Raw genomic sequence first — 99,384 nt, 5'->3', positions numbered from 1 at the left:
TCGACGAGCACCCCACGTTACTTACCTTTTATGATTTCCCGTCCGCCATCTGGCGGAGCCTGTATTCCACCAATCTCATCGAATCGTTCAACAAGCAGCTGAAAAAATACGTTAAACGCAAAGAACAGTTTCCGAATGAAGCATCCATCGAACGGTTTTTGGTCAGCCGGTTCGACGCGTACAATCAAAAGTTTTCCACCCGCTGCCACCTGGGCTTCGCCCAGGCCCAACATCAATTGGAAGAGATGTTTCAACGGCAGGGTTAACTTCAAGGCTGGAAGAGGACAGCCGTTTACACAAAATTATTGACGGTCCCTTGCTTCTGGCCCAATTATTATTAACTAAAATTTCAAAAAATATCAAAAGTTATGAATTATTATGGGAGGGTCAGCATGTATTTTTCAAAAAAGTTAACGGTCGGGGTTCTCGCAGGAATGGTCATCAGCTCAGGGAGCCTTCTTCACGCAAGCGGCTCAGCTAATGATAACGCCAACGAGAACGGGGTTGAAAACAGCAGTAAAAATGGTAAGAACGATGTGCCGGAAAATGTCATTGTAATGGTTGGAGACGGCATGGGGATGGGACAGATGGAAATCGCTTCTATGCTTGAATATGGCAAAGAAGGCGAACTGTTTATCGAATCGCTTGAACATACAGGCATGACCAGCACATACTCTGCCGATAACAACGTAACTGATTCAGCCGCAGCCGGCACCGCTATCGCTACCGGCACGAAAACAAATAACGGAAGCATTGGAGTCGACGAAGACGGCAATGAAGTAGACAGTATTTTGGATCAGTACCAGGATGACGGAAAAAAGGTCGGCGTTATTTCCAATAATACGGTCACAGACGCCACTCCCGCTTCATTTACTGCAAGCGTAGCTGATCGCGGAAGCGAAGAGGACATTGCCGAACAGCAGTACGAGGAGAAATATGATGTCCTGCTTGGGGGCGGCGGTGAATTTTTCGGAGCTGATGAGGAAGAAAGCGAAGACAGGCTCGTGGATGATTTTCAGGAAAGCGGCTATGAGTACGCGACTACTGAAGAAGAGCTGGAGGAAGCCGGAACTCCGGACAAGCTGCTCGGCCTGTTTAATGATTCGTACATGAACTATAAAACCGATAAAGACGACGTTGACAGCGAGGAGCCTTCCCTGCAGGCCATGACGGAATCCGGACTCGACGTGCTTTCACAGGATGATGACGGCTTCTTTATGATGGTCGAAGGCGCCCGTATTGACCACGCTGCCCATGCGGCTGACGCGACCGGTGTATGGCAGGAAATGATCGAATTTGACCAAACGGTGGAACAGGTCGTTACCTGGGCAGAAGACCGGGATGACACGCTCGTTGTTGTGCTTTCCGACCATGAAACACTTGGCATGTCCGCAACAGAAACCATGGATGTGGATGGACTAAAAGACATTGAAGTGTCCCCGGAGTATATGGCCCAGCAGCTTGAAACCCGGGAGGACTCTGATCAATACACCGATGAAAGCATTCAGCAGGTGTTCTCGGAATACGCAAATATTGACATTACAGACGAAGAATTAGAAGCGTTCCGGGCAAATATCGAGGATGACGAAGGGGAAGTATACCCTGAGTACCAGGTAGGCTGGGAAATTGGTTCCATTATTGCTGACCACTATGGCGTAGGAGCCCTTGATACCGAAATACGCGCAGAAAGCGATACCGGCGGCCATACAGGAGAAATGGTGCCTCTCTTTGCCACCGGGGCCGGCAGTGAAAATTTCACGGGCTACATGGATAATACCGACATTAAAGGCCTGATCGAGGAAGCTTCTGCCGAACAAACAGGTTCTGGCAAAGAAAACGGCCGTGGCCACGGCAATAATTAATCAGCAATGAATCTATTACCGCTTACGAAGGCCGGACGGAGAATTAACCTCCGCCCGGCCGTTTTTTATTTTTTCGATTGTACTGCCGCGTCTGGTCCCGGCGCTTTTATTTTATCAATTTCCCTGTAGACAGTTTTGAGTCGTGGATTTCCCTCTGCCACTACCGTGTCGTTCACCGTCACGAGTGGGTAAAAGTATTCTTCCTGTCTGACTTTTTCTGCGATGGGATCAGAAGCTGACTTCGGATCTTCAATATCAATATGTTTTACATCTGGAGGGTTGTCCGGGTACTTTCTTTGTACTGCAGCTTCGATCCACTCCGCGGTTTCACGGCTTGATGGAAGGTTCACGCAGCTCGGACACTTTTTTTCCGCTCCATAAACTTTTATCATGATCACACAACTGCCTCCTTTTCTTTATCATACTATATCTGCCCTTTCTTCACTATCTTCTGTGCCCGGTTGATAATGATTGTCAAACAGCACCTGTTCATAGTAGAATGCATATATACGTGATGACATTTGAACATAACAGTCCCAAGGTTTATAATAAAAGTATTGAAAGGAGAGATCAACATGCCACAAACGACAGAAGATATGCATGCACAGGTTCAGGAGGTTCTTGAAAAGCTCCGTCCCTTCCTGCTTCGCGACGGAGGCGACGTGGAACTTGTAGATATTGAAGACGGCATCGTTATGGTCCGCCTTATGGGAGCATGCGGCTCCTGCCCTTCCTCGACAATTACACTGAAAGCCGGTATCGAACGCGCACTTTTAGAAGAAGTGCCGGGAGTCAAAGAACTCGAACAGGTATTTTAATAGACGGTAACCACAAAAAGCTCAGGGCGTTAAATGCCCTGAGCTTTTTTATATGCTTTTGTTCCTATTTCAAACCGAGCTTGATACCCCGGCCGGCTGATTAACATAGTGTACGCTTGAGCCGAAGGGCGCCGGCTTGGCTGATTCTACCCGGAACGTCGGGTAGTCTTCCTGGATCGCCCGTTTCACCTCTTCGCCTCTGCCGCTTGGTACAAAGCAGAGAATGGTCGGGCCGGCGCCGCTTAAAGCAGCTCCGTACGCCCCGTACTGCCTTATACCGCTGAGCATTTCCTCAAGACCGGGAACCATGTCTGCGCGGTACGGATGGTGAAAAACGTCCCGCACCATCATCTCACCAGCCATTTTCCAGTCTTCTTTTAGAATAGCTGCAACCAGCACGTTGCTTACGGCGCTTCCGTGAATAGCTGTCGCGTAAGGAAGCTCGGAAGGAAGTGCTCCTCTCGCTTCTTTTGTCAGAAGCTCATTGTCCGGAATGGCAAGCACAAGATCCACATCCGGTACACCGCAGTGCATCACATGCGTTTTTTCCTCTCCATAGGCACCGACAATCAGGCCGCCATACAGTGAAGGCCCGACGTTATCCGGATGTCCTTCCCAGCCGCTTGCAAACTGCATTTTTTCTTCCTTAGACCGGTTCAGACCGGCCATTTCATCTGCCAGTTCAATACCGGCAATAATTGCCGAAGCACTGCTCCCAAGTCCTCTTGCGAGCGGAATATCACTTACCATTTCCACGCGGCAGGGGGACAGTTCCACATCGTATTCAGCGGCATAAGCTGTCGCCGCCTGATAAACAAGATTGTCTTCTTTGTTTGGCAGGCTGCTGAGCTCGGACGATTTTGAGAAAAATTCCCATTCCTCCGCCCGGTCGATGTAAAGCGTAAGATAGCGGTTGACTGCTAATCCTACAGAATCAAATCCTGGTCCTAAATTCGCTGAACTGGCCGGCACAGTGATCGACAATCTTTTATCAGCCACGAACGACTCCTCCCTTGATATGCTCCATAAATGCTTCTTCATTATTTGGAATAACCGTTGGTTTCACCGTCACTTTATCAATCGCCGTACTCGGGTCTTTTAGTCCGTTTCCGGTAAGGACACAGACAACCGAAGAGCCTTTTTTGATTTTTCCGCTTTCGATCTGTTTTTTCAGCCCCGCCAGTGAAGCACAGGAAGCTGGTTCTGCAAAAACGCCTTCTGTTTTGGCGAGCAGCTGATAAGCTTCAACGATCTCATCGTCTGTCACCATATCAATACGTCCGTCTGACTCTTCTGTTACCCGGATAGCTTTATCCCAGCTTGCCGGATTACCGATACGTATAGCTGTAGCGATCGTTTCCGGATCTTTAACGACTTCGCCGCGTACGATGGCGGCTGCACCTTCTGCTTCAAAGCCAAGCATGTTCGGAAGGCCCGTCTGATGCTGCTCATGGTACTCTTTAAACCCTTTCCAGTAAGCTGTGATGTTTCCGGCATTGCCCACCGGGATACAGAGAGCATCCGGCGCTTTTCCGAGTGCTTCACATACTTCATACGCAGCAGTTTTCTGGCCTTCAATACGATAAGGGTTCACAGAATTCACAAGCGTGATCGGTTCTTTTTCACTGATGCTCCGGACGATTTCGAGCGCGTTATCAAAGTTGCCCTGGATTTCAAACACTTCTGCTCCGTACATGACGGCCTGAGCAAGCTTCCCGAGCGCAATTTTTCCTTCCGGAATGACAACGATCGTACGGAGGCCGGCTCTAGTACCGTAGGCAGCCGCCGCTGCAGAGGTATTTCCTGTGGAAGCACAGATAATGGCTTTACTACCCTCTTCTTTCGCCTTCGCTACCGCCATCACCATTCCCCGGTCTTTAAATGAGCCCGTCGGGTTGGTGCCTTCTGTCTTTACGTGAATGTTGACGCCCCATTCTTCTGACAGGCGTTCAAGTGGTATTAACGGTGTATTACCTTCATTCAGGGAAAGCGCCGGCGTATTTTCTGTTACTGGTAAAAAATCTTTATACTGCTTTAAAAGTCCCTGCCAAGCACTCATTTAGCTTCCTCCCTCTACACGGTAGCTGCTTTTAATATCTATCACAACGTCAAGACTGTTTAACGCCTTTTGAAGCCGTTTGTATACATCGAGTGATGTTGTATGCGTAATAATGACAATTTCTGCGGTGTTTACCATTCCCTCCACCGGCCATTGAACGAGACGTTCAAAGCTTACATCCTCTTCAGCAAAGATCGAGGTGAGTGCTGCGAATGTGCCGGTGGCGTCTTTCACGTGCAGGCGGAGAAAGTATTTCGAAAATACTTCCTCGTCCGGCTTAATATGCTTTTCATTCAGCGGCTCACCGACATGCTGGCCGCTGACGCCGAGACGCATATTGCGTACAGAAGTGACAAGATCCGAAACTACCGCTGTGGCAGTTGGAAGCGCGCCGGCTCCCGGGCCGTAAAACATTGTCTCCCCTACCGCTTCACCGTAAATATACACGGCGTTGTATTCGTTTTGCACCGAGGAGAGCGGGTGGTCGTTTGGCAGCATCATTGGCTGCACGGCAAGCTCGACCTTTCCGTTTTTCCGTTCGGCAAGGCCGATCAGCTTTAATGTATAACCCATCTGCCGGCAGTAGGCAAGATCATCTGTAGTAATAGAGGTAATTCCTTCCACGGTAACGTCTGAAAGCTCCACATTCATGGAAAAGCCGAGGTTCGCCAGAATAGCTACTTTTCTGGCAGCGTCAAGACCTTCGACGTCTGCGGTAGGATCACTTTCTGCAAATCCAAGCTCCTGCGCTTCGAGCAGAACTTCCTGGTAAGGCCGGTCGTCCTGGCTCATTTTAGTCAGCACATAGTTGGTCGTTCCGTTCACGATGCCCATCATTTTTGTGATCCGATCAGAGGCAAGCCCTTCCGTAAGGCCTCGCAGCACCGGAATTCCTCCAGCTACGCTCGCTTCATAAAATAAATCGCAGTGACTGTCTGCTGCGATTTTTAACAGCTCTGCCCCGTGGAGGGCCATCAGGTCTTTATTTGCAGTAACAACGCTTTTACCCTGCTGCAGTGCCTGGGTAATATACTTTCTTGCCTGGTCCACGCTCCCCATCACTTCAATAACCGTGTGAATCTCAGGATCACCGAGCACATCATCAGCATCCAACGTCAGCTGATCTTCCCGCAAACTTACCTGGCCGGTTCTTGGCTTTTCCAAATCACGTACCAGGGCTTTCTTTAAAAACACATCAGCACCCACCTGGTGCTGAAGCTCTTGTTTATGCTCTTCAAGCAGTTGAGCCACACCGGCTCCCACCGTTCCAAATCCAAGCATACCTACGGCGATTTTTTCCATTCCTGCTACACTCCTAACTCCCTCTAAAACCTTTATTGCGTTCATTATTTATATAATGTTTATTTTAGGTAAACAAATGTCTTTCTATAAAGGACATTATAACGATATTATTTTCAACTCGCAACCATTACAGTAAAAAAAGCTATAGATAATCAGCCCACTCTGCCAGTGTTTCCACCTGATAGGCAGGAGGAGTTTCTTTAGCCGCAGCCACTTCCCTGCTGGTGACTCCTGTGTTTACATGAATGGTATCTATCCCTGCCCGTACCCCGGCGAGAATATCGGTATCATAATTGTCCCCGATTAACGCCACTTCCTCTTTAGTCAGGCCGAGCGCCTGCATCGCCATGTCCACCATAATAGGCTCCGGCTTGCCGATAAAAATCGGATTTTTCTGCGCAGCTGTCGTAACGACCGACGTGAGCGCCCCATTGCCAGGATGAAAGCCCTGTTCGGTCGGAACAGCCACATCTTCATTAGTGGAAATAAACATGGCACCGCTTCGCACCGCTACTGTCGCCTTACTAAGTTTATCGTATGTAATGCCGCGGTCGAGCCCCATTACAACGGCGTCCGGATTGGTTTCTGTAAGACGGAGGCCGTAGCTCTCCAGCGCCTCCTGAAGCCCCTGTTCCCCAATAACGTACACTGCGGCAGAAGGTGTCTGCTCATGTAAATACCTGGCTGTCGCAAGGGACGTTGTCATCACCTGATCCGCTTCGCATTTAACCCCCATGCCTGCCAGACGTTCAGCCACTGTTTCGGGGGAGGAGGTGGAGTTGTTGGTCATATACAAATGCGGAATGCCTTTATCACGAAGCTGATTCACAAACCGCACAGCCTCCGGAATTGGTTCGCTGCCCCGGTACATAGTCCCGTCCAGATCAATTAAATATGCTTTATACTTTTTCATGGCCGTTCGCCTCCTTTATTCCTTTGTATCCTTTTCTTCAGGCAGGAAGGCAGATACCGGCCCGAGCTCCTCCTCCAGATAATTTCTTACCGACGGACTCACCTTCTTCACAGCGGGCTCTGCTTCCTCAAGCACCTGCCTGACTTCGTCGGATTCAATAGCCGTAAATTCCTGCACGAGCTTTTTTCGGAATGCGACCAACGGCTTAAGCCGGCTGATCACTTCAGATTCGAGTACCCGTTCGTCTTCAAGGATATCGAGAATATCTTCATAGCTGCCCGGGTCCCTCATAATAAAACCATCAATCATCTGATTGCCGACGTCTATCAGCGCTTCAATCCATCCGTGCGCGAGTCTCTCGAGCGCCAGCTGCGTGCCTGCCGTGCTTTCCTCCCGGATCTGCTTATATATACTTCCGAGCTGCTCCATATACTGCAGACGGTCTTCAATTTGTTTTCGGTCTACAAAATACATTCCTCTGCCTCCTTTTCTCATTCTCTATGGTAGCATATCTAACGGCTTCTGCAGACAAAACCATCGCTGAAGACGGCCCATAAATATGGTACGATGGTTAAGCATTTTGCAGGCTTTACATATGCATCTTCTTACAGGAAAGGATGAAATCTATTCATGGATAGAGAATTGGCGCTTGAAATTGTACGTGTCACCGAGGCTGCCGCTGTTTCTTCCGCCCAGTGGCTTGGGCGCGGGAAAAAAATTGAAGCTGATGATGCAGCTACGACTTCGATGAGGTCCATGTTTGATTCCGTGCACTGCCGCGGAACGGTCGTTATCGGCGAAGGAGAACTTGACGAAGCACCTATGCTCTACATTGGGGAAGAAGTGGGAGACGGGGAAGGCCCTGAGGTTGATATCGCTGTTGACCCGCTCGAAGGAACGAACATTGTTGCAAGTGGCCGGGCCAACGCTGTCGCTGTCATTGCAATCGGAGACCGCGGCACGCTTCTTCATGCACCGGACATGTACATGGAAAAAATCGCTGTCGGACCGAAAGCTGCAGGGAGTGTCCGCCTGGACGACCCGATCGAAACTACTATCGATACCATTGCTAAAACAAGCAACAAACGGGTCCGGGATGTGACGGTTATTATCCAGGACCGCGAGCGTCACCAGCAGCTCATCGACCGCGTCCGGGCCAAAGGCGCGCGGGTGAAGCTGTTTGGCGACGGGGACGTAGGAGCTTCCATCGCAGCTGCGCTTCCGCGCACGGGCATTGATTTATTCCTTGGCACCGGCGGGGCTCCGGAAGGCGTCATCTCGGCTGCTGCTGTTAAAGCACTTGGCGGGGACATGCAGGCCCGCCTTGTACCCTCAGATGCTGAAGAAAAAGAGCGCTGCAGGGAGATGGGTATTACAGACACAAGCAAGGTGCTTCAGCTGTCTGATCTCGTAAAAGGAGATGATGCTATCTTTGCGGCGACTGGGGTTTCAAGCGGTGAACTGCTTGACGGGGTTCGTTTTCTCGGCGGAGACCTTGCCGAAACGGATTCCATCGTGATGCGTGCCAAAACCCGTACCGTCCGCTATATTAAAGCCCAGCATCACCTTGACTACAAGCCTCATCTTCTAGCTGAAGAATAAACAAAAAACCCCCGGCCCGGGGGTTTTTTACGTTATTGATTCCTCTGCTTCTTCCTCTGTTTCTTCCTTTTGCTCCTGCCGGAGCTTTTTTAATACAAAATAAGCACAGCCAAAATTACAGTACTCCAACAAGTAGTCTTCAAGGGTACCGATTTTAAAATCGTGGGGGACTTTTTTCCGGTCGTTTTCAAAAAAGCCGCGCATGCGGAGCTGCTCATGCCCCCAGTCCCCCACAACATAGTCATACTTGTTCAGCACTTCACTGTAACGTTCTTTAAACGCTTCTTCATTCCAGCCTTCCCGAAAATCTTCAAGCAATTCATAACGCTGTCCCTGAACTCGAATCAATGAGCTCCCCTCCTTTGCTGTGCCCGGCCCTTCCAAAAGAAAAACCAGCATCCGAAAAGAGGAACTGGTTTTTCCAGGGACGGGCTCTCATTTATTGATACTTGCTTGCTTCCATCTGTACCTGTGCTTCGTTCACCTGCTCATCAGCATGGTAGGAGGAACGGACAAGCGGACCAGACTCACAGTGGCTGAATCCTTTTGTCATCGCAATTTCTTTCAGCTCTGCAAATTCCTCCGGCGTATAATATCTTTGGACTTTTAAATGCTTTTTCGTCGGCTGCAGATACTGGCCGATCGTCATAATATCAACGTCGTGTGCCCGCAGGTCATCCATAGCCTGAATGATTTCCTCTTTTGTTTCTCCAAGGCCGACCATCAGACTCGATTTAGTTGGAATATCCGGATGGAGCTCCTTAGAATACTGAAGGAAGTCAAGGGAACGACGGTATTTGGCACGGGCACGCACCCGCGGTGTCAGCCGTTCCACTGTTTCGATATTGTGGTTCAGGATGTTCGGTCTTGCTTCCATTAAAATGTCCAGGTTTTCCGGGGTACCGGACATATCAGATGGCAGCACTTCGATTGTCGTGCCAGGATTTTTCCGGCGGACGGCACGAATGGTTTCGGCAAATACTTCCGAGCCTCCGTCTTTAAGATCGTCTCTGGCTACAGCTGTAATAACGACGTGCTTCAGCCCCATTTGTTCGACGGAATCAGCGACACGTTCAGGCTCGCCCCAGTCCAGTTCGTTTGGAAGACCGGTTTTAACAGCGCAGAAACGACAGCCACGCGTACAGGTATCACCGAGGATCATGAATGTAGCCGTTTTTCTGACTGCCCAGCATTCGTGGATGTTCGGGCATCTGGCTTCTTCACATACCGTGTGAAGATTTTTCTCCCGCATCATTTTTTTCAGCCCTTTGTAGGACTCATTGGTGTTTAATTTTATTTTCAGCCATTCCGGCTTGCGGATGTATTCTTCCGTTTTTGCCATGATGCTCTCACTCCCAGTTATGAATAATAAAAAGCCTGTTTGTGCTCTATCTGTCGTATATGTTTGATTAGACTGGCCAGTTTTTACTGTTTTCCTTTATACTTTAACACGTTCCACAGGTTCAGACAATTCATAGACGTTCTTCTTTACCGCCCGCAAACGCGTCAGCAGCCGGGAACAGAAAAAGCCAGCATACAAAAAGCAGCCCGGCTGCTTCCTCCCGGGCTGCTTCATTTTATTTTTGTTTCGAGGCTTTTTTTGCGTTTAAAAGGCTTGCCACAAGACCGCCCCATATAATAACCATTCCTACGACCATTGTTATAATTGCTCCGGCTGTCAATTTACTCAGCCTCCTCTTTGGATAAGCCTTTCCAGCGTATGAGAGACATAATAATACCTACCGCTAAAGCAGCGAGGGCCACGGCCCATCCGCTGGCGAAAATAAATCCGTCTGTATAACCGGCGTAATTTCCATTTTCAGTATCAAACTGCTTTAAAATATTTTGCAGGAATAAATCAATCATCATGTAACCAAGTACAATTGGCGTAATAACGCCAAGACATACTTTCCACCAGCCGCCAAGGCGGATATCAGAAATGGCGTTGGCGTGCTGTTGAAATTCCGGCAGCTTGCGGAGCACCCAGGCAATCAATACTACTTCCACCAGGCCAAGCAGAGCCACGCCGAACTGATTGATAAAGTAATCGGCTGCGTCAAGGAAGTTCAGACCGCCACGGGTAGCAAACACGAGGGAACACAGCGCCGCTGCACCGCCGCCGATACCGACTGCTTTCCCGCGCGTCCAGCCGAATTTTTCCTGCAGTCCTTTAATATACGTCTCGGCGATAGATATAAGTGATGATAACCCGGCCAGGGCGAGCGACAGGAAGAAAAGAACACCAAACAGGCCGCTGAGCGCCGGAAATTCACTGATAATCTGCGGAAAGACCACAAAGGCAAGTCCGACACCGCCGGCCACGACTTCTTCCACTCCGACGTTCAGCTGCTGAGCCATAAACCCGAGAGCTGAAAAGACGCCGATTCCGGCAAGCAGCTCAAAGCTCGAGTTACTAAAGCCGGTAATAAAGGCATTGTTTGTAATGTCTGACTTCTTCGGCAGATAACTGGAATAGGTGATCATAATCGCAAAAGCGATAGATAAACTAAAGAAAATCTGTCCGTATGCGGCAACCCAGACGCCGCCCTGGGTAAGTGCCCCAAAATCCGGTTCGAAGAAAGCCTGCAGCCCCTGAGCCGCTCCCGGAAGAGTGACCGCGCGGATGCAGATGATAAGAAAGATAACGACCAGCGTCGGAATAAAAATCCGGTTCGCCAGTTCAATCCCGCGCTGCACCCCTTTAAATAATATGCCGAGCGCGATCGCCCAGACGAGGATTAACGGAATAAGCACCCCGATCGTCATGCCGCCGAACTGCCCGGGAGCTGCCAGCTGCAGGTAGTCGTTAAACAAAAACGCTTCGGTGTCTGCCCCCCAGCTTAAATTGAAGGAAAAAACTGTGTAGGACAAGGACCAGGCGATGATAACAGGATAATATGTAGAAATAACAAATGCTACCGCCACGGCCCACCAGCCGATCCACTCCACATTTTTGTTCATTTTTGAATACGTTCTTGGTGCTGCGCTCCGGTATTTATGACCCATGGTAAATTCCATGATCAAAAGTGGAATACCTGCTGTCAGCAGCGCAAATAAATATGGGATAAAAAACGCGCCGCCGCCGTTTTCAAACGCCGTAGCCGGAAAGCGCCAAATGTTTCCGAGCCCGATCGCAGATCCAACTGCTGCCATAATAAAGCCCGCACGTGTTCCCCATTGTTCTCTTGCAGCCATGAAGCTTCCTCCTTTTTGTCTGTTACATGACTATGTGAACATCTGCAGATGCACAACTTTTGTCTGATAATTCATTATATTTATCTTTCTTTGCCTTGTCAAAGTACACGGGAGAAAAGTTTTTTGGAAGCGCCATCTTTTTTCCTTCCCATTTGGCCCATAGTATGTAAGTGAATAAAAGCAGCCTGCTGCAATTTAAAGACTGCAGCAGGCTTTTAAGGATTTTAAATGTTACTTTTTCGTTTGTAGGTTACGTACCGGTGCGGATGCTTGTTTTTTTCATCCACAGGTCCTTCTTCCTTTTCAGCAATCTCCCATTCCGACTCATTCCATTCCGGAAAATACGTATCTCCCGGAACATCGGCGTCAATATGGGTCAGATACATATAAGAAGCGTCCGGCAGCAGTTCTGTGAAAACCCCGCTGCCTCCGATAACGTAATACAGCTTCTCTTCTCCGGCAAGCCGGCGGATTTCTTCAATATCATGCACCACCTGCGCACCCTCATGTGACCAGTCTGTATTTCCCGTAATAACGATATTCGTGCGTGATGGAAGCGGCCCGTTCATCGATTCAAACGTTTTTCTGCCCATAATAACAGTCCCGTGCTTTGTTACCTGCTGAAAATGCTTCAGGTCAGCAGGAAGATGCCAGGGGAGGTCATTTTTATATCCGATCACCCGATCATTTGCGACTGCGGCTACAAATGCGATCATACAGACACCTCTCCTTTTATATGCGGATGCGGGTCGTATCCTTCGAGGGAAAAATCATCAATGGTAAAATCAAAAATAGAGTCCACGTTCCGGGTAATTTTCATTTCCGGAAGACTTCTTGGTTCGCGCTCAAGCTGCGTTCTGATTTGTTCCACGTGGTTGTTATAAATATGGGCGTCCCCGAATGTATGAATAAATTCTCCAGGCTCAAGATCACATACGTGCGCGATCATTTGCGTTAAAAGGGCGTAGGAAGCGATGTTAAACGGCACGCCGAGAAAAATATCTGCGCTCCGCTGATACAGCTGGCATGACAGCTTTCCGTCCTGAACGTAGAACTGAAACAGACAGTGGCACGGCGCAAGCGCCATATCTTCGATTTCTGCCGCGTTCCAGGCGCTGACAATCAGTCTCCTTGAGTCCGGGTTCGTTTTGATCGCTTCCACCACGTCGGAAATCTGGTCCACCGTCCTGCCTCCTGCTCCTTCCCATGAACGCCACTGCTTGCCATAGATTGGCCCTAAATTACCTTCTTCGTCTGCCCAGGAGTCCCAGATCTTCACTTTATTTTCTTTCAGATAGGCAATGTTCGTTTCTCCCTGTAAAAACCAAAGCAGCTCATGAATGATGGAACGCAGGTGCAGCTTTTTTGTGGTGACCACCGGGAATCCCTGCTGCAGATCAAAGCGCATCTGCCATCCAAAGGTGCTGATTGTTCCAGTGCCGGTTCTGTCATCTTTCTTTCCGCCATTTTCAAGAACATGACGGCAGAGATCTAAGTACTGTTTCACGTTTGTTCCTCCTTATGTTTGTACTTCAATTGCCGCATGACAGAAGCACCTTCAAGCTTAACAGCAAGCTGAAGGCTTTCCATCTGCAGACGGATCATCAGGATCCGGCCGTATACTGCTTTACCAGCACATCGGTCAGAATATCCCGCATCATTTCCGGCATATAGTATCGTTTCGACTCTGCGTTGGACAAGCCGGTGTATAACGGGCCGAGCGTAAACATATCAAGGGTGGCCAGCTCATACGTTTCTGCGTGGTCAAGCAGCTCATGCCCAACCCGGACACTCTGCACCGTCCACTCCCCGTATTCGTAGTCCGCTTCTATCTGCATGCCGCTAAATACCATATGGCCAAGCATCTCTCCGCGAAAGCCAAAGCCTTTCAGCGGTAGACGAATCATTTCCTCCGTAAAAGCTTTTTTCACCACCTCTTCAAGCACATACCCTTTCACTGCGACCACACATGGGTTAATTGGGTGCGGGCACAGGCGGTGAATATCCTTTTTCGTCACCGGCCCTGCCGGCAGTGAATGAAGCAGCAGCCCTGAATTCAACATGGAAATTTCTGTTTTGCACCATTCCCGCAGTCCATCGGCAAGAAGCGAGGCAAATGGAGATTCCTGAGTCCATGATACTGATAAGGGCTCTGCAATTTCTGTCACTACTTCATTCATATCTTTATCTGCTTCGTCCTCGAGCGCTCCCAGAAGCCTTTCAGTGATTGGGGAAGGCTTTAGCCGGCGCATATCCACCGTCCTGCCAACGATGCCGGAGAGACGCTGCGCGTCCCCTTCAAAAAGGAGCTCAAGCTCCCCTGCGTGCGTACCAAATTTTCCGCACTGTGTAATCAGTGTATTGTCCACCCATTCCGGCTCTTCAAGCAAATGGTGGGTGTGCGCCCCGAGAATGACATCAAAATCATACGAGGAAGCGAGCTCCAGATCCTTCGGGTAGCCGAGATGCGACATTAAAATCACCACGTCCGACTGTTCCCGGATCTCGGGCAGAAATGCTTCTATCACCTGCTCCGGATCTGTGATTTTCCAGTCCAGTCCTTCATAAAACGGATAAAAAGGAACGGTTACACCGAGCAGGCCGATCCGTACCCCTTCTTTTGTCGTATGGATACTATATGGCTCCGCCCATTCGGGACGGCGGCCGTCTGTATCAAACAAGTTGGCCAGAAGCACCTGAAACCCGGCTTCATCGTACATATGATTCAGCTCTTCTTTTGCAAACGTAATGCCTTCATTGTTTCCAATCGCTGCATATTGAATGCCGGCTTCATTCATCAGCTCCACATTTCCTTTTCCCCGTGTAGCTTCTGTGACGGCGTGGACCCGGTCAGTATGGTCCCCGAGATCCAGAAGAAGCACTGACTCCCCCCGCTCCTGCCGGAATTTTTCCCGTTCTTTTAAATATGCTGCTGTGCGTGTCCATTGATCCAAATCGCTGTGAATGTCGTTTGTATGATACAGGTAAACAGAAAAACTGGAGGACAACAGGTCTCACCGCCTTTGTGCTCGTCTTTACATGCTAAAGTGCAGAACGAGTGCGTTTCATCTTCTTTTATCTTACTACGAATCACGGGTGTCGTCATCAAAGAGCGAAGTTTGTTTTGGGGTAAGCCCTTCGTATTCAATACCGGAAAGCTCGAGCAGCCGGCGCGCGTTCGGAGCAGCGTGACGTTCGGAATTATTATTAAAAATCATGTACACGTCGCTGCTTTCTTTCTGCAGCCTTTCTGCCCGTTCCTGCCATTCCCGAAGCTCTGCATCGGAATAATTATAGCGGTAGCGCACCTTCCGCCACTCCTGGCCGCGTGCTGGCTTCAACCACGCGTTCTTGTCGCGCCCGTGCAAACGAATTAACGTTTTGGAAGACGTCGTGGCTTCCTCAACAATCGGCACTGAGCCGCCTTCAATCTGCGGTTCGTCCACCACGGAATGGATCCAGTCTTCATTTTTCATGAATTCGAGTGTTTTTTCCCGGAAGGTTGGATGGAACCATGATTCATGGCGGAACTCAAGGGCGCAGGGGAATTCGTGCAGCTGATCTCTTAAGTAGCGGAGATAGTCCACATTTTCCCGGTTACATTCAAACCAGGGTGGAAACTGGCAGAGCACCATCGCTAATTTGCCTGCTTCTTTCATCGGACGTACCGAAAGAGCATACTGCTCGAACATTTCCTTTTTTGATTCATATTTACTCGGGCCTCGCTGGTGCCCGGTCATTTCCTGATAAGCCTTCATAATAAATTGAAACGAATCCGGTGTTTCCCGGAGCCATTTATCAATATTTTTCTTCGGCTGAATAGCGTAGAAGGAAGAATCCACCTCTACCGTTGGAAAATACTTGCTGTATTCCTTCAGCTTGTCAGTCTGCTTTAATCCTTTTGGATAAAGGGAGTCATGATCCCCCCAGCCGGTTAAGCCAACGTATATCATCATTTATTCACCTCCCTTTTCTTTTCACGTTCTTCTTTAAAATAAAACAAAAAAACTGCCCTTCTTAGAGCAGTAACAGCTCTTCAAAGGACAGTTTCCCATTTTTCGTACTGGTCGCGGAAATTAACCGATCGAGCCTTCCATTTCAAAGCTGATCAAACGGTTCATTTCTACGGCATATTCCATTGGCAGTTCTTTTGTGAACGGCTCAATGAAGCCCATAACGATCATTTCAGTTGCTTCCTGCTCACCAACGCCACGGCTCATCAGATAGAAGAGCTGCTCTTCTGATACTTTGGATACCGTTGCTTCGTGCTCAAGAGCAATGTTGTTGTTATAAATTTCGTTGTACGGAATTGTATCCGAAGTGGATTCGTTATCCATAATCAACGTATCACATTCGATTTTCGACTTGGAACCGTCAGACTTACGTCCAAAGTTCGCAATGCCGCGGTACGTTACTTTTCCGCCCTGTTTCGAAATAGATTTCGAAACGATCGTGGAAGAACAGTTAGGAGCCAGGTGCATTACCTTTGCGCCTGCGTCCTGATGCTGGCCGCGGCCGGCGATAGCGATGGAAAGAACAGTACCTTTCGCACCTTCACCGCGCATAATAATCGATGGATATTTCATCGTCAGTTTAGAACCGATGTTACCGTCAACCCACTCCATCGTAGCGCCTGCGTCTGCAACAGCCCGTTTTGTTACGAGGTTGTAAACGTTTGGAGCCCAGTTTTGAATTGTTGTGTAACGGCAGTACGCATCTTTTTTCACGATGATTTCAACAACGGCACTGTGCAGGGAATCCGTGGAGTAAACTGGTGCGGTACACCCTTCCACATAATGCACGGAGCTGCCTTCGTCTGCAATGATCAGCGTACGCTCAAACTGTCCCATGTTTTCCGAATTAATCCGGAAATAAGCCTGAAGCGGTGTTTCTACTTTTGCACCTTTTGGTACATAGATGAAAGAACCGCCGGACCATACTGCGGAGTTCAGCGCCGAGAATTTGTTATCTGACGGCGGAATGACTTTTCCGAAGTGCTCACGGAACAATTCTTCGTTCTCTTTCACTGCTGTATCTGTGTCTTTAAACACGATACCCTGATCTTCAAGCTCTTTTTCCATGTTGTGATATACAACTTCGGATTCGTACTGTGCAGATACCCCTGCCAGATACTTTTGCTCCGCTTCCGGAATACCGAGCTTGTCGAATGTGTTTTTGATTTCTTCCGGTACTTCGTCCCACGATTTTTCAGAACGCTCGGACGGTTTTACGTAATACGTAATAGCGTCAAAGTCCAGTCCGGAGAGATCGCCGCCCCATTGCGGCATTGGTTTTTTATAGAAGATTTCCAGCGATTTCAGACGGAAGTCGAGCATCCACTGCGGCTCTTCTTTAATTTTAGAAATTTCTTTTACAATTTCATCTGTGAGGCCTTTACCAGAACGGAAGATGGAAACGTCTTTGTCATGAAAACCATACTGATAGTCTTCACCAATTTCCGGCATTTGTTTTGCCATATGAAAATACCTCCTTAGAGTCGGGAATAAGTAGTCTCATTCCCGCTGCGTTTCAAGCACGTTGCTGTATTATGAACGGTTTTCTTCTTCCACTAACCCTTTTTCCATGGCTTTCCACGCAAGTGTTGCGCATTTAATACGGGCAGGAAACTTCGTTACGCCCTGCAGAGCTTCGATGTCGCCAAGGTCGTATTTCGTATCGTCGATCTCTTCGCCCTGCATTAACTGCGAAAACATCTGCGCCATATCCAGTGCTTCTTCGACAGTATGGCCTTTGACAGCCTCTGTCATCATCGAAGCGGAGGACAAGCTGATCGAGCAGCCTTCCCCAACGAACCTTGCATCGGCGATTTGTTCCTCTTCCACTTTCAGCTGAAGCTGAATGCGGTCGCCGCATGTCGGGTTGTTCATGTTGACATGAAGTGTTTCTTCCTCCAGGTCGCCCTTGTTTCTCGGATTTTTATAGTGATCCATGATGACCTGGCGGTAAAGTGTATCTAAATTATGCGAAGACATCACCGAAATACTCCTTTACTCTTATTAACCCCTCTGCCAAAGCATCAATATCTTCTGTGGAGTTATAAAGATAAAAACTGGCACGGGCGGTAGAAGCAACGTCAAGCCACTTCATTAACGGCTGGGCACAGTGATGGCCGGCGCGTACCGCAATACCTTCTGCGTCGAGTACGGTGGCCACATCATGCGGATGCACATCCTGCACGTTGAATGTCACAATACCCGTCCGCTCCTTCGGCCCGTAAATCTCCAGGCCGTCCACCGCCGATAACTGCTTCAGCGCGTACTGGCCAAGCTCTTTCTCATGAGCAGCAATGTTATCCAGGCCTATCTCTTTCAGGAAATCGATTGCTGCTCCTAAGCCAATAGCACCAGCAATGATCGGTGTGCCCCCTTCAAACTTCCACGGGGTTTCCTTCCATGTTGAATCATAGAGGCCTACAAAGTCAATCATTTCGCCGCCAAATTCCACCGGCTCCATATTTTCCAGGAGAGATTTTCTGCCATAAAGAACCCCGATCCCAGTCGGACCGCCCATTTTATGACCGGAAAAAGCATAAAAGTCCACATCCAGCTCCTGTACGTCCACCGCCATGTGCGGAACGCTCTGCGCCCCGTCTACAACGATGACCGCTCCGTGTTCATGGGCGATAGCGGCAATATCTTTAATGGGGTCAACCGTGCCAAGTACGTTTGACACGTGACTGACCGCCACAATTTTGGTTTTTTCGGAAACGGCTTTGCGTACATTTTCTGCCGTCACCATACCGTCTGCTTCGAGCTCCACGTATCGGAGATGGGCTCCATTACGCTTTGCTGCCTGCTGCCACGGAATAATATTGGAGTGATGCTCTTTTTCTGTCAGGACGATTTCATCGCCCTCCTGCAGATGGGCATCCCCGTAGCTTGAAGCTACTGTGTTAATGCCGACTGTTGTACCGCGGTTGAAGATGATCTGCTGGGATGAAGGGGCATTGATGAAGGAGCGGACCTTTTCCCGTGCTCCTTCATACTCGTCCGTTGCCATGCTCCCAAGCGTATGCACGCCGCGGTGGACGTTGGAATTATAACGGCGGTAATAATCACTAACCGCTTCAATTACCTGCAGGGGCTTCTGGGAAGTTGCCGCCGAGTCAAGATAGACAAGCGGACTTCCGTTTACTTCCTGCTGCAGTATAGGAAACTGTTCACGAATGGCTTTTACATCCATTAGTATACTTTCCTTTCGATAACCTCCGTCAGACGATCTTTCACAGCTTGAATTGGCAGTGCGTCCACTACCGGCGCGAGGAAGCCGTGAATAATCAGGCGTTCTGCTTCTGTCTGCGGAATACCGCGGCTCATCATGTAGTAAAGCTGAACCGGATCGACACGACCTACAGAAGCTGCGTGACCGGCCGTAACGTCGTCTTCATCAATAAGAAGAATTGGGTTCGCGTCGCCGCGGGCACGTTCACTGAGCATGAGCACACGTTCAGTTTGCTCTCCGTTGGCTTTGGTTGCTCCGTGTTCAATTTTGTTAACGCCGTTAAAGATAGCGGAGGCTTTGTCCTTCATAACGCCGTGAGTCAAAATCTGGCCATCTGTATTTTTACCAAACTGGATAATATGGGCCCAGAAGTTCTGGCTCTGCTCTCCGCGTCCGATAGCCACAGATTTTTTGTCAGAAGTCGAACCATCGCCTACAAGTGCGGTCGTATTGTCTGAGACCGTATTGCCTTCGTTCATCTGGCCAAGCGCCCAGTCGATGCTTGCATCCTTAAGTGCATAGCCGCGGCGGTTAGTATAAACCGTAGTCGCTTTCTCCAGGTGGTCCACGCCGCCAAAGGAAACGTTCGCGCCTTCTTCTGCGTAAACTTCAGCAATCGCGTTAACAACGGAAGGCGTCTCTGTATCATAAGAAACGTAGTTCTCAAGATACGTTACTTCACTGTTCGCTTCAGCCACAATAACCACATGGTTGAACAGCCCCATATCAGCCTGTTCGAGCCAGTAGATTGTTTGAAGCGGAGCTTCCACCTTTACGTTTTTCGGCACGTAGATGAATGTACCACCGTTCATGAGCGCCACGTTAAGCGCTGTAAAGCGGTGCTCATCCACCTGTACGGCATTGCCCATGAAATAACGCTCAAGCAGGTCGCTGTGTTCAATTGCCGCCGTTGCGATGTCTGTAAAAATAACTCCCTGTTCTTCAAGCGTGCTGCTTGCTTCATATAGAACCGTCTGGCCGTCTCTTTGCACGAGCAGGTTCTGCTGCGCAGCGTTTTTATCGATAAGTCCCTGCACCTGTTCGTGCAGTTCTTCAGACGAAGAAAAGCTTTCTTTCGGGGTGCCTTCGTGTTCAAATTCGGTAAAGTTCCACGTCTTAATATTCGTTTTTTCCGGCTTCGGCATTTCCAGCTTTTCTGCTAAACGACTGGCGCTTAGACGTTGGTCCTTCAGCCACTTTGGTTCATTCTGTTTATCCGAGAAATCTTCAACGTATTTCTCGTCATATTTCCAAGTAGTATCTATAGACATAATGTCGCCTCCCCTGCTGTTAAAATTATTCCTGTGGTTCTCCTACGCGTTCGTTTTCAATGCCGAGTTCTTCTTTAATCCACTCATAGCCTTCGTTTTCAAGACGCTGAGCTAATTCGGCACCGCCGGATTTAACGATGCGTCCCTGCATCATCACGTGTACTTTATCCGGAGTAATGTAGTTCAGGAGACGCTGATAGTGCGTGATGATTAAGCAGCCGAAGTCCGGGCTTTTCATGTCATTTACGCCTTTGGAAACGACTTTGAGTGCGTCAATGTCAAGACCCGAGTCAATTTCGTCCAGGATAGCAATTTTTGGTTCCATCATGAGAAGCTGAAGAATTTCATTACGCTTTTTCTCACCGCCGGAGAACCCTTCGTTTAGGTAACGCTGGGAGAACGATTCGTCAATTTCAAGCATGTTCATTTTTTCATCCATCTGGCGGATGAATTTCATCAGCTGGATTTCATTGCCTTCTCCGCGCTTAGCGTTAATGGCCGAACGCATAAAGTCAGAGTTTGTCACACCGCTCACTTCACTTGGATACTGCATTGCGAGGAAAAGACCTGCTCTTGCACGCTCGTCGACCTCCATGTCGAGAACGTCTTCTCCGTCAAGAGTGATAGTTCCTTTAGTGATTTCATACTTCGGATGGCCCATCACTGCAGAAGCAAGGGTGGATTTACCTGTTCCGTTTGGTCCCATGATTGCGTGAATTTCTCCGCCGTTCATTTCCAGATCGAAACCTTTGATGATTTCAGTACCTTCGATTTCTACGTGCAAATTCTCAATTTTCAAGTTCGGCGTTGCCATTTTGCATACCTCCATATTTTGGAATCAAGCGGAAACCGCTGTTTTTTCTCTATTTATTATAATTATTATTTTATAACAAATGTAAACTGACTTCAAGCAAACTCGCTTTCTCTCCCGATATATTTCATTTTTTTGCTACTATATGGCAAAAAATCGCACGGGAAATAAATGAGAATACGCTCATTTCATTCTCAATAAAAGCGTTCATACAAAAAGGAGGGTGCCTATACAAACCAATTGCAGGAACGACCCTCCCTATTCAATGCTTTTCTTCATTCACTCTTACAGTATACCAAACCTCACTGAGAAGTAAAAAAGGAAAAACTCTTTCAATGAAGATTCTCTTCTATTTTCCCCCAATACAAAAAGCCGGACTCAGTCAACGAGTCCGGCCTGACCGCTATTCCTGCTCTGCAGGAATTACGGCTCCGTCATATTCTTCTTCAATAAATTCCTGGGTTTCATCCGACTGCAGCACATCTACAAGCGTCTGAATTGTTTCATTATCTTCGTCCTCTTCCCGGGCTGCTATCACGTTTACATACGGATTGTCCTCCGGACTCTCAAGCGCAATAGCGTCCTCCTGAGGGTTCAGATCAGCATCAATTGCATAGTTGGAGTTAATGAATACTGCATCGCCTTCGCCGTTATTGTACACCTGCGGAAGGGTAGCCGCGTCAATGTCCGCCTGGAACTGCAGGTTCTTCGGGTTTTCGGCAATATCGTCCACTGTTGCTTCAACACCGACGCCCTCTTCAAGCGTCAGCACGTCTTCCTGCTCGAGCATCTGCAGAATACGGCCGTGGTCTGCCACCGAGTTGCTCATGATGATTTCCGCTCCGTCCGGAAGGGCATCGAGGCTGTCATACTCCTGGGAATAAACACCGATCGGCTCGATGTGAATACCGCCCATGTTGACGAAATTAAAATTATCGTTTTCTTCCATCTGGTCTTCAAGATAAGGAATATGCTGAAAATAGTTTGCATCAATTTCTTCTGAAGCCAGCGCTTCGTTTGGAACAATATAGTCATTGAACGTTTCGATTTCAAGCTCAACATTTTCTTCTGCGAGCTGATCTTCGGCAAACTCCAGAATTTCTGCGTGCGGCACACTTGTGGCACCTACGGTAAGTGTCTGTGTTTCCTCGCCGGAGCCGCCGCCGGATTCCGAATCAGAGCCGCATGCCGCAAGCACGGCCGTGGAAAGTAATGAAACGCCAAGTAGTGTTTTTTTCATGAAAAATTCCCCCATTAATATAATATTTATCGTTTATCTATCTGTCTCGTCCAAATATCGCCAATCCACTGCAGGATGAAAACAATAACTAAAATCAGCACTGTAGCAACAAATACCACTTCATTGTTGTTGCGCTGGAACCCTTCCTGGTACGCAAGGTTCCCAAGACCGCCGCCGCCCACAACGCCAGCCATGGCAGTGTAGCTGACCAGCGTAATCCCTGTCACGGTGATACCGGATATTAAGGACGGCAGCGCTTCAGGCAGAAGCACTTTTTGAATAATCTGCCACTGACTTGCTCCCATCGCCTGCGAAGCTTCAATAACTCCCTTGTCCACTTCTCTTAGCCCAATTTCCACCAGACGGGCGTAAAACGGAGCGGCACCGATAATCAGTGCCGGCAGCGCTGCGCTCGGTCCAAGCATCGTGCCGAGCAGGAAGGTTGTAAACGGAATAAGCAGAATGATCAGGATAATAAATGGAATAGAGCGGAAAATATTAACGATCGCCGCTGTCACCGTATGCACCGGTTTGTTTTCCCACATGTTTCCTTTATCCGTTAAATACAGCAGAACCCCCAGTACCGTACCGAGTAAAAATGTGGCTGCCACGGCAATCAGGCTCATATAGATGGTTTCCCACGTAGCAACCCACATGTTTTCCCAATTGATTTCTTCCATCCATGTGTTAAGCACGCTCCATCACCTCTGCTTCTATTTCTTCTTCGCGGAGGTAGGCCAGCGCTTTGTCGATTTCTTCACTGCTGCCTTTGATGCGGATGAAAAGGGAACCGTAGCTGCCGCGCTGCGTCTGGGAAATTTTCCCCTGAATAATATTTACATCCACGTCAAACTGGCGGATGACTTTGGAAATAAACGGCTGTTCGGCTTTGTTTTCCAAAAACTTCAGCTGGACAACTGCACCGTTCTCTTCTTCATCGAACACAATTTCCGAGGCATCTTCCTCCGGCTCCGTAATCTGCCGGACAAATTCTTTAGTCATATGCTCCCTAGGATTCCGGAATACCTGGAGCACAGGTCCTTCTTCAACGACTCTTCCGCTTTCCATTACCGCCACCCGGTGGCAGATTTTACGGATCACATGCATTTCGTGCGTGATCAGCACAATGGTAAGCCCCAGCTTTTTATTAATATCTGTCAGCAGAGCAAGAATAGAATCTGTTGTTTTCGGATCCAGTGCCGATGTCGCTTCGTCACACAGCAGCACCTTCGGGTTGTTAGCAAGGGCCCTTGCGATACCGACCCGCTGCTTTTGGCCGCCGCTCAGCTGGGAAGGGTAGGAATCCTCCCGACCCTCAAGGCCGACAAGGTTCACCAGTTCCTGCACCCGTTCGTTTCGTTTTTGCTTTGACTGTTTTGCGATTTCGAGCGGAAACGCAATGTTTTCTGCCACCGTGCGGGACCACAGCAGGTTAAAATGCTGAAACACCATGCCTATTTCCTGTCGCGCACTGCGCAGGGACTGTCCTTTCAAGGAAGTAATGCTTTCCCCTTCAATGGTTACTTCCCCGCCGGTGGCCGTTTCGAGCTTATTTAACAGCCTCACAAGCGTACTTTTGCCTGCGCCGCTGTATCCGATAATGCCGAAAATTTCTCCTTCATCAATAGAAAGGCTGACGTTGTCTACGGCGGTGACGGTTTGTGTTTTTGTCTGAAAGGCCTTGGATAAACCTTTTAATTGGATCATACCGCTCTCTCCTTCATCGTTTCTCTTTATCTTTATTAAAACGATGTAAATAGTATGTTTTAAATCGTCATAATTCCGGCCAATGTGCTTTTCCCCCATCGAACCATAAAGAAAAAACCCTTCTGCACACGAGCAGAAAGGTTTTAAAGGATCCTTTCCACTCATCTTGCAGACATTTAACTGCAGGAATTGGCACCATGTCTGCTTATGCAGACTGGTTGCCGGGTTTCATAGGGCCAGCCCCTCCACCTCTCTTGATAAGTGAACGATGATTATCCGTTCATATTTGACGATGCTTTTGATAATAGCACCTTTGCCTGTAAGCGTCAACCTTTAGTATCTGTCCGTGAAAAGCTGGAAGCAGGCACGTGGGAATTACTCATGAAAAGAAGCCGCCCTTTCAGAGGACAGCTTCTATGTAAATCGGTATTAATCGTCGCTTACCATGTCCGAATACTGCGCTGGCGACATCAGGTCATCCAATTCATTTTCATTGGAAGGTTCTACAACGATCATCCAGGCTTTTTCATAAGGAGATTCGTTGACAAACTCAGGAGAGTCATCCAGGTCTTCGTTAATTTCTACGACCTTTCCTGTAACCGGCGCGTAAAGCTCCGATACCGTTTTAACAGATTCTACACTTCCAAACGGCTCCCCGGCCTCGAGTTCATCCCCGACTTCCGGAAGCTCTACGAATACAATATCACCAAGTTCGGACTGGGCAAAATCCGTGACTCCGACACGAAGACGGCCGTCTTCTTTTTTAACCCATTCGTGTTCTTCTGAATACAAAAGTTCATCTGGTACGCTCATACTCCATCATCCTCCTTCAAATGAATGCTATTACGCTTTCCACTTTTCCTCAAAAACTGGTTCCTTAAACCCGAGGGTAACACTCTCGCCGTCTGTCACAATAGGTCTTTTTAACAGCATTCCGTCAGAAGTGAGCCATTCCAGCACCTCTTTTTCAGATGCTTTCGGAAGACGGGTTTTCAGATCCATTTCCCGGTACTTCTTCCCACTTGTGTTAAAGAAATGCTTCCATTCAAGCCCTTCCTGTTCTTTCCATGCTTTCAATTCTTCCCTTGAAGGCGGATGTTTTACAATATGATACTCTTCAAAAGAAATATTCTCTTTTTCCAGCCATTTTTTTGCTTTGCGGCATGTACCGCACGGGGGATACCCGTAAAAAGTAAGTGCCAATTGCCAGGCCTCCTCCACACACGTTCTTCCCTCTTATTGTAGCGGAAACCTTAGCGGTTGGAAAGTTTCATTTTACTTTTAATTCCTAAGAGAAGCCGTCAATATTTGTTCAAGCGAACGGCTGAATTCAAAAGTAAAGGGAGCATGCATCTTCTGCAGCTGTTTAGCCTGATGTGGGAGTACACCGGTTACAATAACCTCCGCCCCCATTAATGCAAGCGCCTCAAAGGTTCCACGTAATTCCTTCATTCCTTTTTCATTCACTTCTCCTACACCGGTAAAATCGAAAACAGTCTTTTCGTACTCCCCGCGGTGCCAGGCACTGATGATTTTTTCTGTAATCAGCATTACCTTCTGTTCGTTAATATCGCCGTGCAGAGGCACAAGGGCCATCTCTTTTGTAATTTCGATAAAAGGAGCAGATAAACGGTAGTTTTCCTGAACCACCGCTTCCATCGTTTCTTTTTCCTCGAGCAGCTCTGTGTTCGTCTCCCGGAGCCGGTCACGCAGACGTTCGAGCTTACCTGAAACGTTGCTGTAGCTTTGGTCCTTTGGGACCAGCAAAACACGAATATGCAGGTCATTACTTTTTTTCGTGTAAGCATCCACCGCAGTGGGATTATTTTCTGCTGTAAAAAAAATTAACTCCGTACTGTTTTCTTCCGGCAAATCGTAAAACAATCGTTTAGCCTTTTCCCAGCTCCCTTCATCCAGCCACTCATAAAAAAATTCCTTCTGTCCAAAACGGCTTCGTGCAGAAGCAGACATATGGATAATTTTATAGTTTTTATCAATCTGCACGTAAGGAAGCGGCAAATCATCAGGAGTGAGATCTGGCATACACATCGTCCCCCCCTTCTCCGGCAATCCAATTCTCAAGGGTGCGCAGCCCGTCCATCCGGATAACTTTTCCGGAAAATAATTCGCTCACGTCCCGTTCTCTGGCTATTTTCCCTCCGAGAAGAACTGCCGGCTTTTCTTTCAGCTCAGTAAACGCCTCAATGTAGGAAAACAATGAAGGAAGACGGTATGAAAGCGCAGCCGACATAGCCACAGCCTGCGGCTGCCATTTTTTCGCAAAAGCGAACGCCTGCTCAGCCGGCAGGTTCGGCCCGAGATACTTTACCGACCAACCGTGTTCCCGGAAGATGGATGCCGCCATTCTTAAACCTAAATAATGCTGTTCTTCTGCCACACCGAAAAGCAGCGCTTTCGGGGCTCCCGACTTCCGGTTATCTTCCCGTCCTTCCAGCCGTGAAAGCAGAAAATCACAAGTTGCCGTTGCCAGATGTTCATCTGCGACCGATATTTTATTTTTTTGCCACAGCTCACCGACATGATACATAGCAGGCGTCAGCAGGTCTTCATAAATTTCAGTCAACGCCAAGTGCTTATTTACTTTTTGAATTTCCTGCCAGGCTTCCTCATCGAGTCCATCGAGCATCATATCCGCCAGGTCTTCAGGGCATATCGCCATTAATTGTCACCTTATTTCTGAATGTTTTCTTTAAGTAGGGCAATGCCCTTTTCTATACACTCTGTGAAAAACAGCCGTTCCTTTTCGTTTACGTACAAAGGAAAAATTGTTTTTAATCGTTCAAAGTTATCGATAATGATGGTGCCGGGTACCCCGCGCTCGTTTAAGACCGACTCCAGCCATGCTGTGTAATCAAGGAAAAAGGAGCTGTCAGAGAGAGCATAGGACGTTTCAAGGTGTTTGAGATGGTGGTGATTATCTTCTTCTGTTTTCTCCCGTCCCCTCTCTTTAAACTTGTCCCAAAGCCAGGGGTGGGCTTTGTATATTTCTTCGGATACGTGCTGAACTATTTTTTCCTTTACCTCCGGAGTCATTCTGCTACCACCTGATACTGATGGACTTCCGGTACGGTGCCAGCAAGCTCCTGATCCGGATAGTTCTTTTCCAGTTCATGAATCTCTTTGAATTCTTTACTGCGCGCCCAGTTCAGATAGTTTTGTTTGGACGACCATACCATGTAGACCGTCAGTTCACCGGGCTTTTTTTCGTTTTGCAGAAGCTGAAACTTCAAAAAGCCTTCTGCCTTATCGACCCGGCCCGATCTATTTTTATAAATCTCAATAACTTCTCCCGCTTTTTCTTCCGGCACTCTAAACGTGGAAGTAACAATGTGCATATAAGGTCCTCCTGTGTCGACTTTTCAATGCTTAACATTGTACCAATCCTAAAGGGCAGATGCCAATGCCAAACCTCCCGGCACAACAGCAAGTATACGAATATATACTAAGTGATCCAGAGGGGAAGTTAGCGCTTAAAAAAAATGAATTTTTTTAATATGAGTCCAATACGCATCATATCCGGCTTAGAAGTTTTCCTGCTTATTTAATTATTAAAAATTTTCCGTTTCTAATGTTTATTCCTTTTTAAGCCGGGAATGTGTCTGACTGACTAAGGATTTAATCCTTGGTTAAAATATAAAGGAGGTATTTGGAACAATGGCAGTCGATAAATATCCATCCAGACAAGGCGATCATAAGGAAATCATGAACCGGAAGGATCCGGTAGTCCACGGAAACGCCGGCTATGATGGCCCGTTGCAGCAGAAGGAACTGGACTTTTACGACGAGAACGGCTACCTCATGCTCCAGAAGCTGTTTACCGATGAGGAAGTCGAGATGATGAAAGACGAGCTCCGCGAAACGATGAAGCGCAACGAGGAGCGCGACGCGCCCGACGTGATCAAGGAGCCGAACAGCAACGAAGTCCGCTCCGTCTTCGAAATCCACAAGGACAGCGGGTTCTTTGAAATGCTCGCCAAAAACGAACGCATTGTGAAAGCCGCCCAGCAGATTCTCGGCAGCCAGGTGTATATGATGCAGTCCCGGATAAACTTTAAGCCAGGCTTTAAAGGTAAGGAGTTCTACTGGCATTCGGATTTTGAAACCTGGCACATGGAGGACGGCATGCCGGACATGCGTGCGCTCAGCTGCTCGATCATTCTGACGGACAACTACGAGTTCAACGGCCCGCTCATGCTGATCCCCGGCTCGCAGAAATGGTACGTATCCTGCCCGGGCACCACGCCGGAGGACAACTTCAAGCAGTCGCTGAAAAAGCAGGAGACCGGTGTGCCGGACAACGAAAGCATGGAATGGCTCACGGAGCAGGCCGGCGGCCAGATTGACCGCGCGACCGGCCCGGCGGGCTCGGTGCTCTTCTTTGACTGCAACACGATGCACGGCTCGGCCGGCAACATCTCGCCGTACCCGCGCAGCAACGTGTTCTTCGTGTTCAACTCGGTGGAAAACAAGCTCGTGGATCCGTTCAGCGGCCAGGAGCCGCGCCCGGAATTTCTGGCCAACCGCCAGGACACTTCCGCGATCAAGCCAAGCTCGGATCGTCTTTCGCACAGAACTTCCACTTCTGCAAAATAAGACACAAAAAGCATCCGGTTTTTTCCGGATGCTTTTTTTCATGCTTTTCATTATAATGTCGGTCTTCACTCACCGTTTGAATGCCTGATCCTTTTCGTCGTTTGATTTCTGTGTCAGCAGTACACTGTACAAAATCGCAAACACCATGCCGCTGAAGCCAATCATTTGAATAATAACACTTTCGAATCCCTGCAGCTGCAGAGTCCCCGTTAAAAACAGAGCGAGAAACGCAACCAACATTGCCACAGCCCATATAATTGGCTCCTTCATCGTTATCCCTCCATTTTCTCCCCTAAGTGGAGATAGGTTATCTATATCATAATAAACTCCCCCTCCTTTTCCCATCTATCTGTGAAGTTATCTCCCACACTAATTCTTTCATTTGTCAGAAATAACTTTCATTCACTGCCGCTGTTACGTTGAAACAATCATCTATTCCTAGTATGATAGTGGATAGTCCTTGTTAGATAGACATTTGTATATGCAGAGAAAAATACCCGTGCTGTGTATGGAGCACGCGAACCGTCATGCACATTGTCTGCGACGAAACTTCATGAGAGAGGGTCATAGCGATGGGAAAAACAGAAAAAGATTTACGAAACCGCAGTAAAGCCATCAGCGAGGGAGCGAACCGGGCTCCGAACCGGGCAATGCTCAGGGCCGTCGGTTTTACGGACGACGACTTTAAAAAACCGATGATCGGCATTGCAAGTACGTGGAGCGAGGTTACTCCGTGTAACGTACATATCGACAATCTTGCGCGCCACGCAAAGCAGGGGGCTTCCACCAACGGGGGCGCACCGCTCATTTTCAACACGATTACCGTATCCGACGGAATTGCGATGGGACATGAAGGCATGCATTACTCTCTTCCAAGCCGTGAAATCATTGCGGACTCGATTGAAACTGTTACCAATGCGGAACGTCTCGACGGGGTCGTCGCGATCGGCGGCTGTGATAAAACAACACCAGGCTGCGTCATTTCTCTGGCCCGTATGAACATTCCTTCTGTGTATGTCTACGGAGGAACTATTCAGCCAGGTAAATTAAATGGCAAAGACATTGATATTGTTTCTTCCTTCGAGGCTGTTGGCCAGCATCAGACCGGCCAGATCAGCGACGAAGAGCTTCATCAGGTGGAGTGCAATGCCTGCCCGGGCGCCGGTGCCTGCGGGGGTATGTATACAGCCAATACGATGGCTGCTGCGGTGGAAGCGCTTGGCATGAGCATTCCCGGTTCTTCCTCCACACCTGCAATTTACGAATACAAAGAAACCGAGTGCAGGCAGGCCGGAGAATTAACCATCGAGCTGCTTGAAAATAACATTCTTCCAAAAGATATTATGACGAAAAAGGCGTTCGAAAATGCCATTACGGTTGTTATGGCGCTTGGCGGCTCCACTAACGCGTTTTTACACCTTCTCGCGATTGCTCATTCGGCAGACGTGGACCTGTCCTATGACGATTTTGAACGTGTCCGCCAGAACGTTCCTCATATTGCAGATTTGAAACCGAGCGGCAAGTACGTTATGCAGGATCTTTATGAAATCGGCGGTGTGCCGGCCGTCATGAAGCTTCTCCATGAGGAAGGACTGCTGCACGGCGACTGTCTTACGGTAACGAGCAAGACGCTTGCAGAAAACCTTGACGCTGTGCCTTCCCTGAAGGAGGGGCAGGAAGTTATCCGCCCTCTGGCTGAACCGTTTAAAAAGACAGGCCCGCTTGTCGTTTTAAAAGGAAATGTCGCTCCGGAAGGCTCTGTGATCAAGCTCTCCGGTCAGAAGATCAGCCGGTTCGAAGGTACGGTAAAAGTATTTAACAGCGAAGAATCGGCCACAAAGGCCATCATGGACGGAGATATTGTCGAGGGGGACGTGCTCGTTATCCGTTACGTCGGCCCACAGGGCGGCCCGGGCATGCCGGAGATGCTTTCTGTTACTTCCATGATCGTCGGCCGCGGCCTCGGCGGTAAAGTAGCTCTTATGACTGACGGTCGTTTTTCCGGAGGCTCGCATGGTTTCGTTATCGGACACGTTGCGCCTGAGGCAAGCGTCGGCGGCCCGATCGGCCTGCTTGAGAACGGGGATACCATCTCCATTGACAGCGACACGCAGGAGATCAACCTCCATATTTCCGATGAAGAGTTTGAAAAGCGCCGGAACGCCTGGGAGGCCCCGGATCTCCCGGAAAAACGCGGAGCTCTTGCTAAATACGCTAAACTCGTTTCTTCGAGTGCTAAAGGAGCCGTCACAGACGCAGATTTATAAATTTTACGGGAGCTGCCTTTTTAGGCAGTTCTCTTTCTTTTCAGCAGTTTACTGCAGGCACTTGAGTTTCCAACAATTTATGGTAAATTATGAAGGTACTGATCGCTACATTTGATACATATACAGCACAGGCACGAAAGGAGTACCCTATGTCCAAAAAACCAAGGCCGAGTTCCGGCCGTACATTCGCAGCCATTGTAGCCGTTATAGCTGTGATTTTGCTCGCTATTATTCTCGTCGGAAATTTCAGCGGCGGCAGCAGTAATAATTCCGGCAATGGCAGTGGAGAAAGTATTGATACAAGCGGCCAGCCGCTTAAAGGGGACGAGGAGGCCCCGGCGACGGTCGTTGAATTTGGGGACTATAAATGCCCAGCGTGTAAAGATTTTCATGAATCTGTTGTTCCTGAAATCGAATCCCAGTTTATCGATTCCGGCGATGCCGCTTTCCATTACGTTCATTACCCATTTCTAAGTGAAGATTCCACTACAGCGGCAGAATTCAGTGAAGCCGTTTACGGTGAACTCGGGGATAAAGCCTTCTGGGATTTCCATGATGCGCTGTTTGCCAATCAGCCGCAGAACGAAGGCGGCAACTACTTTGACCAGGAGCGTCTGACGGAGCTGCTCCAGGAGACTGTTTCCGAAGAAGAAGTAACGACAGTGGTTGAGGCTTTTGAAAACGGCACCTATGAAGAAAACGTGGAGAATGACCGTTCCATGGCCGAAGACCTTGGTGTAAACAGCACCCCTTCCGTATTTGTGAACGGAGAATTGTTTAAAGGTGACAGCTACCAGGAGCTGCTCGACATGATTGAAGAAGAGGCAGGGGAATAACGTCTATGGACCGCTCATTAAGTGCGGCCTGGCTGGTGGCCATTATCGCTACGCTCGGCAGCTTATCGTTCAGCGAAATTTTAGGCTATACACCCTGTGAGCTTTGCTGGTACCAGCGCATTCTTATGTACCCGCTCGCGGTTATTTTAGGCATTGCTATTTTCCGCGGGGAGCGGCAGGTCATATGGTATGCGCTCCCTCTTGCTGTCCCAGGCATGCTGCTTGCAGGCTACCATTATCTGTATCAAAAGCTTCCAGTACTGCAGCAGGCCGCGGAATGCACCGGCGCGGTTTCCTGTTCCGATCAGTCCGCGCAGTGGCTCGGGTTTATTACTATTCCTCTTCTTTCATTCACGGCGTTTTTGATCATTTCCATCGCTCTTTTGGTTATCGCTGTACGTAAAAAATAGTCACGTGCCTGATGGCGCGTGACTATTTTTTATTATTCTTCGGACGAAGCCACTGCTTCTTCAATTTCTGTAATCATTTCATCCATCGACTGCAGCCCGCCACCGGATAGATACCAGTATTCCGGGTCCAAATAATGAATATTATCATTCTGAGCTGCCTCTGTTTCATTTACAATATCATTGTCAAGCGTTTCAGCAGCTGACTGTTCTTCTCCGCCCTGACTGACTACCGCACTGCGGTCCACTACGAAGAGGTGCTCTGGATCTTCCTCGGCTAAGTATTCATAGGAAGCGCTCTGTCCGTGCGTGGAAGACTCGATATTTTCATCTGCTGCCGGTACACCGAACACGTCATGAATAAGCCCAAAGCGGGAGCCTTCACCGTAAACACTCAAGGAACCATCGTTTACAAGCGTCACCAGAGAGGGACCTGCATCTTCAGTCGTTTCTTTTAAATCGTCAATGCGGGTATGAAGCTCATCTACCTTCTCCTGTACCTGATCTTCTTTTTGGAAAATCTCCCCGATCATTTCCATGTTGCTGTCAAACGACTCCATGTAATTTTCAGTATCCACTGCTGTATAAACAGTCGGGGCAATCTCACTCAGTTCTTCGTAGGCCTCGCTCTGGCGCCCTGAAATGATAATAACATCAGGCTCCATGGCATTGATTGCTTCAAAATCGGGTTCTTTTAAGCTTCCAATGTTTTCGTATTCATCGCTGCTGTAATCATCCAGGTACGAAGGAAGCGATTCCTGGGCTACACCATTTACACCTACATTAAGTTCATCCAGCGTTTCGAGCATTTCGTAATTAAACACGACAACATTTTCCGGATCTTCAGGCACCGTTGTTTCACCCAGCTCATGCTCTACGGTCACTTCACCACTGCTTTTCTCTCCCTTATCTTCACTGGTTTTTTCTTCACTGGAGCTGCCGCTGTTTTCGCCCTCCGCAGTTGATGATTCTGAATTATCGGCTCCGCATGCAGCAATAAAAGCTGTTCCCAGTACTGCGGTTGACGCAAGCATCCATTTGTTTTTTTTCATTTTTCTATTCCCCCTGAATAATTTGTTTTTCTATTCCCAGCCTGATGTGCTTTGCTCCCTCCTTTTGTTACTCTTTCGCCGTATCAACGGGCTGGCGGCTTTGTTTACGTAAAGTAAACACAGATTTTCTGGTCGTTAATACGACAGATCGGCATATCCATTTCGTAGATATCTGTGAGCACTTCTGATGCCATCATCTCTTCGGTTGTACCCTGGGCCACGATGTGCCCATTTTTCAAAGCGACAATGTCATCGGAGTAACAGGAAGCGAAATTGATATCATGAATAACCAGGAGAACAGTTTTGCCCATGTCTTTCACTAAACGCCGGAGCACTTTCATGATCTGCACGGAATGCTTCATATCCAGATTGTTCAGCGGCTCATCGAGCAGAATGTAGTCGGTGTCCTGGGCAATCACCATTGCGATGAAGGCCCGCTGCCGCTGGCCGCCGCTCAGCTGGTGAATAAAAGAATCCTGCATGCTCCCAAGCTCCATATAATCAATAGCCTGATCCACATGCTCCCAGTCTTCCGCGCTCAGGCGTCCCTGGGAATAGGGAAACCGGCCAAAAGAGATTAATTCACGGACGGTCAGCCGGGCATTCATTTCGTTGGACTGTTTTAAGATCGCCAGTTTCTTCGCCAGCTCCCGGCTTTTTGTTTTCGTAATGTCTTTATCCCCGATTCTCACTTCGCCCGCGTCCTTGGCGATTAAACGACTGATCATTGAAAGCAGCGTACTTTTCCCAGCGCCGTTTGGCCCGATGAATGAGGTAATCTGCCCCTGTTTAATTGTCACGGATACATCGTTTACGACCGGTGTTTCCTCATACTTTTTTGTTACATTCATTACCTGGACCATGCTTTGTTCCCCCTTAATAACAGATAGATAAAGTAAATGCCTCCGATAAAGTTCACAATGACGCTGATTGCTGTGTTAAAACCAAGCACCCGCTCAACAAGCAGCTGGCCGCCGATTAAAAACGCTGCAGCTGCAAGCGCAGCGGCTGCAAGCAGCACGCTGTGCCGGTAATCCTTCATCAGTTCATAAGCGACGTTAGCTACAAGCAGGCCTAAAAACGTAATCGGCCCGACAAGCGCGGTGGCAATGGAAATAAACAAAACCACAATAACAAGCAGCCGCTTCACCGCATACTTATATGGCACTCCCAGATTCACCGCCTGGTCCTTTCCGAGGGAAAGAACGTTTAAATATTTCATAAAAGACAAGGAGTAAATAAACAGCAGCACAAACACCACTACAGAAATGCCGAGAATGCTTGAATTCACATTATTAAAGCTTGCAAACATATTATCCTGAATCGTCAAAAACTCGTCTGGTGATATGAGGACCTGTAAAAACGTAGAAATGCTGCTAAACAACGTTCCACATACAATTCCAACGAGAAGCAGAAAGAAAATATCCTGCTGCTCCCCCTGAAACAAAAAGTAGTAAAGAATAACGGCAAACCCGAGCATCAGGGCAAGCGAGACAAAAAAGTTCAGCGGTCCGTTAATTACAATTGCCGACGTAGAACCGAAAAAGAAGACAAGCGCCGTCTGCAGCAAAATATACAACGAATCAAGACCGATAATACTGGGTGTTAAAATCCGGTTATTCGTAATCGTTTGAAAAATGACAGTGGAAAAGGCAATCGCACCGCCGGTCATTACCATCGCAAGAAGTTTCTCTGCCCGGTGCTGCAAAACATAATCCCAGTTGCCTCCTGCATCTGTAAACATAAAGATAACGGCGAGGATCAGCGACAAAACAGCCAGTCCTATAATCTTCCAATTAAAACGCATATTTCTTCCTCCTCATCAGCATATAGAGGAACAAGAAACTGCCAAGTACACCCACGGTTAAACCGATAGGCACTTCGTACGGAAAAACAATCAGGCGCCCAAAAATATCACAGACAAGCACGAATACGGCTCCAAGCAGCGCAGTATGAATCAGCGTTTTCTGCAGATTGTCCCCCAGATAGATCGCCACAATATTTGGTACTACGAGACCTAAAAACGGGATGGTTCCTACTGTTAATATAACGACCGCCGTCACAGCAGCAACAATAGTAATGCCCAGATTGACGACTGTACGGTAATTCAACCCAAGATTCACCGCAAATTCTTCTCCCATGCCGGCGATCGTAAACCGGCCCGCAAATATGTAAGCTATGAAAATAAGCGGAAGGCTGACGTACAGAAGTTCATACTGCCCGTTTACAATTAGTGAAAAATCCCCCTGCAGCCAGGCTGACATGTTTTGCACAACATCATATTTCAAGGCAAAAAACGTCGTTATCGAGCCTACAATGTTTCCAAACATGAGCCCTACCAATGGAATAAAAATAGGGTCTTTAAATTTCACCCGTTCCAAAATTGTCATAAAAATAAACGTACCGATAAGAGCAAATAAAAAAGCTACCCCCGTCCGGAGCAGCGGCGTGGCTCCACCGAACCAGATCATAGCCACTAAAATACCAAATCGGGCCGAATCCATCGTTCCGGCTGTAGTTGGAGAAACAAACCGGTTCCGGCTAAGCTGCTGCATAATCAATCCGCAGATAGCCATGCCCATGCCAGCCATAATAATACTAAGGAGCCGCGGTATACGGCTCGATGTCAATGTGCGCCATTCGTCTTCATTTCCTGCCATCAGCCCCTGCACCGACACTGTCTGAACGCCGATAAACATAGAGCCTGCCGAAAGAAGAACGAGAAGAACAAGTAAGTACCACCACTTCATCTTTAAACACTTCATTTCCGGGAATAATTGCGTCGTTCCACATCTAATCATTAATGATATTCATTATCAATTACACTATTATTCTATCATCACGGTTCTAAATGTCAATGTGCCTTTCATTTTTTCCTAAAATTTTCATAAACAAAAACCGGCCTGCCTAAAAGGCAGAGCCGGCGCTTCATATTTCTGTTAAGACGGAAATGAGACCTTATCCATGAATGCTGAGAAAGCGTAGGAATCTTCATTATAAGCGTATAGAAACATAGAGCCTGAAACGGACGTCCGGTAGGAAACATTTTCCCACCCGCCAGTTTCAGTCACTTCCTGCTGAAACTGTTCTTCTGCCTTGGCAGCCGCATCCCGGGAATCAAACTCATAAACCGCTACCTTTGTATTCGTGCTGTCTTCCTTCCATATCTCGCTTTCCTGATTCATTGATACTGGGGCTTCAGGATTTTCTTCTGTCTCCTGCATGGAAAGTCCGTTGTCTTCAAGCTCTGTGATCCATTGTTCTGCTCCCTCTGCCTCGTTTCCACAGGCGGATGCAAACAGCAGCATGCCAGCCGCTGCGACTGCTGCCAAACTTTTTAATAGCCGCATTACAGCTCCTCCTCCCGTCAAAAGCTTAATACGTGAATGTTAAGTATGTATATGTTTATTCTAACAGGGTTTTCCAGTTGAAACATTATTCCCATTATTTTTTTGCACATTTTTATGCCTTTGTTACAATGGAGAACAGCATGAAAGGAGCGAATCAATAATGACTACGGATAATCGCATTGAATCTAAGGACTCTTTTGAGAGGACTATACAAACAGACGCCCCGGTGGCAGTAGAATTTTCAGCGGGATGGTGTCCGGACTGCCGGAGACTTGATATGTTTATAGATGATGTACTGAACCGCTTTGACAGCGTCCCGTTTCATAAAATTGACACTGAACAGCTGCCAGACATTACAAGCGAACAGGAAGTAATGGGCATACCGAGTATTCTTGTATTTCAGAACGGAGAAAAGATCGGCCATCTGCACAGCGCAGACGCTAAAACTCCAGGTCAGGTCGGCGACTTTTTCTCCAAATATTACTAAAGTGCACCTGTCGGATTCCGGCAGGTTTTTTATTGCCCGCTTACATTGTTTGAAATTGCCAGAACCGGGAATGCTTCCTGCAGCACACTAAAAAGGAGTGAGCATTATGGCAGTTATTGATGCAAAAGAAATATTGAGCGAATATCGCCGTGGCATAGAGCAATTCAGTGAATCCTATCAGGAAATCGCAAAAAATTACAATCGCTTTACCTCGAGTGCCTTTGAAAGCGGCGAGGTTTCGACTGCTCAAAAGCATTTGACGGCACTTGCTATTGGCGTTCATCAGGGAGATACTACATGCATCGTTTACCATATGGATCAGTGTCTCCATCATGGCTGTTCGGAGGATGAAATCAAAGAATATATGGGTGTCGCAGCAGCTTTTGGCGGCGGCGAGTCCATGAGTGAAGCAGTGACGATAGGTCTTGACGCCCTGCAGCAGTTAAACGATAAGTAAAACAAGAAGCTGTTTCCTTTGCCCGGAAACAGCTTCTTGCTTATTTATCCAGAATATCTACAACGAATTGCGACCATGTCTCAAGCCGTTCATAGGTCTCCGGCTGGGAAAGCTCCTCCACGCTCGTCCAGAAGCCACGAATCTGCTCGGTTTCTTTTACCTGCACGTCCACGTGCTCCGGAAGGACAAAAGTGTATAAAATACCAAGATGCACTTCACCGACGGCGTTATTGTCATCATTAATCAGCCCAAGCGCCTGCATTTCCGCTCCTTCCAGAGAGGAAATATGCAGTTCTTCTTCAAGTTCACGGTCAGCATTTGTATGCAGCAGCTCCTGAAATGTCGAAACACCGGGTTCGGCATTCATATGCCCCCCGAACCCGAGGGACAATTTATTATGCAGCCTTCCTTCTCCTCCGCCGGCAAGCCGTTCGTATGCGAATAATTCTTCGCCCCTGCGTATAACCACATAGGGAATCGGCTGTTTCCAAGACGGGTCTTCTTCGGCGTCCCCCCGTCTTTTTTCCATATATGTATCCGCGATTGTTCCGATAATTTCCTGAATTTGCTGCTGCTCGTCCTGCACCCCGTGAAACGTGCGGGCTTCGCGTGCAAATACCTGCTCTCTCGGTGCTACCACGATCATTTCGTCCATTTTCCCCATATTGTTCACCTCTTTGGTATGTTCATCTGTATTTTATTATAGCGGAACTTTTTTTAATACACATTAAAAAAGCCAGGCAGGAGCCCGGCTTTTTTTATTAATCGAAAATGAAATCTTCATCCCGGACCGGCTCTACCGTTGCTTTTTTATAGCCGTTTCCTTTCATCGAGAAGAAATCATGGGATTTTGTTTTTGTATCCATGCCGTTTAATACAATCGGGTTAATTTCTTCCTCTTCAAAATACGCATCCAGACCTAAGTTCATTAGTGCTTTGTTGGCATTGTACCGAAGGAACTTTTTCACATCGGAGGTCAGTCCTACCGGATCATAAAGCTGTTCGGTGTAAAGCAGCTCATTGTCATACAGCTCCATGAGCAGATCATGGGCGAATTCACGCAGCTCTTCCTGCTTTTCCGGTGTCTGGCGCTTGTAAATTTCCTGTGCCAGAAGGCCAACGTACACACCGTGGATCGCTTCGTCGCGGATAATCAGGTTAATGATCTCCCCGCTCTGCATGAGCTTACCCTGGCCGTAGAAATAAAGCGGATAATAAAAGCCGCTGTAGAATAAAAAGCTTTCAAGGTAAACGGAAGCCACCATAGCTTTATACAGAGAAATTTCGTCCCCGTCCTCGATCTTATTATACTGCTCTACAATACGGGTAGCTTTTTTCTGCAGGTGCGGATTTTCCTTCACCCATTCAAACAGCTCATTAATTACTTCTGTCGAAGCAAGCGTCATGAAAATGTTCGAATAGGATTTTGCGTGCACCGCATTTTCCATCATTGCCATAAAGTTTAACACTGCTTTGCGCTGGTGGCCTTCCACCTGCTCGGCAACCTTTGGCATGCCAACATTTCCCTGCTCTGTATCGAGCAGGGTCAAGCCGGCGAGCACTTTCATATAGGTGTCTTTTTCTTCATCGGATAAATATTTCCAGGTGAGCAGATCCCCGTTGAGTGATATTTCCTCTGGAAGCCAGAACTGTTTTACGTTCTGGCTGTAAAACATCTGCGTAAAGTCGTCGTCTTGTTTTGACCAGTCGGCTGCGTCAAATATTTGATTCATGGGGTGGTGCTCCTTTCTTTACACGACGCAGGAGAGGCAGTCGTCCTGTCCTGTGTCTTTTGTCCGCGCATAGTAAATCGTCTTGATACCTTTATGATGAGCGTAGAGATCAATTCGGTTCAGATCTCTTGTAGTGATGGTGTCACGTACAAAGAGAGTAAAGCTGATGCCCTGGTCGATGTGTTCCTGGATAGCTGCGATCATATCCACCACGTTGAACATGTCCATGTCATACGCCGCTTTGTAGTAGAACCAGTTATCCGGTGCGAGACCCGGCATTGGGTAATACGTTTTCGAGTTGCCGTACGTCCGTTCTTCAATGCGCTCCATGATAGGCATAACGGAAGCTGTTGCCGACTGTACATAGGAAATGGAGCCGGTTGGCGCGATCGCCAGGCGGTAGCTGTGGAACAACCCGTGCGTCTGTACCTGCTCCATCAGTTCTTTCCAGTCTTCCGCATCCGGTATAGCCATGCCTTCAAACAGGCCGGCGATTTTAGCCGAAGACGGGAGGTAGGAACGGTTCAGGTACTTATCAAAGTAAGAGCCGTCTGCATAGCTGGAGCCTTCGAATCCGTAGAACGTTTCTCCTGTCTCTTTGGCAAGCTCCATCGAACGCTGGATGGAATAGAAGTTTACAGCCATAAAGAAGAAATCGGCGAATTCCCGTGCTTCCTCGCTTTCGTACGCGATATGATTCTGCGCCAAAAAGCCGTGCAGGTTCATCGCTCCGAGACCGATGGATTTCATCATCTGGTTGCCGCGGCGCACAGCCGGAGCATTTGTAATGTTGGTGTGCGTTGCTACGTGAGTCAGCGAATCGGTGGCGAGCTTCACTGTATCCTTGATTGTTTTGTGCTTCATGACATTGGCAATGTTTAGCGAGCCAAGGTTGCAGGAAATATCGAGTCCAACTTCGTCTTCCTCGCCGTAATCCGTGTAGCTTGATACTTCAGACGCCTGAAGCACTTCAGAACAGAGGTTGGAGAATTTCACTTTAGATACGTTATTCAAAGCATGCGCACGATTCACATTATCCTGGAACATCAGGTACGGATACCCGGATTCCGACCGGAGGATCGCCAGCTTTTCAAGCATGCGGCGGGCATTGACTTTGTCTTTTTTCACGCGGTCGTCCTCGACAAGCTTATCGTACATTTCGCTCATATCCATTTCATCAAGATGTTCACCGTACGCCCGGTAAACTGTATGCGGATAGAACAGGTACATGTCTTTATCCTGACGGGCGAGTTCAACGAATTTGTCCGGAATCACGACTCCGATCGACAGGGTTTTAACACGCACATCCTCATCGGCCGAAATTTTCTTGGAGTCCAGGAAGTCGTGAATATCCCGGTGAAAAATGTTCAAATACGCCGCGCCGGAGCCCTGGCGCTGTCCCATCTGATCTGCGTAACGAAAAGCGTTATCGAGCAGCTTCATTACGCCGACGACGCCTTTTGTCGCGTTTTCCACGTCTTTAATGGCTTCACCCTTCGCCCGGAGCTTCGATAAGTTCAGCGATACACCGCCGCCTACCTTGGACAGCTGCATGGAAATATCAACAGCCCGGGAGATGTCGTTTAAAGAGTCGTTTACTTCAAGCAGGAAGCAGCTGACTAATTCTCCGCGCCGTTTTCTGCCGGCATTCAGGAACGTCGGGGTGCTCGGCTGATAATCCTGGCTCATCATCATTTCTGCAAACTGCTCAGCTTTCTCCGCATTTCCATTGCCGAAATAAAGGGCCACTACAGCCACCCGGTCTTCAAAGCGCTCAAGGATCATTTTCTGATCATTGGTTTTCAGCGCATAATCATTGTAAAATTTAAACGCGCTCATGAATGACGGAAAACGGAATTTCTTTTCATAGCACAGATTGTAGACGCGCTCAATTTCTTCAAATGAATACGCCTCGAGGAATTCTTTTTCATAAAAGTCATTTTCGAGCAGGTAGTCGAGCTTTTCTTTCAGATCGTGAAAGAAAACGGTGTGCTGATTAACGTATTGAATGAAGTATTGATAAACGGCTTCTTTGTCTTTTTCAAATTGAAAGGACCCGTCCTTTTGGAACATGATTTCATTGTTTAACTGGATCCAGTCGGTGGTTTGTGTTTGTTGCAACTTTCATCGCCTCCTCTGCGAAAATGGACACATCGTTTTTTGTTCCGCTCAGTTCGAATTTATGGAGTATAGGAACGTTGTAGTTAACTGCAATCTGGTTAGCGCTTTTGGCAAAATTGTCTCCCCATACTTTATTTCCGCTCGATGCCACAGCGAGAAGCTGCTCTGCATGATCCTCGAGAAATGCTTCTGTGGATTCGGGAATATTCCCAAATCCCTTCGTATAGGTGATAAGGATAAACGGTTCATCGATTTGATCCGCTTCATTCAGACTGTACACCCGGTCAAACGGGATTTTTTCTGCAAAACGCTTCACGTTGCCCGTCATAGAATCAAAAATGATCGGTATCACCGAATCCCCTCCCTGCTTTCTAAAATGTACAATCCTGTGTACACTATTCATATACCACTACTATATATGGTGTAATCATCTTTTTCAACATACATGATATAGATATTTTTCGGTTCATCCTCTTGACAATTAAAATCTCTGCTATACTTCCTTATACTCCGCGATTCTACCCCTGGAATTGTGCACATTTTCTGACAGAAAAAAATTCAGTAAGTAAGGCCTGCTTCTATATCTAGTCGTTTATAAAAACTGGCACGGTCTGCACTACTACATACAGGCATACATTTATTTCAGCGCTTTATGTACGTGGAATAATTTTCGGTAAATTCTTGATACTTTCAGCGTTATCCCAAACAAAAGCAGCCCGCGTTTAAGCCGGCTGCTTCTCCATATTTCATCACCTTTTCAGGCGGGGTTTTATCTTTCCTTCAATTGAATAAGCTCGTTGACGATCCAGTAGGGATCCGGTTGGGCGGCTTCCCAGACAGAGACTGCCACCGTGCCGTCCTGATCGATGACGTACGTTACGTCTGCAGGACAATACGAATGATATCCGCTATGGCGCAGGGCCGCTTTAACCTCCGGGACATCCTGAAGCAGGTAATCCCGGCAGGAGATGCACGCATTATACCAGGAGGCTGCCACAGCATTTGTATCTGCAAGCACTTTTCCCGTGAAGGACATATGCTTCAGTTCTTCCTGAAGCGCAGACACCTGTTCACTGGCAGCTACTACGATCTGGGCGCCCATCTGCCGAAGCAGCGGGGACGCCTCCTGGTAGCTCCGCAGCCGTTCTGTTTCTGCATGTACCCAGCCGCCAAAACAGAACAGAAGCACTACCGGCCCCTGGAGGAGCAGCTGGTTTAACGTAACATTTTCTCCGTCCATGCCGGGCAGCGAAAATGCCGGTGCTTTCTCTCCTATTCTAAGTCCTGGGCAGGCTCCCGGCCGTTTTTCCTGATGCCATTCATTCCATAAGATGTTTTTTGCCCGGTGCAGCTGTGAATTCAGCACCTTTTCCCTCAGTAGTGCCATCCCTGCAAGACTCCTTTCGGATCCCGTTCATCTGCTTTTGTCAGCCTTTAATCATCGTCATCATCATCGTCGTCCTCGTCTTCAATATCCCTCGAAGCGATCGTACCGTCTGCATCATTTATGAAAAAGTCGCCTTCCTGTTCGTTCGTTTCCAACGACAGATCGTATCCGTTCTCTTCACGGTCGAGCTCCCATTCGTTCAGTTCTCCGGACAATTCACCCATACCCGAAGCCACGACATCCTCTAAGCTGACGCTGTCCCCGTCCTGAATCAGCGGTTCCTCATTATCTTTATCATCATCGGTTTCTTTTTCAGTCACATTACCCGAGAACGCGCCTACTTCTACATCGTATTCCTGTTCGCCTTCAAGCTCTATATCGTATTTCTGCTCCTGCATGTCCAGCTCCAGTTCCACCGCCTGGCCGCCCGTTTCTTCCTCAGCAATCAGCACAGCTTCATCGGCAGTAACTTTTTTCTCACCAGAACTGCTATTGTTTTCGTTGCTTTCTGCAGCTGTTTCTTCTGAAGCTTTGTTTGAAGAGGTTTCTGCTTCCACGCCTCCATTCATGGTCGTGTAAGCTCCTGCACCAATAACTGCACCAAGCGCCGTGACCCCCGCCAGACTGCCTGCAAGCACTTTTCCTTTCATGGTCATTTCCCCCTTTATTTGTTGTTGCATCTTTACTATAAAGGCCCGACATGAGAATATCCCTATAAGGAAATGAGAAATTGATGAGAAATACATGAATGGCACATAAAAAGCAAAAAGACAAAAAAAAGCCGCCCGGAATCCTCCAGGCAGCTTCAGCCGTTTAATCATCCCAGGTGACGGAGAGTATTTCTCCGGTGATGCCGTGCACCTGCACCGTAGCTTCGTCGTCATCATTTTGTTCAAGCTCCACGTAGTAAAATGGCTCCCCGGCATCTGATGTTTCAAAATCAACATCATCCACTTGCCCATTCACTTCTTCCTGCGCCCTAGATGCGGCTTCCTGTTCGCTCAGCACGGTTTGGTTTCTTTCTTCGCGGTCCTCACTGTCTTCCTGTTCTTTTTCTTCCAAAACCTCTCCAGACCTGGCATCGATAGTCATTTCTTCCAACGCTTCGCCTTCTGCAAATTCCACTACATACACGGCCGTGCCTTCCCGCGTTTCCCGGCCGATCTCCTCAACAGAAAAGTTGGTCTCTTCTTCTGCTCGGGCGCGTGCTTCTTCTTCAGTTAAAGCTTCTGTATCACCGGTGCTATTGCCCGCCACCCGTGTGACGCCTGTGACCGCTCCGTCTTCAGCATCCACCTGCAGCTGGTAAGTCCCCCGGTCAAGCTCTGTCATCACCTCGTAAGTACCGTTTTGTTTCTCCACGTGCGTAATGTCGCCCTGATACTGTTCCTGCACAGCCTGTTCAATTTCCTCCGGAGACATCTCCGGGGTAGAATACGGAGAAAACCGCCAGACCCCAAGAGCTGCCACTATGATACCGGCCACCAGCACAAACAGAAAGATAACATTTTTCACCGCGGGCCCCCCTCTCCCTGTTGTTATTATTATATGCGTTCATTCTGAGAAATTGATGAGAAAGAGGGGGTTATTCACTGGTTACAGGAAATATTAACCGGACGGCAGTGCCCTGGCCGTAGGTGCTTTCAATTGTGATGCGCGCGCCGAGAGCTTCAGTAATATCTTTAGCAAGCGACAAGCCGAGTCCGTAGCCCCCGCTTGTCCGGGTTCTCGATTCATCGACCCGGTAAAAGCGTTCGAAGACTCGTTCAATATCCTTTTCCGGAATACCGATGCCGCGGTCAATCACAGCAATGACCGGGCCTGTCTCTGTCGTTTCAATTTTTACATTAATGACGTCGCTGCTGTATTTCCGGGCATTATCGAGCAGGATATACAAAAGCTGCTTCACTTTGTCACGATCGGTCTGAACGATTGCCGGTTCCCCGGTCAATTCAATCTGCCGGTGGTAGCTGCTGCGGTAATTTTCCACAGCATCTGCTGCCACTGCCTCCACGTCCACTTCTGTAATATGAAGATTTTCTTTTTCACTCTGACGGGCAAGCAGCAGAAGCTGCTGGGTCAGCTCCCTCATCCTCACCGCTTCGGAATGGATGGCCTCCACCGATTCCCCGATAATTTCCGGCCGGGAGGCACCTCTTCTCTGCAGCAGACTGGCGTATGATTCAATCACGGTCAGCGGCGTTTTTAATTCATGCGACGCGTTGGATACAAACTGCTCCTGTTTATGGTAATTATCCTCGAGACGCTCAATCATTTCATTAAACGTCTCCCCAAGCTGCTCAATTTCATCCCTGGACTTTGATGAAGTGGAAATTCGTTTGAATCTGCCGCTCGTTTGAATATCCCGCATAGTCGCTGACAGCGCTGCGATTGGACGGAGAATCACCGTGCTAAGTAAACGGGCCGAGAGAAAGACCGGGATGACCGCCGCGATAGTGGCGACGATTAATATTATCCGGAGCACCGCCAGGTTTTCTGCTGTCGGACGGAGACTATCGGTAATCTGAATGTTTGCCACCTGCCCGTCTGTCCATATGACCGGTACCGATACGAATGCGTACCGTTCACCGTCGTATTCTATTACCCTTGCATATTCTTCTGAATAATATTGAACAGGCTCATCTGTTAAGCTTCCCTCTTCCGGGGAAGTTACTGTCGCTGCTTCAGATTCATCCTGCAGTACGATTCTGGCCATCCCTTCAGTCGGGGTATATGCCCGCAGCAGCTGTTCGACTGAAAAATTATCCGCGGATTCATTAAACGTGGACGCTGTCTGCCTTCCTTCTTCTACAGTCTGTTCCACTTCACTTCCGATCATCATGCGGGAAAAGGAAAAGTAAATCGCAAGCACTAAAAGAACGACGAGCACTAATACGAGCACCGATGTGTATAAATGAATCTTATTTCCAAGCTTCATGAGAAATCCTTCACTACGTAGCCAACACCGCGCACAGTCTGGATATGCGCGGTGCCAAACGGCTTATCAATTTTATTACGCAAATAACGAATGTAGACGTCCACCACGTTTGTTTCCCCAATGTAATCAAAGCCCCATACCTGCTCTAAAATCTGATCCCGGGACAGTACCTGCTTTTTGTTTTTCAACAGATAATACAGCAGGTCAAACTCTCTGCGCGTCAGCTCCACCGCTTTCCCGCCGGCATACACTTCCCTGGCCGATTCACTCAGCCGCACTTCGCCCACCGACAGCCACTGCTCTTCCTCTGCTTCGGCTTTCAAAGCTGCTTCTGCCTGAAAGCGAAGCGACGAACGGACGCGGGCGAGCAATTCTTCGATCTGAAACGGCTTTGTAATGTAATCATTAGCACCAAGATCAAGTCCGGACACTTTATCTTCGACAGAATCTTTAGCGGTAACAAGCAGGACAGCCGTTTTTGTATTCTGGCTTCGTATCCGTCGCAGCAGTTCAATACCGCTGATCCCCGGAAGCATAATATCGAGAATAATTAAATCCCACGGCTCTGCCTGATACATGGCGAATCCTTCGAGACCGTCGGAAGCTTTCTGAACATAATAGTTTTCATAGGTGAGTTCAAGTTCAAGCACCCGCGCAATTTTTTCTTCATCTTCAACAATCAGTATACGCGCCTGTTCCATTAAGCATCCCTCAATACGCTGCCGGATGGCAGTCTATTATGATGAAGAACGTTGGTTTGAAGCTTTGCCCCACAAAGTAATCGTTCTCCATGTAAAATAAACAGCGGTTCCAATTAAACAAATCAGGAAAAACGAAGGAAAAAACCACCCAAGTCCTTCACTTTCATTCAGGGCGGTACGAACGGTCTGCCACTGAACATAGACAAATCCGAGCGACAGTTCCACGAGGAGCACGGAAATGAGCATCTGCCCTTCGCGTTTAAACACTTCAATTTGATGCTCATTCATTCGTACCGGCAGGCGGAACCATCCCGGGTAACGGAGAGAAAAATACGCCCCGACCCAGATAGCGATCAGCGCCAGCGGCGGTACAAATAAATAATACTTCGCAGCATATTCATTTGGGTCTCCGGTGGCGTCGAAAAACTGGGGCACAATGTAGGGAAGACGGGCCCAATAGAAAAGCACAATCGCAAGCATTCCTACTGAAGCCACGCCTCCTACAATTAATGCTGTTCTTGCAAACGCGGGCATAACGATCTGCCTCCTACTATTCTTTATTCCAGCTTCACCACTGCTGCTTTTTTAACGCTTTTGATATCATTATGAGCGTAACAACACAGGACATCGCAATAATGACCATTACGATACTCCACAGCCATTCTCCAGAGATGATGAAAAAAACACCGAGAATAAGGCTGAGTACTACAATAAATCCTTCGAACCAATAAAAGAATTTCACGGCTGCGTTTGTGTTCATGACTCTCCTCCTGATTTTTCTTTTGATTTCTTTTTACTGCCTGGCTTTTTTCGGCCTGTCTGGTATATGCCAAGCAAAGCACTCAGCATGCCAATTGCTGCTACTATGACGTAAAATGTGGCTCCGAGCCATAGAAAAAAACCGGCGGTCGCCGCAGCCAACAACAAAAATATTATATTAAACGTAAATAGCACCGGGGATCTCAAACTACCCCTCCCTTTCGACTTTATCTTCTATCAACGTATCATTTTCTTTACTCATTGCCCATCTTTTCCTCAAAAAGAGGCCAAAAAACTTCCTCATTGGTCTTTTCTCTTTTTATGCCGGTTTAAAACAAAAAAAGCACCCATCTGCATGGGCGCTGCAATGATATGAATGGTGCTAGTGACAGGACTTGAACCTGCGACCTGATGCTTACGAGGCAACTGCTCTACCAGCTGAGCTACACTAGCGAACGTTTACGGCAAATAATAATATACAAAAACAAAAAAAGTCTGTCAATCAAAAAAGCAGAGACCAGCGGGCGGTCTCTGTCTTTCATCTGCTTTAAATAAACAGCAGCAGGCTCAGTGCCATTACGGCCATGCCACTCACTACCCCGTAAATGGATACATGGGTCTCGTCGTATTTTTTTGCCGCCGGCAGCAGTTCATCCAGAGAGATAAACACCATGATCCCGGCTACAGCAGCAAAGATAATTCCAAACAGTGTATCCGTTAAAAACGGCATGAGCAGAAGGAAAGCCAGAATAGCTCCTGCCGGCTCTGATAGTCCTGATAAAAACGAAAGCCGGAATGCTTTGCGTTTGCTTCCAGTCGCAAAATAAATTGGGACCGAAACAGCCACTCCTTCAGGAATATTGTGTATCGCAATGGCAAGAGCGATCGCAAATCCAAGACCCGGATCATTCAAAGCAGATGTGAACGTCGCGATACCTTCCGGAAAGTTATGTATCGCAATCGCAAGCGCTGTAAAGGTTCCCATTTTCATAAGGCCCTGACGTTCAAGCTCTTCCTTTGACATATCCATCTCTTCCACTCGCTTCACTTCATGCGGATTGCCTTTTTGGGGAACAAGCCGGTCAATAGCAGCAATAAAAATCATTCCCCCAAAAAATCCTCCAACGGTTGCCCACTGGCCGCCAACTTCTCCGAGCGCTCCGACCAGTGACTCCTGTGCTTTAAAAAATATCTCCACCATGGAAACGTAAATCATCACGCCTCCGGAGAAACCGAGCGAAAAAGCCAAAAACCGGGTATTTGTCGTAGAAGTAAAAAAAGCCAGTATACTTCCGATCCCTGTGGCAAGCCCAGCTCCAAGTGTTAACAAAAATGCATAAATGACGTTTGGTTCCATACGCTGCCCCCTTTGTAATCTGATTGGCTTCACGATTTTTTCCCTTATGCAACATTTTAACCATTATTCAATTGTTGTGTCAACGCAAAACTTCTCCCGGCGGGGAACCTGCGCAGGCTTTTCCTATCCCGCGAACGAAAAAAGGTGCTCACGGCTGATAAGCCGTAAGCACCTGTTGTCTCTTCTATGTATGGTGGAGACGGTGGGATTCGAACCCACGTCCAGAGATATTGCCACTTTAGCATCTACGAGCGTAGTCGCTATATTATCATTCGCCAGTACGTCAGCCTAGCAACAGGCTTTCGTACGGCTAGTCTGATTAGTCTCTTCAGCCGCCCTCAGACGGAGGGCGAACTGCGTAGCCCACTAAGAGTGAGACCCCAAATCATTCCACGCGGGCGATGGAATGCGGGATCCGCAAAAGCAGTTGTTACGCTGCTACTGCGAGGTTTTCGTTGTTTTTGCCAGTTATTATTGGCGTGGCATTTTTACGAGCTGCCTCTCGGCTCGCAGCTAAAGCTCAACCTATCCCTGTCGAAGCCGTAACGTCCCCATGTGAAGGAAAAGCATGTGCCCATAGGTTTATGAGCGACATACTATATTATAACGAGAGGCCCGGAGCGTGTCAATCTAGTCGCTCATGCCTTTCATGCTGCGGTTGATTGCTTTGTCCATTTCACGCTTGGCATCCTGTTCCTTGAGCGCCTGGCGTTTGTCGTATTTTTTCTTACCCTTGGCAAGGCCGATTAACACCTTCGCTTTACCGTTTTTAATATAAACCTTCAATGGAATAATGGAGTACCCGGACTGCATGCTTTTACCAATAAGCTTATTAATCTCCCGGCGATGCAGCAGAAGCTTTCTCGTACGCAGAGGATCGTGGTTAAACTGATTTCCCTGTTCATACGGGCTGATATGGGCATTATGCAGAAACAGTTCGTTATTATCGATTTTCCCGAAGCTGTCCTTCAGGTTCATCCTGCCGGCCCGGATCGACTTTATCTCTGTGCCCCGCAGTTCCATACCGGCTTCGAAGGTGTCTTCGATGGTATAATCATGACGGGCCTTTCGATTTTGCGCCAGCACACGGTTCTCTGTTTTTACTGCCATCTCCATTCACCTGCCTTCTGTCTTTATTTTACCATAGGGACCCGGGAGCGTCCTATTTTCCCGGGCTTTCTGCGCTCGTATTATTTCTTTTTGTTGTTTTTTGAGACTTTCGAGTAAAACGGCTTTTTATTACCGGACTTGCCTTTTTTACGTCCGCCGTCTTTTTTATTGCTGTCCTTCTTTTCTCCCTGGCCTTCTTTTCGGCCGGGACGCTTGCCTTTGTTGCCCTGAACAACTTTTGCGGACTCTTTGCGCCGTGCTTTCGCCGGCCGTTTCATGCCCACGATTTCAAAGTCGATGGCCGCTTCGTCAAGATTCACATTCAAAACACGCACTTCCACCTGATCACCGATGCGGTACATGTTTGCGGTACGCTCGCCTATCAGCGCATACTGCTTCGGATCATAGTGATAATAATCATCCGTCAGATAACTGATATGCACCATACCTTCAATAGTGTTTTCGAGCTCCACAAACAGACCGAAGTTCGCGGCTCCGCTTACAAAACCGGTAAACTCTTCCCCGATTTTATCCTTCATATACTGAGCTTTCTTCATACTATCAACTTCCCGCTCGGCATCAATAGCCCGGCGCTCCATCTCCGAAGAATGCTGGGTGATTTCCGGCAGTTCATTTTTCCATTTCTGCTGCGTTTTGTCGTCCATCTGTTTATTGACCAGATACGTACGGATCAGACGGTGAACAATCAAGTCCGGATACCGGCGGATCGGCGACGTAAAGTGGGTGTAGAAGTCTGCCGCCAGCCCAAAGTGGCCGGCGTTTTCAGGGTCATACTTTGCCTGCTGCATCGAGCGCAGCATCACTGTACTGATCACTGCCTGTTCCGGTTCCCCTTTGACAGCGTCAAGCACCTCCTGGAGTGCACGCGGATGGACCGTATTCGCCGTTCCTTTGACTGCATAGCCAAAGTTCGTCACAAACTCCACAAACGACTGCAGCTTGTCTTCGGCCGGATCTTCGTGGATCCGGTAGACAAACGGCACCTTCATCCAATGAAAGTGCTCGGCTACCGTTTCATTGGCGGCCAGCATAAACTCTTCAATCAGCTTTTCAGCAACCGAACGCTCACGCAGCACCACGTCTGTCGGAGCAGTCGTTTCATCCACTAGCACCTGTGCTTCCTTGAAATCAAAATCGATGGCGCCTCTTCCAAACCGCTTCTCGCGCAGAATGGCAGCAAGCTCTTCCATGCGTTCAAACATTGGTACAAGTTCGCTGTATTCCTCCCGCTTCGCCTGATTGTTTTCTTCCAGAATCAGGCGGACGTCATTGTACGTCATACGGGCAGCTGTGCGAATTACGCTTTCAAAGATTTCATGATTAACGACTTCGCCATCCGGCGTCACTTCCATCTCACAGGAAAGCGTCAGCCGGTCCACCTGCGGGTTCAGGCTGCAGATGCCGTTTGACAAACGGTGCGGAATCATCGGAATTACCCGGTCCACCAAATATACACTTGTGGCCCGTTCTGCGGCCTCCACATCGATAGGTGTCCCTTCGTCCACATAATAGCTGACGTCTGCAATATGAACACCAAGCTTATAGTTGCCGTTATTATATTTCGTCACCGTAACGGCGTCATCGAGATCCTTTGCGTCTGCTCCGTCGATAGTCACGATAGTTTCGTCGCGCAGATCCCGGCGCTGTTTAATTTCACTTTCATCAATTATGTCCGGGGTTTTCTGGGCCTGTTCCACAGCTTCCTCCGGAAAATCTCCCGGGAGGCCGTGCTTATGAATAATCGACAGAATATCCACGCCCGGGTCATTTTTATGGCCGATGATATTGACGACTTTCCCTTCAGCCCCTGAAGCTGCATCCGGATATTTCGTCAGCTCTACAACAACCTTATGGCCGTCCACTGCTCCGTTTTCTGCGTCCTGTGGAATATAAATGTCATCGCGGATATGCTTATCATCCGCCGCCACAAATCCGTAATTACCGTAGCGCTGGTACGTGCCAACGACCTTTTCAATACCGCGTTCGATGATCCGGATAATCGTGCCTTCGGTTTTACTCCCCTGGCTCGAGTCCGAGATACGAACGAGTACAGTATCTTTGTTCATGGCACCGTTAATTTCCCCGGCCGGTACAAAAATGTCATCGCGTTCTTTTTCCTCCGGAATAATAAAGGCAAATCCTTTCGCATGGCTCTGTACGCGTCCACGCATCAGATTCATTTTCTCCGGTATGCCGTAGCGGTTGCTTCTCGTCCGGACAACGTCTCCGCTGTCCTCCATTTCGTTTAGCGTCTTCATGAGACGCTTAATATCTTCTGCCGAATCCGCCTGAAGCGTTTCCTGGATCTCCTCAATGGTTGCAGGGCCCGCAGAATCGTTTTTCAGGTAATTCAGCAGTGTCTGTTTTATTTCCTGGTCCAACGTTTTCATCTCCTTTCAATTTTGTTGTGATAAACGTTTTGAGCCTTACGCTCTTTGTTATTTTGACCAATTTAATCCGTCTAAAAACTGATAAACATCTTCGTTCAGTTCATCGCGGTCATTCCCGAGGGTGATAACGTGCGGGGAGTCCGGATACCACTTAATCTGTTTATCCTCCGAAGAGATTTCTTCATAAATGATATTTGCGCTGTCTTCTGCAATCATATCATCTTTTTCGCCCTGCACAATCATTGCCGGAACGTGAACCATATCTAGGCCTTCTGACACTTCCCGGATCAGCCGGTTAACCGAGTGCAGGGTATCCGTCGGCAGCTGACGGAATTCCATAATTTCTTTATCAATCTGGTCCTGGTCTTTCCCTTCCAGGCGTTTAAATTCTTTCGCATAATTGATGACGTCGCCATACAATTTGTCTGCGTTGTTGAACGTCGACATTGGGGCGCTCATCGGAATAACACCAAGTACGTCGTAATGATACGCCACCCGCAGAGCCATCAGCCCGCCGAGAGATAAGCCCCCGACGGCGATCTGGTCAAAGCCTCTTTCCTTTAATTCCTCAATGCCCGCTTTTACATCCTCCCACCAGTCGTGGTAGTCCGTTTCCATCAGCTCCTCCGGAGGCACACCGTGGCCTTTGTACACCGGCGCATGGACAGTATAACCTTTCTTTTCCAAAAATCGTCCCATCATCCGGACATCCGCAGATGACCCTGTGAATCCGTGCAGCAGTAGAACTGCACGATTCCCACCTTCAAAGGTAAATGACTTAGGGGGTACTACACGCATGATTCATCATCTCCTATCTGTTTCTTTTCTATATTAATCAATCGTTCGCATAAGATTCTCAGCATTTATTTGTGCTGAAGTTAGAAATAACTTTACATCGTTCACTGCTTCATGCCGGTGCGGCCCGTGAAAGAGAAAATGCTTGCCATTTTTATAAAGCACAAACTGCTTCACGGGACTGTTCACCGTTTTGTATATACGCGCTGCGCTTCGCACGGGCACCAGCCCGTCTTTTTCACCCTGGCCAATAAATACCGGGCAGTCTACTTTTCCAACAAACGGGCGCAGCACGCGGGCTGCCTGCTGAAACTCCCGAAGCGCCCATCCCGGAGTTTTTAATTTTTCTGCGGCTACACCGTACCAGGGATGCAGCGACCCTCTGACACGTCCGCTCGCGACAAGCAGCATGTCTTTCAGAAACTGTCCGGGGTTGATATACTCCATCGGCGTACCAATAAGCACAAGCCGCTCCACCTTGTAACGGGCTGCCACGTAGCAGGCAAGCAGTCCGCCCATCGAAAACCCAATCACGTACAGAGTGCTGCATGCAGCCGCCAGTTTTTTCGCCGCGCGGTCAGCAGCATGAATCCATGTCACATAGGAAACACGGCTTTGAATACTGAAGCTTCCGTATGCATGTCCTGGAAGCACCGGTGCTTCCACTATCCAGTCCGTATTCGCACGAAGCTCTTCAGCAATCGGTTCGACCTCCCAAGGAGAGCCTGTAAATCCATGCAGACACAAACATCCAATCGTCTTGTTTTTAGCTGCTGTGTTCATGCTACTGCTCCCTCATCTTTTATTTACCGCTGCCCGGGCGCCAAAACGTTAAACTTCCACCTGCTTCTTTGATTCACTAAATACAGGAAAAACAAACATAGGCCGGTAACAGAAAAAACAGCGAACGATGGAACCGTCCGCTGCTGAGATAGCTTCCTATACTGTCTGTCAGACAAAATAGGCGATGAGTATGGTAAGAACAAAGAACAACACAGCCAGAACTACCGTAAACTGAATCAGAAAGGCTTCAATGCCTCTCGCTTTCTGTTTGCCAACCATTTGTTCGGCTCCGCCGGATATTGCTCCTGCCAAACCGCTGCTTCGGCCCGACTGCAATAAAATAATTGCAATAAGCATGACCGCAACGACTATTAATGCAACGTACAACGCCGTTATCATCACCCGTACACCTCCACGTTCCAATTACGCTTGTATTAATGTAACACACCAGCACGTGCAGCGCAAGCACATGCAGCAGTGCAGGCTGTATACCCTGTGGCAGGGGTGGTTTATTCAATTGTAAAAAACCGCAGCCCGTATTCCGGGCCGCGGTCGAAAAGCACTTATTTGTTCAGGTTATAAAAAGCATCCTTGCCCAGATAAACAGCGGTTTCCGCCAGCTCATCATTGATGCGCAGAAGCTGGTTGTATTTGGCCACACGATCAGTACGGGACGGAGCGCCTGTTTTAATCTGACCCGCGTTGGTCGCTACTGCGATGTCCGCGATTGTCGTATCTTCTGTTTCACCGGAACGGTGGGAAATAACGGCTGTGTAGCCAGCACGCTTCGCCATTTCAATAGCATCAAAGGTTTCAGTCAGTGTACCGATCTGGTTCACCTTGATCAGAATGGAGTTGCCGATGCCCTTTTCAATGCCTTCTTTGAGCTTGTTGGTGTTGGTCACAAACAAGTCGTCGCCCACGAGCTGGACTTTGTCGCCAAGAGCGTCTGTAAGCTTTTTGAAGCCTTCCCAGTCGTTTTCATCCAGACCGTCTTCAATGGAGATGATTGGATATTTCGACACCATGTCCTGGTAAAATTCGATCATTTCGTCTGCTGTTTTCACAACGCCTTCACCTTTAAGGTGATATTTTCCGTCTTCGTACATTTCAGAAGCAGCAGAGTCCATGGCGAGCATAATTTCTTCGCCAGGCTTGTAGCCTGCTTTTTCGATAGCCTCAATGATCGTTTGAAGTGCTTCTTCATTCGAGCCGAGGTTCGGGGCGAAGCCGCCTTCGTCGCCGACACCTGTGTTATAGCCTTTGCTCCCAAGTACCTTTTTCAGGTTGTGGAAGATTTCTGCACCCATACGGACAGCTTCAAGGAAGTTGCTCGCGCCGACCGGCATAACCATGAATTCCTGGAAGTCGACGTTGTTGTCTGCGTGCTCGCCGCCGTTCAGGATGTTCATCATTGGAACCGGCAGGGTTTTCGCATTAAAGCCGCCGAGATACTCATACAGCGTAACGCCGAGTTCGTCAGCTGCCGCGCGCGCTACCGCCATCGAAACGCCGAGAATGGCATTGGCGCCGAAGCTGCCTTTGTTGTCTGTGCCGTCGAGTTCGATCATTGCCTGGTCGATGCCTGTCTGATCTGTTACATCGAACCCAATGATTTCCTCTGCGATAGTTTCATTCACATTGTCGACTGCTTTAGTGACACCTTTGCCCATGAAGCGGTCGCCGCCGTCACGAAGCTCTACCGCTTCGTATTCACCGGTGGAAGCGCCGCTTGGTACAAGTGCGCGTCCGAAGGCGCCTGTTTCAGTAAATACTTCTACTTCTACTGTTGGATTCCCGCGGGAATCGAGCACTTCGCGTGCGTAAATATCTGCAATTAAACTCATTGATGATTCACTCCTCTGAATGGTTATTGAATGAGGGACTGACCCGTCATTTCTTTTGGTTTTTCTATCTGCAGCAGCTCTACGGCTGTTGGACACAGGTCTGCGAGCACGCCGCCTTTGCGAAGCTTCGCATTTTCATCTCCTGTGACAATGACCGGCACCGGATTGGTAGTGTGAGCTGTCATCGGTTTATCATCCGGCGTTGTTACTTCATCGGAGTTTCCGTGGTCTGCCGTGATGATGGCGCGTCCGCCCTTATCGTGCAGCAGGTCCACGACACGTCCGAGGCATTCATCCACTGCTTCAATTGCTTTAACCGTGGCATCAAGGTCGCCGGAGTGCCCTACCATGTCCGGATTTGCAAAGTTCAGCACGATGAAATCATGCTTTTCAGACTGAATTTCGCTTTCAAGCGCCTCAGTCACTTCATATACGCTCATTTCCGGCTGCAGATCGTACGTAGCCACCTTCGGCGAATCGATCAGCACCCGTGTTTCGCCCTTAAACTCTTCCTCGCGTCCACCGCTGAAGAAAAAGGTTACATGCGGATATTTTTCCGTTTCTGCAATGCGAAGCTGATGCAGTCCGGCGTCTGAAACGATTTCTCCCATTGTATTGACCAGGTCCTGCGGAGGGTAGGCGATTTCAGCGTTTACCGAATCACTGTACTGCGTCATGCTGACAAATTTCAGATTGGATGGAAATTTATCTCCGCGATCCAAACCGTTGAACCCATCCTGTGTAAACACCTGTGAAAGCTGGATAGCCCGGTCCGGGCGGAAGTTGAAGAAAATCACTGCATCGTTGTCCTGCAGCCGGCCGACTGCTTCTCCGTCTTTTGTAATAACCGACGGAAGCACAAATTCATCCCATACTTCTTCTTCATACGAAGCGTCCACAACCTCTTCAGCCGTTTCATAGGAAGGTCCTTCTCCGTACGTAATCGCCCGGTAGGATTTATCCACACGTTCCCAGCGGTTGTCACGGTCCATGGCGTAGTAACGGCCCTGCACCGTAGCAATATCGCCGGTACCTATTTCTTTCATATAGTCTTCCACTTCGGATACATACTGTTTAGCGGAGCGCTGACCCACGTCACGGCCATCCAAAAAGGCATGAACATACACTTGCTCAATTTCTTTTTCCTTCGCCATGTCGAGCAGTGCTTTTAAATGGTCTATATGGCTGTGGACCCCGCCGTCAGAAAGCAGGCCGAATAAATGAAGGGCGCTGTCGTTTTCTTTTACGTGATCTACAGCATGCTGAAATGCCTGATTGTTTTTGAACGTTCCTTCTTTGATGCCCTTATTAATTAAGGAAAGGCTTTGATAGACGACCCGGCCGGCTCCGATATTCATATGGCCGACTTCTGAGTTGCCCATTTGTCCTTCAGGCAGGCCGACTGCTTCACCGAAAGCCGTCAGTGTTTCATGCGGATACTGGTTCCAATAGCGGTCAAAGTTTGGCGTGCTTGCCTTCGCTACCGCGTTCCCTTTGGTTTCTTCCCGGCAGGCGTAGCCGTCCAGGATAATCAGTGCTACTGGCTGATTGCTCATTTTTTCCCCGCCTCTGCAAGCTCAAGGAAGACATCCGGCTTCAGGCTGGCACCGCCGACAAGTGCACCGTCGATGTGCTCTTTCGCCATGTACGTTTCAATGTTTTCCGGTTTTACACTGCCGCCGTATTGAATACGTACTTTGTCTGCTGTGTCCTGATCATACTGATCGGCAAGTGCTTTTCTTACCGAACCGCATGTTTCATCCGCATCCTCTGCAGTGGAGGATTTGCCTGTACCAATGGCCCAGATCGGCTCGTAAGCGACAACCACTTTTGCAGCGTCCTCGGCACTCAGTCCGGCAAAGCCTTTTTCAATCTGTTCGCGCACGACTGCTTCTGTAGAGCCGTTTTCTTTCTGCTCAAGGGATTCGCCGCAGCACATGATCGGTGTTAACCCGTGGTTCAGTGCTGCTTTTACTTTTTGATTAACTGTTTCATCGGTTTCGTTAAACATTTCGCGGCGCTCAGAGTGGCCGATAATGACGTAAGGAATGTTCAGGTCTGCGAGCGCTGCCGGACTGATTTCTCCGGTAAATGCCCCACTGTCTTCCTGGTGCATATTCTGGGCACCAATTTTCACGTCGCTCGATGCCGCCGCTTCATTCATATCCTTCAGAAACAGAGCCGGTGCACACACTACCGTTTCCACGTCTTCTGCGTTCGGTACTTTGCCTGCTACCTGCTCAATAAATTCCACTGCTTCGCCGTGAAGCTTATTCATCTTCCAGTTGCCTGCTATGATTGGTTTTCTCATTGTTTCACCCCGCTAAGATTATAGTAAATATACGTTCCGGCTGTTTATTTATCATCCAGTGCTGCCACACCCGGCAGAACTTTTCCTTCGATAAATTCAAGCGATGCTCCGCCGCCGGTGGACATATGGCTCATTTTGTCTGCAAGGCCGAATTTTTCCACTGCTGCTGCAGAATCGCCGCCACCAATGACCGTGTACGTGCCTGAAGCTTCAGCCATTGCCTCCGCAATTGCGCGAGTCCCTTTTTCAAATGTAGCGAATTCAAACACGCCGACCGGCCCGTTCCAGATCACAAGCTTCGAATCTTTAATGACGTTCGCATATTCTTTTCTCGTTTCCGGTCCAATATCCAACGCTTCCCAATCGGATGGAATGCTGTCGATTTTTACTGTCTGCGTGTTCGCATCATCGCTGAAGTCATCGGAAACAATAACATCCTTTGGCATATAAAAGTTTACGCCCTTGTCTTTCGCCTTCTGCATGAATTCTCTCGCCATATCAAGCTTGTCTTCTTCAAGCATGGACTGGCCGATTTCATATCCCTGCGCTTTGACAAACGTATACGCAAGTCCGCCGCCGATAATGAGATTGTCTACGATATCGAGGAGGTTATCGATAACGCCGATTTTATCTTTCACTTTTGCTCCTCCGACAATTGCTGTGAATGGACGGTCCGGATCCTCAAGCGCCTGGCCGAGCACATCGAGTTCCTTTTCCATCAGCAGGCCGGCTGCAGAAGGAAGGTGGCGTGCCACTCCTTCGGTGGACGCATGGGCACGGTGCGCTGCCCCGAATGCATCGTTCACATAAATGTCTGCAAGGGATGCTATGTTTTTTGCCAGGGTTTCATCATTTTTCTCTTCACCTGCTTCAAAGCGCAGGTTTTCAAGAAGCAAGATTTCTCCGTCCTGGAGGGATGCCGCTGCCTGCTTAGCCTCTTCACCGTATACTTCGTCGACCTTTTTCACGTCGACATTCATAATTTCGCCAAGACGGGCTGCTGCCGGGCCGAGTCGAAGCTCTTCCACTGCTTCCCCTTTCGGACGTCCGAGGTGGCTGCCGAGAATGACGCGCGCTCCCTGTTCGGATAAGTATTGAATTGTTGGTACAGCTGCACGAATTCGTGCGTCATCCGTAATGCTTTCGCCTTTCATTGGTACGTTGAAATCAACGCGGCAGAAAACAGTTTTGCCCTTCAAGTCTAAATCGCGGATGGTTTTCTTATTTAACGCCATTGCCAAACCTCCCTTAAATTATCTTCCTCATCTATCATAACAAAAATCTGCACTTCCGTTCTTTACCCGCCGCAGAAAAAACTGGAACGTCTATTTTTATTACTGCGGCGGCCTGAACGGAAATACCGGATTTTTGAGGGGCCGGGACCCGGCCCCTCCACACCCAAAAAAGGGAGGAAGAAATAATATTCTCCTCCCTTTCTCAAGTATTAAACGTATGATTTACAGTTTTTTGCCAAAGCTTGCTGCGAGGTCCACAACACGGCTGGAATAACCGAATTCGTTGTCGTACCAAGCGATTACTTTAACCATGTTGTCCTGCATAACGAGTGTCGAAAGAGCGTCTACTGTGGAAGAATAGGCGCTTCCGTTGTAGTCCTTCGATACGAGCGGCTCTTCGCTGTAGCCAAGAATGCCTTTGAGTTCATCAGATTCAGAAGCTTCTTTCAAGGCGTTGTTCAACTCGTCTACTGTTACGTCTTTGTCGAGCTCTGCCACGAAGTCCACGAGGGAAACGTTTGGAGTAGGAACACGCATTGCACCGCCGGTAAGCTTACCGTCAAGCTGTGGAAGCACGAGTGCTACTGCCTGAGCGGCACCTGTAGTTGTCGGAATGATGTTTTCAGCGCCAGCGCGCGCACGGCGAAGGTCCTTGTGCGGGCCGTCCTGGATCTGCTGGTCACTCGTGTAGGAGTGGACTGTGTTCATCAGGCCGCGTTTGATGCCGAATTTTTCGTCCAGTACTTTAGCTACTGGAGCCAGGCAGTTGGTTGTGCAGGATGCGTTGGAAACGACTTTGTGCTCGTCCGGCTTGAATTCGCCTTCGTTAACACCGACAACAAATGTTGCGTCTACGCCTTTAGCCGGTGCAGAGATGATAACGTTTTTCGCTCCGCCCTCAAGGTGTTTTGCTGCCTGATCGCGCTGCGTAAAGATACCTGTGGATTCAACGACGATTTCAGCGTCTACGCCTTTCCAGTCGATCTTTGCAGGGTCTTTTTCAGAGAAAACGGTCAGCTTTTGGCCGTTGATTGTAAGATTGTCGCCGCTTGCCTGGATTTCTGCGTCAAGCGTGCCGTGAACCGTGTCGTATTTTAAAAGATGAGCAAGCGTATCAGTGTCTGTCAGGTCGTTTACTGCTACTACTTCAACATCCGGGTTGTTTAACGCTGCACGATAAACGTTACGTCCAATACGTCCAAAACCGTTAATACCAATTTTTGTTGCCATAATAATTTTTCCTCCTTGGAATATAAATAATTGTGAAAGCTACTGCAGCATAATGCGGCAGGTGTTCTGCCTGTTACTCAGTTGCCTCCGGTGCATCGCTTTGACTCAGAATGGCTTTGGCTGCACCCTCATCGGTGATCAAAATGCTGCTTGGGCGGTAGCGCATATAAGCGTCAATCGCCTTTGCCTTGCTTGAGCCTCCGGCGACTGTGATCACTGTCTGATCCGACCGGAGCTCGTCCCATTGCAGGCCCACCGTATTTTCCCGGTGCACCACTTTTCCGTCCTGATTAACATAATAACCAAATGACTCCGCTACGGCAGACTCTTCTTCAAGTCTGCTGCGCAGGGAAGTACCTGTGGTCCGACGCCCGGCCATCGTTTTTGCTTCCCCTATGCCGTGAACGACAAGTGATGCTGACTTTAACAGATCAAGCACTTCCTGTACTCCGGGCTCCTGCATGAGCGACCGCCTTGTATCCTCACTCAGCTGGTCAGGCACATGAAGCAGCCGGTACGAAGCCTGGGCTTTCATGGCCATCGCAGAGCTGATGGTGTTGGCCTGGATCTCCACCTTCTCGCCGAGACCGCCGCGGGCCGGCACAAAGATTGTGTTGTGCCACTTCGCGTCAGGCACCATCATGTCAGCTGCTGAAGCAAGCGTCGTGCCCCCGGCTACTGCAATCACGTCCCCGGGGCGGACACGGTTTTTCATCTGCTGTACCGTTGCCCGGCCGAGTTCTTTTTTCACTACCGGAAGCTCATCGCTGTCTCCTGAAACGACGATAACCTTCGGGACGGATAAGTAACCCGCCAGCTTCTGCTCCAATTCCTCGAGCCCGAAAGCATATTTGACTGCCTGTTCGAGCCCTTCGAGCAGTTTGTTCCCTTCTTCGGTTAAAAGCATACCTGCGCTTTGAATCAGGATAAGCCCCTGCTGCTTTAAAAAGTCTGTTTCACTGCGAAGAACCCGCTCTGAGGTGGATAGCTGAGTGGCAAGGGTTCTTCTTCCAATCGGCTGCATCAGGCGGATGTATTGCAAAATGCGGTACCTTTTCCCTAACGTTTCAAGCACATCAGGCTGCAGTTTCCGCTGCATCTCCAATACGTCACGTAACATATTGCTACACCACCGAACCTGTGGCAGCAGCTTATTTCAAGCCACTCCTCATCATTAATCTTCACTGCCCCTCCGGGACAATTAAAGTCCCGCAGAGACATTTTCTGTCCCGCTCATTTTATAAAAAAATGAAAGTTTTGTTCACAATTTCATTGTAGCAATCTATATTTGGAAAATCAACGCAAATGTTCACTGCTTTTTATATGCTGCCTATAATCTATTGTTACCCGGATATTAATTATTTTATGCATAAAAAATCCTCCTTTTTCTGCAAGGAGGATTCTGGCTACACCGGCTTTTTCCGCTGGGAGGAAGACGGGATGCGAAGCTCTGTTCTGTATTTTGCCACTGCCCGCCTTGAAATCGTGCACTGCTGCTCCTGCTGCAGCAGATCAGCAAGCTTCTGGTCCGAAAGAGGCTTCTCTTTATTTTCTTCTTTAATCAATTTTTTCATCATAGCTTTTACTCCGGTGCTTGAAGCATCTTCATCCGGGCGGGCAATTTTTGAGGAGAAGAAATGCTTCAGTTCTATGAGACCGTGGGGCGTCTGCATGTACTTCCGGCTCGTCGTTCTTGAAACGGTGGATTCGTGCACATCCGCCAACTCAGCCACCTTCCGGAGCGTCAAAGGACGAAGCTTTTCCTCCCCGTGTTTCAGATATTCGCTCTGCGCTCCCACGATCACCTCTGATACTTTTTGCAGCGTCTGCTGGCGCTGTTCAACGCTTTTAACAATCCATAGAAACTGCTTATATTTTTCCATAGCATACTGCCTGGCTTCTTCATCGGTATCCTGATTTAAAAGACGCCAGTATTTCTCATTCATCTTAAGCTCCGGGAGCCGGTCGTTCAGAATGGTAACAATCCATTCTCCGTCAATTTCCTCTACCTGGACATCGGGAGACACGGAGATTGTTTTCTCCTGCCGGTACGCATCCCCCGGGTGCGGGGAAAGCTTTTGAAGACATGTATAGATTTCCTGCAGCTGTTCTTTAGTGAGATGATATTTCTGCTGCAGGTAGCGCCATTTTTTCGCCCCCAGCGCTTCGAGGTCTTCAGCTACGACCTGGTCAATGTACGGATCTGTGTCCAGGCAGCGTTCGAGCTGCAGAAGAAGACACTCTTTTAAATTTCTGGCCCCGATTCCTGCCGGTTCGAGCTGCTGAAGCATCGAAATATACTGCTCGCTTTCCTCTCTGTCCAGTCCAAATTTTTGGTTCATTTCCCCTTCGATGTCCTCTAAGTATCCACGCTCGTCAACGTTTCCGGCTAAAAACAAAAGTATATCCCGGGTATTTCCTTTATAACGGGCGCACGCGATCTGCTGTCGCAGCGACTCTTCGAGCGTCTCCCCCGCCGGCTCATGCCAATCCGGATGTTCAGCTGCAGATGCCGTATTATATACAGGAGCGGCGGCCCGGGATGCAGAAAGCGACGCCCCATCGGTAATAGAAGGGAGTGTTAAATCCATTAAAGGATTTTCCATTGCTTCTTCCTGCAGATATTCGGATAATTCCTGGGAGGACAGCTTCAACAGGGCAATTGCCTGCTTTAACTCCTGCGTCATCACTAAACTCATTTCCTGCTTCTGCTGCAATTCAAGCCCTAAACCCATCATCTCCACCTCCGTTGAAAACGCTTTCTTATATCATATCATATTTTTCTTTCATGAATCGATCCCTTTTTCTTGTTCTGTCATTGCCATTATATAAAAATAAACCTGAGTCTGCTGTTTGTTTGTCAGATCATTTTTCATCTAAATTAAGATTTATACGGAAGTGAAACATTTGCACGGAACGTTTATGTTTGTGAAAATAAAGGGAATGGAAGTTGACGTGCAGCCATATGGAATTGGGTCAGACTTTTTATTTGACCTTAATTGACCAAAGCGTTATGATAATAACAGCAACGCGGAAGGAAAAAATATTTTCCATACAACTACCATGAATGTAGGCATACATTTCATTAAAGGAGGACGCTTTTCATGAACTTGATACCAACAGTTATTGAACAAACCAACCGGGGCGAACGCGCATATGACATTTATTCGCGTTTGTTGAAGGACCGTATTATTATGCTTGGCTCAGGCATCGATGACAACGTAGCAAACTCGATTGTAGCCCAGCTTCTTTTCCTTGAAGCCGACGATCCGGAGAAGGATATTTCTCTTTATATTAACAGCCCGGGCGGCTCCATTACAGCCGGCATGGCTATTTATGACACGATGCAGCACATTAAACCACAGGTTTCTACGATCTGCGTCGGCATGGCAGCATCAATGGGTGCTTTTCTTCTGACAGCCGGCCAGGAAGGCAAACGTTATGCCCTTCCAAACAGTGAAGTAATGATTCACCAGCCGCTCGGCGGAACACAGGGACAGGCTGCTGACATTGAAATTCACGCCCGCCGCATCATCAAGATGCGTGAAAAACTCAATCAGATTCTTGCAGACCGCAGCGGCCAGCCGCTTGAAGTTATCGAGCGCGACACGGACCGTGATAATTTCATGAGTGCGGAACAGGCAAAAGAATACGGCCTTGTAGACCAGGTTATGGGACAGTAAGTAAAATACAAAAAATCAGGACGGCATCGCGCCGGCCTGATTTTTTATGTTCACATTTCTTTTTTCATAAATTCTGTCAATGATTCAGCGGCTTCCTCTTCATCAGCCCCTTCGGCTAACAGCTTTACGGAGGCTCCGGTTCGCACAGCGAGGCTCATAACACCCATAATGCTTTTGGCATTTACCTTTTTATTGTCTTTTTCAAGAAAAATATTGGAATGAAACCGGTTCGCCTCCTGAACGAATAGCGCTGCCGGCCGGGCCTGAAGCCCAGTACGCAAATTTACTTCCACTGTTTTTTCGACCATAGTTATTATCTTCCTTTCTCTATCTGTCTTCAACCGGTACCCGCTTTTCATGTACACATAACGTACTTCAATTTGAAATGTTTTTCAAGCAAGCGCTTTAATGACTGCTGTAATACGGCGCCTGCAGGAACAGAAGAAGCCTCTGCTGCCACAGGCGCCGGCCATTAGCGGTTAAATTTTTTCGGGAATTGGCGGTTTTCCGGCCTGAATACGCTCGGCGATCTGATCGATTTTGCGGAGCCGGTGGTTCACCCCGGATTTACTCACCTTTCCGCTCGGCACCATTTCCCCGAGTTCCTTCAGCGTGACATCCTGGTGCTGGACACGCAGAATAGCCATTTCCCTGATTTTTTCAGGAAGGTTTTCAAGCCCCACCTCTGCCTGGACAAGCTGAATGTTTTCCACCTGCCGCAGCGCGGCTCCCACGGTTTTGTTTAAATTCGCTGTTTCGCAGTTCACCAGGCGGTTCACCGAGTTGCGCATGTCTTTCATAATCCGTACATCTTCAAAATACAGCAGAGCCTGGTGGGCACCGATGATATTTAAAAACTCGGTAATTTTTTCGCTTTCTTTAATATAAAGAATGTAACCTTTTTTTCGTTCGAGGCTTTTCGATGTGAGCCCGAACGTTTCCATCAGCTCCCGGAGCGCCCGGTTGTGCTCTTCATACATCGAATAAATTTCCAGGTGATATGAAGAGGTTTCCGGATGATTAACCGATCCGCCGGCTAAAAAAGCTCCGCGTAAATATGCCCGGCGGCTGTCCGTATCCGGAATCACATCCTTTGCAATCGAACGGTTAAACTGATAGCCGTTTTCCATAATGGCAAGATCGCTCAGCATCTCTTTCGTTTCTTCTGCCATCCGGACTACATAGACATTATTCTTTTTTAGACGCATCTTTTTTCGTACAAGCAGTTCAATTACCATATCCTTGTAGATACGCTTGATTAACGAATAGATCCGTCGTGCGATGGCGGCATTTTCAGTTGAAACGTCTAAAATCAACTGGCCGTTGCCAAATGAAATGGAGCCGTTCATTCTGATTAATGCCGCCAGTTCCGCTTTGGCGCTCGTATCTTCCACTTCGATCTGAGTTAATTCTTTTTTCGTTATAGCCGCAAATGAAGACATCCATCTTCACCGCCTTTCTGTCAATCACGGGCAAGCAGGGCTTCAGATACTTTTTTGGCATTATGACGAAGAACAAGGCCGTCATAGTGCATAAATGTATCTGTTACTACCCGGCACCCAATCTGTTCTAATCTTTCATAATCACATTTCACGGGAAACGCCTGCTGTTTTTCGTAGTTTGCAAGCACCGGAGCAGGGATCTCTCCGTTATGCACCAGTACAGTATCCACAAAAGCGCTCCCTGTATGCTTTTCAATGGCATGCAGATGATCGGATGCCGAAAACCCGTCCGTTTCTCCCGGCTGCGTCATCACATTGCAAATATATACCTTGCGTGCCTCCGAACGATTGAGGGCATCCCGGATACCAGGGACGATCAAATTCGGCATGATGCTTGTAAACAAGCTCCCGGGGCCAATGACAATAACATCGGCCTGTTCAATGGCCCGCACGGTTTCCGGAAGTGCTTCAGCATCCGGCGGGTGGATAAACACCTGGTCAATCTGCTTGCCGGCTTTGGGGATCAGGGACTCCCCGTAGACCGTGGAGCCGTCCTTCATTTTTGCAAACAGCTCGATACTCCGATTAGAGGCCGGAAGCACCTTCCCCCGTACGTTTAATACGGTACTGAGCTCTGTAATTCCCTTGGCAAAGTCCCCGGTAATGGAGGTCATCCCTGCCACCAGCAAATTCCCCAGGGAATGGCCGGTCAGTCCCTCCCCGCCCGTGAAGCGGTGCTGGAACAATTCCTCAATCAAAGGCTCGACTTCCGCAAGCGCCACCAGTACGTTTCTTACGTCCCCGGGCGGCGGGATATTAAACTCTTGTCGTAAGCGCCCGGAGCTTCCTCCGTCGTCTGCGACAGTCACAATCGCCGTAATGTCTGCCGGGAACTGCTTCAGCCCCCGGAGCAGAACGCCTATACCTGTGCCCCCGCCCATCACTACAACCTTTGGGTCCTCCACGTCTATTTTTTCCTTCCTTCCTCAATATCCCGGTGATTGGCATTCGTCTCATATTTCCCTGAAAAGTAAGAAGCAATATATTCAGCAAGCGTCACAGAACGGTGCTTGCCTCCTGTACATCCAATCGCAACCACAAGCTGTGACTTGCCTTCCTGCTTATACAGCGGAAGCATAAATTCAAGCATATCCACCAGTTTATTAATAAATTCCTTTGTATCCGTCCATTTTAACACGTACGAAGATACTTCTTCTTCGAGGCCGGTTTTTGGCTCCAGATGTTCCACATAGTGGGGGTTGGGCAGAAAACGAACGTCAAAAACCAAATCCGCATCAATCGGCATTCCATACTTAAAGCCAAAGGACATGATATTCACATTAAAAACCGACTGGTTTTTCTCAGCATAATCAGTTAATATACGCTCTCTCAGCTCTCTTGGTTTCAGGCTGCTCGTATCAATAATATGGCGCGCCCGGCCTTTGAGCTCCTGCAGCATCTCCCGCTCAAGCTGAATGCCTTCAAGCGGCGTCTCCTCACTTGCAAGCGGATGCGACCGCCGTGTTTCTTTATAGCGGCTGACAAGCACCTGATCTTTTGCATCCAAAAATAAAATGTGTGTCGACAGCTCTCTGCGATGGTCAAGCTGGTCTATGGAAGCAAAGAGATGGTCAAAAAACTCCCTTGTCCGAAGATCCACTACGAAAGCTACTTTATCGGTTTTGTTTTCAGTCGTTTCAATTAAATCGATAAACGTCGGGATCAATGAAGGAGGCAGATTATCTACACAGTAATAGCCCAGATCTTCAAAGCACTGGATCGCCACCGTCTTTCCGGCCCCCGACATCCCTGTAATGATTTCAACCTGAATTGATTTGCGCTCTTGTTCCATAATCTGCATCCCTCTTTTACGTATAGTATGGCGTTGACTGCTCAAACTGGCTCTCTAAAAGCCGGCGGTCTTTCGTATAGCGGAACGTGCCATACACCGTTCCTTTATTATTCAAAATATGCTCGACAATGGCTTTATCGCCTTCGGCCATAGGAAGAGACGACACTTTCTGCTTTTCCTTCCATTCAAGGATGCCCTCCGGAGACTCATTAAGCAGTCTGCCCCCGGCGCCAAAAGCTTCAAATGTAAACATCATCCACTCATTTGCCGTAAGTCCGTTCTCCATCGTAATAAAGGTGAAAATACCCCGCAGGTGCGGGCGTTCAAGCGCAAGGCCCGTTTCTTCACGGAACTCCCGCCGGACAGAATCGTATACTGACTCCCCCGGCTCCATTTTTCCGCCCGGGGCGTTCCACCAATCGTAGCTTGGTTTTTTGAGCATAAGCAGTTGATCGTTCTGCTGTAAAAAACAATTTGTTACCCGCTGCATGTGTACCACCTCACATATACCTTTTTCCAGTATACTATCCTTCGATGGTTCAGACAATTTACAAAAGAAAGTATCCTATGTTTTCTGCTCTCAGTACCAAAAAAACGGCGCAGAAATGATTTTCTGCGCCTGTTCGTCGTTTCAGCCGGAGCGCCTAAGCTTCGACCGCGTTTTTCAGTTCTTCCACGTACTGCTGCGCCGTCTGCGCCGCAAGCGACCCGTCGCCGGTCGCCGTCACGATCTGGCGCAGGAACTTGTCCCGGATGTCGCCGGCGGCGAATACGCCCGGAATCTTCGTTTCCATTTCCTCGTTCGTTTCGATATAGCCCTCGTCGTTCGTGATGCCGAGGTCGAGAAACGCCCCGTTCAGCGGCAGCAGCCCGATGTAGATGAACGCGCCGCTCGTGGCAAAGTCGTAGTCCTCGCCGGTTTTCAGGTCCGTCAGCGTGACGCTTCCGACCTTGCCGTTTTCCCCGTTGATCGTTTTCACGACCGTGCTCCACTTGAAGTCGATCTTGTCGTTCACAAACGCGCGCTGCTGCAGAATCTTCTGCGCCCGCAGCTCGTCGCGGCGGTGAATGACGGTCACCTTGTCGGCAAACCGGGTCAGATACACCGCTTCCTCGACGGCGGAGTCTCCGCCGCCGACGACCACGATCTCCTTGTTGCGGAAAAAGGCGCCGTCGCACACCGCACAGTAGGAGACGCCGCGGCCGCCGAGCTCTTTTTCGCCCTCGACGCCGAGCTGCTTGTACTCCGCACCGGTCGCGATGATCAAGGCGCGCGTTTTATACACTTTGTTCCCGGCGTAGACGGTTTTGTATTCCTTGCCGTCCTCAACGCGGGAAACGTCGCCGTAGGCATACGCCGCGCCGAACTTCTGGGCGTGCTGGAACATTTTCGTCGACAGGTCGGGCCCGAGAATATGGTCAAAGCCCGGGTAGTTTTCCACGTCCTCGGTGTTGGCCATCTGGCCGCCGGGCACGCCGCGCTCGAGCATGAGCGTGTCCATTTCCGCCCGGGAGGCGTACACCGCCGCGGTCATGCCGGCCGGCCCGGCGCCCGCGATAATCACATCATAAATCCGTTCTTCCGTCATAAAGGCCACTCCCCTTATTTTAAATATCACTCTCTTATAGCATCTGTACTTATTGTATGGCAGCCGCTTTTTGGCGTCCAATACTCTGCTTACTGCTGAAAATCGTCCTGTATCATTTCTTTTACCCTCTGCCCGGTCAATGTATTCTGTTCATATTCCCGGTAAAGCTCTTTTACTCCCGGGTGGTCGAGCTGACGGTTCTGTTTCCACCATTTTGCTGCCTGCTCTGTTTCACCGAGCAAATATAACGCTGCTCCGTGATAAAACGCAACCGATCCGCGTTCAATCACAAATCGTTTATGATAAAGACGGGCATAACGGCACGCATCTTCGTAATAGCCAAGATACGTACAGACAGCGCTGATCCAGTGAAGGGATTCCCGGTCGAGCGGCAGGATCGCTGTAAGTACGTTCATTACTTCCTGCGAACGCTCATGCTCCCCTTCGCTTTCATACAATGCGGCGAGCTGGCAGCTGGCCGGCACGTAAGCGCCCTCCTGGTGCACCGTTTCCAGCAGCTTTACAGCCTGCTGCGTCTCTCCGCGGTGCTGGTGGAGCTTTGCGAGCTGATGGTATGCTGCCCAGTAATCAGGCTCCTGCTCCAGCAGCTCTTCAAACAATTCCTGGGCTTCCTGCCCCCGGCCTTTATCCGCCTTTTCCACCGCCTGTTCATAAATGGTCATGTCCCCGGGATGCTCGAGAAGACCAGGTTCGTTTTCTTTAATCATTTCGAGCAGTTCCTTCGTTTCTTCTGCAAAGTCGCCTTCCGGTTCGATTTTCATATAATAACCGGCCGTTTCCGCTGCTTTTTCAAAATTGCCCTGGAAGGCATAATTATTAGCCAGAAAGAAATAGCACTCGGAGCGCTCCGGCTCAATTTCTTTAAGCACCCGGTCGAGGATGTCGTTGGAGCGCTCAAACCATTCCATATCTGTATATATAGCGGCAAGCTGACATTGAAACAATCCCTTGGAAGGTTCGAGCTCGACAGCTCTTTCCAAAAAGAGAACGGCACGCTTCAGGTGATTTTTCTGATAAGCCACCACGCCCCGCTGAAAGAAATATTCACCTGACTGCAAGAAAGGAATAATTGCGTCTTCGTTTTTTTGTTTTGAGCCCAATTCCTTTCATCCTTCCTTCGTTTGTTTTTCCTTGATCCTTCACGTTCCATATCAATTGTGACATTATAACATGCCCCCTGCTTCATGAAAACTCTTAGCAGCCCGCATGTGGTTCAGCAGCCAAAGACAACGAAGGAGGGCGCCCAAAGAAAAAACCGCCCGGAGGGGACGGTCTTTTCTGCGATCAGCCTTATTATGAACGATGTCTTTCTTCAAGCACCCGCAGCACATCATCAAGCGGAAGCTTCTGTTCCCGGAGCAGCACGAGCAGATGATAAAGAAGATCAGCTGTCTCCCAGCTCAGCTCTTCGTGATCCCGGTTTTTCGAAGCGATAATTACTTCCCCGGCTTCCTCGCCGACTTTTTTCAAAATCTTGTCCACGCCCTCGGTAAACAAGTACGTCGTGTAGGCGCCCTCCGGCATCTCTGCCTCACGGGTGGCAATGACCTGCTCGAGTTCATTAATAATCGCGAACCGCCGGCCGTCGGCTGACTGCTTTTCTTCCGACAGCAGCGACCGGGAAAAACAGCTGTAGTCTCCTTTATGGCAGGCAGGGCCTGCCGGCTCCACAAGCACATTTAACGCGTCGCTGTCGCAGTCGTAACGGATGTCTGTCACCTGCTGCTTGTTTCCTGAGGTTTCCCCTTTATGCCAGAGCTCCTGACGGGAGCGGCTGTAAAACCAGGTTTCTTTCGTATCGATTGTTTTTTGCAGCGATTCTTTGTTCATATAGGCAAGCGTCAGCACCTCTTTGCTGACGGCGTCCTGCACTACGGCCGGAATCAGGCCGGCTTCATCAAAAGTTAGTTCATCGACGTTCATCGTACTAAGACTCCTCTCTCCCGGATAAAAGCCTTCACTTCTTCAATCGATGTTTCTTTATAGTGAAAGATTGAAGCAGCGAGTGCCGCATCCGCCCCTGATTTCTTAAATACATCCACAAAATGCTCTTTGGCGCCAGCCCCGCCGGAGGCAATAACAGGTACATCCACTGCTTCGCTGACCGTTCGTGTCAACGCCTCGTCAAAGCCGGTCTTCGCTCCGTCCTGATCCATGCTAGTCAAAAGAATTTCGCCGGCTCCGCGGGCGGTGACTTCCCTGGCCCAGTCGACGACTTCCCAGTCGGTCGGTGTGCGGCCGCCGTGAGTGTAGATCCTCCAGGATCCGATCGATTCATCATACTTGGCATCAACCGCTACAACGATACACTGGGAGCCAAAATAAGTGGAGCCCTGAGTAATCAAATCAGGGTTTTTGACCGCAGCCGTATTGAGCGAAACCTTGTCCGCTCCGGCACGGAGCATGTTGCGCATATCATCGACCGAGCTGATGCCGCCCCCGACCGTAAAAGGGATCGCGATCGTTGCCGCCACCTGCTCCACCACATCTATCATCGTTTTCCGTCCTTCATGCGAGGCGGAAATATCGAGAAAGACAAGTTCGTCCGCCCACTGCTCATCATAAAACGCAGCGAGCTCCACTGGATCACCGGCGTCCCGCAGTTCCACAAACTGCGTGCCTTTCACGACCCGTCCCTCTTTCACATCCAGACATGGAATAATCCGTTTCGTAAGCATTACTGTACCTCCTTCACGGCCTCTGCCACATCCACTTTGCCGGTATATATCGCTTTTCCGACAATGACACCGGCAATTCCTTTATTCCGCTTCTCCGCAAGATTCCGGACGTCCTCCATCGTGCCGATGCCGCCGGAGGCAATGACGTTTACGCCGGTCGCTTCTGCGAGCTGTTTTGTCGCCTCTACGTTTGGACCGGTCATTGTCCCGTCGGTGGAAATATCGGTAAATATAAACGTCTCCGCCCCGTGGGAAGCCATTTCCCGGCCAAGCTCGACGGCTGTTACTTCCGAGGTATCGAGCCAGCCGTTGACGGCCACATACCCGTCTCTCGCATCAAGACCAATCGCAATACGGCTGCTGTGTTTTTCGAGCATATCCCGGGCAAATTCCGGATACTGGAGAGCAACACTGCCGAGTATCACCCGGTCCACGCCGTGGGATAAGTAATAGTCCACATCCTCCTCGGTCCGGATTCCTCCGCCGACCTGGATGCGGACATCAAGCTCCTTGGCAGCATGAACGACGTGGGCATGATTGATGCGCCGTTTTTCTTTTGCCCCGTCAAGATCAACCATATGAATCCAGGCCGCTCCCGCCTCCGCAAACGAAGCAGCCATCTCAAACGGCGAATTCCCGTAGACGGTCTCCTGATTGTAATCGCCCTGAAAAAGGCGGACACAGTTACCGTCCCGGATATCGATGGCCGGGTATACGATAAAATCACTCATGAGCTCCGCTCCTTTCACGGACAATCGCTCCGAAATTTTCAAGCATGCCGATGCCGACGGTACTGCTTTTTTCAGGATGAAACTGCGTGCCCATAATCTCGCCGCGGCCAACCACCGCCGGCACTGTTTCGCCGTAATCGCTCGTTGCAATCAAAACGTCCGGGTCGGCGGTTTCTATTACGTAGGAATGCACAAAATATGCATGGCCCTCCTCTACGTTTTTCAACAGCGGATGGTCCGGCTGATGAAACTCAAGCGAGTTCCAGCCCATGTGTGGCACCTTCAGCCTTCTTCCCTGGCTGTCTTTTCCTGAAAACCGGCGGGCATGACCGGGCAGAAAGCCGAATCCTGCTGTCTCCCCGTGTTCATCGCTGCCTTCAAACAACAGCTGCATGCCAAGGCAGATACCAAGCAGCGGCTTGCCATCAGCCGCCCAGTGTTCAATGAACTCAAACTGGCCGTTTTCCCGGATTAAATTTATGGCATCCCGAAACGCACCGACTCCCGGAAGAATCAGGCCATCTGCTTTTGCAAGCTCCTCGGTGTCCTCGGAGACAAAATAAGGAATATCCAGTCGTTCCAGTGCTTTTTTCACGCTGTACAGGTTGCCCATGCCGTAATCGATTATTCCTATCACAAGCGCTCCACTCCTTTTCTTTACAGCATTCCTTTGGTTGACGGAATACCTTTCACTCTTGGGTCCAGCTGGGTCGCTTCATCGAGAGCCCGGGCCATCGCTTTAAATACCGCTTCAATAATATGATGCGTGTTATGTCCGTAGTGGACAACTACGTGCAGATTCATCCGGGCCTCCACCGCGAATTTCCACAAAAACTCGTGGACGAGCTCGGTATCAAACGTTCCTACCTTGGCTGCCGGCAGCTCCGCCCGGAACTCAAGATGCGGCCGGTTGCTTAAATCCACAATAACCTCTGCGAGCGCATCGTCCATCGGAATTTTAGCCTGGCCGTAGCGGCGGATGCCCTTTTTATCGCCGAGCGCCTGACCGAAGGCTTCGCCGAGGCAGATACCAATGTCCTCGGTCGTATGGTGATCATCCACTTCCACATCCCCTTCGGCCTGCACGTCAAGGGAGAAATGGCCATGCTTTTTAAACAGGTCAAGCATGTGGCTCATAAACGGCACGTTCGTCTGTATGGCCCCGTCTCCTTCGCCGTCAATGCCAAACTGCAGACGGATGGACGTTTCTCCCGTCCTGCGTTCGACGCTTCCTGTACGTTCTGCCATTCTACTTCTCCCCTTTCCGGATATCCACTGCGCGCGCATGTGCTTCAAGGCCCTCAATCCGGGCGATCGCAGAAATATACTCGCCGTTTTCCTCAAGTGCTTCTTTGCTGTAGGAAATCACGCTGGATCGTTTCACAAAATCATCGACACCGAGCGGGCTCGAAAACCGGGCCGTTCCGCTCGTCGGAAGCACGTGGTTCGGGCCGGCAAAGTAATCACCGACCGCTTCGGCACTGTACGGCCCTAAAAAGACAGCTCCGGCGTGACGGATAGAGCCGAGCAGATTATCCGGCTGGGCGGTCATGATTTCGAGATGCTCTGGCGCAAGCCGGTTCACAGCTTCTACTGCCTCCGCCATCGTTTCGGTTAAGTAAATCGCTCCGTGTTTATCAAGAGACTCTTTTGCAATCTTTTTACGCGGGAGGTCTTCTAGCTGACGCTCAAGCTCTTCGGCCACTTCTTTGCCAAGCTCCTCCGAGGTGGTTACAAGCACGGCCGAGGCGAGTTCATCGTGCTCCGCCTGGGAAAGCATATCGGCTGCAATATAATCCGCCCGGGCTGTTTCATCAGCGAGGACAACGATCTCGCTTGGTCCGGCAATACTGTCGATCGCCACCTGACCGAACACTTCGCGTTTAGCCAGCGCTACATAAATATTGCCGGGCCCGACGATTTTATCCACCTTCTGGATGCTTTCCGTGCCGTAGGCCAGCGCAGCTACCGCCTGCGCTCCTCCAATTTTTACGATATTTTTAATGCCGAGCTCACTGGCCGTGACGAGCACCATCGGATGAAGACGCTGATCCTCCCCGGGAGGCGAACACATCGTAATGCTTTTCACACCTGCAGCGATTGCCGGGATGGCATCCATCATAATCGTGGACGGATATGCCGCCTTGCCGCCCGGCACGTAAATGCCGACACGGTCAAACGGAATGATCCGCTGGCCGAGCATCGTCCCGTCTTCTTTTGTTACCATCCAGGACTGCCGGAGCTGGCGCTGATGAAAATCACGGATGTTTTCAATCGCTTTGCGGATCGCCTCGAGTTCTTTATCGTTCACCTGATTATACGCTTCATCTATTTCTTCCTGCTGGACAAACATCTCATCGAGCGTAACCCGGTCAAATATCTCGGTCAGCTCAATAAGTCCTTTATCTCCGTTTTCCCGAACCTTTTCAATAATAGAGGCGACCGATTCCCGCTGCTTTTCGGTTCCTCCTTCAATAGTGCGTTCGAGCGTTACTGATTTATCCAAAGGGGTCACGTTCATCATACCTGTTCTTCCACTCCTATCACCTGGGCGACACGCTCCACAAGATCATCAATGACAGTATCCTTCAAACGATAGCTTACCGGATTGACGATCAGCCGGGACGTAATCGGCACAATCGTTTCAAGCTCTATTAAACCATTCTCCTTCAGCGTCTGGCCGGTGGACACAATGTCTACAATACGGTCTGCCAGTCCGACAAGCGGTGCCAGTTCAATAGAGCCGTTTAATTTAATAATTTCCACCTGTTCGCCCTGCTGCTTAAAATACTGCGTGGCCAGATTGGGATACTTGGACGCCACCTTTGGATTTACATCGGACTTCTCATACTCTGGAAGCCCGGCGACTGCCAGATAGCAGGCACTGATTTTTAAATCCAGGACTTCATACACGTCACGCTCTTCTTCAATCATCGTATCTTTACCGGCGACCCCAATATCTGCCACCCCGTGTTCAACATAGGTCGGCACATCCATCGGCTTCGCCAGGATAAAGCGCATATTTGCTTCCGGAGCGTCGACGATCAGCTTTCTGGATTCTTCAAACTCCGGAGGAATAGGGAACCCGGCTTTACGGAGAAGCTGCACCGCTTCTTCGAAAATCCTTCCCTTCGGCATCGCGATTGTCAGCCATTCATTCATGCGAAGCTCCCTCCTTCTTTTTTCCGATCATAGTCACCACATCTTCATAGGACTCGCTCAGCTGATCCACGTCCTCTACACCGCGGATATCCTGAAGCACGACCCGTTTTCCGGTTTCGCGGAGCTTACGCGCCTGCTCCACTGCCTCCGGACGGCGTTCCGGACTGAATAAAATACACGTCTGGGAAGGAACTGCTCCGGTAAGGCCAAGGGCTTCGACCAGCAAATCAAGCCGGAGACCAAATCCGACAGCCTGGGCCGGACGGTTAAACTGCTGCAGCAGTTCATCATAGCGCCCGCCGCTTCCAAGCGGCACACCCAGATTGTTGCCGTAGCTTTCGAATACAATGCCGGTGTAGTAGCTCATATGCATAAATAAGTTAAAGTCCAGCTTAATGTAATCGGAGAGCTCATAGTGTTCAAGCACCGTTCTCAGCTCCTGCAGCTCTTCAACCGCTTCCTTTGCCGCCGGTGTCTGAACCAGGTTCAATGCTTTATCCAGGGTCCGCCAGTCACCGCGCAGGCGCAGCAGACTGTTCAGCTTTTTCTTATCCAAGGAGGAAAGCGGGAGATTTTCCACGTGCTGGCGATAGCCGACATAGTTTTTTTCGTATAAAAACCGGCGCAGGTCATCGGCCCGCTCATCATTGCCGAGGACCTCTTCAAGCAGCGCATTCACGTACCCGACGTGCCCGACCGTAATTTGAAACGTCGTCAAACCGGTTTTTCGCAAAGCTTCAATCATAAGAGAAACGACTTCTCCGTTCGCACTCGAAGTACCGTCTCCAATCAATTCCACCCCGAGCTGTTCAAATTCTGCCGGCCGTCCGGCCTCAAGCTGCTGCGCGCGGAAGACGTTAGTATGATAAGCCAAACGGATAGGAAAATGCTGGTGTTGCAGCCCGGATGCCGTGACCCGGGCAATTGGTGCCGTCATATCAGGACGAAGCACCAACGTCCGCCCCTGCTGATCGAGGAGTTTAAACAGCTGATGATCAAGTATTGCCGACGCACTCCCCACTGTATCGTAATATTCCAGGGTCGGCGTTTCGACAGGCAGGTACCCCCAGCTTTCCCATTCATCGTTAATGACCCGTTGTACGTTCCGTTTTGTCTGAAAATATCCCGGAAGCGCATCGCGCATCCCAAGCGGCTTTTCAAACATAAAAAGCTTACTCATACTCTCTCTCCTTTTCTCTTCACGATGCTTTAGTTCGCTAATGTACTAACAAAATAAAGAATAACCATAGTTTACACATCTTTTTTTACACCGTCAATTTTCCATTTCCGCTTTCATTATAACAATATTTGCTGCCCTATCAGTCTTTTTTCGCTTTCAGAAAAGAGAAAAGCCGGCTCTTTTGAAAGCCGGCTTGAAGCCTATGTTCTTATCCGCATCGGACTGCCGCCGGCAAAGGCCCGCGCCGGCACGTCTTTATGCACGACCGTTCCTGCTGCCACCACGGCCCGGTCTCCAATCGTCACCCCGGGCAGAATAGTCACGTTGGCACCAATCATGACCTCGTTTCCGATTACAATATCGCCGAGCCGGTATTCATCAATTAAATGCTCGTGTGTTAAAAGCGTCGATTGATAACCGATAATGGAATTGCTGCCAATATGGATTTTCTCCGGAAACATGAGATCCGGCATGACCTTGTACGCGAGCGCCGTTTTTTCACCTATTTCCATTCCAAGCAGCTGCCGGTACATCCACCGCTTCACCGACACAAACGGCACCACCCGGGAGGCTTCAATAACCGCCGTATTTCTGAAGGCCTTCAAAAACGGGACCGTACGGTACATCTGCCACAGAGCATTGGTATTATTACCCGGGAAATAACGGTCTGTTTTTCTCATTCCTCTGGTTCCCCGACAATATCAAGCAGATCGCTCATCCGGGTGAGCATCCAGTCCGGTTCATAATTTTTTAGAAACGATGCACCCTTTATGGTCCATTCTACTCCCGCTGTGCGTACCCCGGCGTTTTTCCCCGCCATAATATCAAACTGGCTGTCGCCAATCATAATGGTTTCCTCCGGGCGGGCATTCAGCTGTGTCATGGCTATCTGCAGCGGTTCCGGATGCGGCTTGGGGTTTTCGACATCATCCACCGTAACAAATGTCGAGAAGAAAGGAAGCAGCCCGAGCATACTGGCCCCTTTGACCGCCGCTTCCTTCCTTTTTGTCGTCACAATACCGAGGGAGAAGCCACGCTCGTACAACGCTTTAATGGTGTCGTACACTCCGTCGTATTCCCGGACGAGCGTTTCATGGTTTGCCAGGTTGTGGGATTGGTACGTGTCAATCATCTGTTCCACCTGACTCGGGTTGCTGCTGATGCTTGAAAAATTGTCCGCCAGCGGCACCCCGATCCAGCTGATGATGTCATCTCTGCTGTACTGGTCCGGAGCATAGTACGTCAGCACATGCTCATAAGAAGAAATGATTAAATCATTAGTATCAATCAGCGTGCCGTCTAAATCAAACAGCAGTGTAGTCCATCTGGTCATGATGCTTCCCCTTTCGCTTTCATCCTTATATGCCGGGACCGTCTTTACTTAAGTATCTGGCTTTTGCAAGGCCTGCCTGTCTGCGGTATAAAATCAGACTCACGGCTGCTATGACCAGGAGTACCGAAATCAACTGGGCCACCCGGATCGTATCAAACAGCATTAAGCTGTCGGTCCGCATCCCTTCGATGAAAAAGCGCCCGACGGAATACCAGATAACGTACGTTAAAAACAGTTCCCCGCGGCGAAGATTAACCCGGCGCAGCCCTAAAAGCAGTAAAAACCCTGCGATGTTCCAAAGTGATTCGTATAAGAACGTGGGATTGTAGTAAGCTCCCTCAATATACATCTGGTTAATGATGAATTCCGGAAGCTGCAGCCCTTCTAAAAACGAACGGCTCACTTCACCGCCGTGTGCCTCCTGGTTGATAAAGTTGCCCCAGCGCCCAATCGCCTGTCCTAAAATAATGCTTGGAGCGGCAATGTCAGCCAGCTTCCAAAAAGAAACCCGTTTGATTTTGGAAAAGACGATGCCTGTAAGCACGGCACCGATCAATCCGCCGTGTATCGCAAGACCACCTTCCCATACGGCCAGAATACTGCCCGGGTTCTGGACGTAGTAGTCCCACTCAAAAATCACGTAATACAACCGGGCGCAGATAATCGAAATCGGTATGGCAAAAATAAGCAGGTCCGCGAAAATATCCTCCGGGAGACCACGCTTTTTTGCTTCATAGGAAGCTAAAATGTACCCAAGCAGAGCGCCCAGACCAATGAGAATCCCGTACCAGTAAATAGGCACAGACCCGACTTCAAAGGCGACCCGGTCAATCGGCTGCATCGATGAATAAATCATATCCCCTGCCACTCCTGACTGCTAAATGTGTAATAGTTAAAATTCTTCCTTATCCCCGTCATCAATCATCTGCTTTAACCGGTCCGAAAACTGCTGGGCTGTGTTTACGCCCATCCGTTTCAGCCGGAAGTTCATCGCTGCCACTTCAATAATAACAGCGAGGTTCCGGCCCGGCCGCACTGGAACGGTCAGCTTCTGAATCTCTGTGTCGAGCACCTGGAGCGTTTCTTCATCAAGACCGAGACGGTCGTAAGCTTTTTGCTCGTCCCAAAGCTCAAGGTGGATAGTTAACGAGATTCGCTTATACGGGCGGACAGCGCCTGCCCCAAACAGCGTCATCACATCGATAATGCCAAGACCCCGTATCTCAAGCAGGTTCTGAATAAGCTCCGGCGCAGTGCCAACAAGGGTATCACCGTTCTGTTGGCGGATTTCGACAGAATCATCTGCTACAAGCCGGTGACCCCGGCGTACAATATCGAGCGCCGTTTCACTTTTCCCGACGCCGCTCGCCCCGGTAATCAGCACACCGATGCCGTAAATGTCTACCAGCACCCCGTGCATCGCCGTTGATTTGGCCAGCTTGGTATCGAGATAGTTCGTCAGCTGACTGATCAGCTGCGTGCTTGCCAGATGCGAGCGCATGATCGGAACACCGGTCTTTTCCGCATTTTCAATCAGCTCCGGCGGAGCTACCAGTCCCCGAGAAATGACAATGCCCGGAGTGTCGTATGTACACAGCTTTTCCATGCGTTCCTGCTTTTCTGCATCCTGAAGCTGTTGAAAAAAAGAGAGCTCAGTGCGCCCAAGCAGCTGCAGCCGCCGGGCAGGATAATATGTAAAAAAACCAGCCATCTCTATTCCCGGGCGGGAAATATCGCTCGTGGTTATCGCCCGATACAGCCCTTCTTCCCCGGCAAGAAGCTCTAATTGAAAGCGCTCCTTTAAATCCGTTGCCGTCACTTTTGCCATCGTGCTGCCTCCCTCAAAAATCGCTCTGTCGTTTCGTGAATGCGTTTGCTTTCTCTTTTCGTACGTTGTTATTGTAGCACGTTTTCAAAAGAAGATGGAACCTGCTCCAGATGATTTCAGTTTCACTGCTGCACGAAAAAGACCCGCTGCCAGGCGGGCCATTTTATGCATATAATAATTTTTCCGGTCTCCGGAGGCTCATCGTGTTTTTCTCCCGCTCAGCGGGTTTACGAAAAGATTGTACATCAGCATGTTTAACACAGCGATTACTACAGCGGCAAGAAAAGCCATGCCAAAGCCGGACATGTTAAAGGCTTCTCCCATCACTGCTGACGTAAGCATCAGCATCAACGCATTGATCACAAAAATAAACAGACCAAATGTTACGACAGAAAGCGGCAGGGTGAAAAAGATTAAAAGCGGGCGAATCACGAGATTGATCAGTGTCAACACCAAGCCGGCCGCGATAGCAGCCCCGAAGCCATCAATAGTAAAGCCGGGGAAAAATCCGGCTACTACCATTAATGCAATGGTGTTAACAATAAACGGTACTAAACAGCCCATCAGGAGACGGCGTCCTCTTCATTAGGGAGAAGCACGGCTAATACGAGATAAATCAGCAGTACCCAGGAGGTGACGGGGAGGATAACAAGCACCACACTGATAATCCGTATTAAGGAGGAATCCCAGCCGAGGTAATCCGCCAATCCACCGCATACGCCTGTCAATTTCCGGTCTTCACGGGATTTGTACAACTTTTTCTTTGCCAACCTGATCACCCTTTCAGTTTTTTTATTCGTGATCCTGCACAGTTATGGTACCTGTCTTTGCCGAAGCCTCAAGTCTCAGCGTTGGAGTCAAGTCCGGATTGGATACAAACTGATAATACTTTTGCATGAATTCGCTTTTTTCTTCTTTTACTTCAATGTTGTCGAGCAGACACTTGTAATTGCCGACGTTTGTACGTAGTACGCCCTCAGTGCGGATTTCCCGCGGCGTAATTACTTTGATGCTTCCCGTCGTAGTCGACAGAAGCGCCCGGCTTCTCTCACTCAGTGATGTGTACCGGGCCGTAATTGCCCCGTTCAGCGCCTCTGCTTCAATATCTGAGAGCGATCCATCGTAATGAATCGAGCCGTTCCATGTTTTAACGTCGGCGCTGCCGATTCTGCCTTCCTTCAGCTCCACGGTACCGTTAGCCGTTTCCACTGCCAGGTAACCGGCGGTAGCATGCAGCACTGTAATTGCTCCATTGCTTGCTTTAACGTACAGATTGTCTGTCTGAACTCCGTCAATCCTGATGTCTCCGTTAAACGTGGATACATCCATTTTATCCATGGATTTTTCCGGCACATAAACGACCGCCTGGACTTTATAATTGCCGGATCTTGAAGCAAAGCGGAGCTTTCCGCTCCGGGAGTCAAAATCAGTACCTTCGATAAACTCACGCCGGGCTGCATCTTCACTTTCCTCTGTATAGGCTTTTACCTGACAGGCAACACGAATCGTGCTTCCTTCCCACTTCTGACAGATAAGGCTTCCATTTTGAATAAACATGTCGAGCGAGCGAATGTCACTTTCATCATGTTCAAACGTATGCTGGAAGTCTACGGACGGACCGAAATTAAAGTCGAGGTCAAACCTCTTGACCCGGTCAAGCGCATGGTCAAAAAAGCCGGAGAGCATCGCAAACGGATCCTCCTTGCTTTTTCTTTTCTGGCTGCCGGCTGCTTTCTTATCTGTCCGGTAGGCGCCGCTTCTCCGGGATTCGGAGGAGCTGCCTTCCCCTTGTTCCTTGCTGTCTGCCTGGGGACCGGAAGAAGCAACAGAGCCTTTGGCCCGGAGAAGACGTTCCCCTTCTTCCAGAGAAATAATACCGTCTTCCATCATTTTCAGTATTCGCTGACGTTCTTCATCCATTTCATGTTCCTCCTTCGGTAATATATCAGAACCGGTACGTGGAATCTCAGCCTTCTGCTTCCTATTACATACGAAGAACAGTGGTATCCGTTTCAGTCGATTCTTCTATGATGAAGGGGTATGAGCGGCCTGCTCCGATGCTTCCCATTGTCTGGCCATGCGCTCCTGTTCTCTTTCAAGCACCGGTTTTAAATAATAGCCGGTATAGGAAGCCCTGGACTCCGCTACTTTTTCCGGCGTGCCTGTGGCCACAATTTTACCGCCGCCCGCTCCGCCTTCCGGACCGAGGTCGATAATATGATCCACCGTTTTAATGACGTCGAGATTGTGCTCGATGATTAAAACAGTATCTCCATTATCCACGAGGCGCTGGAGCACCTTCAGCAGCCGATCGATATCATCCACATGCAGGCCGGTCGTCGGCTCATCGAGGATATACAGGGATTTGCCTGTGGAACGGCGGTGCAGCTGGGAAGCAAGCTTTACACGCTGGGCTTCCCCGCCTGAAAGCGTCGTTGCCTGCTGTCCTAGTTTTATATACCCTAAACCAACGTCATATAACGTTTGGATTTTCCGGCGGATTTTTGGAATGTTTTCAAAGAAGTCCACTGCTTCTTCCACAGTCATTTCCAGTACGTCAGCAATATTTTTGCCTTTGTATTTGATTTCGAGCGTCTCACGATTGTATCGCTGGCCGCCGCACTCTTCACATGTAACATAAATATCCGGAAGAAAATGCATTTCTATTTTGATAATCCCGTCGCCTTTACACGCTTCACAGCGTCCGCCCCGAACGTTAAAGCTGAAGCGTCCCTTCTGGTAGCCCCGGATTTTCGCTTCGTTGGTCATCGCAAATACCTCGCGGATATTATCAAAAACCCCGGTGTAGGTCGCAGGATTCGAGCGCGGCGTCCGGCCGATCGGCGACTGGTCGATATCGATCACTTTTTCAAGCTGATCGATGCCTTCGACGCTTTTGTGCGCGCCCGGCTTCTGTTTACCACGGTGAAGCTTCTGCGAAAGCACCTTGTATAAAATATCGTTGATCAGCGTACTTTTTCCAGACCCGGATACGCCGGTAATCGCACTCAGCAGGCCGAGCGGAATATCCGCATTTGTCCGCTTCAAATTGTTTTCCACGGCACCTTTCACCTTCAGCCAGCGGTCGGAAGGCTTGCGCCGTTCCCCCGGCAGCGGAATAAATCTTTTTCCCGCTAAATACTGACCGGTCAGGGAGGCATCATTTTCCTTCAATTCCTCCGGAGTCCCTTCAGCGATAATGTGCCCGCCGTGACGCCCGGCTCCGGGACCAATGTCAATGATATGGTCAGCAGCAAGCATGGTGTCCTCGTCATGTTCAACAACAATCAGCGTGTTTCCAAGGTCACGCATGTTCTGCAGCGTCTGTATCAGCCGGTTGTTGTCCCGCTGGTGAAGGCCGATCGACGGCTCATCGAGGACGTAGAGAACACCCATCAGTGCTGAACCGATCTGGGTTGCCAGCCGGATGCGCTGCGCTTCCCCGCCTGACAGCGTGCCAGCGGAGCGGCTCAGGGTTAAATAATCGAGACCGACATTAATGAGAAAGCCGAGGCGTTCATTGATTTCACGCAGAATCAAGCGGGCGATCTCCATTTCCTTTTCCGTTAAATCGATGTTTTCCACGTACGTATACGCCTGCTGAATCGAAAGATCCGTCAACTCACCGACGTGAATATTTCCAACCAGCACAGAACGTGCCTCGAGGCTCAGGCGGTGACCTTTACACGTTGGGCACTGCTTGTTGCTCATGTACTGCTGCATCTGTTCGCGGGTGAAATCCGACCCGCTTTCACGGTAGCGGCGGGAAACGTTGTTCAGCACGCCTTCAAAGTAGATCTGGCGCTCGCGGACCTGACCGCGTTCGTTTTTGTGACGGAAGGTTATTTTCTGCTGGCCGTTGCCTTCGAGCAGTATTTCCTTATGCTCTTCCGGAAGGTCTTTAAACGGCGTATCCATATCAATATTAAAGTGATCGCAGGCCGAGCGGAGCAGCTGCGGGTAATACTGGGAGCTGATCGGCTCCCATACAGCGATCGCATGCTCCCGGAGCGTCCGGTCCGGATCGGGAACGACAAGGTCACTGTCCACTTCGAGCTTGCTGCCAAGACCGTCACAGGTCGGGCAGGCGCCGTATGGACTGTTAAAGGAAAACATTCTCGGCTCGAGCTCCCCAATTGAAAATCCGCATTCCGGGCAGGAGTGATGCTGGTTGAACCGCATTTCCTTTTCACCGATAACGTCAATCAGCACCTTCCCTTCCCCGAGCTCGAGGGCAGTCTCCAGGGAATCTGCAAGCCTGGATTCGACACCGTCTTTAATGACGATACGATCCACGACAGCCTCTATATCATGCTTCTTATTTTTTTCGAGCTTGATTTCTTCTCCGATGTCACGCATTTCCCCGTCCACGCGAATACGCACCAGCCCTTTTTGCTTCAGCTGATCCATCACCTTCACATGTTCTCCTTTTCTGCCGGCAATAACCGGAGCGAGAATCTGCATTTTCGTACGTTCACTATAAGCCATCATCTGGTCGACCATCTGGGAAATGGTCTGGGAGGTGATCGGTACGTGATGATACGGGCAGTAAGGCGTACCGACACGTGCAAATAAAAGCCTTAGGTAGTCATAAATTTCCGTCACAGTGCCGACCGTTGAGCGCGGGTTCTTGCTCGTCGTTTTCTGGTCAATTGATATTGCTGGTGACAGCCCTTCAATGGAATCAACGTCCGGCTTTTCCATCTGCCCTAAAAACTGGCGGGCATAGGCGGACAATGATTCGACATACCGGCGCTGCCCCTCGGCATAAATTGTGTCGAAGGCAAGCGAAGATTTCCCGGAGCCGGATAGTCCAGTCATGACGACCAGCTGGTCCCTCGGAATTGTCACATCAATATTTTTTAAATTGTGGGACCTCGCCCCCTGAATCTTAATATTATCTGCTGCCATTCGTTGGTCATCCTTCCGCTTTAAGTTCTAATACCATATCGCGCAGTTCCGCTGCGCGTTCAAACTGCAGGTCTTTGGCTGCCTGTTTCATTTCGTCTTCCATCTGGTCGATTACTTTTTTCCGCTCCGTCTTGCTCATTTTATCAAGAGCTGGTTTATCAATATCGGATGAATCCTCTGAGCTGACCGTTGCCTGAATAAGGGCAGGGATTTCTTTTTGAATTGTTTTCGGTGTAATGCCGTATTTTTCATTATGCGCTATCTGGATCTCGCGGCGGCGGTTCGTTTCACTGATCGCCACGTCCATCGAACGCGTGATTTTGTCTGCGTACATAATAACATGCCCGCGGTCGTTCCGGGCAGCACGACCCATTGTCTGGATAAGAGAGCGTTCGGCGCGCAAAAAGCCTTCCTTGTCTGCATCCAGAATGCCAATCAGCGACACTTCCGGAATATCGAGCCCTTCCCGGAGGAGGTTAATGCCGACCAGAACGTCAAACTGGCCGAGTCGGAGCTGGCGGATAATGTCGATCCTCTCGAGCGTTTTAATGTCTGAGTGCAGATACTTCACCCGGATGCCGAGCTCTTTTAAATAGTTGGTCAGATCCTCTGCCATTTTCTTCGTGAGCGTCGTCACGAGCACCCGCTCATTTTGTTCCCGCCGCTCATGAATTTCCCCGATCAAGTCATCGATCTGTCCTTCAATCGGCTTCACTTCCACTGTCGGGTCGAGCAGCCCGGTCGGCCGGATAATCTGTTCAATGACTTCCGGAGCGTGTTCAAGCTCATACGGACCCGGCGTTGCGGAAATAAACATCGCCTGGTTGATCCGCCCTTCAAATTCATCAAATTTCAACGGACGGTTGTCCATCGCGGACGGAAGACGGAAGCCGTGGTCCACGAGCACCTGCTTTCTTGCCTGGTCCCCGTTGTACATGCCGCGCACCTGCGGAAGCGTAACGTGGGACTCGTCCACTACGAGTAAAAAGTCATCCGGAAAATAGTCAATCAATGTATAAGGGGCATCCCCGGGGTTCCGGAAGGTCAGATGCCTCGAATAGTTCTCGATGCCGGAGCAAAAGCCCATTTCCTGCATCATTTCGAGGTCATAATTAGTCCGCTGTTCGAGCCGCTGTGCTTCAAGCTCCCGGCCGTCCGCCCGGAACTTTTCGAGCTGCTCCTGAAGCTCCTGCTGAATATTTTTAATGGCCCGCTCCATTTTTTCTTCCCGCGTCACAAAGTGGGAAGCCGGGAAAATTGCAGCGTGTGAACGTTCACCGATAACTTCGCCGGTTAAGGCGTCCACCTCGGTGATCCGGTCGATTTCATCGCCAAACATTTCAACACGAATGCAGTGCTCTTCTCTTGATGCCGGGAAAATTTCGATCACATCGCCGCGCACGCGAAACGTTCCGCGCACGAAATTAATGTCGTTACGCTCGTATTGAATGTCCACAAGCTTCCGGAGAATCTGGTCCCGTTCGATCTCCATCCCCGTACGGAGTGAAAGCATCAGATCCCTGTAATCCTCCGGTGAGCCGAGACCATAAATGCAGGAAACGCTGGCCACAATAATAACATCTTCCCGCTCAAATAAGGCGCTCGTCGCCGAGTGCCTTAGTTTATCAATTTCATCATTAATGCTCGCGTCTTTTTCAATAAACTGGTCCGTCTGCGGTACGTAGGCCTCCGGCTGATAGTAGTCGTAATAGCTCACAAAGTATTCTACCGCATTGTTTGGAAACATTTCTTTAAATTCATTATATAACTGCCCGGCGAGCGTCTTATTATGCGCCATAACAAGCGTCGGCCGGTTCACTTCCGTTAACACATTGGATACTGTGAACGTTTTGCCGGTCCCTGTCGCTCCGAGCAGCGTCTGGTATCTTTTGCCGTCTTTTAACCCTTGAACCAGCTTTTCAATCGCCTGCGGCTGGTCGCCCGCCGGATTATATCTACTCGCCAGTTCAAATGTTTCGTTCATATTAGTCCCTCACTTCCTGTCTGCGTTCCGGTCATATGTCTATTTACTATACCACATGAAGATTGGAAAGAAACAACATAAAAACGAACGTATATTCGCTATTATTATTGTACTCCACTCCCCTGTAATTGCAAAGAAAACGACATTTCCCCTGCATCATACAAAAAACAGAACCCGGCAGGGGGGTTCTGTTTTACTGGGCCGTATGCATGCTTTCCGGTGCCGTTCGTTCTTTATTAATCATCAATATTCCAAGCTGATGGTGCTGGTTGCTGTAAAGCGCCGCCTGCGCCTGGCGGAGCTCTCCGTTAATATCTTCCACATCCAGCCGGCAGTAGGCGGAATTTTTCTGCACCGCCCGGTAAAGGCTCGCTTCATCATATACCTTTTCGCTGTTCACACGCCGGATGACTTCTCCCGCTTTAATATGCATGCGGTCTGCCGGAGATTCCGGCAGAACAGCGAGTACGGATATGCCGTCGCCGCGGAGCGTATAAAGAAAATTACTTTTAGCTGAACTGCTGGCAGCAATGGTTACCCATTCCCGCAGCAGAATCAAAACAGCCGTAATTACCGGAATAATCCATCCGCTGTAAAAATAAGCAAGTGCTGCGCCGGCGCCGGCAAGGACAGCGATTCGTACAACCCACCATCCGGCCGAGCGCACCTGCACGGCTGCTAGACGGTCGAAGGTTTTCATACGTATGCCGATCACTACCGGCAGCAAAAGAAGGGAAAAAGCAGTACCGCCGGGAAGGAGCGGCCACCAGCCTCCCGCTTCAACAGCGCTTCCAGGAATAAACAGAAAAACCGGGAGCATCCAGAGACGGTGCGTAATCTGGCCTCCAATTGGCTTGCCGCGGCGGCTCACTGTCCGCAGCGGAGAAAAAAACCTGGTCCCGTTCCAGACAATCAGTATTCCTTCTGCGAGCGTGAGCACTGCGATCCAGACCATCAGAGAAAAAGCATCAAAGCCGTTTCCGAGCCAGGCGCCGGCAGAGAAAAACGGTACCGCGACCCCGGCAGCATCCAGTGCCAGAGCAGCTAAAAACGCCGTTCCCCATACGTGCAGAGCGGTCAGCCAGCGGTGCAGGCCTGACACTGCCAGCAGGGCACTGATCACCATCGCAAGCAGGACTGCTCCAAGAGGCAGTGAAATGCCCGTAACAATGGTGATGACCGACACAAAAGCAGCGATTACTATTGCCGGAATGACACTCATCGTCAATTCCATCAGCATTGGATACATTTTTGCATAAAACATTTTCCGTTCTCTTTTCACCCGAAGATAACCAATCATAAGCATGGCTGCTATCATTATGTAAGTCAGCGGGTTCAGAAAAAACCACGCTAACGCGGGACCAATTTCCCCGATTATTCCCTGCATCCACTATTTCCCCCTTTTCTTTGGACCGGGCAGAACCCGGCCACCGGTATCATCCAGCCTTCATTTATTGCTCTGTGACTGTATCAAGCGCGCGCTGCAGCTGTTTGTCGTTGTCCCTGTTCTGGACATTTTCAAGCACAAAATCATTCAGCGCGTCTGCTGTTTCCGGCGTCAGCGTCCCAGTGGCTTCTAAACCTTCCTGTTCCTCCTGGAAATTTTGTACCGCCGCTTCTGTTTCTTCGCTGTAGTATCCGTCCTCACGACCCGGGTCAAATCCGGCTCCTTTTAAGAGCGTTTGTGCGGTGGCAATGTTGTCTCCAGTCGTATCCGGCTCCAGGGCTTCATCAATGGACAAAATAGATGCCTGGAAATAGTCCGGCTGCTCCTGCTCAATGGTCGGCTCCACGCCTTCTTCATTAATCCAGTTTCCATCCGGAGTCAGCCATTTAGAGACAGACAGCTTTACGTCGCTTCCATCATCGAGCTCCATCACCTGCTGGACTGTTCCTTTGCCGTAGGTGGTCTGCCCTACCAGTTCAAAACCTCCGGACTCCTTCATCGCAGCCGCCAGAATTTCAGAAGCAGACACACTTCCCTGGTCAATCACGCCAACCACCGGATAGTCTTTGTTCTCCTCTAAAGAGGAGGTCACTTCTGATATCGTGCCTTCACGGTCTTCAATTTCCACCACAGGCTCTCCGCCCGGAATGATCATGTCGCCGATATCCTCTACCGCGTTCAAATAACCGCCTGGGTTCCCGCGCACATCGATCACCAGGCCGTCAATGTTTTCACTCTCCACCTGCTCGAGCTGGGTTTCGAATTCATCGGCTGTATTTTCAGAAAATGACGATACATTCAAATAACCGATGCTTTCGCCATCCTGCTCAATCACTTCACCTTCGACGGTTTCGATCGGAATTTCGTCGCGCTCCACTTCAACATTAAAAGGGTCGCCGCTTCCGCGCTGAACAGTGAGATTCACGTCCGTTCCTTTTTCTCCGCGGATTTTCAGAACCGCTTCATTGAGTTCAAGGTTTTCTGTGCTTTCTCCGTTAATTTCCAAAATATCATCATTTGGCTGCAGTCCGGCAGCTTCCGCCGGAGAATCTTCGATCGGAGAAACGATCGTTACTGCGTCTCCGGATTTATTTACTTCAGCCCCAATGCCTTCAAAGGAGGAATCCAGCGACTGCGTGAATTCCTGTGCTGTGCTTTCGCTCATGTAGCTGGAGTGAGGATCATCGAGTTCTCCGATCATCCCTTCGATAGCCCCCTGCACCAACGCATCATCATCCACTTCTGTCATGTATTCGGAGTCGATCAGATCGTACACAGAACTGATTTTATTTAAGTCTTCCTCTGACACATTTTGCGTTCCGCTGTCCGAACCGGATTCGGACAGTGCAGGTGAGGAAGTGCCCGACTCCCCTCCCCAGACAGAAGCACCTACGACTGCGCCTCCAGTCCCGGCTGCCGCTGCTGTGACCAGAATTGCTGCCGTCACTTTGATGTTTTTCTTCATCTATTTCACTCCAGCTTTATTAAAGTCATAACCAAATCATAGACTATACGAAAGAGGAATCAGCTTCGCGGGCTGTTCCTCCGGATCGAAAACAGCGAGCCGCCCTGGGGCCTGCGAAGCAGGTCAGTTCGATGGTGTCACAATCGTGACGTCCTTCATCGAACTTCCTTTTTTGACCGAACGCTCTGCGCTTTTCTTATTGTCCAGTTCCAAGGCGCAGTCGCTTCTTCCGTTGTCTTTCTCTGCCTTCTCTGCCTTTTGGCAGATCCAGGCAGAGAACCGCCAGCCGGAGAAGACTCCTAGCAGCGCCTTTCCACTTTTCTTTAGTGTAGCATGAACTTCTATGATTCTGAAACACAATGTTGGCGCTTCCGTTTTTTACACAGAGTTTCCCTGATTCTCAAATCCCTGGCCAAGCACCTCTGAAGCGTTGCTGACGACCACAAAGGCTTCGGGATCCTGCAGCTGGATCACACGCTTCAGGCGGGTAACTTCCCCCCGGTTGACGACACACATTAGCACCGGCCGCGTATCATTGGTAAAGCCTCCCCGGCCTTCGAGTTTGGTTACCCCGCGGTCCACTTCTTTTAAGATAGATTGACGCACCGTTTCTTCGTGCTTTGTAATTACAAACGCCACTTTGGCATAGCCCAGACCGGTCTGCACGACATCAATGGTTCTTCCCGTAACAAATAATGAAATAAGGGCATACAGCGCGAACTCCAGGCCAAAGATGAATGCCGAGCCCGTAACAATCAGTCCGTCCATAATAAAGACCGATGTGCCGAGCGTCCCTCCGGCGTATTTATGAATGATTTGGGCTAAAAGATCCGTGCCTCCGGTCGAAGCACTGGCCCGAAACACCAGTCCGAGCCCAAAGCCCACTCCGATTCCGCCAAACAACGCACCAAGCAGCGGGTCATCGATACCGATATCCCAGTTTCTCGTGAAATAAACAATAAACGGCAAAAACAGCGTTCCAATTATCGTTTTTGCCCCGTATTGGAGGCCTCCAAGAAGCAGGAGACCGAGGATGAAAAGGAGGACGTTGGTGATCCCTATCGTTATAGCCGGTTCTACATTCAATGAGGCCTCGAGCAGGGTCGCAAAACCGCTTACCCCTCCGGACGCGATCGAGTTAGGCAGTAAAAAAGCGTTATATGAAATAGCTACTACAGCCGTTCCGATAAAGATCTGGAACCCGTTGACCCATTTCAACGCCGTTTTTGACATTGGTTTTCTTCTTCGGTTTACCATTACAGTCCCTCCTTTTGGTTTGACGTAAAAAGAGCCTGCGCGAACGCAGGCTGCTGATTTTGCCCTCTGTTATACTTTCATGCTTGCACGCAGGTATTCATCGATGAACGGATCAAGATTACCGTCCATTACTGACTGCGTGTTTCCCATCTCTACATTCGTCCGATGGTCTTTTACCATGTTGTACGGATGGAAAACATAAGAACGGATCTGGCTTCCCCAGCCGATTTCTTTCTGTTCTCCGCGGATTTCATCCATTTCCTGCTGACGCTCTTCAATCTGGCGCTGATACAGCTTGGCCCGCAGCATTTTCATCGCCTGGTCCCGGTTTTTCAGCTGGGACCGCTCGTTTTGGCAGGTAACGATAATGTTTGTCGGCAGGTGGGTGATCCGCACTGCGGAGTCCGTCGTGTTTACGTGCTGCCCGCCGGCACCGCTTGCACGGTACGTATCGATTCTCAAATCCTCCGTCCGCACTTCCACCTCCACGGAATCTTCCATTTCCGGCATGACTTCGCAGGAAACAAATGAGGTATGCCGGCGCCCCGAGGAGTCAAACGGGGAAATCCGCACGAGCCGGTGCACCCCTTTTTCCGCTTTCAGAAAGCCGTAGGCATTGTAGCCCTTGATCATCATGGTGACGCTTTTCAGACCGGCTTCGTCCCCGGGAAGATAATCCAGGGTTTCCACCGTATAGTTTTTCTTTTCCGCCCAGCGGGTGTACATTCTGAGCAGCATGGACGCCCAGTCCTGGGATTCCGTGCCGCCGGCGCCGGGGTGCAGCTCCAGTATGGCGTTGTTTTTATCATACGGCTCGCTGAGAAGCATCTGCAGTTCAAAATCGTTAATATCTTTTTTCAGCTGCTTCGTGCCTGATTCGAGCTCTTCTTTTAAATCTTCATCGTCTTCTTCCTTTACAAGCTCATAGGAAACCTCGAGATTTTCATGCTGCTCTTCAAGCACGCGGTAGCCTTCAGTAATATCCTTTAACGCATTATTTTCATCAATAACTTTTTTGGAGGCGTCCTGGTCATCCCAGAAGCCGGGGTGAGTCATCTTTTCTTCGAGTTCGCTGATGCGCTCCTTCTTGGCATCGAAGTCAAAGAGACCCCCTGAAGTCCGCTAATCGCTTAGCCATATTTTCAAGTTCGTTTCGAATTTCTGCCATATCCATGTAAGAAATCCCCTTTCTGAATGTAGGTGGCAAGGAAAAAGCCCGAAGCTGAGCACTTCGGGGCCTGTCCCTCCCGTTTTTCGTTTCTTATTACCGTTTGTTCGGCACCGGCATTTTCCGGTTGCCGTTTGCCGGCGCTGATTTCTTTTTGTTTTTCGGCTGCTCTTCTTCTGCTTCCTGTTCGTCCTGGCGCACTGCTTTTCCTTTAGCGACTTCCTGGCGCTGCAGGTTCTCTTCGTTGACTTCCGATTTGATGACGTACGTAGCGACTTCTTCTTCAATCGAAGCCACCATATCCTCAAACATGTTAAAGCCTTCAAATTTGTATTCCCGAAGCGGGTCATTCTGGCCGTAGGCCCGCAGGTGAATGCCCTGGCGGAGCTGGTCCATCTGATCGATATGGTTCATCCACTTCCGGTCCACCGACCGGAGGAGCAGCACTTTTTCGAACTCACGCATGGATTCTTCGTCAAATTCCTGCTCTTTTGCTTCGTAGTTACCTTTTGCTGTTTCCCATACCTTGTCGATAACTTCTTCCTGCTCAAGACCTTTAACGTCCTGCTCTGTCAAATCGCCTTCATTCAGCACGGTGGTATTCAGGTAATGAAGCATGCCCTCAAGATCCCAGTCCTCCGGCACCTGCTCCACCGGGGTATAGGCTGCAACAATATTTTTCACCGTGGACTCAAGCATACGGAGCACAATATCACGCAGGTTGTCCGACTCGAGCACTTCCATCCGCTGGGCATAGATAATATCACGCTGTTCGCGCATGACGTCATCGTACTGCAGAATCTGCTTACGGGAATCATAGTTCGCGCCTTCCACCCGCTTTTGGGACTGTTCTACAGCACGGGTGACCAGCTTGCTTTCGATCGGCTGATCTTCATCCATGCCAAGGCGCTCCATCATGCCGCGCATGTTATCTGAGCCGAATCTGCGCATCAGCTCGTCTTCCATGGACAGGTAAAACTGGGAAGCACCCGGGTCACCCTGACGTCCGGCACGGCCACGCAGCTGGTTGTCAATCCGGCGGCTTTCGTGCCGTTCAGTGCCAATGACAAACAGCCCGCCGAGGTCCGCTACTCCGTCCCCGAGCTTGATATCGGTACCGCGCCCGGCCATGTTGGTCGCAATAGTGACCGCACCGCGCTGGCCGGCGTTTTCAATAATTTTCGCTTCGTTTTCGTGGTTTTTCGCGTTCAGAATGTTGTGCGGCACGTTTTTCTTTTTCAGATACCGGGAGATCAGCTCCGACGTATCTACGTTTACCGTCCCGACTAGAACAGGCTGGCCGGTTTCGTACAATTCAGCGATCTTTTCGGCTGCCGCCCGGTATTTCGCTTCCCGGGTCTTGAAGATCAAATCGGATTTGTCTTCGCGGACGACCGGCTGATTGGTTGGAATCGAAATGACGTCTGTTCCGTAAATATTGCGGAACTCTTCTTCTTCCGTTTTCGCTGTACCGGTCATCCCGGCAAGCTTCTGATACATCCGGAAGTAGTTCTGGAACGTAATCGAGGCGAGCGTCATGCTTTCCTTCTGCACGCGCATGCCTTCCTTCGCTTCAATCGCCTGGTGGAGACCTTCACTGTACCGGCGGCCGGCCATCAGACGACCGGTAAACTGGTCTACAATGACCACTTTGCCGTCCTGGACTACGTAGTCCTCGTCGCGGTGCATTGTCACATGAGCTTTTAACCCCTGATTGATGTGGTGCAGCAGCTGCACGTGCTGCTGGTCGTACAAATTCTCTATTTGAAACGCTTTTTCCGCCCGGGTAACGCCTTCATCGGTTAAAAGCACTGTTTTTGTTTTTTCATCGAGCGTGTAGTCCCGCTCTTCTTTGAGCCGGCTCACAAACACGTTAGCTGCCGCGTACAGCTTGGTCGACTGCTCCACCGAGCCCGAAATGATCAGTGGTGTTCTCGCTTCGTCGATCAAAATTGAGTCCACTTCGTCGACGAGGGCAAAATGAAGAGGGCGCTGCACCATCTGCTCTTTGTACAGAACCATATTGTCCCTAAGGTAATCAAAGCCGAACTCGTTGTTGGTCCCATACGTAATATCAGCCAGATAGGCTTCCCGCTTCGCTTCCTTGCTCATGTCCTTTAAATTCAGGCCGACGGTCAACCCGAGGAACTGGTAAAGCTCTCCCAGAGTTTCACTGTCACGCTTGGCCAGATAGTCGTTGACGGTAACAACGTGCACGCCTTTGCCGGTAATGGCGTTTAAGTAGACAGGCATGGTTGCGACCAGGGTTTTCCCTTCCCCGGTTTTCATCTCCGCGATATCACCGTCGTTTAATACGATGGCACCCATCAGCTGGACGCGGAAGGGAGTCATTCCGAGCACGCGTGTCGACGCTTCTGCGACCACCGCATAGGCTTCCGGAAGCAGCTGTTCAAGCTTTTCCCCCTGCTGATAGCGTTCTTTAAACTCTTCGGTCTTACGGACAAGGTCCTCATCGCTCAAAACCTGGATGTCTTCATAAAAAGCCTCTATTTTTTCCGCTTTTTTCTCCAGTTTTTTTACATATTTTTGGTTGGTGTCTCCGATAACTTTCTTCAATAAACCTCTCATGGTTTAATCATCGTCCTCTCTTTCGTACCATCTAGCCGAAATACGATTGACGCGCATAGTTGTTTTAATTGTTAATAAGGGGCCCGAAGCCTGATTTATCTGTATTTTTATATATATAAATGAATCGTTGTATTTCTAAGCATCACCGTATATTTTAACAGTATTCCGCTATTGTTACAACGCGAACCCGTGCTCGCGGTAAAACCAAAACAGACCCTGCGCATTATCCGCGCAGGGTCTGTTAACTCATATAATTATTCTTCCGGCTCAATCAGGCCGTAGCGCCCGTCACGGCGTTTGTATACGACTGACGTGTCACCGCTGACCGAATTAGCGAAGACGAAAAAGTTGTGGCCGAGCATATCCATTTGAAGGATCGCTTCTTCCGTATCCATCGGCTTTAAATTAAACCGTTTGGTCCGGACGATTTCAAGGCCGTCGTCCTCTTCGGTCACTTCATCCGTCAGCGGAGCTTCTTTTACCCCGCCATTGGCAATTTCATCATTCAATTCTTCAATATTGGTTTTAAATACTTCCGATGTTTTACCGTTTTGGCGGAACTTGCGGTTTACTTTTGTTTTATATTTTCGAATCTGCCGTTCGAGCTTGTCCGTCGCAAGATCGATCGCCGCATACATATCCGTATGCGTCTCTTCTGCACGGAGGAGCAGCTGCGGCATAGGGATGGTCACTTCTAAAATTTTCTCGCTGTTTTGAACTTCCATATTCACATGGACGTCCGCCACAGGGGTTGTATCAAAGTAACGTTCAAGCTTGCTCACTTTCTTTTCTACGTAACCTCGAAGAGCTGGAGTCACCTCTAAGTTTTCCCCGCGAATGTTAAAGTTCATCAAGTGAACCCCTCCTTATCGTTATGTGTCTACTTTCTATATTCCTTTTGCAGAATCCTTTTCAAACAACAAAATTTTTTTAAAAAGTGAAAAGAATGTGGCATAACAACAGGGTCTCAGGACTTATGAAACAGATAAAAGCCTTTTAATTGTAAGCGCTGAATTATTCATTCTCATAAAAAAGCTGCACCGGAGCAGTCCGGCGCAGCCTCTGTTTCTATTATAATCCCATCGAAATATATTTCGTTTCGAGAAACGGCATGATACCCTGACGGCCGCCTTCGCGTCCGACACCACTCTGCTTCCAGCCGCCAAACGGCGCCTGGGCCGCCGATGGTCCGCCATCATTCCAGCCGACAATACCGTATTCGAGTCCTTCGGCAACTTTCATACCCCGGGACATGTTTTCGGTAAAGAAGTACGAAGCAAGACCAAACGGTGTGGTGTTCGCCAGCTTGACGCCTTCTTCGTCACTTATAATTTTCTGCACCGGTGCCACCGGTCCGAATGTTTCTTCGTGCATGATGATCATGTCATGGTTGACGTCGCGGAGCACGGTCGGTTCAAAGTAGTAGCCGCCATTCTTTTCATAACCGTTGCCGCCCGTTACGACTTTCGCGCCTTTATCGACAGCATCCTGCACGTGGCGCTCGACTTTATCGTAAGCGTCTTTATCAATCAGCGGGCCAACCTTCACGTCTTCGTCCATGCCGTCGCCGACCTTCAGATCCTTGCATGCATTCGCAAATTTTTCGACAAACTCTTCATATACCTTTTCATCGGCATACACACGGTTGACGCAAATGCACGTCTGGCCGGATGCGCGGAATTTCGATGCTACGACGCCCTTGACCGCTTTTTCGATATCCGCATCGTCGAGAACAAGTGCCGGCGCATGCCCGCCGAGTTCAAGCGACAGCTTTTTAATATCCTGCGCGCCCTGCTCCATTAAGTTGCTTCCGACTTCGGTGGAGCCGGTAAAGGTGACCTTGCGGACTTTTTCGTTCGACATCAATTCATTGCCGATCGCCGAGGAGCTCTGGCCGGTAACCAGGTTGATTACGCCTTTAGGCACGCCCGCTTCTTCGCAGATCTCTACGAAACGCACGGCGGACAGCGGCGTATTCTTTGCCGGCTTCAGTACGATTGTGCAGCCTGCGGCGAGGGCCGGTCCGACTTTACGGGTAATCATCGCCTGCGGGAAATTCCACGGCGTAATCGCACCGACGACGCCGACCGGCTGGTGAATCACCATCAGCCGCTTGTTTTCCGATCCGGATGGGATGGTCTCGCCGTACACACGTTTCGCTTCGTCCGCATACCATTCAATGAAAGAAGCCGCATAGGCTACTTCCCCTTTAGCCTCCGCCAATGGTTTGCCCATTTCCTTTGTCAGCAGTTCACCGAGTTCATTCTGGCGCTCCATCATAAGGGTGTGAATCTTGCGAAGAATGTCTGCGCGTTCGTATGCTGTTGTGTTCGACCAGGAATCAAACGCCTCATGGGCAGCATTGATCGCCTCTTTCGTTTCCGCTTCGCCTGCGTTTGCAGTCTCTCCCACCACTTCTCCGTTTGCCGGGTTCACAACCTCAATGGTGCCTTCGTCTGCTTGTTTCCATTCACCGTTAATATATATTTTTCCAAACATACAATCATTACTCCCTTTCATGCGGAATATGCATCGTTTGTTCTATACCCGCATTTTTCATTTATTATTCTGCTCTTTCACAAATCAATTGCTTCCTATTTTAGAATAGGACACTAAGGAGCACTCCTATTTTAAAATAAAGCCTAAACGGGCGTGTCCTCTTGTATTCCGGGGCCCCGGGACATATGATAGTACCAGGCAGCAGCACTTCGGCTGCTCTCTCTTCTACATATTTCCCCTTATACCTCTGACAGCAGCAACCTCCCACACTGTTCTGTCCGCCCGGGCGCCGCTCCCCTTGTCTAAGCGGCCGTCGCGGGCACCAGAAGCCCGGCATCCGCCGGGTTTCTTTCTTATGGTCTCTTACTATTGAGAGAGCTTTCTCTCCACACAGCCACCTCCTGCTTCCCCTCTCTGGAAAGCGGTGGAAGACAATCATGAACGAGGTCTTATTCTTTTTTGTGTAAAAGTGTGGTATTCTTAGAAAATATGTAAAACGAATTTTAGATGGAGGTCGGAGGTTCCATGAGGAAGTCATTTGGCGTACTTCTCGTTTCTTTAAGTCTCGTCCTTCCGATAGGATGTTCATCCATTGACAATGAACCAGATCCCACGGAAAACCAAGCTTCAGATGAGGAACCGGCTTCTGATGAGGTTCTTTCTGAAAGTATTGACTATATGCAGGAATTAAACCGTTATTCTATTGATATAAACATGGACCAGACAATCGGCCCGGCTCAGGAAGACCCGGTGACCAATGAACTCACCTCCCATGTGGAGGTTGGCACTGACCCGTTCGCCTACCATGAGTCTTCGACGCTGCAGACAACAGAACAGGAGCCGAAGGAAATCGAGCGCTACCTGACAGCCGAAGGCTTTTTCACGTATGATTCTGCAGAAGAAGAATGGATCAAGTATCCGGATGAATTCACCAGCGATTTGAGCGCTTCAAGCCAATCCATCGGAGAACCGGCGGCTGTGCTGGAGCTGATCGACGCCTATGCTGCAGATTTTCAGCTGGACGAACGGGAGTCGGAATACGTGATTGAGGCCCGCGGCCGTTCCGATCAAATGCGCGAGCTCGTTAAAAGCACGGTCAGCTTCACCAATGAAGACTTTGACAGCTTGATTGACGACATGCTGTTTGCCGGAAACCTGGAAGACACTGTTTACACTATTACTATCGATAAGGATTCAATGGAGACAAAAAGCATTCAGGCAGATTTTCAAATTGCTATGAATAACAGCCAGAACCCGCAGACCTCCTCATCCATCCAGTCTCTCACGTTTACCTATAATGAAGTGAACAATGAGCAGACGATCAGCGCGCCTTCCAACGTCGTCGCTACGGCGGAAGAGCTGAACTTTGAAAATCTGCAGGAGTGGGAGGAAGGCGAACGGTTCAACCAGATTGAAGGCCAGAGTATTTCCGAGCTCATGTATCCTGACCGTCAGCCGGCGAATTGGATCATCGAGCACGGCTCTCTTCCGACGCTGGAACAGAGGCTTGGGCTGCCGCCTCTTTCCGAACAGGGCAGTGACGAATAAAAACAGGCAGGGGCCCCGTCCCTGCCTGTTTATTTGCTTGCGAGCGCTGTCACCCGAAGCTTCCAGCGTTCAAGCACCGGCATATACACCGAAGCGACGTAGCGCATCTTCTCGGCACTGCTCATCGTTTCTGCCTCTATAAGACTTCGTACTTCTTCGGTTGCCTGCTCGAAGGCTTCCAGATCCTGCTTCCATTCCTCCTCCTGGCCGAACAGATACGCCATTGTCACCGTCTGCGAGGAAAAAAGCGAGGATTCCCTGGTCGTGCTGTCGAGCAGCCGGTCGCCGTTTTCTTCAAAACCTTCCCGGTAAAAGCCTGTCACCTGTATCATGCTTTCCTGTACCATCTGGAGCCAGTCGCTGTACTGCTCTAAAAACGTGGCTTCTGCCCGGCGGAGATGTTCACTCATCATTACCTGCCCCTTTTTTATCCTTTACGCCGTTTATAACATAATCCAGGCACTCATACACATAAAAACCTTCAGCTCAGGTTGCACTGACCTAGAAATATGAGACAAGATAAAGCACCTAGCCGTTAGCCTTCTGCCGTCCGGTATTCCACCGGCGTGTGGAAGGCTAATTTCGTCAAGGGTCGCTGATAGTTGTAATAATACATGTACGTCTGCACGTTTTCTAGTATAATTGGAAATGTTAGGGGCACCCCTTTCGGGGTGCGGAATCCTTCCGACTTTAGCGAGGAATGGAAGGATTCAATGACGGCATTATCAAAGCAGTTGCCTCGGCGCGACATGCTTGTGATAATGCCTTTTTTGTGGGCAGCCTCCTGAAAGGCATACGACGTGTACT

104 protein-coding genes, 1 tRNA gene, 1 other RNA gene and 1 riboswitch are annotated in these 99,384 nt (G+C 49.3%); of the genes, 12 read left to right on the top strand and 94 right to left on the bottom strand.

Annotated features, from left to right (window positions below):
- Window positions 1-266, top strand: a 266-nt coding sequence (locus tag G548_RS0109665) for a transposase (RefSeq protein WP_022793953.1), incomplete at its 5' end; no start/stop codon positions are given.
- 126 nt (window positions 267-392) lie between these two features.
- Window positions 393-1,862, top strand: a complete 1,470-nt coding sequence (locus tag G548_RS17845; protein WP_022793952.1) for an alkaline phosphatase — start codon at window positions 393-395, stop codon at window positions 1,860-1,862.
- Between the two features lie 65 nt (window positions 1,863-1,927).
- On the opposite strand, the gene G548_RS17840 is transcribed toward G548_RS17845, so the two are convergent.
- Entirely contained in the window at window positions 1,928-2,254 is a 327-nt protein-coding gene (locus tag G548_RS17840; RefSeq protein ID WP_051143858.1) for a DUF1462 family protein, read from the bottom strand.
- Between the two features lie 183 nt (window positions 2,255-2,437).
- On the opposite strand from G548_RS17840, the gene G548_RS0109650 reads away from it, so the two are divergent.
- Window positions 2,438-2,680: a NifU family protein gene (locus tag G548_RS0109650; RefSeq protein ID WP_022793950.1), complete on the top strand. Its 243-nt coding sequence runs from the start codon at window positions 2,438-2,440 to the stop codon at window positions 2,678-2,680.
- Between the two features lie 69 nt (window positions 2,681-2,749).
- Here G548_RS0109650 and thrB read toward each other — a convergent pair whose 3' ends face one another.
- The 5 genes from thrB to G548_RS0109625 all read right to left on the bottom strand — a co-directional run bounded on the left by thrB (window position 2,750) and on the right by G548_RS0109625 (window position 7,428).
- On the bottom strand, window positions 2,750-3,679 hold the full coding sequence (gene thrB / locus G548_RS0109645; RefSeq protein ID WP_022793949.1) for a homoserine kinase: 930 nt from the start codon (window positions 3,677-3,679) through the stop codon (window positions 2,750-2,752).
- Window positions 3,672-4,739 (bottom strand): threonine synthase, encoded by a 1,068-nt coding sequence (gene thrC / locus G548_RS0109640; protein ID WP_022793948.1) that lies wholly within the window; start codon window positions 4,737-4,739, stop codon window positions 3,672-3,674. The genes thrB and thrC overlap by 8 nt, the downstream gene beginning before the upstream one ends.
- A complete protein-coding gene (locus G548_RS0109635; RefSeq protein WP_022793947.1) occupies window positions 4,740-6,041 on the bottom strand; it encodes a homoserine dehydrogenase in 1,302 nt (433 codons plus the stop codon).
- 142 nt (window positions 6,042-6,183) lie between these two features.
- On the bottom strand, window positions 6,184-6,954 hold the full coding sequence (locus G548_RS0109630) for a TIGR01457 family HAD-type hydrolase (protein ID WP_022793946.1): 771 nt from the start codon (window positions 6,952-6,954) through the stop codon (window positions 6,184-6,186).
- A 15-nt stretch (window positions 6,955-6,969) separates the two neighbouring features.
- The gene (locus tag G548_RS0109625; RefSeq protein WP_022793945.1) at window positions 6,970-7,428 is read right to left on the bottom strand and encodes a DUF86 domain-containing protein; all 459 of its coding nucleotides are present in this window, start codon (window positions 7,426-7,428) and stop codon (window positions 6,970-6,972) included.
- A 156-nt stretch (window positions 7,429-7,584) separates the two neighbouring features.
- Here G548_RS0109625 and glpX point away from each other — a divergent pair, with 156 nt between their 5' ends.
- A complete protein-coding gene (gene glpX, locus G548_RS0109620) occupies window positions 7,585-8,556 on the top strand; it encodes a class II fructose-bisphosphatase (protein ID WP_022793944.1) in 972 nt (323 codons plus the stop codon).
- 27 nt (window positions 8,557-8,583) lie between these two features.
- On the opposite strand, the gene G548_RS17835 is transcribed toward glpX, so the two are convergent.
- From G548_RS17835 to G548_RS0109505, 22 genes are all read right to left on the bottom strand, one after another.
- Complete coding sequence (locus G548_RS17835; RefSeq protein WP_051143856.1) at window positions 8,584-8,904, bottom strand: YutD family protein; 321 nt, start codon at window positions 8,902-8,904, stop codon at window positions 8,584-8,586.
- Window positions 8,905-8,995: 91 nt separating this feature from the next.
- Window positions 8,996-9,919, bottom strand: a complete 924-nt coding sequence (lipA, locus tag G548_RS0109610; protein ID WP_281163403.1) for a lipoyl synthase — start codon at window positions 9,917-9,919, stop codon at window positions 8,996-8,998.
- A 214-nt stretch (window positions 9,920-10,133) separates the two neighbouring features.
- Window positions 10,134-10,238 (bottom strand): methionine/alanine import family NSS transporter small subunit, encoded by a 105-nt coding sequence (locus G548_RS19015; RefSeq protein ID WP_022793941.1) that lies wholly within the window; start codon window positions 10,236-10,238, stop codon window positions 10,134-10,136.
- Window position 10,239: 1 nt separating this feature from the next.
- Window positions 10,240-11,751 carry a sodium-dependent transporter gene (locus G548_RS0109600; protein ID WP_022793940.1) on the bottom strand — a complete coding sequence of 504 codons (1,512 nt, stop codon included), beginning with the start codon at window positions 11,749-11,751 and terminating at the stop codon, window positions 10,240-10,242.
- A 224-nt stretch (window positions 11,752-11,975) separates the two neighbouring features.
- Window positions 11,976-12,467 carry a dihydrofolate reductase gene (locus G548_RS0109595; RefSeq protein ID WP_022793939.1) on the bottom strand — a complete coding sequence of 164 codons (492 nt, stop codon included), beginning with the start codon at window positions 12,465-12,467 and terminating at the stop codon, window positions 11,976-11,978.
- The gene (locus G548_RS0109590; RefSeq protein WP_022793938.1) at window positions 12,464-13,258 is read right to left on the bottom strand and encodes a thymidylate synthase; all 795 of its coding nucleotides are present in this window, start codon (window positions 13,256-13,258) and stop codon (window positions 12,464-12,466) included. The genes G548_RS0109595 and G548_RS0109590 overlap by 4 nt, the downstream gene beginning before the upstream one ends.
- 97 nt (window positions 13,259-13,355) lie before the next feature.
- Entirely contained in the window at window positions 13,356-14,759 is a 1,404-nt protein-coding gene (locus G548_RS0109580; protein WP_022793936.1) for a bifunctional metallophosphatase/5'-nucleotidase, read from the bottom strand.
- Between the two features lie 75 nt (window positions 14,760-14,834).
- Window positions 14,835-15,704 carry a DUF72 domain-containing protein gene (locus tag G548_RS0109575; protein WP_027847314.1) on the bottom strand — a complete coding sequence of 290 codons (870 nt, stop codon included), beginning with the start codon at window positions 15,702-15,704 and terminating at the stop codon, window positions 14,835-14,837.
- A 123-nt stretch (window positions 15,705-15,827) separates the two neighbouring features.
- Window positions 15,828-17,228 (bottom strand): Fe-S cluster assembly protein SufB, encoded by a 1,401-nt coding sequence (sufB, locus tag G548_RS0109570; protein ID WP_022793934.1) that lies wholly within the window; start codon window positions 17,226-17,228, stop codon window positions 15,828-15,830.
- Between the two features lie 69 nt (window positions 17,229-17,297).
- Entirely contained in the window at window positions 17,298-17,744 is a 447-nt protein-coding gene (sufU, locus tag G548_RS0109565; RefSeq protein ID WP_022793933.1) for a Fe-S cluster assembly sulfur transfer protein SufU, read from the bottom strand.
- Window positions 17,731-18,954 (bottom strand): cysteine desulfurase, encoded by a 1,224-nt coding sequence (locus G548_RS0109560; protein WP_022793932.1) that lies wholly within the window; start codon window positions 18,952-18,954, stop codon window positions 17,731-17,733. Before G548_RS0109560 ends, sufU begins: the two co-directional genes overlap by 14 nt.
- Window positions 18,954-20,264, bottom strand: coding sequence for a Fe-S cluster assembly protein SufD (gene sufD, locus G548_RS0109555; protein ID WP_022793931.1), 1,311 nt, complete (start codon window positions 20,262-20,264; stop codon window positions 18,954-18,956). The genes G548_RS0109560 and sufD overlap by 1 nt, the downstream gene beginning before the upstream one ends.
- Window positions 20,265-20,289: 25 nt before the next feature.
- Entirely contained in the window at window positions 20,290-21,078 is a 789-nt protein-coding gene (sufC, locus tag G548_RS0109550; protein ID WP_022793930.1) for a Fe-S cluster assembly ATPase SufC, read from the bottom strand.
- 400 nt (window positions 21,079-21,478) lie between these two features.
- Window positions 21,479-22,315 carry a MetQ/NlpA family ABC transporter substrate-binding protein gene (locus tag G548_RS0109545; protein WP_022793929.1) on the bottom strand — a complete coding sequence of 279 codons (837 nt, stop codon included), beginning with the start codon at window positions 22,313-22,315 and terminating at the stop codon, window positions 21,479-21,481.
- Between the two features lie 26 nt (window positions 22,316-22,341).
- The gene (locus G548_RS0109540) at window positions 22,342-22,995 is read right to left on the bottom strand and encodes a methionine ABC transporter permease (RefSeq protein ID WP_040880896.1); all 654 of its coding nucleotides are present in this window, start codon (window positions 22,993-22,995) and stop codon (window positions 22,342-22,344) included.
- A 7-nt stretch (window positions 22,996-23,002) separates the two neighbouring features.
- Window positions 23,003-24,022, bottom strand: a complete 1,020-nt coding sequence (locus G548_RS0109535) for a methionine ABC transporter ATP-binding protein (RefSeq protein WP_027847313.1) — start codon at window positions 24,020-24,022, stop codon at window positions 23,003-23,005.
- Window positions 24,023-24,180: 158 nt separating this feature from the next.
- Window positions 24,181-24,286: riboswitch (SAM riboswitch) on the bottom strand.
- 165 nt (window positions 24,287-24,451) lie between these two features.
- Entirely contained in the window at window positions 24,452-24,835 is a 384-nt protein-coding gene (gene gcvH / locus G548_RS0109530) for a glycine cleavage system protein GcvH (RefSeq protein WP_022793926.1), read from the bottom strand.
- Between the two features lie 30 nt (window positions 24,836-24,865).
- Window positions 24,866-25,225 (bottom strand): arsenate reductase family protein, encoded by a 360-nt coding sequence (locus G548_RS0109525; RefSeq protein ID WP_022793925.1) that lies wholly within the window; start codon window positions 25,223-25,225, stop codon window positions 24,866-24,868.
- A 78-nt stretch (window positions 25,226-25,303) separates the two neighbouring features.
- Window positions 25,304-26,065: an STAS domain-containing protein gene (locus tag G548_RS17830; protein ID WP_022793924.1), complete on the bottom strand. Its 762-nt coding sequence runs from the start codon at window positions 26,063-26,065 to the stop codon at window positions 25,304-25,306.
- Entirely contained in the window at window positions 26,046-26,702 is a 657-nt protein-coding gene (locus tag G548_RS0109515; RefSeq protein WP_022793923.1) for a cobalamin B12-binding domain-containing protein, read from the bottom strand. Before G548_RS0109515 ends, G548_RS17830 begins: the two co-directional genes overlap by 20 nt.
- An 11-nt stretch (window positions 26,703-26,713) precedes the next feature.
- Window positions 26,714-27,076: a hypothetical protein gene (locus G548_RS0109510; RefSeq protein WP_022793922.1), complete on the bottom strand. Its 363-nt coding sequence runs from the start codon at window positions 27,074-27,076 to the stop codon at window positions 26,714-26,716.
- Window positions 27,073-27,378, bottom strand: coding sequence for an antibiotic biosynthesis monooxygenase family protein (locus tag G548_RS0109505; protein WP_022793921.1), 306 nt, complete (start codon window positions 27,376-27,378; stop codon window positions 27,073-27,075). Before G548_RS0109505 ends, G548_RS0109510 begins: the two co-directional genes overlap by 4 nt.
- 319 nt (window positions 27,379-27,697) lie before the next feature.
- Here G548_RS0109505 and thpD point away from each other — a divergent pair, with 319 nt between their 5' ends.
- Window positions 27,698-28,636 (top strand): ectoine hydroxylase, encoded by a 939-nt coding sequence (thpD, locus tag G548_RS0109500; RefSeq protein ID WP_022793920.1) that lies wholly within the window; start codon window positions 27,698-27,700, stop codon window positions 28,634-28,636.
- Between the two features lie 69 nt (window positions 28,637-28,705).
- On the opposite strand, the gene G548_RS0109495 is transcribed toward thpD, so the two are convergent.
- Window positions 28,706-28,906: a hypothetical protein gene (locus G548_RS0109495; RefSeq protein WP_022793919.1), complete on the bottom strand. Its 201-nt coding sequence runs from the start codon at window positions 28,904-28,906 to the stop codon at window positions 28,706-28,708.
- 302 nt (window positions 28,907-29,208) lie between these two features.
- Here G548_RS0109495 and ilvD point away from each other — a divergent pair, with 302 nt between their 5' ends.
- The 3 genes from ilvD (at window position 29,209) to G548_RS0109480 (ending at window position 32,149) form a co-directional block, all read left to right on the top strand.
- Window positions 29,209-30,903: a dihydroxy-acid dehydratase gene (gene ilvD, locus G548_RS0109490; protein ID WP_022793918.1), complete on the top strand. Its 1,695-nt coding sequence runs from the start codon at window positions 29,209-29,211 to the stop codon at window positions 30,901-30,903.
- A gap of 149 nt (window positions 30,904-31,052) precedes the next feature.
- Window positions 31,053-31,739 (top strand): DsbA family protein, encoded by a 687-nt coding sequence (locus G548_RS17825; protein WP_022793917.1) that lies wholly within the window; start codon window positions 31,053-31,055, stop codon window positions 31,737-31,739.
- Between the two features lie 5 nt (window positions 31,740-31,744).
- Window positions 31,745-32,149, top strand: coding sequence for a disulfide oxidoreductase (locus tag G548_RS0109480; RefSeq protein ID WP_022793916.1), 405 nt, complete (start codon window positions 31,745-31,747; stop codon window positions 32,147-32,149).
- A 32-nt stretch (window positions 32,150-32,181) separates the two neighbouring features.
- On the opposite strand, the gene G548_RS0109475 is transcribed toward G548_RS0109480, so the two are convergent.
- The 5 genes from G548_RS0109475 to G548_RS0109455 form a co-directional block, all read right to left on the bottom strand.
- On the bottom strand, window positions 32,182-33,198 hold the full coding sequence (locus G548_RS0109475) for a siderophore ABC transporter substrate-binding protein (RefSeq protein ID WP_022793915.1): 1,017 nt from the start codon (window positions 33,196-33,198) through the stop codon (window positions 32,182-32,184).
- A 104-nt stretch (window positions 33,199-33,302) separates the two neighbouring features.
- On the bottom strand, window positions 33,303-34,061 hold the full coding sequence (locus G548_RS0109470) for an iron ABC transporter ATP-binding protein (RefSeq protein ID WP_022793914.1): 759 nt from the start codon (window positions 34,059-34,061) through the stop codon (window positions 33,303-33,305).
- Window positions 34,049-35,005 carry an iron chelate uptake ABC transporter family permease subunit gene (locus tag G548_RS0109465; protein WP_022793913.1) on the bottom strand — a complete coding sequence of 319 codons (957 nt, stop codon included), beginning with the start codon at window positions 35,003-35,005 and terminating at the stop codon, window positions 34,049-34,051. The genes G548_RS0109470 and G548_RS0109465 overlap by 13 nt, the downstream gene beginning before the upstream one ends.
- Window positions 34,995-35,948, bottom strand: a complete 954-nt coding sequence (locus G548_RS0109460; protein ID WP_022793912.1) for an ABC transporter permease — start codon at window positions 35,946-35,948, stop codon at window positions 34,995-34,997. The genes G548_RS0109465 and G548_RS0109460 overlap by 11 nt, the downstream gene beginning before the upstream one ends.
- Before the next feature lie 189 nt (window positions 35,949-36,137).
- On the bottom strand, window positions 36,138-36,548 hold the full coding sequence (locus tag G548_RS0109455) for a hypothetical protein (protein WP_022793911.1): 411 nt from the start codon (window positions 36,546-36,548) through the stop codon (window positions 36,138-36,140).
- A 160-nt stretch (window positions 36,549-36,708) separates the two neighbouring features.
- Here G548_RS0109455 and G548_RS0109450 point away from each other — a divergent pair, with 160 nt between their 5' ends.
- Both G548_RS0109450 and G548_RS0109445 read left to right on the top strand, forming a co-directional pair.
- Window positions 36,709-37,035 carry a thioredoxin family protein gene (locus tag G548_RS0109450; RefSeq protein ID WP_022793910.1) on the top strand — a complete coding sequence of 109 codons (327 nt, stop codon included), beginning with the start codon at window positions 36,709-36,711 and terminating at the stop codon, window positions 37,033-37,035.
- A 106-nt stretch (window positions 37,036-37,141) separates the two neighbouring features.
- Window positions 37,142-37,492, top strand: a complete 351-nt coding sequence (locus tag G548_RS0109445) for a carboxymuconolactone decarboxylase family protein (protein WP_022793909.1) — start codon at window positions 37,142-37,144, stop codon at window positions 37,490-37,492.
- 40 nt (window positions 37,493-37,532) lie between these two features.
- Here G548_RS0109445 and G548_RS0109440 read toward each other — a convergent pair whose 3' ends face one another.
- From G548_RS0109440 to rpoN, 26 genes are all read right to left on the bottom strand, one after another.
- On the bottom strand, window positions 37,533-38,156 hold the full coding sequence (locus tag G548_RS0109440; RefSeq protein WP_022793908.1) for a hypothetical protein: 624 nt from the start codon (window positions 38,154-38,156) through the stop codon (window positions 37,533-37,535).
- Window positions 38,157-38,253: 97 nt separating this feature from the next.
- Window positions 38,254-39,225 carry a class 1b ribonucleoside-diphosphate reductase subunit beta gene (nrdF, locus tag G548_RS0109435; RefSeq protein WP_022793907.1) on the bottom strand — a complete coding sequence of 324 codons (972 nt, stop codon included), beginning with the start codon at window positions 39,223-39,225 and terminating at the stop codon, window positions 38,254-38,256.
- 18 nt (window positions 39,226-39,243) lie between these two features.
- Complete coding sequence (nrdE, locus tag G548_RS0109430; RefSeq protein WP_051143857.1) at window positions 39,244-41,298, bottom strand: class 1b ribonucleoside-diphosphate reductase subunit alpha; 2,055 nt, start codon at window positions 41,296-41,298, stop codon at window positions 39,244-39,246.
- 4 nt (window positions 41,299-41,302) lie between these two features.
- Window positions 41,303-41,698, bottom strand: coding sequence for a class Ib ribonucleoside-diphosphate reductase assembly flavoprotein NrdI (gene nrdI, locus G548_RS0109425; protein WP_022793905.1), 396 nt, complete (start codon window positions 41,696-41,698; stop codon window positions 41,303-41,305).
- A 417-nt stretch (window positions 41,699-42,115) separates the two neighbouring features.
- Window positions 42,116-42,733: a redoxin domain-containing protein gene (locus G548_RS18790; protein WP_022793904.1), complete on the bottom strand. Its 618-nt coding sequence runs from the start codon at window positions 42,731-42,733 to the stop codon at window positions 42,116-42,118.
- 47 nt (window positions 42,734-42,780) lie between these two features.
- The gene (locus G548_RS0109415; RefSeq protein ID WP_022793903.1) at window positions 42,781-43,383 is read right to left on the bottom strand and encodes a PepSY domain-containing protein; all 603 of its coding nucleotides are present in this window, start codon (window positions 43,381-43,383) and stop codon (window positions 42,781-42,783) included.
- Window positions 43,384-43,546: 163 nt separating this feature from the next.
- Complete coding sequence (locus tag G548_RS18785; protein ID WP_022793902.1) at window positions 43,547-44,248, bottom strand: PepSY domain-containing protein; 702 nt, start codon at window positions 44,246-44,248, stop codon at window positions 43,547-43,549.
- 70 nt (window positions 44,249-44,318) lie between these two features.
- Window positions 44,319-45,671 (bottom strand): sensor histidine kinase, encoded by a 1,353-nt coding sequence (locus G548_RS0109405; RefSeq protein ID WP_022793901.1) that lies wholly within the window; start codon window positions 45,669-45,671, stop codon window positions 44,319-44,321.
- Window positions 45,668-46,372: a response regulator transcription factor gene (locus G548_RS0109400; protein ID WP_022793900.1), complete on the bottom strand. Its 705-nt coding sequence runs from the start codon at window positions 46,370-46,372 to the stop codon at window positions 45,668-45,670. The genes G548_RS0109405 and G548_RS0109400 overlap by 4 nt, the downstream gene beginning before the upstream one ends.
- 36 nt (window positions 46,373-46,408) lie before the next feature.
- Window positions 46,409-46,906, bottom strand: a complete 498-nt coding sequence (locus G548_RS0109395) for a DUF1648 domain-containing protein (protein ID WP_022793899.1) — start codon at window positions 46,904-46,906, stop codon at window positions 46,409-46,411.
- 34 nt (window positions 46,907-46,940) lie between these two features.
- Window positions 46,941-47,132 carry a hypothetical protein gene (locus tag G548_RS0109390; RefSeq protein ID WP_022793898.1) on the bottom strand — a complete coding sequence of 64 codons (192 nt, stop codon included), beginning with the start codon at window positions 47,130-47,132 and terminating at the stop codon, window positions 46,941-46,943.
- Window positions 47,133-47,508: 376 nt separating this feature from the next.
- Window positions 47,509-47,584 (bottom strand) — tRNA-Thr (locus G548_RS0109375).
- A 94-nt stretch (window positions 47,585-47,678) separates the two neighbouring features.
- A complete protein-coding gene (zupT, locus tag G548_RS0109370) occupies window positions 47,679-48,488 on the bottom strand; it encodes a zinc transporter ZupT (protein WP_022793895.1) in 810 nt (269 codons plus the stop codon).
- A gap of 191 nt (window positions 48,489-48,679) precedes the next feature.
- Window positions 48,680-49,041: a transfer-messenger RNA gene (gene ssrA, locus G548_RS19010) on the bottom strand.
- Between the two features lie 77 nt (window positions 49,042-49,118).
- Window positions 49,119-49,598 carry an SsrA-binding protein SmpB gene (smpB, locus tag G548_RS0109365; protein WP_027847310.1) on the bottom strand — a complete coding sequence of 160 codons (480 nt, stop codon included), beginning with the start codon at window positions 49,596-49,598 and terminating at the stop codon, window positions 49,119-49,121.
- 80 nt (window positions 49,599-49,678) lie between these two features.
- Window positions 49,679-52,009, bottom strand: a complete 2,331-nt coding sequence (rnr, locus tag G548_RS0109360; protein WP_027847309.1) for a ribonuclease R — start codon at window positions 52,007-52,009, stop codon at window positions 49,679-49,681.
- 48 nt (window positions 52,010-52,057) lie between these two features.
- Window positions 52,058-52,810 (bottom strand): alpha/beta hydrolase, encoded by a 753-nt coding sequence (locus G548_RS0109355; RefSeq protein WP_027847308.1) that lies wholly within the window; start codon window positions 52,808-52,810, stop codon window positions 52,058-52,060.
- Between the two features lie 30 nt (window positions 52,811-52,840).
- Entirely contained in the window at window positions 52,841-53,587 is a 747-nt protein-coding gene (locus G548_RS0109350) for an alpha/beta hydrolase (protein ID WP_022793891.1), read from the bottom strand.
- A gap of 168 nt (window positions 53,588-53,755) precedes the next feature.
- Window positions 53,756-53,986, bottom strand: a complete 231-nt coding sequence (gene secG / locus G548_RS0109345; RefSeq protein WP_022793890.1) for a preprotein translocase subunit SecG — start codon at window positions 53,984-53,986, stop codon at window positions 53,756-53,758.
- A gap of 164 nt (window positions 53,987-54,150) precedes the next feature.
- Complete coding sequence (eno, locus tag G548_RS0109340; protein WP_022793889.1) at window positions 54,151-55,434, bottom strand: phosphopyruvate hydratase; 1,284 nt, start codon at window positions 55,432-55,434, stop codon at window positions 54,151-54,153.
- 23 nt (window positions 55,435-55,457) lie between these two features.
- A complete protein-coding gene (gene gpmI / locus G548_RS0109335) occupies window positions 55,458-56,990 on the bottom strand; it encodes a 2,3-bisphosphoglycerate-independent phosphoglycerate mutase (protein ID WP_022793888.1) in 1,533 nt (510 codons plus the stop codon).
- On the bottom strand, window positions 56,987-57,745 hold the full coding sequence (tpiA, locus tag G548_RS0109330; protein ID WP_022793887.1) for a triose-phosphate isomerase: 759 nt from the start codon (window positions 57,743-57,745) through the stop codon (window positions 56,987-56,989). Before tpiA ends, gpmI begins: the two co-directional genes overlap by 4 nt.
- A gap of 44 nt (window positions 57,746-57,789) precedes the next feature.
- Window positions 57,790-58,980: a phosphoglycerate kinase gene (locus G548_RS0109325; RefSeq protein WP_022793886.1), complete on the bottom strand. Its 1,191-nt coding sequence runs from the start codon at window positions 58,978-58,980 to the stop codon at window positions 57,790-57,792.
- A 222-nt stretch (window positions 58,981-59,202) separates the two neighbouring features.
- On the bottom strand, window positions 59,203-60,210 hold the full coding sequence (gene gap, locus G548_RS0109320) for a type I glyceraldehyde-3-phosphate dehydrogenase (RefSeq protein ID WP_022793885.1): 1,008 nt from the start codon (window positions 60,208-60,210) through the stop codon (window positions 59,203-59,205).
- Window positions 60,211-60,283: 73 nt separating this feature from the next.
- The gene (locus tag G548_RS0109315) at window positions 60,284-61,330 is read right to left on the bottom strand and encodes a sugar-binding transcriptional regulator (RefSeq protein ID WP_022793884.1); all 1,047 of its coding nucleotides are present in this window, start codon (window positions 61,328-61,330) and stop codon (window positions 60,284-60,286) included.
- 286 nt (window positions 61,331-61,616) lie between these two features.
- Window positions 61,617-62,948, bottom strand: coding sequence for an RNA polymerase factor sigma-54 (gene rpoN, locus G548_RS0109310; protein ID WP_084687322.1), 1,332 nt, complete (start codon window positions 62,946-62,948; stop codon window positions 61,617-61,619).
- Window positions 62,949-63,314: 366 nt separating this feature from the next.
- On the opposite strand from rpoN, the gene clpP reads away from it, so the two are divergent.
- Window positions 63,315-63,893 carry an ATP-dependent Clp endopeptidase proteolytic subunit ClpP gene (clpP, locus tag G548_RS0109305; RefSeq protein ID WP_022793882.1) on the top strand — a complete coding sequence of 193 codons (579 nt, stop codon included), beginning with the start codon at window positions 63,315-63,317 and terminating at the stop codon, window positions 63,891-63,893.
- A 50-nt stretch (window positions 63,894-63,943) separates the two neighbouring features.
- Here clpP and G548_RS0109300 read toward each other — a convergent pair whose 3' ends face one another.
- The 32 genes from G548_RS0109300 to G548_RS0109145 all read right to left on the bottom strand — a co-directional run bounded on the left by G548_RS0109300 (window position 63,944) and on the right by G548_RS0109145 (window position 97,029).
- On the bottom strand, window positions 63,944-64,201 hold the full coding sequence (locus G548_RS0109300; protein ID WP_022793881.1) for an HPr family phosphocarrier protein: 258 nt from the start codon (window positions 64,199-64,201) through the stop codon (window positions 63,944-63,946).
- Between the two features lie 171 nt (window positions 64,202-64,372).
- A complete protein-coding gene (gene whiA, locus G548_RS0109295; RefSeq protein ID WP_022793880.1) occupies window positions 64,373-65,335 on the bottom strand; it encodes a DNA-binding protein WhiA in 963 nt (320 codons plus the stop codon).
- Window positions 65,336-65,355: 20 nt separating this feature from the next.
- Complete coding sequence (locus tag G548_RS0109290) at window positions 65,356-66,300, bottom strand: gluconeogenesis factor YvcK family protein (RefSeq protein WP_022793879.1); 945 nt, start codon at window positions 66,298-66,300, stop codon at window positions 65,356-65,358.
- 2 nt (window positions 66,301-66,302) lie between these two features.
- Window positions 66,303-67,187, bottom strand: a complete 885-nt coding sequence (gene rapZ, locus G548_RS0109285) for an RNase adapter RapZ (RefSeq protein WP_022793878.1) — start codon at window positions 67,185-67,187, stop codon at window positions 66,303-66,305.
- Between the two features lie 16 nt (window positions 67,188-67,203).
- Window positions 67,204-67,677 (bottom strand): NUDIX hydrolase, encoded by a 474-nt coding sequence (locus G548_RS0109280; protein ID WP_022793877.1) that lies wholly within the window; start codon window positions 67,675-67,677, stop codon window positions 67,204-67,206.
- Between the two features lie 154 nt (window positions 67,678-67,831).
- Window positions 67,832-68,776, bottom strand: coding sequence for a thioredoxin-disulfide reductase (trxB, locus tag G548_RS0109275; protein WP_022793876.1), 945 nt, complete (start codon window positions 68,774-68,776; stop codon window positions 67,832-67,834).
- 89 nt (window positions 68,777-68,865) lie between these two features.
- A complete protein-coding gene (locus G548_RS18780; protein WP_022793875.1) occupies window positions 68,866-69,897 on the bottom strand; it encodes a tetratricopeptide repeat protein in 1,032 nt (343 codons plus the stop codon).
- Window positions 69,898-70,090: 193 nt separating this feature from the next.
- The gene (hisIE, locus tag G548_RS0109265) at window positions 70,091-70,720 is read right to left on the bottom strand and encodes a bifunctional phosphoribosyl-AMP cyclohydrolase/phosphoribosyl-ATP diphosphatase HisIE (RefSeq protein ID WP_022793874.1); all 630 of its coding nucleotides are present in this window, start codon (window positions 70,718-70,720) and stop codon (window positions 70,091-70,093) included.
- The gene (hisF, locus tag G548_RS0109260) at window positions 70,717-71,475 is read right to left on the bottom strand and encodes an imidazole glycerol phosphate synthase subunit HisF (protein ID WP_022793873.1); all 759 of its coding nucleotides are present in this window, start codon (window positions 71,473-71,475) and stop codon (window positions 70,717-70,719) included. The genes hisIE and hisF overlap by 4 nt, the downstream gene beginning before the upstream one ends.
- Window positions 71,475-72,206: a 1-(5-phosphoribosyl)-5-[(5-phosphoribosylamino)methylideneamino]imidazole-4-carboxamide isomerase gene (hisA, locus tag G548_RS0109255; protein ID WP_022793872.1), complete on the bottom strand. Its 732-nt coding sequence runs from the start codon at window positions 72,204-72,206 to the stop codon at window positions 71,475-71,477. The genes hisF and hisA overlap by 1 nt, the downstream gene beginning before the upstream one ends.
- Entirely contained in the window at window positions 72,199-72,843 is a 645-nt protein-coding gene (gene hisH / locus G548_RS0109250; protein WP_022793871.1) for an imidazole glycerol phosphate synthase subunit HisH, read from the bottom strand. The genes hisA and hisH overlap by 8 nt, the downstream gene beginning before the upstream one ends.
- Before the next feature lie 20 nt (window positions 72,844-72,863).
- Window positions 72,864-73,454 (bottom strand): imidazoleglycerol-phosphate dehydratase HisB, encoded by a 591-nt coding sequence (hisB, locus tag G548_RS0109245; RefSeq protein ID WP_022793870.1) that lies wholly within the window; start codon window positions 73,452-73,454, stop codon window positions 72,864-72,866.
- A 1-nt stretch (window position 73,455) separates the two neighbouring features.
- Complete coding sequence (hisD, locus tag G548_RS0109240) at window positions 73,456-74,727, bottom strand: histidinol dehydrogenase (RefSeq protein WP_027847306.1); 1,272 nt, start codon at window positions 74,725-74,727, stop codon at window positions 73,456-73,458.
- Window positions 74,727-75,368, bottom strand: coding sequence for an ATP phosphoribosyltransferase (gene hisG, locus G548_RS0109235; RefSeq protein ID WP_022793868.1), 642 nt, complete (start codon window positions 75,366-75,368; stop codon window positions 74,727-74,729). The genes hisD and hisG overlap by 1 nt, the downstream gene beginning before the upstream one ends.
- Window positions 75,361-76,548, bottom strand: a complete 1,188-nt coding sequence (locus G548_RS0109230; RefSeq protein WP_022793867.1) for an ATP phosphoribosyltransferase regulatory subunit — start codon at window positions 76,546-76,548, stop codon at window positions 75,361-75,363. The genes hisG and G548_RS0109230 overlap by 8 nt, the downstream gene beginning before the upstream one ends.
- A gap of 200 nt (window positions 76,549-76,748) precedes the next feature.
- Window positions 76,749-77,228, bottom strand: a complete 480-nt coding sequence (locus tag G548_RS0109225; protein WP_022793866.1) for an acyltransferase — start codon at window positions 77,226-77,228, stop codon at window positions 76,749-76,751.
- Window positions 77,225-77,881 carry a pyrophosphatase PpaX gene (ppaX, locus tag G548_RS0109220; RefSeq protein WP_022793865.1) on the bottom strand — a complete coding sequence of 219 codons (657 nt, stop codon included), beginning with the start codon at window positions 77,879-77,881 and terminating at the stop codon, window positions 77,225-77,227. The genes G548_RS0109225 and ppaX overlap by 4 nt, the downstream gene beginning before the upstream one ends.
- Window positions 77,882-77,906: 25 nt before the next feature.
- Complete coding sequence (gene lgt / locus G548_RS0109215) at window positions 77,907-78,737, bottom strand: prolipoprotein diacylglyceryl transferase (RefSeq protein WP_022793864.1); 831 nt, start codon at window positions 78,735-78,737, stop codon at window positions 77,907-77,909.
- A 36-nt stretch (window positions 78,738-78,773) separates the two neighbouring features.
- Complete coding sequence (gene hprK, locus G548_RS0109210) at window positions 78,774-79,709, bottom strand: HPr(Ser) kinase/phosphatase (RefSeq protein WP_022793863.1); 936 nt, start codon at window positions 79,707-79,709, stop codon at window positions 78,774-78,776.
- Window positions 79,710-79,907: 198 nt separating this feature from the next.
- Entirely contained in the window at window positions 79,908-80,273 is a 366-nt protein-coding gene (locus tag G548_RS0109205) for a phage holin family protein (RefSeq protein ID WP_022793862.1), read from the bottom strand.
- Window positions 80,273-80,479: a PspC domain-containing protein gene (locus G548_RS0109200; protein ID WP_022793861.1), complete on the bottom strand. Its 207-nt coding sequence runs from the start codon at window positions 80,477-80,479 to the stop codon at window positions 80,273-80,275. Before G548_RS0109200 ends, G548_RS0109205 begins: the two co-directional genes overlap by 1 nt.
- A gap of 22 nt (window positions 80,480-80,501) precedes the next feature.
- A complete protein-coding gene (locus G548_RS0109195; protein ID WP_022793860.1) occupies window positions 80,502-81,629 on the bottom strand; it encodes a DUF4097 family beta strand repeat-containing protein in 1,128 nt (375 codons plus the stop codon).
- Between the two features lie 105 nt (window positions 81,630-81,734).
- Window positions 81,735-84,620 carry an excinuclease ABC subunit UvrA gene (uvrA, locus tag G548_RS0109190; protein ID WP_022793859.1) on the bottom strand — a complete coding sequence of 962 codons (2,886 nt, stop codon included), beginning with the start codon at window positions 84,618-84,620 and terminating at the stop codon, window positions 81,735-81,737.
- A 7-nt stretch (window positions 84,621-84,627) separates the two neighbouring features.
- Window positions 84,628-86,604, bottom strand: coding sequence for an excinuclease ABC subunit UvrB (gene uvrB / locus G548_RS0109185; protein ID WP_022793858.1), 1,977 nt, complete (start codon window positions 86,602-86,604; stop codon window positions 84,628-84,630).
- A 193-nt stretch (window positions 86,605-86,797) separates the two neighbouring features.
- Window positions 86,798-87,991 (bottom strand): PDZ domain-containing protein, encoded by a 1,194-nt coding sequence (locus G548_RS0109180; RefSeq protein WP_022793857.1) that lies wholly within the window; start codon window positions 87,989-87,991, stop codon window positions 86,798-86,800.
- Between the two features lie 64 nt (window positions 87,992-88,055).
- A complete protein-coding gene (locus G548_RS0109175) occupies window positions 88,056-89,516 on the bottom strand; it encodes a S41 family peptidase (protein ID WP_022793856.1) in 1,461 nt (486 codons plus the stop codon).
- A gap of 123 nt (window positions 89,517-89,639) precedes the next feature.
- Window positions 89,640-89,876, bottom strand: a complete 237-nt coding sequence (locus G548_RS0109170) for a hypothetical protein (RefSeq protein ID WP_022793855.1) — start codon at window positions 89,874-89,876, stop codon at window positions 89,640-89,642.
- 18 nt (window positions 89,877-89,894) lie between these two features.
- The gene (locus tag G548_RS0109165) at window positions 89,895-90,773 is read right to left on the bottom strand and encodes a YitT family protein (protein WP_022793854.1); all 879 of its coding nucleotides are present in this window, start codon (window positions 90,771-90,773) and stop codon (window positions 89,895-89,897) included.
- A 69-nt stretch (window positions 90,774-90,842) separates the two neighbouring features.
- Window positions 90,843-91,947 (bottom strand): peptide chain release factor 2 gene (gene prfB, locus G548_RS0109160; protein ID WP_156847931.1). Its coding sequence is split into 2 segments (ribosomal slippage): window positions 90,843-91,874 and window positions 91,876-91,947, totalling 1,104 coding nucleotides; the frame shifts between segments, so codons are not numbered across the junction.
- Window positions 91,948-92,037: 90 nt separating this feature from the next.
- On the bottom strand, window positions 92,038-94,530 hold the full coding sequence (secA, locus tag G548_RS17805) for a preprotein translocase subunit SecA (RefSeq protein ID WP_022793852.1): 2,493 nt from the start codon (window positions 94,528-94,530) through the stop codon (window positions 92,038-92,040).
- Between the two features lie 254 nt (window positions 94,531-94,784).
- Complete coding sequence (hpf, locus tag G548_RS0109150; RefSeq protein ID WP_022793851.1) at window positions 94,785-95,381, bottom strand: ribosome hibernation-promoting factor, HPF/YfiA family; 597 nt, start codon at window positions 95,379-95,381, stop codon at window positions 94,785-94,787.
- A gap of 220 nt (window positions 95,382-95,601) precedes the next feature.
- Window positions 95,602-97,029 carry an NAD-dependent succinate-semialdehyde dehydrogenase gene (locus G548_RS0109145; RefSeq protein ID WP_022793850.1) on the bottom strand — a complete coding sequence of 476 codons (1,428 nt, stop codon included), beginning with the start codon at window positions 97,027-97,029 and terminating at the stop codon, window positions 95,602-95,604.
- A 525-nt stretch (window positions 97,030-97,554) separates the two neighbouring features.
- Here G548_RS0109145 and G548_RS0109140 point away from each other — a divergent pair.
- Window positions 97,555-98,577 (top strand): DUF6612 family protein, encoded by a 1,023-nt coding sequence (locus tag G548_RS0109140; RefSeq protein WP_022793849.1) that lies wholly within the window; start codon window positions 97,555-97,557, stop codon window positions 98,575-98,577.
- Between the two features lie 29 nt (window positions 98,578-98,606).
- Here G548_RS0109140 and G548_RS0109135 read toward each other — a convergent pair whose 3' ends face one another.
- Window positions 98,607-98,990: a DUF8042 domain-containing protein gene (locus G548_RS0109135; protein ID WP_156847930.1), complete on the bottom strand. Its 384-nt coding sequence runs from the start codon at window positions 98,988-98,990 to the stop codon at window positions 98,607-98,609.
- Window positions 98,991-99,112: 122 nt separating this feature from the next.
- A partial coding sequence (locus G548_RS0109130) for an integrase core domain-containing protein (protein ID WP_022793847.1) occupies window positions 99,113-99,384 on the bottom strand: 272 nt, incomplete at its 5' end.

This window comes from Marinococcus halotolerans DSM 16375, from assembly GCF_000420725.1.
GTDB classification, from domain to species: domain Bacteria; phylum Bacillota; class Bacilli; order Bacillales; family Marinococcaceae; genus Marinococcus; species Marinococcus halotolerans.
This window is presented reverse-complemented; position numbering and strand designations above follow the sequence as displayed.

Excerpts from the sequence above, each read along its gene's own strand:
- hprK (WP_022793863.1), bottom strand. The coding sequence starts at position 79,709 with ATGGCAAAAGTGACGGCAACGGATTTAAAGGAGCGCTTTCAATTAGAG.
- G548_RS0109540 (WP_040880896.1), bottom strand. The coding sequence starts at position 22,995 with ATGGAAGAAATCAATTGGGAAAACATGTGGGTTGCTACGTGGGAAACC.
- hisB (WP_022793870.1), bottom strand. The coding sequence starts at position 73,454 with ATGGCAGAACGTACAGGAAGCGTCGAACGCAGGACGGGAGAAACGTCC.
- G548_RS0109225 (WP_022793866.1), bottom strand. The coding sequence starts at position 77,228 with ATGAGAAAAACAGACCGTTATTTCCCGGGTAATAATACCAATGCTCTG.
- sufD (WP_022793931.1), bottom strand. The coding sequence starts at position 20,264 with ATGTCTATAGATACTACTTGGAAATATGACGAGAAATACGTTGAAGAT.
- G548_RS0109475 (WP_022793915.1), bottom strand. The coding sequence starts at position 33,198 with ATGAAAAAAAACAAATGGATGCTTGCGTCAACCGCAGTACTGGGAACA.
- eno (WP_022793889.1), bottom strand. The coding sequence starts at position 55,434 with ATGAGTTTAATTGCAGATATTTACGCACGCGAAGTGCTCGATTCCCGC.
- G548_RS0109280 (WP_022793877.1), bottom strand. The coding sequence starts at position 67,677 with ATGCAGCGGGTAACAAATTGTTTTTTACAGCAGAACGATCAACTGCTT.
- ilvD (WP_022793918.1), top strand. The coding sequence starts at position 29,209 with ATGGGAAAAACAGAAAAAGATTTACGAAACCGCAGTAAAGCCATCAGC.
- sufC (WP_022793930.1), bottom strand. The coding sequence starts at position 21,078 with ATGGCAACGCCGAACTTGAAAATTGAGAATTTGCACGTAGAAATCGAA.
- G548_RS0109300 (WP_022793881.1), bottom strand. The coding sequence starts at position 64,201 with ATGGTCGAAAAAACAGTGGAAGTAAATTTGCGTACTGGGCTTCAGGCC.
- G548_RS0109545 (WP_022793929.1), bottom strand. The coding sequence starts at position 22,315 with ATGAAAAAAACACTACTTGGCGTTTCATTACTTTCCACGGCCGTGCTT.
- G548_RS0109630 (WP_022793946.1), bottom strand. The coding sequence starts at position 6,954 with ATGAAAAAGTATAAAGCATATTTAATTGATCTGGACGGGACTATGTAC.
- G548_RS0109510 (WP_022793922.1), bottom strand. The coding sequence starts at position 27,076 with ATGACTCCGGAGGTAAAGGAAAAAATAGTTCAGCACGTATCCGAAGAA.
- G548_RS0109415 (WP_022793903.1), bottom strand. The coding sequence starts at position 43,383 with ATGAAAGGAAAAGTGCTTGCAGGCAGTCTGGCGGGGGTCACGGCGCTT.
- glpX (WP_022793944.1), top strand. The coding sequence starts at position 7,585 with ATGGATAGAGAATTGGCGCTTGAAATTGTACGTGTCACCGAGGCTGCC.
- tpiA (WP_022793887.1), bottom strand. The coding sequence starts at position 57,745 with ATGAGAAAACCAATCATAGCAGGCAACTGGAAGATGAATAAGCTTCAC.
- clpP (WP_022793882.1), top strand. The coding sequence starts at position 63,315 with ATGAACTTGATACCAACAGTTATTGAACAAACCAACCGGGGCGAACGC.
- hisF (WP_022793873.1), bottom strand. The coding sequence starts at position 71,475 with ATGCTTACGAAACGGATTATTCCATGTCTGGATGTGAAAGAGGGACGG.
- G548_RS0109205 (WP_022793862.1), bottom strand. The coding sequence starts at position 80,273 with ATGGGCTGTTTAGTACCGTTTATTGTTAACACCATTGCATTAATGGTA.
- G548_RS0109480 (WP_022793916.1), top strand. The coding sequence starts at position 31,745 with ATGGACCGCTCATTAAGTGCGGCCTGGCTGGTGGCCATTATCGCTACG.
- G548_RS0109635 (WP_022793947.1), bottom strand. The coding sequence starts at position 6,041 with ATGGAAAAAATCGCCGTAGGTATGCTTGGATTTGGAACGGTGGGAGCC.
- nrdE (WP_051143857.1), bottom strand. The coding sequence starts at position 41,298 with ATGTTCCAAAAGGACGGGTCCTTTCAATTTGAAAAAGACAAAGAAGCC.
- lgt (WP_022793864.1), bottom strand. The coding sequence starts at position 78,737 with ATGATTTATTCATCGATGCAGCCGATTGACCGGGTCGCCTTTGAAGTC.
- G548_RS0109450 (WP_022793910.1), top strand. The coding sequence starts at position 36,709 with ATGACTACGGATAATCGCATTGAATCTAAGGACTCTTTTGAGAGGACT.
- G548_RS0109325 (WP_022793886.1), bottom strand. The coding sequence starts at position 58,980 with ATGGCGTTAAATAAGAAAACCATCCGCGATTTAGACTTGAAGGGCAAA.
- G548_RS0109535 (WP_027847313.1), bottom strand. The coding sequence starts at position 24,022 with ATGATCCAATTAAAAGGTTTATCCAAGGCCTTTCAGACAAAAACACAA.
- G548_RS0109455 (WP_022793911.1), bottom strand. The coding sequence starts at position 36,548 with ATGCGGCTATTAAAAAGTTTGGCAGCAGTCGCAGCGGCTGGCATGCTG.
- G548_RS0109165 (WP_022793854.1), bottom strand. The coding sequence starts at position 90,773 with ATGGTAAACCGAAGAAGAAAACCAATGTCAAAAACGGCGTTGAAATGG.
- rpoN (WP_084687322.1), bottom strand. The coding sequence starts at position 62,948 with ATGATGGGTTTAGGGCTTGAATTGCAGCAGAAGCAGGAAATGAGTTTA.
- G548_RS0109400 (WP_022793900.1), bottom strand. The coding sequence starts at position 46,372 with ATGGAACAGGCGCGTATACTGATTGTTGAAGATGAAGAAAAAATTGCG.
- gcvH (WP_022793926.1), bottom strand. The coding sequence starts at position 24,835 with ATGAGCGTACCAGATGAACTTTTGTATTCAGAAGAACACGAATGGGTT.
- gap (WP_022793885.1), bottom strand. The coding sequence starts at position 60,210 with ATGGCAACAAAAATTGGTATTAACGGTTTTGGACGTATTGGACGTAAC.
- G548_RS0109625 (WP_022793945.1), bottom strand. The coding sequence starts at position 7,428 with ATGTATTTTGTAGACCGAAAACAAATTGAAGACCGTCTGCAGTATATG.
- G548_RS0109180 (WP_022793857.1), bottom strand. The coding sequence starts at position 87,991 with ATGCAGGGAATAATCGGGGAAATTGGTCCCGCGTTAGCGTGGTTTTTT.
- sufB (WP_022793934.1), bottom strand. The coding sequence starts at position 17,228 with ATGGCAAAACAAATGCCGGAAATTGGTGAAGACTATCAGTATGGTTTT.
- G548_RS0109575 (WP_027847314.1), bottom strand. The coding sequence starts at position 15,704 with ATGATATACGTTGGCTTAACCGGCTGGGGGGATCATGACTCCCTTTAT.
- G548_RS0109135 (WP_156847930.1), bottom strand. The coding sequence starts at position 98,990 with ATGATGAGTGAACATCTCCGCCGGGCAGAAGCCACGTTTTTAGAGCAG.
- G548_RS0109175 (WP_022793856.1), bottom strand. The coding sequence starts at position 89,516 with ATGAAGAAAAACATCAAAGTGACGGCAGCAATTCTGGTCACAGCAGCG.
- smpB (WP_027847310.1), bottom strand. The coding sequence starts at position 49,598 with ATGGCAGTAAAAACAGAGAACCGTGTGCTGGCGCAAAATCGAAAGGCC.
- ppaX (WP_022793865.1), bottom strand. The coding sequence starts at position 77,881 with ATGACCAGATGGACTACACTGCTGTTTGATTTAGACGGCACGCTGATT.
- G548_RS0109195 (WP_022793860.1), bottom strand. The coding sequence starts at position 81,629 with ATGGATGAAGAACGTCAGCGAATACTGAAAATGATGGAAGACGGTATT.
- hisD (WP_027847306.1), bottom strand. The coding sequence starts at position 74,727 with ATGAACGTGACCCCTTTGGATAAATCAGTAACGCTCGAACGCACTATT.
- secG (WP_022793890.1), bottom strand. The coding sequence starts at position 53,986 with ATGATAACGGCGTTGTACGTTGCATTAATAGTCGTTGCGGTCATGCTT.
- hisG (WP_022793868.1), bottom strand. The coding sequence starts at position 75,368 with ATGAATGAATGGCTGACAATCGCGATGCCGAAGGGAAGGATTTTCGAA.
- rnr (WP_027847309.1), bottom strand. The coding sequence starts at position 52,009 with ATGAAAACGTTGGACCAGGAAATAAAACAGACACTGCTGAATTACCTG.
- G548_RS0109560 (WP_022793932.1), bottom strand. The coding sequence starts at position 18,954 with ATGGATGTAAAAGCCATTCGTGAACAGTTTCCTATACTGCAGCAGGAA.
- trxB (WP_022793876.1), bottom strand. The coding sequence starts at position 68,776 with ATGACGGAAGAACGGATTTATGATGTGATTATCGCGGGCGCCGGGCCG.
- G548_RS0109390 (WP_022793898.1), bottom strand. The coding sequence starts at position 47,132 with ATGAACACAAACGCAGCCGTGAAATTCTTTTATTGGTTCGAAGGATTT.
- G548_RS0109230 (WP_022793867.1), bottom strand. The coding sequence starts at position 76,548 with ATGAGTAAGCTTTTTATGTTTGAAAAGCCGCTTGGGATGCGCGATGCG.
- G548_RS0109145 (WP_022793850.1), bottom strand. The coding sequence starts at position 97,029 with ATGTTTGGAAAAATATATATTAACGGTGAATGGAAACAAGCAGACGAA.
- G548_RS0109650 (WP_022793950.1), top strand. The coding sequence starts at position 2,438 with ATGCCACAAACGACAGAAGATATGCATGCACAGGTTCAGGAGGTTCTT.
- G548_RS0109315 (WP_022793884.1), bottom strand. The coding sequence starts at position 61,330 with ATGTTACGTGACGTATTGGAGATGCAGCGGAAACTGCAGCCTGATGTG.
- G548_RS17830 (WP_022793924.1), bottom strand. The coding sequence starts at position 26,065 with ATGCCAGATCTCACTCCTGATGATTTGCCGCTTCCTTACGTGCAGATT.
- whiA (WP_022793880.1), bottom strand. The coding sequence starts at position 65,335 with ATGTCTTCATTTGCGGCTATAACGAAAAAAGAATTAACTCAGATCGAA.
- uvrB (WP_022793858.1), bottom strand. The coding sequence starts at position 86,604 with ATGAACGAAACATTTGAACTGGCGAGTAGATATAATCCGGCGGGCGAC.
- G548_RS0109595 (WP_022793939.1), bottom strand. The coding sequence starts at position 12,467 with ATGATCGCATTTGTAGCCGCAGTCGCAAATGATCGGGTGATCGGATAT.
- uvrA (WP_022793859.1), bottom strand. The coding sequence starts at position 84,620 with ATGGCAGCAGATAATATTAAGATTCAGGGGGCGAGGTCCCACAATTTA.
- G548_RS0109440 (WP_022793908.1), bottom strand. The coding sequence starts at position 38,156 with ATGGGGAAAATGGACGAAATGATCGTGGTAGCACCGAGAGAGCAGGTA.
- rapZ (WP_022793878.1), bottom strand. The coding sequence starts at position 67,187 with ATGGAACAAGAGCGCAAATCAATTCAGGTTGAAATCATTACAGGGATG.
- G548_RS0109405 (WP_022793901.1), bottom strand. The coding sequence starts at position 45,671 with ATGAAGCTTGGAAATAAGATTCATTTATACACATCGGTGCTCGTATTA.
- hisIE (WP_022793874.1), bottom strand. The coding sequence starts at position 70,720 with ATGAACGTCGATGAACTAACTTTTGATGAAGCCGGCCTGATTCCGGCC.
- G548_RS17825 (WP_022793917.1), top strand. The coding sequence starts at position 31,053 with ATGTCCAAAAAACCAAGGCCGAGTTCCGGCCGTACATTCGCAGCCATT.
- G548_RS18790 (WP_022793904.1), bottom strand. The coding sequence starts at position 42,733 with ATGGCACTACTGAGGGAAAAGGTGCTGAATTCACAGCTGCACCGGGCA.
- G548_RS0109600 (WP_022793940.1), bottom strand. The coding sequence starts at position 11,751 with ATGGCTGCAAGAGAACAATGGGGAACACGTGCGGGCTTTATTATGGCA.
- G548_RS0109515 (WP_022793923.1), bottom strand. The coding sequence starts at position 26,702 with ATGGCGATATGCCCTGAAGACCTGGCGGATATGATGCTCGATGGACTC.
- G548_RS0109465 (WP_022793913.1), bottom strand. The coding sequence starts at position 35,005 with ATGCGTTTTAATTGGAAGATTATAGGACTGGCTGTTTTGTCGCTGATC.
- nrdF (WP_022793907.1), bottom strand. The coding sequence starts at position 39,225 with ATGAATCAAATATTTGACGCAGCCGACTGGTCAAAACAAGACGACGAC.
- hisA (WP_022793872.1), bottom strand. The coding sequence starts at position 72,206 with ATGAGTGATTTTATCGTATACCCGGCCATCGATATCCGGGACGGTAAC.
- G548_RS0109495 (WP_022793919.1), bottom strand. The coding sequence starts at position 28,906 with ATGAAGGAGCCAATTATATGGGCTGTGGCAATGTTGGTTGCGTTTCTC.
- secA (WP_022793852.1), bottom strand. The coding sequence starts at position 94,530 with ATGAGAGGTTTATTGAAGAAAGTTATCGGAGACACCAACCAAAAATAT.
- G548_RS0109140 (WP_022793849.1), top strand. The coding sequence starts at position 97,555 with ATGAGGAAGTCATTTGGCGTACTTCTCGTTTCTTTAAGTCTCGTCCTT.
- zupT (WP_022793895.1), bottom strand. The coding sequence starts at position 48,488 with ATGGAACCAAACGTCATTTATGCATTTTTGTTAACACTTGGAGCTGGG.
- G548_RS0109470 (WP_022793914.1), bottom strand. The coding sequence starts at position 34,061 with ATGGTCCAGGTAATGAATGTAACAAAAAAGTATGAGGAAACACCGGTC.
- sufU (WP_022793933.1), bottom strand. The coding sequence starts at position 17,744 with ATGTCTTCGCATAATTTAGATACACTTTACCGCCAGGTCATCATGGAT.
- thpD (WP_022793920.1), top strand. The coding sequence starts at position 27,698 with ATGGCAGTCGATAAATATCCATCCAGACAAGGCGATCATAAGGAAATC.
- G548_RS0109460 (WP_022793912.1), bottom strand. The coding sequence starts at position 35,948 with ATGAAGTGGTGGTACTTACTTGTTCTTCTCGTTCTTCTTTCGGCAGGC.
- G548_RS0109505 (WP_022793921.1), bottom strand. The coding sequence starts at position 27,378 with ATGCACATTGTTACTTCCACGTTTAGAGTGCCGGAAGAAAAAGCGGGA.
- thrC (WP_022793948.1), bottom strand. The coding sequence starts at position 4,739 with ATGAGTGCTTGGCAGGGACTTTTAAAGCAGTATAAAGATTTTTTACCA.
- G548_RS17845 (WP_022793952.1), top strand. The coding sequence starts at position 393 with ATGTATTTTTCAAAAAAGTTAACGGTCGGGGTTCTCGCAGGAATGGTC.
- gpmI (WP_022793888.1), bottom strand. The coding sequence starts at position 56,990 with ATGAGCAATCAGCCAGTAGCACTGATTATCCTGGACGGCTACGCCTGC.
- G548_RS0109350 (WP_022793891.1), bottom strand. The coding sequence starts at position 53,587 with ATGAACACAGCAGCTAAAAACAAGACGATTGGATGTTTGTGTCTGCAT.
- G548_RS17840 (WP_051143858.1), bottom strand. The coding sequence starts at position 2,254 with ATGATAAAAGTTTATGGAGCGGAAAAAAAGTGTCCGAGCTGCGTGAAC.
- G548_RS0109395 (WP_022793899.1), bottom strand. The coding sequence starts at position 46,906 with ATGCCCGCGTTTGCAAGAACAGCATTAATTGTAGGAGGCGTGGCTTCA.
- hpf (WP_022793851.1), bottom strand. The coding sequence starts at position 95,381 with ATGAACTTTAACATTCGCGGGGAAAACTTAGAGGTGACTCCAGCTCTT.
- G548_RS0109445 (WP_022793909.1), top strand. The coding sequence starts at position 37,142 with ATGGCAGTTATTGATGCAAAAGAAATATTGAGCGAATATCGCCGTGGC.